The organism is Thioclava sp. 'Guangxiensis', from assembly GCF_045348365.1.
Lineage (GTDB): Bacteria > Pseudomonadota > Alphaproteobacteria > Rhodobacterales > Rhodobacteraceae > Thioclava > Thioclava kandeliae.
Map to the genome: position 1 here is coordinate 2,150,453 of NZ_CP155822.1, position 111,346 is coordinate 2,261,798.

General features: G+C 60.4%; 113 protein-coding genes, 5 tRNA genes, 1 other RNA gene and 4 pseudogenes (2 of these 123 cut by a window edge). 81 read left to right on the plus strand and 42 right to left on the minus strand.

The window, feature by feature from the left end; genetic code table 11:
* A protein-coding gene (gene recG / locus ABEB22_RS10625; protein ID WP_406870248.1) for an ATP-dependent DNA helicase RecG crosses the window boundary here: on the plus strand, positions 1–826 show its 3' portion. Its footprint begins 1,265 nt before the window's first position; the window shows 826 of its 2,091 coding nt (coding positions 1,266–2,091); its start codon lies off the left edge, out of view; its stop codon occupies positions 824–826.
* 340 nt (positions 827–1,166) lie between these two features.
* On the opposite strand, the gene ABEB22_RS10630 is transcribed toward recG, so the two are convergent.
* Together ABEB22_RS10630 and ABEB22_RS10635 are read right to left on the minus strand one after the other, a co-directional pair.
* Positions 1,167–2,576, minus strand: coding sequence for a methyl-accepting chemotaxis protein (locus ABEB22_RS10630; RefSeq protein WP_406870249.1), 1,410 nt, complete (start codon positions 2,574–2,576; stop codon positions 1,167–1,169).
* Positions 2,577–2,632: 56 nt separating this feature from the next.
* On the minus strand, positions 2,633–3,064 hold the full coding sequence (locus tag ABEB22_RS10635; RefSeq protein ID WP_406870250.1) for an iron-sulfur cluster assembly scaffold protein: 432 nt from the start codon (positions 3,062–3,064) through the stop codon (positions 2,633–2,635).
* Positions 3,065–3,125: 61 nt separating this feature from the next.
* Here ABEB22_RS10635 and hisI point away from each other — a divergent pair, with 61 nt between their 5' ends.
* Positions 3,126–3,488, plus strand: a complete 363-nt coding sequence (gene hisI, locus ABEB22_RS10640; RefSeq protein ID WP_339112932.1) for a phosphoribosyl-AMP cyclohydrolase — start codon at positions 3,126–3,128, stop codon at positions 3,486–3,488.
* On the opposite strand, the gene gluQRS is transcribed toward hisI, so the two are convergent.
* From gluQRS to ABEB22_RS10675, 7 genes are all read right to left on the minus strand, one after another.
* Entirely contained in the window at positions 3,485–4,315 is an 831-nt protein-coding gene (gene gluQRS, locus ABEB22_RS10645) for a tRNA glutamyl-Q(34) synthetase GluQRS (protein WP_406870251.1), read from the minus strand. The genes hisI and gluQRS overlap by 4 nt on opposite strands.
* Positions 4,316–4,321: 6 nt before the next feature.
* Entirely contained in the window at positions 4,322–5,665 is a 1,344-nt protein-coding gene (gene trmFO, locus ABEB22_RS10650; protein WP_350937571.1) for a methylenetetrahydrofolate--tRNA-(uracil(54)-C(5))-methyltransferase (FADH(2)-oxidizing) TrmFO, read from the minus strand.
* A 158-nt stretch (positions 5,666–5,823) separates the two neighbouring features.
* A complete protein-coding gene (locus ABEB22_RS10655) occupies positions 5,824–6,174 on the minus strand; it encodes a DUF6614 family protein (RefSeq protein ID WP_339112929.1) in 351 nt (116 codons plus the stop codon).
* A gap of 245 nt (positions 6,175–6,419) precedes the next feature.
* On the minus strand, positions 6,420–7,124 hold the full coding sequence (locus ABEB22_RS10660; RefSeq protein ID WP_339112928.1) for a porin: 705 nt from the start codon (positions 7,122–7,124) through the stop codon (positions 6,420–6,422).
* 96 nt (positions 7,125–7,220) lie between these two features.
* Positions 7,221–10,031, minus strand: coding sequence for a DNA gyrase subunit A (gyrA, locus tag ABEB22_RS10665; RefSeq protein ID WP_406870252.1), 2,811 nt, complete (start codon positions 10,029–10,031; stop codon positions 7,221–7,223).
* A gap of 144 nt (positions 10,032–10,175) precedes the next feature.
* Positions 10,176–10,640 (minus strand): disulfide bond formation protein B, encoded by a 465-nt coding sequence (locus tag ABEB22_RS10670; protein WP_339112927.1) that lies wholly within the window; start codon positions 10,638–10,640, stop codon positions 10,176–10,178.
* On the minus strand, positions 10,637–11,215 hold the full coding sequence (locus ABEB22_RS10675) for a YqaA family protein (RefSeq protein WP_339112926.1): 579 nt from the start codon (positions 11,213–11,215) through the stop codon (positions 10,637–10,639). The genes ABEB22_RS10670 and ABEB22_RS10675 overlap by 4 nt, the downstream gene beginning before the upstream one ends.
* 193 nt (positions 11,216–11,408) lie before the next feature.
* Here ABEB22_RS10675 and ABEB22_RS10680 point away from each other — a divergent pair.
* Positions 11,409–11,492 (plus strand) — tRNA-Leu (locus tag ABEB22_RS10680).
* Positions 11,493–11,575: 83 nt separating this feature from the next.
* Here the strand turns inward: ABEB22_RS10680 and ABEB22_RS10685 are convergent.
* The 7 genes from ABEB22_RS10685 to ABEB22_RS10715 form a co-directional block, all read right to left on the minus strand.
* On the minus strand, positions 11,576–12,616 hold the full coding sequence (locus ABEB22_RS10685; protein WP_406870253.1) for a tyrosine-type recombinase/integrase: 1,041 nt from the start codon (positions 12,614–12,616) through the stop codon (positions 11,576–11,578).
* On the minus strand, positions 12,613–12,813 hold the full coding sequence (locus ABEB22_RS10690; protein WP_350939133.1) for a hypothetical protein: 201 nt from the start codon (positions 12,811–12,813) through the stop codon (positions 12,613–12,615). Before ABEB22_RS10690 ends, ABEB22_RS10685 begins: the two co-directional genes overlap by 4 nt.
* Positions 12,814–13,032 (minus strand): hypothetical protein, encoded by a 219-nt coding sequence (locus tag ABEB22_RS10695; RefSeq protein ID WP_406870254.1) that lies wholly within the window; start codon positions 13,030–13,032, stop codon positions 12,814–12,816.
* A 125-nt stretch (positions 13,033–13,157) separates the two neighbouring features.
* Positions 13,158–13,427, minus strand: a complete 270-nt coding sequence (locus tag ABEB22_RS10700; protein ID WP_406870255.1) for a hypothetical protein — start codon at positions 13,425–13,427, stop codon at positions 13,158–13,160.
* 216 nt (positions 13,428–13,643) lie between these two features.
* Complete coding sequence (locus tag ABEB22_RS10705) at positions 13,644–13,949, minus strand: DUF2312 domain-containing protein (RefSeq protein WP_406871145.1); 306 nt, start codon at positions 13,947–13,949, stop codon at positions 13,644–13,646.
* Positions 13,950–14,106: 157 nt separating this feature from the next.
* Positions 14,107–14,256: a hypothetical protein gene (locus ABEB22_RS10710; RefSeq protein WP_339112267.1), complete on the minus strand. Its 150-nt coding sequence runs from the start codon at positions 14,254–14,256 to the stop codon at positions 14,107–14,109.
* A 265-nt stretch (positions 14,257–14,521) separates the two neighbouring features.
* Positions 14,522–15,127, minus strand: a complete 606-nt coding sequence (locus tag ABEB22_RS10715; RefSeq protein WP_406870256.1) for a helix-turn-helix domain-containing protein — start codon at positions 15,125–15,127, stop codon at positions 14,522–14,524.
* Positions 15,128–15,239: 112 nt separating this feature from the next.
* On the opposite strand from ABEB22_RS10715, the gene ABEB22_RS10720 reads away from it, so the two are divergent.
* The 29 genes from ABEB22_RS10720 (at position 15,240) to ABEB22_RS10860 (ending at position 40,519) form a co-directional block, all read left to right on the plus strand.
* Positions 15,240–15,449 (plus strand): helix-turn-helix transcriptional regulator, encoded by a 210-nt coding sequence (locus tag ABEB22_RS10720; protein WP_350939129.1) that lies wholly within the window; start codon positions 15,240–15,242, stop codon positions 15,447–15,449.
* A 99-nt stretch (positions 15,450–15,548) separates the two neighbouring features.
* Positions 15,549–16,013 carry a hypothetical protein gene (locus tag ABEB22_RS10725; protein ID WP_406870257.1) on the plus strand — a complete coding sequence of 155 codons (465 nt, stop codon included), beginning with the start codon at positions 15,549–15,551 and terminating at the stop codon, positions 16,011–16,013.
* Positions 16,013–16,471: a DUF1937 family protein gene (locus ABEB22_RS10730; protein ID WP_406870258.1), complete on the plus strand. Its 459-nt coding sequence runs from the start codon at positions 16,013–16,015 to the stop codon at positions 16,469–16,471. Before ABEB22_RS10725 ends, ABEB22_RS10730 begins: the two co-directional genes overlap by 1 nt.
* Positions 16,471–17,085, plus strand: coding sequence for a hypothetical protein (locus tag ABEB22_RS10735; RefSeq protein WP_339112875.1), 615 nt, complete (start codon positions 16,471–16,473; stop codon positions 17,083–17,085). Before ABEB22_RS10730 ends, ABEB22_RS10735 begins: the two co-directional genes overlap by 1 nt.
* A 261-nt stretch (positions 17,086–17,346) precedes the next feature.
* Positions 17,347–17,925: a hypothetical protein gene (locus ABEB22_RS10740; protein ID WP_406870259.1), complete on the plus strand. Its 579-nt coding sequence runs from the start codon at positions 17,347–17,349 to the stop codon at positions 17,923–17,925.
* Positions 17,922–18,596, plus strand: coding sequence for a hypothetical protein (locus ABEB22_RS10745; protein ID WP_349295793.1), 675 nt, complete (start codon positions 17,922–17,924; stop codon positions 18,594–18,596). Before ABEB22_RS10740 ends, ABEB22_RS10745 begins: the two co-directional genes overlap by 4 nt.
* 98 nt (positions 18,597–18,694) lie before the next feature.
* Positions 18,695–18,982: a hypothetical protein gene (locus ABEB22_RS10750; protein WP_406870260.1), complete on the plus strand. Its 288-nt coding sequence runs from the start codon at positions 18,695–18,697 to the stop codon at positions 18,980–18,982.
* Entirely contained in the window at positions 18,975–19,685 is a 711-nt protein-coding gene (locus tag ABEB22_RS10755) for a hypothetical protein (RefSeq protein WP_406870261.1), read from the plus strand. Before ABEB22_RS10750 ends, ABEB22_RS10755 begins: the two co-directional genes overlap by 8 nt.
* 159 nt (positions 19,686–19,844) lie before the next feature.
* Positions 19,845–20,507, plus strand: coding sequence for a DUF1441 family protein (locus tag ABEB22_RS10760; RefSeq protein ID WP_406870262.1), 663 nt, complete (start codon positions 19,845–19,847; stop codon positions 20,505–20,507).
* Positions 20,508–20,510: 3 nt separating this feature from the next.
* Entirely contained in the window at positions 20,511–22,736 is a 2,226-nt protein-coding gene (locus ABEB22_RS10765; RefSeq protein WP_406870263.1) for a terminase gpA endonuclease subunit, read from the plus strand.
* A gap of 2 nt (positions 22,737–22,738) precedes the next feature.
* Positions 22,739–22,942 carry a phage head-tail joining protein gene (locus tag ABEB22_RS10770; RefSeq protein WP_406870264.1) on the plus strand — a complete coding sequence of 68 codons (204 nt, stop codon included), beginning with the start codon at positions 22,739–22,741 and terminating at the stop codon, positions 22,940–22,942.
* A gap of 5 nt (positions 22,943–22,947) precedes the next feature.
* Entirely contained in the window at positions 22,948–24,393 is a 1,446-nt protein-coding gene (locus ABEB22_RS10775; RefSeq protein ID WP_406870265.1) for a phage portal protein, read from the plus strand.
* Complete coding sequence (locus tag ABEB22_RS10780; protein WP_406870090.1) at positions 24,377–26,470, plus strand: head maturation protease, ClpP-related; 2,094 nt, start codon at positions 24,377–24,379, stop codon at positions 26,468–26,470. Before ABEB22_RS10775 ends, ABEB22_RS10780 begins: the two co-directional genes overlap by 17 nt.
* A gap of 90 nt (positions 26,471–26,560) precedes the next feature.
* Positions 26,561–26,893 (plus strand): DUF2190 family protein, encoded by a 333-nt coding sequence (locus tag ABEB22_RS10785; RefSeq protein ID WP_406870091.1) that lies wholly within the window; start codon positions 26,561–26,563, stop codon positions 26,891–26,893.
* The gene (locus ABEB22_RS10790; protein WP_406870092.1) at positions 26,890–27,210 is read left to right on the plus strand and encodes a hypothetical protein; all 321 of its coding nucleotides are present in this window, start codon (positions 26,890–26,892) and stop codon (positions 27,208–27,210) included. Before ABEB22_RS10785 ends, ABEB22_RS10790 begins: the two co-directional genes overlap by 4 nt.
* Position 27,211: 1 nt before the next feature.
* The gene (locus ABEB22_RS10795; protein WP_406870093.1) at positions 27,212–27,622 is read left to right on the plus strand and encodes a hypothetical protein; all 411 of its coding nucleotides are present in this window, start codon (positions 27,212–27,214) and stop codon (positions 27,620–27,622) included.
* A gap of 38 nt (positions 27,623–27,660) precedes the next feature.
* A complete protein-coding gene (locus ABEB22_RS10800) occupies positions 27,661–27,867 on the plus strand; it encodes a hypothetical protein (RefSeq protein ID WP_406870094.1) in 207 nt (68 codons plus the stop codon).
* Positions 27,868–27,870: 3 nt separating this feature from the next.
* Positions 27,871–28,317 carry a hypothetical protein gene (locus ABEB22_RS10805; RefSeq protein WP_406870095.1) on the plus strand — a complete coding sequence of 149 codons (447 nt, stop codon included), beginning with the start codon at positions 27,871–27,873 and terminating at the stop codon, positions 28,315–28,317.
* 114 nt (positions 28,318–28,431) lie between these two features.
* Positions 28,432–28,887: a hypothetical protein gene (locus tag ABEB22_RS10810; RefSeq protein ID WP_339112866.1), complete on the plus strand. Its 456-nt coding sequence runs from the start codon at positions 28,432–28,434 to the stop codon at positions 28,885–28,887.
* Between the two features lie 80 nt (positions 28,888–28,967).
* Entirely contained in the window at positions 28,968–29,228 is a 261-nt protein-coding gene (locus tag ABEB22_RS10815; RefSeq protein WP_406870266.1) for a hypothetical protein, read from the plus strand.
* A gap of 143 nt (positions 29,229–29,371) precedes the next feature.
* Positions 29,372–30,106, plus strand: a complete 735-nt coding sequence (locus ABEB22_RS10820) for a hypothetical protein (protein ID WP_406870267.1) — start codon at positions 29,372–29,374, stop codon at positions 30,104–30,106.
* An 89-nt stretch (positions 30,107–30,195) separates the two neighbouring features.
* Complete coding sequence (locus ABEB22_RS10825) at positions 30,196–35,790, plus strand: hypothetical protein (protein ID WP_406870268.1); 5,595 nt, start codon at positions 30,196–30,198, stop codon at positions 35,788–35,790.
* A complete protein-coding gene (locus ABEB22_RS10830) occupies positions 35,787–36,701 on the plus strand; it encodes a hypothetical protein (protein ID WP_406870269.1) in 915 nt (304 codons plus the stop codon). Before ABEB22_RS10825 ends, ABEB22_RS10830 begins: the two co-directional genes overlap by 4 nt.
* Positions 36,701–37,702, plus strand: coding sequence for a hypothetical protein (locus ABEB22_RS10835; protein WP_406870270.1), 1,002 nt, complete (start codon positions 36,701–36,703; stop codon positions 37,700–37,702). Before ABEB22_RS10830 ends, ABEB22_RS10835 begins: the two co-directional genes overlap by 1 nt.
* Positions 37,703–37,714: 12 nt before the next feature.
* Complete coding sequence (locus ABEB22_RS10840) at positions 37,715–38,041, plus strand: hypothetical protein (protein WP_406870271.1); 327 nt, start codon at positions 37,715–37,717, stop codon at positions 38,039–38,041.
* Positions 38,042–38,084: 43 nt separating this feature from the next.
* A complete protein-coding gene (locus ABEB22_RS10845) occupies positions 38,085–38,381 on the plus strand; it encodes a hypothetical protein (RefSeq protein ID WP_406870272.1) in 297 nt (98 codons plus the stop codon).
* Positions 38,378–38,869: a hypothetical protein gene (locus tag ABEB22_RS10850; RefSeq protein WP_406870273.1), complete on the plus strand. Its 492-nt coding sequence runs from the start codon at positions 38,378–38,380 to the stop codon at positions 38,867–38,869. The genes ABEB22_RS10845 and ABEB22_RS10850 overlap by 4 nt, the downstream gene beginning before the upstream one ends.
* Positions 38,870–39,446: 577 nt before the next feature.
* Entirely contained in the window at positions 39,447–40,163 is a 717-nt protein-coding gene (locus ABEB22_RS10855; RefSeq protein WP_406870274.1) for a lysozyme, read from the plus strand.
* Positions 40,145–40,519 carry a hypothetical protein gene (locus tag ABEB22_RS10860; protein WP_406870275.1) on the plus strand — a complete coding sequence of 125 codons (375 nt, stop codon included), beginning with the start codon at positions 40,145–40,147 and terminating at the stop codon, positions 40,517–40,519. Before ABEB22_RS10855 ends, ABEB22_RS10860 begins: the two co-directional genes overlap by 19 nt.
* 539 nt (positions 40,520–41,058) lie before the next feature.
* On the opposite strand, the gene ABEB22_RS10865 is transcribed toward ABEB22_RS10860, so the two are convergent.
* The 3 genes from ABEB22_RS10865 to ABEB22_RS10875 all read right to left on the minus strand — a co-directional run bounded on the left by ABEB22_RS10865 (position 41,059) and on the right by ABEB22_RS10875 (position 43,244).
* Positions 41,059–41,805 (minus strand): hypothetical protein, encoded by a 747-nt coding sequence (locus ABEB22_RS10865; RefSeq protein WP_406870276.1) that lies wholly within the window; start codon positions 41,803–41,805, stop codon positions 41,059–41,061.
* Positions 41,806–42,300, minus strand: coding sequence for a hypothetical protein (locus tag ABEB22_RS10870; RefSeq protein ID WP_406870277.1), 495 nt, complete (start codon positions 42,298–42,300; stop codon positions 41,806–41,808). It abuts the gene before it with no gap.
* Positions 42,301–42,377: 77 nt separating this feature from the next.
* Positions 42,378–43,244 carry a hypothetical protein gene (locus ABEB22_RS10875; protein ID WP_406870278.1) on the minus strand — a complete coding sequence of 289 codons (867 nt, stop codon included), beginning with the start codon at positions 43,242–43,244 and terminating at the stop codon, positions 42,378–42,380.
* 459 nt (positions 43,245–43,703) lie between these two features.
* Here ABEB22_RS10875 and ABEB22_RS10880 point away from each other — a divergent pair.
* The 4 genes from ABEB22_RS10880 to drt3b all read left to right on the plus strand — a co-directional run bounded on the left by ABEB22_RS10880 (position 43,704) and on the right by drt3b (position 49,531).
* A protein-coding gene (locus ABEB22_RS10880; protein WP_406870279.1) for an IS3 family transposase occupies positions 43,704–44,830 on the plus strand; the annotation gives its coding sequence in 2 pieces (ribosomal slippage) (positions 43,704–43,968 and positions 43,968–44,830; 1,128 coding nt in all).
* 240 nt (positions 44,831–45,070) lie between these two features.
* Entirely contained in the window at positions 45,071–45,952 is an 882-nt protein-coding gene (locus tag ABEB22_RS10885; protein WP_406870280.1) for a hypothetical protein, read from the plus strand.
* 350 nt (positions 45,953–46,302) lie between these two features.
* The gene (drt3a, locus tag ABEB22_RS10890) at positions 46,303–47,535 is read left to right on the plus strand and encodes an antiviral reverse transcriptase Drt3a (RefSeq protein ID WP_406870281.1); all 1,233 of its coding nucleotides are present in this window, start codon (positions 46,303–46,305) and stop codon (positions 47,533–47,535) included.
* Positions 47,528–49,531 carry an antiviral reverse transcriptase Drt3b gene (gene drt3b / locus ABEB22_RS10895; protein WP_406870282.1) on the plus strand — a complete coding sequence of 668 codons (2,004 nt, stop codon included), beginning with the start codon at positions 47,528–47,530 and terminating at the stop codon, positions 49,529–49,531. Before drt3a ends, drt3b begins: the two co-directional genes overlap by 8 nt.
* 337 nt (positions 49,532–49,868) lie before the next feature.
* Here drt3b and ABEB22_RS10900 read toward each other — a convergent pair whose 3' ends face one another.
* Positions 49,869–50,990: an IS3 family transposase gene (locus ABEB22_RS10900; protein WP_406870283.1), complete on the minus strand. Its 1,122-nt coding sequence runs from the start codon at positions 50,988–50,990 to the stop codon at positions 49,869–49,871.
* A gap of 70 nt (positions 50,991–51,060) precedes the next feature.
* Between ABEB22_RS10900 and ABEB22_RS10905 the strand changes: the two are divergent.
* Positions 51,061–51,771, plus strand: a pseudogene (locus tag ABEB22_RS10905) (IS5 family transposase); the annotation flags it as partial.
* Between the two features lie 393 nt (positions 51,772–52,164).
* Complete coding sequence (locus tag ABEB22_RS10910) at positions 52,165–53,031, plus strand: hypothetical protein (protein ID WP_406870284.1); 867 nt, start codon at positions 52,165–52,167, stop codon at positions 53,029–53,031.
* A gap of 336 nt (positions 53,032–53,367) precedes the next feature.
* Here ABEB22_RS10910 and ABEB22_RS10915 read toward each other — a convergent pair whose 3' ends face one another.
* The gene (locus ABEB22_RS10915; protein ID WP_406870285.1) at positions 53,368–54,195 is read right to left on the minus strand and encodes an oxidoreductase; all 828 of its coding nucleotides are present in this window, start codon (positions 54,193–54,195) and stop codon (positions 53,368–53,370) included.
* Positions 54,196–54,290: 95 nt separating this feature from the next.
* On the opposite strand from ABEB22_RS10915, the gene ABEB22_RS10920 reads away from it, so the two are divergent.
* A complete protein-coding gene (locus ABEB22_RS10920; RefSeq protein WP_406870286.1) occupies positions 54,291–55,178 on the plus strand; it encodes an AraC family transcriptional regulator N-terminal domain-containing protein in 888 nt (295 codons plus the stop codon).
* Positions 55,179–55,501: 323 nt separating this feature from the next.
* On the opposite strand, the gene ABEB22_RS10925 is transcribed toward ABEB22_RS10920, so the two are convergent.
* Complete coding sequence (locus tag ABEB22_RS10925) at positions 55,502–55,732, minus strand: hypothetical protein (protein ID WP_350939229.1); 231 nt, start codon at positions 55,730–55,732, stop codon at positions 55,502–55,504.
* Between the two features lie 41 nt (positions 55,733–55,773).
* Between ABEB22_RS10925 and ABEB22_RS10930 the strand changes: the two are divergent.
* Positions 55,774–57,016: pseudogene (locus ABEB22_RS10930) on the plus strand (IS3 family transposase).
* Between the two features lie 55 nt (positions 57,017–57,071).
* Here ABEB22_RS10930 and ABEB22_RS10935 read toward each other — a convergent pair.
* The 3 genes and pseudogenes from ABEB22_RS10935 to ABEB22_RS10945 form a co-directional block, all read right to left on the minus strand.
* A pseudogene (locus ABEB22_RS10935) lies at positions 57,072–57,584 on the minus strand (DDE-type integrase/transposase/recombinase); the annotation flags it as partial.
* Between the two features lie 81 nt (positions 57,585–57,665).
* Positions 57,666–57,860 (minus strand): transposase, encoded by a 195-nt coding sequence (locus ABEB22_RS10940; RefSeq protein WP_406870287.1) that lies wholly within the window; start codon positions 57,858–57,860, stop codon positions 57,666–57,668.
* An 87-nt stretch (positions 57,861–57,947) separates the two neighbouring features.
* Positions 57,948–59,132: an MFS transporter gene (locus tag ABEB22_RS10945; RefSeq protein ID WP_339112842.1), complete on the minus strand. Its 1,185-nt coding sequence runs from the start codon at positions 59,130–59,132 to the stop codon at positions 57,948–57,950.
* A 97-nt stretch (positions 59,133–59,229) separates the two neighbouring features.
* Between ABEB22_RS10945 and ABEB22_RS10950 the strand changes: the two genes are divergently transcribed.
* From ABEB22_RS10950 to ABEB22_RS10970, 5 genes are all read left to right on the plus strand, one after another.
* Entirely contained in the window at positions 59,230–59,829 is a 600-nt protein-coding gene (locus ABEB22_RS10950; RefSeq protein WP_339112841.1) for a TetR/AcrR family transcriptional regulator, read from the plus strand.
* 334 nt (positions 59,830–60,163) lie between these two features.
* Positions 60,164–61,567 carry a gluconate:H+ symporter gene (locus ABEB22_RS10955; RefSeq protein ID WP_350936144.1) on the plus strand — a complete coding sequence of 468 codons (1,404 nt, stop codon included), beginning with the start codon at positions 60,164–60,166 and terminating at the stop codon, positions 61,565–61,567.
* Positions 61,568–62,325: 758 nt separating this feature from the next.
* The gene (locus ABEB22_RS10960; protein ID WP_406870288.1) at positions 62,326–65,694 is read left to right on the plus strand and encodes a Hint domain-containing protein; all 3,369 of its coding nucleotides are present in this window, start codon (positions 62,326–62,328) and stop codon (positions 65,692–65,694) included.
* 224 nt (positions 65,695–65,918) lie between these two features.
* A complete protein-coding gene (locus tag ABEB22_RS10965; RefSeq protein WP_350936140.1) occupies positions 65,919–67,178 on the plus strand; it encodes a Hint domain-containing protein in 1,260 nt (419 codons plus the stop codon).
* Between the two features lie 131 nt (positions 67,179–67,309).
* Positions 67,310–68,005 (plus strand): Hint domain-containing protein, encoded by a 696-nt coding sequence (locus ABEB22_RS10970; RefSeq protein WP_406870289.1) that lies wholly within the window; start codon positions 67,310–67,312, stop codon positions 68,003–68,005.
* Positions 68,006–68,104: 99 nt separating this feature from the next.
* On the opposite strand, the gene ABEB22_RS10975 is transcribed toward ABEB22_RS10970, so the two are convergent.
* Positions 68,105–68,242, minus strand: a complete 138-nt coding sequence (locus tag ABEB22_RS10975; RefSeq protein ID WP_339112836.1) for a DUF1127 domain-containing protein — start codon at positions 68,240–68,242, stop codon at positions 68,105–68,107.
* A 170-nt stretch (positions 68,243–68,412) separates the two neighbouring features.
* Here ABEB22_RS10975 and ABEB22_RS10980 point away from each other — a divergent pair.
* The 5 genes and pseudogenes from ABEB22_RS10980 to ABEB22_RS11000 all read left to right on the plus strand — a co-directional run.
* Positions 68,413–68,646, plus strand: a pseudogene (locus ABEB22_RS10980) (GntR family transcriptional regulator); the annotation flags it as partial.
* Between the two features lie 60 nt (positions 68,647–68,706).
* A complete protein-coding gene (locus ABEB22_RS10985; protein ID WP_339114518.1) occupies positions 68,707–69,828 on the plus strand; it encodes a PLP-dependent aminotransferase family protein in 1,122 nt (373 codons plus the stop codon).
* Positions 69,829–69,948: 120 nt separating this feature from the next.
* Positions 69,949–70,839 (plus strand): ABC transporter permease, encoded by an 891-nt coding sequence (locus ABEB22_RS10990; RefSeq protein ID WP_339112835.1) that lies wholly within the window; start codon positions 69,949–69,951, stop codon positions 70,837–70,839.
* Positions 70,836–71,642 (plus strand): ABC transporter permease, encoded by an 807-nt coding sequence (locus ABEB22_RS10995; RefSeq protein ID WP_406870290.1) that lies wholly within the window; start codon positions 70,836–70,838, stop codon positions 71,640–71,642. Before ABEB22_RS10990 ends, ABEB22_RS10995 begins: the two co-directional genes overlap by 4 nt.
* A gap of 5 nt (positions 71,643–71,647) precedes the next feature.
* Complete coding sequence (locus ABEB22_RS11000) at positions 71,648–72,742, plus strand: ABC transporter ATP-binding protein (protein WP_406871146.1); 1,095 nt, start codon at positions 71,648–71,650, stop codon at positions 72,740–72,742.
* 155 nt (positions 72,743–72,897) lie between these two features.
* Here the strand turns inward: ABEB22_RS11000 and typA are convergent, their stop codons facing one another.
* The 4 genes from typA to ABEB22_RS11020 form a co-directional block, all read right to left on the minus strand.
* Positions 72,898–74,715: a translational GTPase TypA gene (gene typA, locus ABEB22_RS11005; protein WP_339112833.1), complete on the minus strand. Its 1,818-nt coding sequence runs from the start codon at positions 74,713–74,715 to the stop codon at positions 72,898–72,900.
* A gap of 72 nt (positions 74,716–74,787) precedes the next feature.
* Positions 74,788–75,120 carry an SMR family transporter gene (locus tag ABEB22_RS11010; protein WP_339112832.1) on the minus strand — a complete coding sequence of 111 codons (333 nt, stop codon included), beginning with the start codon at positions 75,118–75,120 and terminating at the stop codon, positions 74,788–74,790.
* A 53-nt stretch (positions 75,121–75,173) separates the two neighbouring features.
* Positions 75,174–75,881, minus strand: a complete 708-nt coding sequence (locus ABEB22_RS11015) for a YitT family protein (RefSeq protein WP_339112831.1) — start codon at positions 75,879–75,881, stop codon at positions 75,174–75,176.
* A gap of 84 nt (positions 75,882–75,965) precedes the next feature.
* Entirely contained in the window at positions 75,966–76,565 is a 600-nt protein-coding gene (locus ABEB22_RS11020) for a YitT family protein (RefSeq protein WP_339114516.1), read from the minus strand.
* Between the two features lie 240 nt (positions 76,566–76,805).
* On the opposite strand from ABEB22_RS11020, the gene ABEB22_RS11025 reads away from it, so the two are divergent.
* A complete protein-coding gene (locus ABEB22_RS11025; protein WP_339112830.1) occupies positions 76,806–77,126 on the plus strand; it encodes a hypothetical protein in 321 nt (106 codons plus the stop codon).
* Positions 77,127–77,184: 58 nt separating this feature from the next.
* On the opposite strand, the gene ABEB22_RS11030 is transcribed toward ABEB22_RS11025, so the two are convergent.
* The 4 genes from ABEB22_RS11030 to ABEB22_RS11045 form a co-directional block, all read right to left on the minus strand.
* Entirely contained in the window at positions 77,185–78,393 is a 1,209-nt protein-coding gene (locus ABEB22_RS11030; RefSeq protein ID WP_339112829.1) for an NADP-dependent isocitrate dehydrogenase, read from the minus strand.
* A gap of 249 nt (positions 78,394–78,642) precedes the next feature.
* Positions 78,643–79,266, minus strand: coding sequence for an HD family hydrolase (locus tag ABEB22_RS11035; protein WP_406870291.1), 624 nt, complete (start codon positions 79,264–79,266; stop codon positions 78,643–78,645).
* Positions 79,267–79,471: 205 nt separating this feature from the next.
* Positions 79,472–79,702, minus strand: coding sequence for a hypothetical protein (locus tag ABEB22_RS11040; RefSeq protein WP_339112827.1), 231 nt, complete (start codon positions 79,700–79,702; stop codon positions 79,472–79,474).
* On the minus strand, positions 79,702–80,361 hold the full coding sequence (locus ABEB22_RS11045) for an alpha/beta hydrolase (protein WP_339112826.1): 660 nt from the start codon (positions 80,359–80,361) through the stop codon (positions 79,702–79,704). The genes ABEB22_RS11040 and ABEB22_RS11045 overlap by 1 nt, the downstream gene beginning before the upstream one ends.
* A 296-nt stretch (positions 80,362–80,657) precedes the next feature.
* Here ABEB22_RS11045 and ABEB22_RS11050 point away from each other — a divergent pair, with 296 nt between their 5' ends.
* The 19 genes from ABEB22_RS11050 to ABEB22_RS11140 all read left to right on the plus strand — a co-directional run bounded on the left by ABEB22_RS11050 (position 80,658) and on the right by ABEB22_RS11140 (position 95,862).
* A complete protein-coding gene (locus ABEB22_RS11050; protein WP_339112825.1) occupies positions 80,658–81,116 on the plus strand; it encodes an Rrf2 family transcriptional regulator in 459 nt (152 codons plus the stop codon).
* A 142-nt stretch (positions 81,117–81,258) separates the two neighbouring features.
* Positions 81,259–82,338 carry a cysteine desulfurase family protein gene (locus ABEB22_RS11055; protein WP_406870292.1) on the plus strand — a complete coding sequence of 360 codons (1,080 nt, stop codon included), beginning with the start codon at positions 81,259–81,261 and terminating at the stop codon, positions 82,336–82,338.
* A gap of 89 nt (positions 82,339–82,427) precedes the next feature.
* A complete protein-coding gene (sufB, locus tag ABEB22_RS11060) occupies positions 82,428–83,942 on the plus strand; it encodes a Fe-S cluster assembly protein SufB (protein ID WP_339112823.1) in 1,515 nt (504 codons plus the stop codon).
* A gap of 18 nt (positions 83,943–83,960) precedes the next feature.
* Positions 83,961–84,275 carry a heavy metal-binding domain-containing protein gene (locus ABEB22_RS11065; protein WP_339112822.1) on the plus strand — a complete coding sequence of 105 codons (315 nt, stop codon included), beginning with the start codon at positions 83,961–83,963 and terminating at the stop codon, positions 84,273–84,275.
* Between the two features lie 14 nt (positions 84,276–84,289).
* Positions 84,290–85,063, plus strand: coding sequence for a Fe-S cluster assembly ATPase SufC (gene sufC / locus ABEB22_RS11070; protein ID WP_339112821.1), 774 nt, complete (start codon positions 84,290–84,292; stop codon positions 85,061–85,063).
* The gene (locus ABEB22_RS11075) at positions 85,063–86,373 is read left to right on the plus strand and encodes a SufB/SufD family protein (protein WP_406870293.1); all 1,311 of its coding nucleotides are present in this window, start codon (positions 85,063–85,065) and stop codon (positions 86,371–86,373) included. Before sufC ends, ABEB22_RS11075 begins: the two co-directional genes overlap by 1 nt.
* A gap of 3 nt (positions 86,374–86,376) precedes the next feature.
* Positions 86,377–86,874, plus strand: a complete 498-nt coding sequence (locus ABEB22_RS11080; protein ID WP_350936115.1) for a YIP1 family protein — start codon at positions 86,377–86,379, stop codon at positions 86,872–86,874.
* Positions 86,875–86,876: 2 nt separating this feature from the next.
* On the plus strand, positions 86,877–87,461 hold the full coding sequence (locus tag ABEB22_RS11085) for a YIP1 family protein (RefSeq protein ID WP_350936113.1): 585 nt from the start codon (positions 86,877–86,879) through the stop codon (positions 87,459–87,461).
* A gap of 67 nt (positions 87,462–87,528) precedes the next feature.
* The gene (locus ABEB22_RS11090; protein ID WP_350936111.1) at positions 87,529–88,749 is read left to right on the plus strand and encodes a cysteine desulfurase; all 1,221 of its coding nucleotides are present in this window, start codon (positions 87,529–87,531) and stop codon (positions 88,747–88,749) included.
* Positions 88,750–88,822: 73 nt separating this feature from the next.
* A tRNA-Arg gene (locus ABEB22_RS11095) sits at positions 88,823–88,899 on the plus strand.
* A 178-nt stretch (positions 88,900–89,077) separates the two neighbouring features.
* On the plus strand, positions 89,078–90,250 hold the full coding sequence (gene opgC, locus ABEB22_RS11100) for an OpgC domain-containing protein (RefSeq protein ID WP_406870294.1): 1,173 nt from the start codon (positions 89,078–89,080) through the stop codon (positions 90,248–90,250).
* A 148-nt stretch (positions 90,251–90,398) separates the two neighbouring features.
* Positions 90,399–91,070, plus strand: a complete 672-nt coding sequence (locus ABEB22_RS11105; RefSeq protein WP_406870295.1) for a class I SAM-dependent methyltransferase — start codon at positions 90,399–90,401, stop codon at positions 91,068–91,070.
* Between the two features lie 83 nt (positions 91,071–91,153).
* On the plus strand, positions 91,154–92,530 hold the full coding sequence (locus ABEB22_RS11110; protein ID WP_406870296.1) for an amidohydrolase family protein: 1,377 nt from the start codon (positions 91,154–91,156) through the stop codon (positions 92,528–92,530).
* Positions 92,531–92,640: 110 nt separating this feature from the next.
* Positions 92,641–93,579: a pirin family protein gene (locus ABEB22_RS11115; RefSeq protein ID WP_406870297.1), complete on the plus strand. Its 939-nt coding sequence runs from the start codon at positions 92,641–92,643 to the stop codon at positions 93,577–93,579.
* Between the two features lie 254 nt (positions 93,580–93,833).
* Positions 93,834–93,910 (plus strand) — tRNA-Asp (locus ABEB22_RS11120).
* A gap of 38 nt (positions 93,911–93,948) precedes the next feature.
* A tRNA-Asp gene (locus ABEB22_RS11125) sits at positions 93,949–94,025 on the plus strand.
* Between the two features lie 32 nt (positions 94,026–94,057).
* Positions 94,058–94,134: transfer RNA gene (locus ABEB22_RS11130), tRNA-Asp, on the plus strand.
* Between the two features lie 106 nt (positions 94,135–94,240).
* Entirely contained in the window at positions 94,241–95,506 is a 1,266-nt protein-coding gene (locus ABEB22_RS11135) for a glutamate-5-semialdehyde dehydrogenase (protein ID WP_339112761.1), read from the plus strand.
* Positions 95,507–95,628: 122 nt separating this feature from the next.
* A complete protein-coding gene (locus ABEB22_RS11140; RefSeq protein ID WP_339112760.1) occupies positions 95,629–95,862 on the plus strand; it encodes a hypothetical protein in 234 nt (77 codons plus the stop codon).
* Positions 95,863–95,939: 77 nt separating this feature from the next.
* On the opposite strand, the gene ABEB22_RS11145 is transcribed toward ABEB22_RS11140, so the two are convergent.
* Complete coding sequence (locus ABEB22_RS11145; RefSeq protein WP_339112759.1) at positions 95,940–96,578, minus strand: histidine phosphotransferase family protein; 639 nt, start codon at positions 96,576–96,578, stop codon at positions 95,940–95,942.
* Here ABEB22_RS11145 and ABEB22_RS11150 point away from each other — a divergent pair.
* From ABEB22_RS11150 to ABEB22_RS11160, 3 genes are all read left to right on the plus strand, one after another.
* A complete protein-coding gene (locus tag ABEB22_RS11150) occupies positions 96,577–96,750 on the plus strand; it encodes a DUF3553 domain-containing protein (protein ID WP_339112758.1) in 174 nt (57 codons plus the stop codon). The genes ABEB22_RS11145 and ABEB22_RS11150 overlap by 2 nt on opposite strands.
* A gap of 135 nt (positions 96,751–96,885) precedes the next feature.
* The gene (locus tag ABEB22_RS11155) at positions 96,886–97,653 is read left to right on the plus strand and encodes a GNAT family N-acetyltransferase (RefSeq protein WP_406870298.1); all 768 of its coding nucleotides are present in this window, start codon (positions 96,886–96,888) and stop codon (positions 97,651–97,653) included.
* Positions 97,650–98,486 carry a lysophospholipid acyltransferase family protein gene (locus tag ABEB22_RS11160; RefSeq protein ID WP_406870299.1) on the plus strand — a complete coding sequence of 279 codons (837 nt, stop codon included), beginning with the start codon at positions 97,650–97,652 and terminating at the stop codon, positions 98,484–98,486. Before ABEB22_RS11155 ends, ABEB22_RS11160 begins: the two co-directional genes overlap by 4 nt.
* Here the strand turns inward: ABEB22_RS11160 and ABEB22_RS11165 are convergent.
* Both ABEB22_RS11165 and ABEB22_RS11170 read right to left on the minus strand, forming a co-directional pair.
* Positions 98,475–98,702 carry a ribbon-helix-helix domain-containing protein gene (locus tag ABEB22_RS11165; RefSeq protein ID WP_339112755.1) on the minus strand — a complete coding sequence of 76 codons (228 nt, stop codon included), beginning with the start codon at positions 98,700–98,702 and terminating at the stop codon, positions 98,475–98,477. The genes ABEB22_RS11160 and ABEB22_RS11165 overlap by 12 nt on opposite strands.
* On the minus strand, positions 98,699–98,899 hold the full coding sequence (locus tag ABEB22_RS11170) for a DUF4169 family protein (protein WP_406870300.1): 201 nt from the start codon (positions 98,897–98,899) through the stop codon (positions 98,699–98,701). The genes ABEB22_RS11165 and ABEB22_RS11170 overlap by 4 nt, the downstream gene beginning before the upstream one ends.
* Positions 98,900–99,050: 151 nt before the next feature.
* Between ABEB22_RS11170 and ABEB22_RS11175 the strand changes: the two genes are divergently transcribed.
* The 6 genes from ABEB22_RS11175 (at position 99,051) to ABEB22_RS11200 (ending at position 105,953) form a co-directional block, all read left to right on the plus strand.
* Positions 99,051–100,736, plus strand: a complete 1,686-nt coding sequence (locus tag ABEB22_RS11175; RefSeq protein WP_406870301.1) for an ABC transporter ATP-binding protein/permease — start codon at positions 99,051–99,053, stop codon at positions 100,734–100,736.
* 1 nt (position 100,737) lies between these two features.
* Positions 100,738–102,378 (plus strand): amino acid ABC transporter ATP-binding/permease protein, encoded by a 1,641-nt coding sequence (locus tag ABEB22_RS11180; RefSeq protein WP_406870302.1) that lies wholly within the window; start codon positions 100,738–100,740, stop codon positions 102,376–102,378.
* Between the two features lie 120 nt (positions 102,379–102,498).
* A complete protein-coding gene (locus tag ABEB22_RS11185) occupies positions 102,499–104,109 on the plus strand; it encodes a cytochrome ubiquinol oxidase subunit I (protein ID WP_339112751.1) in 1,611 nt (536 codons plus the stop codon).
* Between the two features lie 6 nt (positions 104,110–104,115).
* Positions 104,116–105,276 (plus strand): cytochrome d ubiquinol oxidase subunit II, encoded by a 1,161-nt coding sequence (gene cydB / locus ABEB22_RS11190; protein WP_406870303.1) that lies wholly within the window; start codon positions 104,116–104,118, stop codon positions 105,274–105,276.
* A gap of 15 nt (positions 105,277–105,291) precedes the next feature.
* Positions 105,292–105,402, plus strand: a complete 111-nt coding sequence (cydX, locus tag ABEB22_RS11195) for a cytochrome bd-I oxidase subunit CydX (RefSeq protein WP_339112749.1) — start codon at positions 105,292–105,294, stop codon at positions 105,400–105,402.
* 92 nt (positions 105,403–105,494) lie between these two features.
* Complete coding sequence (locus ABEB22_RS11200) at positions 105,495–105,953, plus strand: NUDIX domain-containing protein (protein ID WP_339112748.1); 459 nt, start codon at positions 105,495–105,497, stop codon at positions 105,951–105,953.
* A gap of 49 nt (positions 105,954–106,002) precedes the next feature.
* Here the strand turns inward: ABEB22_RS11200 and fumC are convergent, their stop codons facing one another.
* The 4 genes from fumC to ssrA all read right to left on the minus strand — a co-directional run bounded on the left by fumC (position 106,003) and on the right by ssrA (position 109,100).
* Positions 106,003–107,397, minus strand: a complete 1,395-nt coding sequence (fumC, locus tag ABEB22_RS11205; RefSeq protein ID WP_339112747.1) for a class II fumarate hydratase — start codon at positions 107,395–107,397, stop codon at positions 106,003–106,005.
* A 159-nt stretch (positions 107,398–107,556) separates the two neighbouring features.
* Positions 107,557–108,030, minus strand: coding sequence for a ClpXP protease specificity-enhancing factor SspB (locus ABEB22_RS11210; protein WP_339112746.1), 474 nt, complete (start codon positions 108,028–108,030; stop codon positions 107,557–107,559).
* Between the two features lie 104 nt (positions 108,031–108,134).
* Entirely contained in the window at positions 108,135–108,563 is a 429-nt protein-coding gene (locus ABEB22_RS11215) for an ester cyclase (protein ID WP_339112745.1), read from the minus strand.
* A 181-nt stretch (positions 108,564–108,744) separates the two neighbouring features.
* Positions 108,745–109,100: a transfer-messenger RNA gene (gene ssrA, locus ABEB22_RS11220) on the minus strand.
* A gap of 170 nt (positions 109,101–109,270) precedes the next feature.
* Here ssrA and ndk point away from each other — a divergent pair.
* Positions 109,271–109,693 (plus strand): nucleoside-diphosphate kinase, encoded by a 423-nt coding sequence (gene ndk, locus ABEB22_RS11225; protein ID WP_339112744.1) that lies wholly within the window; start codon positions 109,271–109,273, stop codon positions 109,691–109,693.
* A 79-nt stretch (positions 109,694–109,772) separates the two neighbouring features.
* Here the strand turns inward: ndk and ABEB22_RS11230 are convergent, their stop codons facing one another.
* A complete protein-coding gene (locus ABEB22_RS11230) occupies positions 109,773–110,258 on the minus strand; it encodes an Rrf2 family transcriptional regulator (RefSeq protein WP_339112743.1) in 486 nt (161 codons plus the stop codon).
* Positions 110,259–110,428: 170 nt separating this feature from the next.
* Between ABEB22_RS11230 and speB the strand changes: the two genes are divergently transcribed.
* On the plus strand, positions 110,429–111,346 hold the 5' portion of the coding sequence (speB, locus tag ABEB22_RS11235; protein WP_406870304.1) for an agmatinase. It continues 54 nt past the right edge of the window; only the first 918 of its 972 coding nucleotides appear in the window; it begins with the start codon at positions 110,429–110,431; the stop codon falls past the right edge of the window.

Consider the following 111,346-nt stretch of genomic DNA (forward strand, 5'->3'; position numbering starts at 1 on the left):
CGCAACGCCGATCCCGCGCTCGCTGGCGCTGACCCAATATGGCGATATGGATGTCTCGATCCTTGACGAGAAGCCACCCGGACGGACGCCGGTCAAGACCGCGCTGATCGCCGACGAGCGGCTGGCCGAGGTCACCGCACATCTGGCGCGCGCGGTCGAGGAGGGGCGGCAGGCCTATTGGGTCTGCCCGCTGGTCGAGGAAAGCGAGAAATCCGATCTGCAATCCGCCGAGGAGCGGTTCAAGCATCTGCGCGCGACGCTTGGCGATGAGGTGGTGACGCTGGTCCACGGTCAGATGAGCCCTGCCGACAAAGATGCCGCGATGGCGGAGTTCGTGTCGGGGGCCAAGCGGGTTCTGGTGGCGACGACGGTGATCGAGGTGGGGGTGAACGTCCCCAATGCCTCGATCATGGTCATCGAGCGGGCGGAGAGCTTCGGGCTGGCCCAGTTGCACCAGCTACGCGGGCGCGTGGGGCGGGGGGCTGCGGCCTCGACCTGTCTGTTGATGTATCGTGCGCCGCTGACCGAAACCGGCGAGCGGCGTCTGAAGGTGCTTCGCGATAGCGAGGACGGGTTCCGCATTGCCGAGGAAGACCTCGCGCTGCGGGGCGCGGGCGATATGATCGGCACGGCGCAATCGGGGTTGCCGCGCTTCCGTGTGGCCGATCTCGAACGTCAGGCAGGGCTGATGGCCACCGCACAGACGGATGCGCGCGCGCTTCTGGAACGCGACCCGACGCTCGAGAGTGAGCGCGGGCGCGCAGCGCGCACCTTGCTCTGGCTGATGGAACAGGATCGTGCCATCCGTCTTATTTCCGTAGGGTAATCTAAAACTTTCTAAAAATGTTCTTTACTTGTTCTCATTTAAGTGAGAACAAAGTGGCAACAGATGTAAGGAGGTTACAGAATGCTTCGTAAAATCGGTTCGATGATTGAGGGCGATAATCTTGTGTCCGACGTGCTTGGTGTTGCGTCGATTTGTGTGACCTTCTTCGGTCTTCTGTGCCTTCCGGGGCTTTTCTAAAGCTCTTCTGCCTCGCGCTTTGGCCGCACTGTCCCCGCGGGCCGCATCCTTATCGTTTGCCTGAACGATGCCTCATCACACCAAGGATGCCTTCAAAGCGCATGACTTGCCGCCATCTCCCCGATGGCGGCTTTTTCTTCACCTAGAACGCATAGGCGATACGCAAGCCGCCCCAGTGGCGTCCGTTGACGGTGATCGGCGCAGAGAGGTCTTTCATCAGAACAAAGTTCCCATCTCCCATGTCGCGGCGGTAGATCTGCAGAACAAAGGGCGCGGTGGAACGGCCCGCGCGCAGGCCCACCCGGTCGTCGAAGATCCTGCGGTTCCGGCAATTGGCCACGTTCCAGACGGGATCTTGGCCCTGTGGTTTGGAGAATTTTCGGTTATGGGTTGGCAGATAACCGTTCTGGTCCACGGCGGCGCAGAACACGATCTTCGGGTCTATCTCGAGAGCCGCTTCCTGAATGGGCGGCAGAACCTCATCGGTGAAACCGGTGAAGCGCGTCATGACCTGCAGCGGATCGCTACCCGCGACGGGCTGATACTGCCTATCGAAGAGGGCGGCCATATCGATACGCCCATTGGCCACCGCCGTGGCGAACAGGTCACTGACCCGTGCTGCCTCGTGCTGCACGAACCTGATAAGCGCGGCATCTTCAATCGCTCCGCCAAGCCGGACGGAGTGCTGCACAATGGTTTCGCCAACGGTGATCAGCGCATTGGCGCGGCCCTGTGCCTGCGTCACCTGATCCGCACCCTGGCGCATTGTCTTGGTCATCGCGGCAAAGGCAGGTCCGAAGCGGCTATTGGCCTCCCTGACCTCAGCGGTGCGTTGTGCGATATCCGATATGGCCTGACGGGTCTCGCCGACTGATTGCGTCATGCGCGCCATCGCGCGATCGGTTTCTTCGGTCCCGCTGAGCACCTGAGAGGCATCATTGGTGATAGCTTCTGCCTCGTTACGCAGGGTTTTAATGCCGCGGTCCAAGCCCTCGATCGCATTGCTGATCCCGTCCGCCGTAGTGGCTGTCTTGCGCGAGAGTTCGTTCACGGCCTCGGCCACCACGGCAAAGCCACGCCCCGCATCGCCTGCACGTACGGCTTCGATCTTGGCATTGATGGCGAGGATGTTCACTTGCGTGGCGATCTGCCGGATGCTGCTATTTTGTGATGTCACCTGCGCCAGCGTCTGGCCGATATCCGCCATGCGTGTGGCCACCGAGGTAACCCAGCCAGCGATCTTATGCGCGTGCTCCGCCGTCTTCCGCATCTGGGCTGCGGTCTCTGTGACATTGCTCTGTGTGCGTTCTGCGGCATCGGACACGGCGCTGATGCCGCTCAGCACGCTCTCATTGGCCGACTGGATAGTATGCGCGGCCCGATCGGCGGCAGCCAGATGGGTGCTCTGATCTGCGGCCGCCATTGCGAGCAAATCCAGTGCGGCTGCGATCTCGACGATCTCGCGCCCAAGCGTAATCGCTTCGCGCCCGATCTGGCTCAGATCATCCGACGCAGGACGGGCCTCACTCGCGGAAAAGGACAGATCATTCATCAAAAAGCGCCTCCACACTTATGGGAGGAGCCTTTCAGAGAAGCTTTGAGAAGCCGTTAATCCTGATCGAAGGCCATCAACGTGGCATCGGGTGCCAGCAGGATAGATCCATGCCGGTTGGGATAGTCCTGAGCCGCGGTCAGAACTTCGTAGTCGCCAAAGGGCGTGTTTGGCACCGGCCCTTGGCCAGCCAGCATCAGTGCCAGGTCGTCGCGCAGTTTTTGCACCTCGGCGCGGGAGCGGCCGATAACATTCTGACCGAAGATCGCAGCAGAGGCCTGACCGAGCGCGCAGGCCCGCACATTCTGGCTGTAACCCGCGATCCGTCCATCCTTCAGATCAAGCGCCACCTCGACCGTCGAGCCACACAGAGGGGCCCGTTTCTTGGCGGTGTGGTGGGGGGCGGGCAGGGGGGCGGTATGGGGAATATCGGCCGCCAGCGCCAGTATGCGCTGCGAATACAGCTTGAACAGATCGCCGTCGCTCATGGTCTTTCCCCTTACTTCCGTTTGCGATAGATAGGGCCTTCACCTTGCAGAGGAAACCCCTATGTCGCTCGATCTTTCCAGCCTGAAATATGATGCCAATGGTCTGATCCCCGCCATCGCCCAGGATGCCGAGAATGGTGAGGTGCTGATGATGGCATGGATGAATGCCGAAAGCCTCGCGAAGACGCTCGAGAGCGGCCATGTGACCTATTGGTCGCGTTCGCGCCAGAGCTTCTGGGCCAAGGGCGAGAGCTCGGGGCATATGCAGCATCTGGTCGAGCTGCGCATCGATTGCGACCGTGATTGTCTGCTGATGAAGGTCACGCAAAAGGGGCCGGCCTGCCACACCAACCGCCGCAGCTGCTTCTATACATTGGTCGAGAATGGCCACGAGGTCATCACCTCCGAGCCGATGGACGACTAAAGTCCGACCATCGCCCGTATCTCGGCGGGCGATGCGCCCTCGTGGCGGTAAAGCGAGATGGCGCGCGCATCATCGCGCTTGGCCAGCCGCTTGCCATTCTCGTCGCGGATCAGTCGGTGGTGATGGTAGCGCGGCGTGGGCAGCTCCAGCACCGCCTGCAACAGCCGGTGCAGCATCGTCGCCTCCGCAAGGTCCGCCCCACGGATGACATCGGTGATGCCTTGTTCGGCGTCATCGACCACCACCGACAGATGATAGGCGGCCGTGCCGATATCCTTGCGCATCAGGACGATATCGCCATGGTCCTGCAGCAGGCGGGCAGGGTCGAGCACATGCTGTCCCGCCCCAAGGCCGGTTTCTTCCCATGTCAGCGGATGCTGGATCGAGCCAAGTGCCGCCGCCATATCCAGCCGCACCGCATCGCCCTCCTGCGGATATTCGCCTTTGCGGTGGCGGCAGGTGCCCGGATAGAGATGGGGGGCGCTCACTCCTTCCTGCGGTGCAGACAGCGCCTCCTGGATATCGCGGCGCGTGCAGGCACAGGGATAGGCCAGCCCGCGGTTGATCAGATCATGGATCACGGCCTGATAGGTCTCGCGCCGGTCCGAGAGCCGCATCACGGGTTCGGGCCATGACAGCCCCAACCAGCGCAGATCCTCGTGGCAGACTGCTTCGTATTCGGGGCGGCAGCGCTGCGTGTCGTTATCCTCGATCCGCAGGAGGAAGACGCCGCCCTCGGCCTGCGCCCTATCCCACGCAAGAAGCGCGGAATAGGCATGCCCCAGATGCAGAAGCCCCGTGGGCGAGGGAGCAAACCGCGTGCGCATCGGCCCTCACTTGGGCTGGGCGTCAAGCCACGCGGTGAACTGCTCTTTCGCGCGGTCGGTATAGAGTTTGTAGCGGTCCTTGCGGCCGCGCCGCCCGCCACGCGCCTCGACCGGCGGGAAAAGCCCGAAATTCACATTCATCGGCTGGAAGGTCTTGGCCTCCGCGCCACCAGTGATGTGGTTCACAAGGCTGCCCATTGCGGTCTCGTATGAGGGCGGCGGCAGATCGCGGCCAAGGATCTCGGCGGCGGCCATCCGGCCTGCCAGAAGCCCCATGGCCGAGGATTCCACATAGCCCTCGACGCCGGTGATCTGCCCCGCAAAGCGGATATTGGGGCGCGATTTCAGTCGCATCTGATTATCCAGAAGCGTGGGCGAGTTGATGAAGGTATTGCGGTGGATGCCGCCCAGCCGTGCAAAACTCGCATTCTGCAGGCCCGGGATCATCCGCAGCACTTCGGTCTGTGCGCCATATTTCATCTTGGTCTGGAAGCCTACGATATTATATAGCGTGCCCAATGCGTTATCGCGGCGCAGCTGCACGACGGCATAGGCTTTCTCTTCGGGCTTATGGCTGTTGGTCAGGCCGATAGGCTTCATCGGACCATGGCGCAGCGTCTCGCGTCCGCGCTCGGCCATCACCTCGATCGGCAGGCAGCCATCGAAATATTTGGCCGTCTCGCCATCATGGAACTCGGTCTTGTCGGCGGCCAGCAATGCATCGATGAAGGCCTCGTATTCGGGCTTGGTCATCGGGCAGTTGATATAGGCCGTGCGTTCCTCTTCGGTCTCGCCCTTGTCATAGCGCGATTGCAGCCAGGCCGTGTCCATATCGATCGTGTCGAAATAGATGATCGGGGCGATGGCATCAAAGAAGGCCAGCGCATCGGCACCGGTCTCGAGGCGGATGCTCTCGGCCAGCGCGCCCGAGGTCAGCGGGCCGGTGGCCACGATCCAATGCCCGTCCTTGGGCAGTTCGGTAATCTCGCCATAGCGCGTCTCGATCAGCGGGTGATCCTTGATCGCACGGGTCACACCTGCCGAGAACGCATCGCGGTCCACGGCCAGCGCGCCCCCTGCGGGCAGGCTGTGACGATCGGCCATCGACATGATCAGACCGTTCGCGGCCCGCATTTCCCAATGCAGGAGCCCCACGGCGTTCTGCTCGTCATCATCCGAGCGGAAGGAATTCGAGCACACCATCTCGGCGAAATCACCGGTGCGGTGGGCAAAGGTTTCAACGGTGGGGCGCATCTCGTGCAACACGACACGCACGCCTGCGGATGCGGCCTGCCACGCGGCTTCGGAACCGGCCATGCCGCCGCCAAGGATATGGAGTGTATCTGTCATGGCGCGGGTCTAGGCCAAAGCCGGTAATTTGAAAAGAGACATTCTCGTGGCCAAGCCAACTGGAGCGTTGAGGAGACACAAGGCCCCCTCGGGGCGGGCCACAGGCCCGATCCCGCGCGCGGTGAAGGGGCTCGATGCCGCTTTGCCGCGCGGGACCCTCAGATCAGCGCGATGCGCTCGCGGCGCTCCGGGTCGGGGAACTCGCGGTAGAGCCCCACGCTGCTTGTGGCGATCATACCATGCATCAGGTCATATTTATGAGCCAGCGCATCGTCGCCATGCCCCACGGCGCGGAACGCCTCCTCGAGCATGGCCATATCCGTCACCTCAATCTCCAGCAGGAAATCGGCCTGACCATCGGCCCCGAGCCCCAGCTTGCGCCGCATCAGCCGCCACGAGCGGATCAGTCCGCGCTCCTGCAAAGCCCCATACCAGCCATCGGCTGCCGCAGCAAAAGCCAGCGCCTTACTGCCCGAATTCAATTCGATCATACAATGATAGAGATTCATCTCCGCCCTCCCGGTCACGCCTCGAAAAGAGCAGGAACATTTTGATATTCGATTAAAAAAAAGCCCCTCAAAAAGAACCTTTCTATCGGTTTTTACACAAACCTTTCGAGGCTAGGGACGGCATCCTTCTACCCGCGCTGGTTGCAGGCTGTAATAGGCCAGAGCGGAAACAGGGATCACCAGTTTCTGCATATGAAAAGGCGACCCCCAAGAGGGCCGCCCCTGATCTTGCGCAGATCGCCCGTTCAGTGGCCGACGATCAGATCCGACAGGCTGTGATCGCTGAAGCTCACACCACCCTGACCCAGATCCGCACGCAGGCCGATGCCTACATAGCTTTCCGCATCATCATGATTGGCATCGTTGAAGCCCAGCTCGCCCGTCATCGCATAGCCATTGCCCAGATCATATTCACCGGTGGCCGCATAGCGGCGGCCCGTAACATCATCGGTGTCGTAATAATCAAGGCGGCCGCCAACCTTGACCTGCGAATTCAGCGGCATGGTTGCGGAGACATTATAGAGGTTGCCCTGCATATCGGCATCATCGCTCTTGACGTGATTATAGGCGCTCTCCACCGAGAACATGCCATAATCGCCCTTATACTCGACGCCCAGCGTGGTGTAATCATCGCCGTCGATCCGCTCGAAACCGGCACGCGCACCGAATTTCATCATGCCATTCATATTGTAGATGGCATGGAGCGCGGTGGTATGGCCATCCCAGCTGTCATCCCAGTAGCGATTGAGCGCCATATCGCCCTGAAGCGAGAATTGCGGCGTGAAGCCGACTTCCATCTGCCCACCGATGTTGGTGCGCGACTGGTCGCGCGAATCCGCGTCGAGATAATTGAAATGTGAAGCGCCGACATTGGCGCCGACGATATCGGCCGCATGGGAGGCCATGGGCGCGAACCCTGCCAGCAGGGCGAGGATGGCTGTCTTTTTCATATGTCTACTCTGCTCGTTGGTCTGTGATCTTGCGCCACAGATTCTGGTAAGCCGTAAAGGAAAGGGCAGGTCACATCGCTGTGCCTGCCCTTGGTTTTACTCGTCTTCGGAAGCGCCGTCAGCGGGTGGCGTATCGTCAGTCTGTGACGTTTCCGTGATTGGCAGGTCCTCGCCATCCTCATCACCCTGATCGGCGATACGGGCGACCGAGACCACCGTCTCGCCGACAGCCGTATTGAAGACCCGCACACCGCCTGCGCCACGCGAGCGGAAGGAGATCCCGTCCACCGGACAGCGGATCGACTGGCCGGTCGAGGTGGCCAGCATGATCTGGTCTCCCATTTCGACAGGGAAGGATGCCACGAGATCGCCGCCGCGCATCTTCTTCTCGAAGGCGGTGACGCCCATGCCCCCACGCCCGCGCACGGGGTAGTCATGGCTCGAGGAGGTCTTGCCAAGGCCCTTGGCGGTAATCGTCAGGATCAGGTCCTCGGCCGCCGACATTTCGGCATAGCGCTCGGGCGAGAGCTGGCCGCCCTCGACGGCTTCCTCATCCTCGTCGGCCTCGACGCCGTCTTCCTCGGTGACACCCGCCATGAGACGGCGCTGTTTGAGATAGGCCGCACGTTCCTGCGGATCTGCCTCGAAATGCCGGATGACCGACATCGACACGACCTCGTCATCGCCCAGAAGCTTCACGCCGCGCACACCGGTCGAGGCGCGCGAGTTGAACACCCGCACTTCCGGTACGGGGAAGCGGATCGCGCGGCCCTTGGCCGTGACCAGCATCACATCATCATCTTCCGAGCAGATGCGGGCATTGATCAGGCGCATGCCCGCATCCTCGCCCTCGAATTTCATCGCGATCTTGCCGTTGCGCATGACATTGGTGAAATCCGAAAGGCGGTTGCGGCGGACGGTGCCTGCCGAGGTGGCAAAGACCATCTGCAGATCGTCCCACTCGGCCTCGTCGCGGTCCACCGGCGTGATGGCGGCTATGGAGACGCCCGCAGGGATCGGCAGAATATTGACGATCGCCTTGCCCTTGGAGGCACGCGAACCGGCCGGCAGCTGCCAAGTCTTCATCTTGTAGACCATGCCTTCGGTCGTGAAGAACAGTAGCTGCGTATGGGTATTGGCCACAAACATCGTGGTCACCGCATCATCATCCTTCAGACCGCCGCCCGACAGCCCCTTGCCACCGCGTTTCTGCGAACGGAAATCGGCCAGCGGCGTGCGCTTGATATAGCCCGACTGCGTCACAGTCACGACCATATCCTCGCGCTCGATCAGATCCTCGTCGTCGATATCGCCGATGAAATCGGCAATCTCGGTGCGGCGCGGGACGGCGAACAGCTCGCGCACTTCGCGCAGCTCGTCAGAGATGATCGCCATGATCCGCTCGCGCGAGGCGAGGATAGCGAGGTAATCCTTGATCTTCTCGGCCAGTTCCGCCAGCTCGTCGGTGACTTCCTTCACCCCGATCTGGGTCAGGCGCTGCAGGCGCAGATCGAGGATCGCGCGGGCCTGCACCTCGGAGAGGTTGTAGGTGCCGTCATCATTGACCGGATGCAGCGGGTCATCGATCAGTTTCAGATATTCGACGATATCATGTGCGGGCCAGCGCCGCGTCATCAGCCGCTCGCGGGCCTCGGCCGCATCGGCCGAGGAGCGGATCGTGGCCACGACCTCGTCCACATTCGAAACCGCCACGGCGAGACCGCAGAGCACATGGCTGCGCTCGCGCGCCTTGCGCAGCTCGAACGCGGTGCGACGCGCGACCACTTCCTCGCGGAAGGTGATGAAATGCGACAGGAAATCGCGCAGGGTGAGCTGCTCGGGGCGGCCGCCATTGAGCGCCAGCATGTTGCAGCCGAACGAGGTTTGCAAAGGCGTCAGGCGGTAGAGCTGGTTGAGCACCACATCCGGCGTCGCATCGCGCTTCAGCTCGATCACCACGCGCACACCGACACGGTCGGATTCATCGGCAATGTTGGAGATGCCTTCGAGGCGCTTGTCGCGCACCAGCTCGGCGATCTTCTCGATCATCGAGGCCTTGTTGACCTGATAGGGGATCTCGTCGACCACGATGGCGAAACGGTCCTTGCGAACCTCCTCGATGCGGGTCTTGGCGCGGATCACCACCGAGCCACGGCCCTCAAGGTAAGCCTTGCGCGCACCGCTACGGCCAAGGATCAAACCGCCGGTCGGGAAGTCGGGGCCGGGGACGATCTGCATGATCGCCTCGGTCGACATATCGGGATTGTCGATCAGGGCAAGGGTCGCATCGACCACTTCGCCCAGGTTATGCGGCGGGATATTGGTGGCCATACCCACCGCGATACCGCCCGCACCATTGACCAGCATATTCGGGAACCGCGCGGGCAGGACGACCGGCTCGCGGTCCTTGCCATCGTAGTTGTCCTGAAAATCGACGGTGTCTTTCTCGATATCGGCCAGCAGGAAGGCCGCGGCCTTCTGCATGCGGACTTCCGTGTAGCGCATGGCGGCGGCACTATCGCCATCCATCGAGCCGAAATTGCCCTGACCATCCAGAAGCGGCAGCGACATCGAGAAGGGCTGGGCCATGCGGACCAACGCATCATAGATCGCGGCATCGCCATGGGGGTGGTATTTCCCCATCACGTCGCCCACCGGACGCGCCGATTTGCGATAGGGCTTGTCATGCGTATTGCCCGTCTCATGCATCGCATAGAGGATGCGGCGGTGCACGGGCTTGAGGCCGTCACGCAGATCAGGGATCGCGCGCGATACAATTACGCTCATCGCGTAATCGAGATAGGCCGTCTTCATCTCGGACGCGATGGAGACTATGGGAAACTGTTCAGAGGAGGGGCGCCCCGCCCCGTTTTCCTCGGTGTCCGGCGTATCGGGAGTATCGTTCACGCGCGCCTCAATTCTTCTAGATCTTGTTGGACCTTCTTATAGCGCGCCCGAGGGCTGGTATGCAACTTCCAAACCCCGATGAGTGGGCAAAGAAAAACCCGACGGCCTGTCCGGGCCGTCGGGTCAGGTAAAGCGGTGTGGGGTTCAGCGTTTCGCGCCCAGTGCACCGCGAATCCAGAAGAGGCACAGAACGAGCGAGAGGATCACGTTCAGATTGGCCATGGTCACGCCGAACATCTCCCAGGAGATCTGGTCGCACTGGATCAGCGGGGCGGAGTTGATCTGCGCCATGAGATCATCGACCGAACCCGAGACGCCGCTCGAGGTGCAGCTGGTAGGGCCTTGGATAATGTGCCGCTCGACCAGTGAGTGATAGGCGCCGATGCCTGCGGTCGCCAGCGCGGCAACTGCGCCCAGCCACGCGAACTGGCGCGGCAGGCGCAGCGCGAGGATGGCGATCCCTATGACGATGGCCGCAGCATGGGGCCAGCGCTGCAGCAGGCACAGATGGCAGGGCGCAAAGCCAGAAGCCTGAAAGAGGAACGCTCCGGCGAGAAGGGCGGCCGAGCCAAGCGAAGCGAAGAGGATGGAGAGGCGGGAATGGGTCATAGATATTTCACCAGATAGAGCCCGCCAATCAGCAGGACGACGAAGACAGTAAAGACAAGGCCGAGGCGCTTTTCGATGAAGGTGCGCACCGGCTCACCGAATTTCCACAACAGCCCCGCCACGATGAAGAAGCGCAGCGCGCGGGCGAAGATCGACGAGGCGACGAAGAGCGGCAGCGACAGATGGGTGACACCCGAGAAGATCGTGATCACCTTGAACGGGAAAGGGGTCACGCCCGCGATGATCACCGCCCAGACACCGTATTCATTGAAACCCGCGGCCAGCTCGTCGAACTTATCGGCTTTGCCATAGAATTCGAGCACGGGCTGTCCGATACTGTCCATCAGCCCGTAACCGATGCCGTAGCCCGCCAGCCCGCCCGTCACCGAGGCGATCGTGGCCACCAGCGCGATCCGGAAGGCTTTGGTAGGGGCGGCGATGATCATCGGGATCATCAGCACGTCAGGCGGAATCGGGAAGATCGAGCTTTCGAGGAATGCCACCGCGGCCAGCGCCCAAAGCGCATGGCGATGCCCCGCTATCGCGATCATCCAGTCATAGAGACGACGGATCATAATGCCCCCTGATACAGCCTCGCTAAGGGATGCCCCGTCCGCTGCAGGTGGTCAAGCGCTTGCGGGGGAAACCTTCGTGATAGGGCAGTATCTGGCCGGTATTCGACAGAAAAATCATTTCCATAGCCGTTTTGAAGATCTCCGCGTTGACTAAGGTTGTGAAGCCCAGTAAGAGGGCTTGGCACATTGCATTGCGGGCGTGGTGGAATGGTAGACGCGGCGGATTCAAAATCCGCTTCCGAGAGGAGTGCCGGTTCAAGTCCGGCCGCCCGTACCAATCTGAAATTCAATGAAAAACAGGTTGGTTTGCAATAGGGTCGAGCGCCGCGCTCCCCGCCGTTCCCAATCCGGTTCCCACTTTCATGTTCTGTCCCTGTTCTGTTCCGCAAGCTTGTGGGCCGCTTTCGACAGGCGTTTTTTGCTGGCTTTCTTGCGGTAATAGGCCACCATCTGGGGCGACTGGTTGGTAATGGCCTGGATCTGCGCATCGGTGCAGCCGGCTTCGGCCAGCCGGACGATCGACAGCTTGCGCAGCCCGTGCAGGGTGAAGGGTTTCGCCTCGTCTCCGAGCGTCGCGCGCCAGGCGCTTAAAGCTTTCTCGGCCGCGCTGTAGCTGATTGCCTGGCTCATGTTCTTCGGGACCAGATGGCGCCCTCGAATCGGCAAGGCCTCGACATAGCTTCGCAGCCCGTCAGGGCAGTAGACTTGATAGGCCTCATCGCCTTTCTCGTCGGTCACCGTCATGATGTCCCCCTCGAACTGGTCGCGGCGCATCGCGATGGCGGCGCTCGGCCTTTGCCCCGTGCCGAGGATCAGCTCGATGATCGTGCGGACATTCTCCGGCGCGGCTCTGGCCTTTTCGACCATCCATTCCGGCCACGGTTCGAACTCGCGCTGCTTGCCGAATAGGTCGATGCCCTCCGCCGGATTTCTGACATTCCAGTCAAGCTGCTTCGCGGCGAAGTTGAACAGGATCCGCACGATCTGGACGAACCAGTCGGCCTGCCGCGGCGTGTCCTTCAACTTCTGCTGCATCGCCCGCACGGTGGCGCGGTCCATGTCCCGCACATCCTTGTCGGCATTCTTGGCAAGGATCTTCTCGAGCCAGATATTGTAGGATTGTTTCGTGCGCGGGGCGAGCTTGCGGAATTTCGGGCTCGACCTGTATTCGGTGATCAGGACCCGCCAGCTCGTCTTGACGAGCTGCCGTCTGACCTTCGGGGATTTTCCCGACCGGATGGACCAGTATTCGACCATGAATTCCGGCGTATTGGGATCGGCTGTGATCTCGATATAGCGCTCGCGGCGCTTGCCGCCCTCGAGCCAGGTGGTGCGGTAGAACAGCCGCTCCTTGCCCCTGATTTTCTTTGCTGTGAGATATGGCAGGTCGGGCTTCTTCATAGGTCGAATTCGTCTTTCGGCTTGGTATTGTCGCCGCGCAGGACGGCCGCCAGTGACTCGCGATCCCAGCGGCCGAGCGGTCCGGGGGCGGGCAGCGCGCCGCGCGCGACGAGCGCATTGAATTCGGAGGTCTTCATGTCGCAGAAGCGGGCGGCGGTGGCATCGCGCATGAAGGCCGGAAAATCGGGTTTGCCCATCTATTCCTCTCCCCAGTAGCGCATGTCTTCGAGCGCGCAGGCCTCGGGGCCCTCCGGTCGGGCAAGCGGGTCGTTGAAATAGCCCGGAGCGGCTTCCTTGCAGTAAGCGGCCACCGTGCTGCCATCCTCGAATGTCTCGAATCCTGCAAGCTTGATCGCAGCGATCGTGAACCGGCGCGTGAACTCTTCGAGGCTGAGGTCTTCCGAATGTTCGGTCATGCGTCAATTCCACTGATGGGGTCGATCGTAGGGACGGCTGTGAGCGCAGAGCAAGCGCAGGATGCAAAGGTCATGGTGTCTTCTCGCAAGATATACGGCTCGGGGCAGAGGCGGGTGCTGAAAGATCAGAATGAGGGCGTTTTCTTTGGCGCGCCGAGGCTCAGGGCCGCGCGGGCGGCGGGGCTGTGGCCGGCACAGATGTTTCCGGCGCATACACCCACATGCGGGCAGAGCTCCTCCATCGTCAGGCCGTGTTCGCGGGCAATCGCGCGCAAAGCGCCGATCCTGTCCTGATCGGAGGGGCAGCCCATGACGTAGAGGCTCCGGTTACGGTTGATGTGCTCGTGATAGGCATCGGCTGCCGCCGCGAGGTTGCGTCTGGTGGATGCGGTCATCGCGTTTCCTTTCATGATGGTCGGCGGACGCGGCAGGCCTCCGAACTGGTTGCCGCGTCCGCCTGTCCGGCGCGCGTGGGACACGCCGAATTCCTGAACTTGGGGCAGGGCCTAAAGGGCGCTGGCCGAAGCTCGGGATCTTAGGGCGGCGCTGGTGGGTGTTAAGCGCCGCCCCGTATCGGGCCCCGGGAGGAAAGGGGGTGGGGCCGGATGCCGTCAGTCCATCCCGAGCGCCTGCTTGTAGATGTCTATGATCGCCTCTTCTTCGGCGATGTCGTTCTTGTCGCGCTTGCGCAGAGCGATGATCTTTTTGAGGATCTTCGTGTCGTAGCCACGGGCCTTGGCCTCGGCCATCACGTCCTTCTGCTGCTTGGCGATATCGGCTTTCTCGGCGGCAAGGCTCTCGAACTGCTCAATGAACTGGCGCAGTTCGTCGCCGGTCACCTGATAGGCTTTGTCCTCGGCTGCCTTGAAATCCGCATCGGGTTTCGTCGGCGGCTTGCCCGCATTGGTGCGGCTGATGCTATGGGCCGTGCGGGCGAGGAGCTCGGGCGTCTCGGTGTCTAGGGGGATCGGCGTCATGGCGTTCACTGCGGGGGCTCCGGATGAAAAGGCCGGGCAGTGTCAGGCAGAGCACCGCCCGGCAGTTGGGTTGCGAGCAGTAGACAGGCAACCGATCTCAGAAAGCGGGGTTCTCGGCCTGCCATCGGGCGCAGGTCATCTGCGCGATGGGGTCGAGATAGATCAGCAGCAGGAGGAGAGCCGCGCAGACGCAGACGATGCCCGCGAGGGGCTTCCGTGAGTTGGTGGTCTGGTAAAACGTCTGCATAGCGCGGCTCCATCCTGAGGGGCGGCAGGCTCATGTGTCGCTGCCGATAAATAGATAGTTCGCACACAGAGAACCTAACGGTCAACAATAAAGTTCTCCAACAGAGAACAAATTGATTCGTATGGGATGACGTACCGCGGCTAAGCAGAAAGGCCCGCTATCAGCGGGCCTTTCTGCGGGATGGGTGGGTATCTTGAAAAAATTATTGAATGGGGGTGTTTTAGTAGTGGCCTTGCGGCATCCGGTGGTCTGGATGGATTTGCGACTACTGCTTATTGACTAGATCTTTTGGAATATGGAAGCGAACTGGTGCTGCCCATTTCAAATGAACATTGTGAAGGTTCCGACCCGTTGGGTTTAGGGATAGGAGGCTAAATGTGCCGGCTTCGGTCCCTTCCTTCATATATTTAAGCCAAATCATGCCATCGGAAGTCTCCGCAATTACTTTGCGGCCGATGGCCTCTGTCGGTACGCCATCGTGGGTGTCCCTAGAGAATAGTACGATATCGCCTGATGAATATGCTGGCTCCATGGAGTCGCCCCTGATCTCAACGGCGACTATGCCTTTTGGCGAAATTTGTGGTGGGCATTGGATTTTATACATTCCGTTGCCCTTGACGTAGTCATCTACTAGCGAGACTTCGTCGCCCGCACCGGCATATCCGGGCACCGCGATCGGTGGGCGGGTGGTGGCTATTTCGGATATGTCCGCGTCCAAAGCCTCTAGTATTCGTACGAGTACATCAAAGGAGGGCTTCTTCTTGCCGTTCACTATCTCCGATAGATAGCCTTTTCCGACATCTATCGCGTCGGCGAGCTGTTGTTGGCTCATGTTGCGCTTTTCAAGCGCTGATTTGATGTCGATTTTCATGCATTGATTGTCATCTATGCGGTTTGAAAAATCGATAATCCGTGAGCGAACTGTTCGCTGACAGAAAACTTCACGTTGACTTGACGGTGTTCTCTGTGGGAGAACGTTGTTTATGATGACGCTCAAAGAATATCTCTCTCTACATCAGATTTCCCAAACAGACTTTTCAGGGAGTCTGGGGGTATCCAAAGGGTACCTGAGTGATCTTCTGCGCGGTCGAAAACTTCCCTCTTTGACCATTGCTGTGAAGATACAAGACCTCACTAAAGGTGCAGTTATGGCGGGCTCTTGGGTCTCTCCAAAAAACGGGGAGGCTGCATGATGCGAGCTTCCCCGCTGAAATCTGATTTTTCCAATCCATGCTCTCCTTGTGACGCGGGTCGCGTCCAGTTCCTAGCGAACAGTTTTTCCGGAGGTTCACATGCGCCCTGTTGAGGCCGGTTCGATCCAAGATGTGGTGTCGGACGTTTATGACGTGTTTGGCGGGGTGCGGAAGGCCTCTGCCGCTACGGGGCTCGCGCCTTCGGTCCTGAGCTATGGCACCGAGATGCGCGAGGATCGTCCGGGCGGATTGGGGGTGAACTACCTCGACCGCATGGCGCGGATGGACCCCGCAGCGGCGGCCATTCTTGCAAGCCATTTCGCGGCGCTTGCGGGCGGCGTGTTCCAGCCGGTCGAGGTGGCAGTGATGGAGGAGCTTACGAGCGCCTGCGCCGATGCCATCAAGGAAAATGGCGAGGCGATCTTCTTTGCCTTGCAGGCCGCGCGGTCTGGCCGGTGGGAAGACGCACAAATAGCGCTGCCGGAAGTCGATGAATCGATCACCGAGATGACCGGGCTTCGCGCGATCCTGATGCAGACGATCCAGACGAAGGGGGGCAGGTGATGGGCGCCCCGTTTGATGAATGGGCCGCGCTGTCGCATTCGGTCAAACCGCAGGACTGGTCCGGCCCGATCGTCTTTGGGGTCGGGCCTTCGGAGGTTGTCGGGCGCTCAGGCGGCAAGCCGGTGTATGTGACCTCGACTGTCCGCCTCGATCTCTGCCAAGTCACCGAAGCCGACGCGCTCTCGGCGGCGCGGGCCTGTGCCGAGCTGTCGCGCCTGGGCATCTGGGCGGTCTCGCCCGTGATCCTCGGGGCGGCGATGCTCGAGGTCGATATGCATCTCAAAATCAACGAGCCGGTCGGCTGGGCCAAACAGGTCGCAGGTCTCCGCAATGCGGCTGGCGCGCTCTGGGTGCCCGCCTGCCGTGGCTGGGCAAGCTGCCCGCAAATCTGGGCCGATGTGCAATGGGCCGCCTCGCATGGGGTGCCCGTCATGGTCGAAGCGAAAGGGGTAATGTGATGGGTGCGGAACGCAGCTTTACGGTGGTGGGCGATAACAGCATGCCATCCTATCCGATCTCCGCCGAAGAGCGGCTCGATAGCCATTTCTTTATCCAGTGGAACCTCAAACGCTGGCGCAAGAGCGAGTTCCGCCAACTGGCCGAGCCCGATGTGGGCTGGTATGGCTTCCAGCTCTTCTGCGAGGCGCATGACGAGACGCCGGTTGGCACCTTGCCCACGAATGAGCGGCTGCTGGCCAAGGCGCTGGGGATCACGCTCGAGCGCTGGCAGCAGCTTTGCGAACGCGACATTACCCCGCTTCACGGCTGGTACAAGGTGCGCTGTGACAATGGCGAGGTGCGCTATGCCCACAACGTGGTGACCGAGGTGGCCGAGGAGGCGCTGAAGTCGAAGCGCCGCAATGCCGCCGATGCCGAGAACCGCAAGGTGGCCAAGCAGCTCAAGGATCTCGAGGCGATGATCAAGGAGCGGATCGGGGCAGGGCAGCTGATGAACAACCCGATGTTCCTCGATAGGTTCAACGCATTCCTGGAGGAGCATTACCCCGGCAAGCAGCGGCGCGAGGCGCTGGTGCGGCAGGCTCTCAACGAGTTCATGGAGGCCCAAGGGTGATGCGGGGTTTCTGTGTAATCAGTGATATTCTGTTACGGTTACAGAATATTCCGGAACGGTTACGGAAAATCACGGATCAAAACGGAAATGACACGGAATTTTCCGTGAATATCCGGCTGTCTTCCCTTTTTTTGCGCGGTTTCTGTAACCGCCGAAAGGAGAAGAAAAGAGATGAAAAGAAAAGAGAAATACCGGATCGCACCGCCCTGAGCGTCCCGCTCGCGGCGGGCTTTCGGCCATTGCTGAGAAAGGAGCGGTGACATGGACAGTGTGGAACAGGCGACCGGCGAGAAGCGTGTGCGGGCGGTGCTTTTCGAGCCGCTCATGCGGCTGGGGCTCGGGCGGCCCTCGACCGTGACGAAGGCAGGCTTCGAGGAGATGATCGAGGAGGTGAGCGGCAAGCTTGCCTATATGTCCGAGATCAATCTCGATGCGCTCAAGGAAGAGATCGTCGCGCATCCGGGCGGGGCGCGTGGTGATCGGATCTGGGCAGGAGCGCAGATCCTGAAGAAAGCCGCCGAGATCGATCCGCCCGAAGAGACCGGCAGTCCGCTGATGCGCGCGGTCTTTGCAAGCGCGATGGGGCGCGAGGCCCTGCGCGATGGTTGGGCCCCCGAACTGCGCCGCGCGGTCAAGGATACCCGCCGCTGGCCAAACGCTTTTGCTGCCAGCCAGCTGCGCGAGAAGGCCCGGGAAAATCTGCGCCGCCTGATGCTGATCGAGGAGAACATGGCCGCGGGCCGGCAGGTCTCCGATGACGACATGGCCTTCCGCCACCGGCGGCGGGTTGCGATGAACCAATGCGAGAAAATCGCGAAGCTGGCAGGGGCAGAGCAATGATGATGACGGATGTGCGGCGGGGCCGGATCGTGGCGGCGGGGCCTCGGGTGATGAGTGTGCGCTCGGCGCTGGAATGGGCCTTCGGGCCGGAGAATGCGCGGATGGATTTCGACCATAGCGGGGCGCATGAGTTTGATCGCGTGGGCGTCTCGCCCGAATGGCGGATGATGCAGCAGGCCAAGCTCGGCTGCCGCGTCGATGGCGGTGGCGCTGGCCTGGCGCCGCATGTGCATCCCGACGCGGCGATGATCGCGGCAGCGGTCGAGGCGCTGGAGCTGAACCCGATGTTCGGGCGCAAGATGGCGGTGCTGGTGGCGACCCATGCGCGTGCAGGGACTGCGCCGGATTGGCGGGGATCTGCGCGCCGTCATGTGGTGCCGGTTGGTTGGGATTTCGACAAAGAGGGCGCATCGATTGCGCTCGAGGCTAAAGGTGATGACTGGTCCTATCGCTCGGCTCGGTCGCGCAACCTGCGGAAGGTTGGCAGTCGATGCTGCCCGATCTCTTTCGTGGGGGGCGGTTCGGAGACAGCAAAGCGCCGTCGAGCCTATCTCGATTGGTGTGGTGCGCTTCTTGAGGTGGCTTCGCAGCTTCGCGTTCCTGGCTATCTTGACACCATCATCGTTACCAGCGCCCAGCCTGTGCTCTCTCCGTGGAGAAATAGGAGTTGACTGCATCAGTCCGATTTGACATTTTGCAGTCACCACACGAGCGCCCGAAGGTTGAAAGACCTTGCGGGCGTTTTCCATTTCCAGACATCGGTGGCGATATGCATAAGGTTGAACGGGTATGGTTCGACCCGTCGGAGGATGGGCGAGGGGTGCGGATGCGCCTCTCTTTCAAGGCTTCGGCTGTCGCGCCGGTTGAGACCACGAATGAATGGTGCTGCCGGATGGTCGGGCCGGAGGGACCGATCGGCTATCTTGTCCTGCGCTTCTTCGGCTTGATCGGCGGGTGCGCGGTCTTCAATGTCTCGCGCCTCCTGCCGGCCAATGCCGAGCTAGAGGCCGAGGAGGTGATCTTCCCGCACTCGCCCGAATGGTTCCGAGATGCCTAGCCCCATCCTCGACGTCTCGGGCTTCACCACGGCACTCGACACGCTGGCCAAGCGCGATGTGGTGATCGCCTCGACTTGGGCGCTCAATGATACGGTGGAGGAGGCGCGAGCGCAGGTGGCGGAGCGGATGACGGTGGTCTTCGACCGGCCCACGCGGTTCACGCAAAACGCGTTTAGGGTTCGCAAAGCCCGCAGTTCCGATCTGGAGGCTGCGGTCGAGGAGCGGGCGGTGATTGGCCGGCGCCATTACCTGAAGGTGCAGGAAGAGGGCGGGCCGCGGGGCCAGACGGGCTTCGAGAAGCTTCTGGCGCAAAACCTCGCCTTTGAAGGCATTATCCAGTCGGTGATCCCTGCCGAGGGGGCGCGGCTCGATGCCTATGGCAACTGGTCGACGGGGGAGCGCAATCAGGTGCTCTCTGCGCTAAATGCCCAGCGGGACCGCGCGGCCAACGCGTCCACGGCCTCGCGCAAACGCAAACCCAAACGGGCGCGCTACTTCGTGCCCAAGGCGGGGCTCACGCAGGACATCTACAAGCGCGATGCGTCGGGTATTGCCGAGCGGGTGGCGATCCTCTCGGACAAGGTGCCGGTCTATCACAAGCGCCTCGGCTTCTTCGCCGAGGCCGAGCGGATCTATGAGACGCGGCTGCCGGCGCATCTGGGCCGGACGCTGGCCAAGATGATCGCCAAACGGTTCGGGTAAGGCCGATCGGCCCTGCCCAAGGCCGACCAAGCCCACGGGTCCTTCCAGGCCCTTTCCCGCATGCGGGTAATTCGCACCCCGTGACGTTCACCTGTTCTGGCGTTTCCCGCAGGTGGGGTTGGGGTTGTTGTTGTTATTCTTCACCGAAGGGGTGATCCCATGGATACGCTTGTCACGCTGGCGGACGGGAGCGTGCTCGATACCGCGCTCTATCCGCTGCCCGACGGGCTGTCGGATGGGGTGATGAACCGCGCGCAGCTCGCCATCGCCTTCAATGTCTCGGAGAACTCGGTCACCAAATGGGTCGGCCAAGGCATGCCGGTGCTGACAGCGGGTCAGAACGGCGTCTCCTACGAGTTCCAGCTCTCGCATTGCTATGCCTGGCGTAGGACGCGGGATGAACAGAGCCGCGCGACCAAGGCCTCGCGCGAGGCGCATGCGATGCAGGCGTCTCTGGCCTTTCGTAACCTCGATGAGGAGCAGGAAGAGGAAGAGGGCGGGCTGACCGCCAAGCAGCTGCGCGAATGGTCCGAGGCCGAGTATCACCGCAACCGCGTGGCCGAGCAGCGGGGCGAGCTGGTGCGCGCGGCGCGGGTGTCCGAGCTCTTGGAGGATCTGATCGGGGTGGTGGCCACGGCCTTGGGCACGATGCCCGACCATCTCGAGCGCGATCTTGGCCTCGGGGTCGAGGAGGTCGCGAAGGTCGAGGCGCGCTGCGACAAGGTGGTGATGAAGATGCGCGAGCGGATCGAGCGCTCGATCCTTGGCACGGGCGCGGTGGAAGATCTGGCGGAATACCGTCAGGACGAGATGGGGCTGTAGGATATGGTCGAGATGATGGATCGCGGGGCGTCGGTGCTGAACATCCCGCCGCTGCCCGCCTGGACGCAGCCGCGCGAGCTATTGGCCGATGCGCTGCCGCTTCTGGATCCGCCCTCGCGGATCTCGGTGACCGATGCGGCCGAGCAGTTCATGCAGGTGCCGATCGGGACGGACTGGTCGCTCTTCGACCGGACGGTCGCGCCCTATATGGTCGAGCCCGCCGATATCACCCAGTCGCGCAAGTTCAAATCGGTCTGTTTCGTGGGGCCATCGCAATCGGCCAAGACCACGATGCTGATCACGGTGGCGGTGCATTCGGTGATGTGCGCCCCGGCACCGGTGCAGATCATCCATATGTCGAAGCCCGATGCCGATGCCTGGGTGGAGGAGAAGCTCGACCCGATGATCGAGCATAGCCGGATGGTGCGCGAGCGGCTGGGCCGCGCCCGCGATGACAGCACCTTCTCGCGCAAGCGCTTCAAGGGGATGCGGCTCACCATTGGCTATCCGGTGGCGCGCCAGCTGTCCTCGCGCTCGCAGCGGCTGGTGCTCTTGACCGATTACGATCACATGCCGCAGGTGCTGGGGCCCAAAGACGCGCCCGAGGGCAGCCCCTACGGGATGGCGCGCCAGCGGATCCGGACCTTCATGTCGCGCGGCTGCGTACTTCTGGAGAGCACACCGGCCTTTCCGGTGACCGACGAGACCTGGAAGGCAGGGCCGCAAAACCCGCATGAGCTGCCGCCCGTCTCGGGGGGCATCGTGCGGATCTATAACGAGGGCACGCGGGGGCGGTTCTATTGGGAATGCCGCGAGTGCGGTGATCTCTTCGAGCCGCATTTCAAATACCTGCGCTATGACAACACGCTCGAGCCTGCGGTGGCGGGCGCCAGGGCGGAGATGGGCTGCCCGCAGTGCGGCACGCTTTACAGCCATCGCCACAAGAACGAGATGAACCGCCAGATCCTGAAGGGGCGCGGCGGCTGGCTGCATGAGGGCACGACCGTTGGCGCGGATGGCAAACGGGCGCTGGTCACGATCGATGATCCGGATCTGCGCGCCACCGATGTGGCGAGCTATTCGCTCAACGGGGCGGCGGCGGCCTTTGCCAGCTGGGAAGGGATCGTGACCTCCTATGAACTCGCGCTCCGGCAGGCCGAGCAGTTCGGCGATTATACCGAGCTGAGCCGCGTCTACTTCACCGAGCGCGGCGAGCCTTATGTGCCGCACGGGCTGCAGATCGAGGGCGAGCTGACCACCACCATGCTGAGTGAACATGCGGTGCGGCTTGACCGCAAAACCGCGCCTGGCTGGACGCGCTTCATCACCACTTCGGTCGATGTGCAGGGCAACCGCTTCGAGGCGCTGGTCATGGCCTGGGGCGCGCAGGGCGAGCGGGTGATCATCGACCGCTTCGCGCTGGCGCAACCGCCCGAAGGGGCCCCAAAAGCCCGCAACGAGGAGGGCGAGTTCCGCGCCCTCGATCCCGGCCGCTATGCCGAGGATGCGGGGGCGCTGGCGGGCCTCACCGCGCGGTCCTATCCGGTGGAGGGCCAGCCTTGGGCGCTTTCGCCTTGCGCGGTGGCGGTGGACTTCAACGGGCCTGCAGGGTGGTCGGATCATGCCGAGCGCTTCTGGCGCAGCCGGCGCAAGGCGGGCGAGGGGGATCTGTGGTTCCTCTCGATCGGGCGGGGTGGGCCGAACCTCTCGGACCGCGTCTGGTATGCCGCGCCCGCGCGGGGATCAAAGGGCCGCAAGGCCCGTGCGGTCCGGCTCCTCAATATGGCGACCGACCGGCTGAAGGATTCGGTGATGGCGGCACTGGGGCGCTTCGAGCGGGGTCCCGGCGCCCAGCACACGCCCGACTGGCTCGAGGAAGAGCATCTGGCCGAACTGCTGGCCGAGCGCCGTGGCCCCAAGGGCTACGAGCTGAAGGCGGGCGTCAAACGCAACGAGACGCTCGATCTCTCGGTGCAGGCGCTGGCGCTGGCCGAGCATAAGGGCCTGAGCCGCATCAACTGGGAGGATCCGCCGGACTGGGCGGTGCTGGGCGTGGCCAATCCCTTTGCGGTGCGGCTGGTGCCCGAGACAGAGGCAGAGGCAGGGGCCGAGGTGCCCGAACCGGATCAAGAGACAGAACCGGAGGCGGCGGGCGATCCCGATGCGCCTCCCTATACACCGCGCCCGCCTCCTGCGGGCATGGGCATCAGATATCTTCGGAGACGCTAGAGATGGCTTGGACAGCAGCAGACATCACCCGCATGGAGCGGGCCATCGCGACCGGCGCGCGGGTGGTGCAGATCAATGGCGAGCGGGTGGAATACCGCACGCTCGAGGAGATGCGCGCTACGCTGGTGATGATGAAAGACCAGCTCTCGGGCGCAGGCGCGGGCCGCTTCCAGGTGAACTATCCCAGAACATTGCGGGGGCTCTGAGACCCATGAACCCGATCGACCGTATGGTGTCCTTCTTCAGTCCTGAAGCGGGCTATAAACGGCTGCGCGCCCGAGCGGGGGCCGCGCAGCTGATGAACTTCGATGCCGCCTCGCGCGGGCGGCGCACCTATGGCTGGAAAGCCCCGGGCTCTTCGGCCGATGCGGCGGCCTTTGGTCATCGCGCGCGGATGCGCAATCTCTCGCGCGATATGATCCGCAACCGCCCCTATGCGGCGCGGGGCCGCGATGTGGTGGTGGCCAATGTGGTGGGCGAGGGGATCACGCCCTCGATCCGCATGGAGAACGGGCAGAGCAAAACGCAGGTGGAGGCGGCGCTCCAGCATCTCCTGACGCCCGATATCGATGCGCTTGGCGAGTATGACCTCTTCGAGATGCAGGGGATCGTGATGTCCACGGTTTTTGCCGATGGCGAGGTGCTGGTGCGCCGCCGCATGCGCAATCCGCGCCATGACCCACAGCTGCGGCTGCCCTATCAGGTCGAGCTGATCGAGGCCGATTACCTCGATATGACGGTGCAGTCGCATGGTAAGAACCTCGTGGTGGAGGGGATCGAGTATGGTCCCACCGGCGCGATCGAGGCCTATCACCTCTATAACGAGCATCCGGGCGCCGTGCAGAACCGCAAGGCTCTCAGCTCCACGCGGGTGCATTGGTCCGACATCCTGCATATCCGCCGCTTTGACCGCGCGGGCCAGCTGCGCGGTGTGCCGTGGCTGGCGCCGGTGATGATGACGCTGGGCGAGTTGGGCGATTATCAGGAGGCGCAGATCCTCAAGCAGAAGATGGCCGCGCTGATGGCGGTGGTGATCGAATGGGAGGATGCGGCCACCCGTCCGGCCAATGCGGGCGCGGGGCTCGAGGAGCTGGCCCCGGGGGCGGTGGTCAACCTCCCCGCGGGCGCAAAGCCCAACTTCACCACCCCGCCGAGGATCGACGGCTATGACGAGTTCATGCGCCGCGGCCTTGGCATGGTCGCGATGGGTCTGGGCATCAGCTACGAGGCGCTCGCGGGCGATCTGAAAGGGGTGAACTTCTCCTCGGGCCGGATGGGGCGGATGGAGATGGACCGGCTGATCCGCATGTGGCAGCGCGGGCTGATGATCGGGCAGTTCTGCCGCGGCATGGAGCGCTGGTTCCGCGAGGGGCTGGCGGTCAAGGGGGCGGCGCTTCCTGCCTTCACCATCGACTGGACACCGCCCCGGCGGATCCTCGTCGATCCGACCAAAGAGATCCCCGCGATGATCGAGGAGGTCGAGGCGGGGCTGAACTCGCGCCAGCGCACCCAGCGCGAGCTGGGGCGCGATCCCGACACGATCCGCGCCGAGCGGGCGCAGGACCACGCGGCAGACGCGGCGGCAGGGCTTGATCCGATCCAGCCCAAAACGGCCTCGGGCACACAGAGACAGGAGAGAGATGATGAAGGCGAGTGACCTGATCGTGGGCGGCGAGCTGATCCTGAGCGGGACGGTGCTGCTTGATGACTATGCGGGCTATATGCTCGAGAGCGATATCTTCTTCGCGCCGCGCATGGTCCGCGAGGCCCTGCAGATCATGGGCGAGGGGCCGGTGACCGTTCGGCTCAATTCGGGCGGCGGCCATGTCTGGGCGGGCGAGCAGATCCGCGCGATCCTCGCGGCCCATCCGGGCGGGGCGACCATCGTGGTCGAGGGGCTTGCGGCGTCGGCCGCCTCGCTTCTTCTGATGGCGGGGACCAAGCGGGTGATGTCGCAAGGCTCGCAGCTGATGATCCATGATCCGTCGGGCTTCGTGTTCGGGACGGAAGCCGAGATGCGCCGCGAGGCCGATGTGATCGGGGCCTCGGCCAATACCTATGCGGCTGTCTACGCGAGCGCCTCGGGCAAGACGTCTGACGAGGTCCGCGAGATCATGAAGGCCGAGACCTGGTATGGCCCCGAGGAGGCCGTGGCGCAGGGCTTTGCCGACGGGATCGCGGGCGAGGACAGCACCGCTGCCACCTCCAGCCTGACAAGATTTGCCACGATGGAGGCCGCGCGAGCGGCCTTCATGAGCGCAGGTGCCAGCTTCGAGCAGCTCCTGTCCCGTGTTCCCCAAATGCCCAATGTAAAGGAAGCAACCATGACGACCCCGAATACCCAGACCCAGGCGCCGCCCGCACCGCAGGCACCGTTGATGAGCACCCCGCCGCAAACGCCGCTCGCACCAGCACCGCAACCGGCCCCCCGGATGGCCACCCCGCAGCCCGATCCGGTGGCGGCCGAGCGGGCGCGGGTGAAGGGCATCCGCGAGATGGCCGCGCCCTTCCTGAGTTCGGGCCGGCTGATGCAGGCCGATATCGATGCGCTCATCGATGATGGCACGGCGCTCGTTGATGCCGGCACCCGCTTCATGGCGCAGATGGCCTCCGCTGAAGCGCCCTCGCGCAGTCATTCTCCCGCCCGTATCACTCGCGACGAGACCGACACCCGCATGGAGGGGATGATCGGGGCGCTGATGAAGAAGACCGACGGGCCGGCGGCCGAGTATCGCGGGCTGCGGATCAAACGCATGGCGATGGATCTGGGCGGGGCCACGCGCGGCTATGATGAGGCGGCACAGGTCAAGCGCGGCATGATGGCCACCACCATGACCGGCGGGGCGCTCGGCGTCAGCGATTTTGCCTATATCACCACCGAGGTGATGAAGCGCACGCTCCTAGCCGCCTATCAGCGTCGCGCGGCGAGCTGGCAGCTGGTGACCGGTGCGCCGATCTCGGCCGCCGATTTCCGCGAGCTGCATGCGGTGCGCTTCGGCGGTGACTTCCAGCTCAAACCCGTGGGCGAGAATGGCGAGTATAAACAGGCCCGTCTCGTCGATGAGGCCGAGGGGCTGAAGGTCGAGCGCCGTGGCCGCACGATCAACCTCACCTTTGAATCGGTGATCAATGACGATATGGGCGCCTTCCAGCGTATCCCGACCGAGTTCGCCACTGCCGCGCGGCTGATGGAAAGCTCCATGGTCTGGACGCTCTTCCGCAATAACGCCAAGCTCAAATCCGATGGTAAGGCGCTCTTCCATGCCGATCACGGCAATCTCGCGGGCACCGCAGCGGCGATCTCGGTCGCTTCGATTGCCGCCGCGCGCAAGGCGATGTGGGAGCAGCGGGCGTTCGGCTCGAAAGACAGCGATGACTTCCTCTCGATCGAGGCCGACCGGCTGATCGTGCCGCCCGCGCTCGAGATGGTGGCGGGGCAGTTCATCACCACGATCACCCCGGCCAAGACGGCGGATGTGAACCCGTTCTCGAACTCGCTGACGCCCTCGACGGTCGGGCATCTGGGCGCCGCGGCCGGTGGCTCGGATACCGCTTGGTATCTGGTCTCTTCCGACATGCCGCCGATCCAGCACGCCTATCTCGAGGGCTATGAGGCCCCGACGGTGGAGACGCTCGACGGGATGAACCCCGATGTGGTGACGATGAATGCCCGCCACATCTTCGGGGCGGCGGCGGTCGAGTATCGCGGGACCTATAAGAATGCGGGCGCCTGATCGGGCGTGAGGCAACGAGACTGACCTGACGAACGGGCGCCCTTTGTGGCGCCCGTCGTCATTTACGACCCATGCGAGAAGGAGATCGCGATGAAGACATATGTGCAAGCGGGTGAGAACATCACGCTGACGGCGGAGGCCGCAGTGGCCTCGGGCCAGCTGGTGAAGATCGGGGCCATCACGGGGGTGGCGCAAGGCAAGGCGGCAACCGGAGAGCCCGTCACGCTGATCCGGCGCGGCGTGTTCGAACTGCCCAAGACCTCGGCGCAGGCATGGACGGTGGGCGCCAAGATCTATCTGGCGGCCGCGGGCGATGTGGTGACCACGGTGGCCTCGGGCAATAGCCTTGTGGGCGTGGCGCTGGAGGCGGCGGATGATCCGTCCGAGATCGGCATCGTGCTCCTTGATGGCACGATCCGGTGACGGGTGTCTTTGCCGGCATGGCAGGGGTGCTGAGCGCGGCCTTTGGCGATGTGGTCACCTACATGCCCAAAGGCGGGGCCCCGCGCGAGATCCAGTCGATCTTCCGCGCCGCCCCCATCGAGATCGAGGGCGCAGACGGCACCCCGATCGTGATTGCCGCGCCCACATGGCGGGTCAGCCGCGATCTGGTGCCGGAGCTCGCCCGGGACGACCGGATCGATCCGGGGCAGGGTAAGATCTATCGCCTCGCCACGATCCACCCCTCGGGCTCACCTGCCGCAGATGCGCTGATCCTCTGCGAGCTGAAGGAGGTCTGACATGAGCCGGACGCAGTTCCGCGAGCTGGCCAAAGCCGCGCTCGCGAGCGCCCCCGACCTTGCGGGCGTCACGCTGGTCTCGGCCTGGGCGGGCAACTTCTCGGCCACTGACCTACCGGTGATGGGCGTGGCCACCCCGCGCGAGCGGGGGAAGCCTGGCACGCTCGCTTCCTTCGAGCGGGAGGTGCTCCTGCAGGTGGTGATCAAGCGGCTCGGGGCCGATGATCTGGAAGACCAGCTCGACCGTGATGCCGAGGCGATCAAGGCGGCGGTGATGGGGGCGTTTGGGGGCCAGCGCGTGACCCTCATGCCCGAGGAGGTCACCACAACGCTTAATGGCGAGGGCGAGTCGGTGATCGGCACCGCCGTCGTCAGCTTCACGCTCCAATATCTCAAACCCCTGCGCCGGTAAGGCGCGGGGATCCTTCCTCACAACAAAGGAGCTTCGCAATGCCGAAGGTCAAGAATACCGGGTCGAGCGATCTGACCCTGCCGAGCGGGCATATCCTGCCCGCTGGCAAAGAGACCGAGCTGCCGCAGGCCGTGCTCGATCTGATCGATAACCGCAATGTGCTGGGCGGGCGGATCCGCTCGGGCGCGATCATCATAGCGGCGGAGGCGAAAGCCGCCAGCGCCACCCCCGAGAAGAAAGGCTAACCCATGACCCAACGCACCTATATTGGCGCCACCGTTGAAGTGGCCGAAGGCAAACCCGCCACGCTCGATGCGGCGGGCTTTGGCGCCCTCACCGGCTTTGCCGAAGTGGGCGAGATTACCGAGTTCGGCGAGATCGGGGACACCTCGGAGGACACCACCGAGACCACGCTCAAGGGCCGCACGCTGCACGTCAACGGCGCGCTCGATGGCGGGACCTGCGACTTCACCTTCCTGCTGACCGGCGACACGGATGCGGGGCAGGAGATCCTCAAGGCCAAGTCTAACACCAATGAGGATGTCTCGGTGAAGATCACCGATCCCGATGGCGAGGTGATCTACTTCCACACCAAGGTCGCCAATATCCGCGACCGCTCGCGCACGGCCTCAACCGCCAAGGGCATGACTGGCCAGTTCCGCATCAACTCGGCGCTCGTGCGCGTCGCGGCCTAAGCCACACGAAGAGATCTCCGGCGCTTAAGGGTTGCCGCCGGAGCCGGGCGGTTGCGGGCGTGGTTCACCCGCAGCCGCCCTTTTGCTTGAACCCGAACCCTGAAGGATAAACCCATGGACTTCACCAAATTCGACAGCCGCTCGGCCGCTGACAAACCCGCCCGCCTGCATCTGAAAGACCCCGCCTCGGGCGAGGAGCTCTTTGCCGATGAGGCGCGGACCAAACCCTGCGTGGTGCTGGTGCGCGGCACCGAGAGCCGCGCCGTGCAATCGGCCCTGCGCGCGGTCCAGCGCGCCAAGCTGAAGGACAAGCCGAAGAAGGAAAGCGAGGAGGCCCGCACCCTCGAGGATCTCCATGCCCAGATGGTCGATGGCGCAGTGCCCCTGATCACCGGCTTCGAGAATATCGCGCGGGGGGAAGCGGCACTGACCACCTCCGAGGACGATCTGCGCTGGTTCCTGAACCTGCAGATGATCAACGGCCAGGAGGGTGAGAAGAGCTTTGCCGAGCAGGTGCTGGCCTTTGCCTCCAAGCGCGAGAGCTATCTGGGAAACGCAAACGCGCGCTGATCGCCTATGCCCGCCAGCTGGGCCATCTCCACTCCACACCGAAATCGTGGAAAGAGACCCGGCTGGCCTTCGCCGAGCGCATGGGCCGCCCCCTCGGGCTGCCTGAACTCGATGCCGGACGCTATCTGGTCGAGGCGATGATCCGCCTCGATCCGGTCCGCTCCACCGGCCTCGATCTGCGCGCCACCGACTGGCCCGAGATCAGCGCCTTCATGCAGGCCACAGGGCGGATCACCGAAGGCTGGGAGGCGGAACTCCTCTTCGAGATGTGCGCGGGGTATTTTGCGGCACGGCAGGCGGGGGAGGATCCGTTGGCCGTGGGGGACCTGAAAAGCTCGTAATTATCGGATCCGAGATTTTTCGATTGCTGGCTATTATTTGCGCTAAAACTTTAGGGCTATTTTTGTGTTTAAATGACTAGCTTTTTCAAGGAATGATCAAACTCTATTGTGCGTGCACAACTGAGGATGAGGATTAGGGTTTAATGGCGAAATACTACCATGAGTTACGAGGCGTTTCAAAGCTGCGGGTTTCAAGTGGAGATGATTTGACTGTTCCTGATGCTTTTTATTCCCTAAGCGGCTTGCTGATTAAAATATGCTGCGACATACAGGTCCACTTGCAAAATATAGTTTTTGTTTCTCATGGCGCTGAGGTGTTTGAAGCGAAAAGAATACTAAGCGAGTCAGATAGCCCAAGGCGGCGTATTGAGTTCTTATTAAGTTGCCCGTTTGGAACAGAAGACCCGATATTAGGAACCGTTTTTGAGCACTCGAAAACAATCTTCCAAGACATTTATAAACTCAGAAATGTGCTGGCGCATGAAAAGTGGATGTCATCTGATCAATTCAGTGGGATGGTACTATTTTCAAAACTGGAAGAAGAAGCCAGACTTTTGCTTGAAGGCGGCAAGATCTTTTACGTCAACGAGGCTAAAGCAAAAGATACCCACGAGGCAATTACTCGTTATATTAAGAAGGTGAAGTTAGTCACATGCGAAGACTTGCGAAAAGCTATATCATCTGCTGAGCTCAGCAGATGGATCATGATGCAAATTTCACTTGTTCTGAATGAGAAAGATCCTTCTAAAAAACAAAATCTTAGAGATGCCTTCCTGGTTTTTAAGCAAACATCAAAATTGTTCGATGACTTATCTACCGATGTAGATGCGATTCAAGTAACCGGATCAAAGAGAAAGAGTATCTCGGACAATATTTAGGTTTCACCTATCAGTTCGGATAATTATCAACCAACCCCAAGGGGCGGACCACATGGTCTGCCCCTTTTTCTATGCAAAAGAGGTGTGCCATGGCGATGGGCCAGATGGGTGCGATGCAGGCGAGGCTCGGGCTGGACCTGAGCCAGTTCCAGTCGGGGGCGCGGGCGGCGAGTGCCGAGGCGCAGAAGATGGCGGGCAATATCAATCAGGCCTGGGCAGGGGTGCGCAATTCGGTCGAGGTGAAGGCCGCGCGGTCGTTCGACCAGCTGCGTGCCTCGATCGATCCGGCCTTTGCCGCGAGCCAGCGCTATGCCGATATCCAGCGTCAGGTGGCGGGGTTTGTCGAGAGCGGGGTGGCGAGCCAGCGGGCGGCCAATCAGGTGCTCGAACAGGCGGCGGCCAAGTATCTGGGCGTGGCGAGTGCGTCCGATCGCGCGGCACAGGCGGCACGGGCGGGCGAGGCGGCGCAGGCGGAAGCCGCGCGCACGGCCCAGAATGCTGCGCGGAGTTACGAAAGCCTGCGGGCCTCGGTCGATCCGCTCTTTGCCAGCTCGCAGCGCTGCAAGCGGGCGGTGGAGGTGCTCAATGCGGCGCAGGCGGCGGGGGTGGTCGATGACCGCGCGCGGGCCAATACGTTGCGGCTTCTGGGCGAGCAGCTCTCGGCCACAAGCGGGGTGATGCAGCGCACGGGCGGGATCTCGGGGCGGATGTCCTCGGCCTTCTCGAACGCCTCCTTCCAGGTGCAGGACTTCTTCGTGCAGATCGCGGGGGGCACCGATGTGATGCGGGCCTTCGCGATGCAGGCGCCGCAGCTTCTGGGCGCTTTGGGCTTCTCGGGCAAGCTCGCGATGGTTGGCTCGGCGCTTGGCACACTGGTGGCGGTGGGTGCGGTCGTTCTGCCGATGCTCGGGGATTTCGGGCGCAAGGCCAAGGATATGGGCGAGGCGGTCGATGACCTCGAAGGCTCGCTCGGCGATCTGCGATCGGCCCTCGATGTGGCGGCGATCCCGATGGCGGCCCTGCGCAAGGAGTTCGGGCTCAATGCCGAGGCCGCGCGCGAGATGAATCTCGCGATGCTGGATTTAGCGCAGCTGAAGGCGATGAATGATCTCGATGCCTCGACCGCGGCGTTGCGCACCCGCTTTGCCGATCTGGTGGCACAGGTCGACCAGTTTGACGCGGCGACCCGTCAGGCGGGCGGCGCGCTGCGCGAGGATTTTGTGGCGATGGCGCAAACGAGCATCCGCCAGCTGCAGAGCCAGTTCGGGCTGACCATCATTCAGGCGCGCGGCGTGGCCGATGCGATGGCCAAGATCAATTCGGGCGATGTCGATCAGGTGGCGGCTGGGGCCAAGGATCTGACGCAGGTGCTGATGTCGGTGAAGGATGCCACGGGGCGGATCCCGCCCGATCTGCAGGAGGCGGCTGAAGCGACCATCAAGACAGGTTTGGCGGCGATGCGGCTGGCGGGCTATACCGAACAGGCCGAGAAGATCGCGGCTAATCTGCCGGTGGGGCTCAACAGCGCGGCCGATGCCGCGCAGCGTCTGGCCTCGGCCATGGCGGCCGCGACCGGCTTTTCGGCCAATCTCGACAATCAGATCGCCATGCTCGATGTGCAGATCGAGGCCACGCGCAACAAGCAGAACGTGGCCAATGCCACGCGGATCGCAGGGCTCGAGCTGGAAGCCCAGGCGCGGCGTGATGCGGCGGTGGCCGCGGGCGAGGATGCGCTAGCGGCCGATGCGCGGCTTGCCATCGATCAGGCACAGATCAAGACGATGTCCGACAAGCTCGCGACGCTCGATCAGCTGACGGCGGCCCAAAAAGCCTCGACCAAGGCGGGCACGGCGGGGCTGAAGGCCGCGCAAAAGCTCGAGAAGGCGCAGGCGAAAGAGGCCGAGCGCTGGCGCGATCTGATCGATCCGATGAACCGCTATCGCCGCGAGTTGGGCGAGCTGACGGCTCTGGCGAAGGACGGGCTCCTCACGCCCGAGGAAGTCCAAAAGGCCATGGCGCAGCTCAATGCCGATCTGGCCGATAGCCTGCCGCTGGTGGGCGAACTCACAGACACGTTGGTCGACGGGCTCTTCACAGGGTTCCGGACCACTTTGGGGAGCATTGGCGATATGTTCAAATCCTGGCTCAAACAGATGATCGCCACGGCGGCCAAGAACCGCATTCTGGTGGCGATGGGCGTCACGGGCTCTGTCTCGGACGTGGCCGGCACGGCCGCGGCCGCGGGTTCTGCGGCGGCCACGGGCGTGATGCCCGGCGGCAGTCTGGGCTCGATCGCGACCAGCGGGCTCGGCCTTGCGGGTGTCATCGGCACCTCGGTCAATGCCTTCATCTCGGGCGCGGGCGGGCTGGTCACCAGTCTCACCGGCGCAGGCGGTGGCCTGGCGGCAGCCGGCACCTATCTCACCTCCGTTCTGGGCGGGGCGACCTCGGGGATTGCGGGTCTCTCGGCCGCGATCGGGGCCATCGCGCTGCCAGTGGCCGCCGTAGGCTTCCTGATCTCGGGGCTCATCGGCAAGACCAAAGTGCTCGATGCCGGTATCCGTGCGCTGATCGAGGACGGCGATGTCTCGGTGCAGACCTATAAGCGCATTGAGAAGTCTAAATGGTGGGGGCTCTCCAAGTCGAAGAAGACGAAGTATTCGGCAGCCTCGAGCGCTGTGGCCGACCCGATCACGCAGGCCGTCTATGGCGTGCAGGCTTCGGTCGCCGCCGCTGCCGCCGCACTCGATATCGGGGCCGAGGCCTTTGACGGCTTTGCCTATGAGCTGAAGTTCTCCACCAAGGGGCTCTCGGAAGACGAGGCGCTTGAGGTGCTGCAGGACAAGCTCACCGAGCTGGGTGATGCCTATGCCGGTCAGATCACAGGGCTCGATGCGTTCTCGGCCTCGGGCGAGGGGGCGATGGAGACTATCAACCGCCTGGCCTCGGCGCTGCAAACGGTGAATGCCGCGATGGATACGCTGGGTAATAGCTTCCGCGCCACGGGGCTGGTCGGCGCCGATATGGCGAGCCAGCTGACGCAGCTCTTCGGCGGGGATGAGGCCTTCGGCACGGCCGTCAGCAGCTATTACCAAGCGGTCTATTCCGAGAGCGAGCGGCTCGCCACGCTGACCCGCCAGACCAGTGAGGCACTGGCCGAGATGGGCCTCGCCATGCCAGCCTCGCGCGATCAATACCGTGCGCTGGTCGATGCGATGGATCTGACCACCGAAGGCGGCCGCGAATTCTGGGCGACGCTGGTCGGCATGGCGGGGGTCTTTGACGAGATCCTGCCGCAGGTCTCGGCCTTCACCGCGCAGATCGAGGCGCTCTCGGGGCAGGTCTCGACCTCGCTTGATGGGGCGATCACCGCCTATACGGCGGCGCAACAGGCCTCGGCGCAGGCGGCGACCAACTGGTATAAGGCCGCCGATAGTATTGCCGAGTTCGTGGCCGAGATGCGCGGCACCTCTTCGGCACTGACCTCGCCGCAATCGGCACTGGCTTTCTCGGCTGCGCGCTACCAGTCGACGCTCGCCTCGGCCAAGGCGGGCGATCTCGATGCCACGAGCGGGCTGACCGGCGTGGCGCAGACCTATCTCGATCGGGCCTCGGCCACGGCCACCAGCGCGCTCGATGTGGCGCGTGCCCAGGCGCGCGTTGCCTCCGATCTGGGGCAGGTAGAAGGCATCGCCCAGATCGAGGGCGCAAAGTCCGAGGCCATCGCAAGTCTCACGCAAGCCCAGGTCGACCTGATGACCGAGGCGCGGGACTATCTCGCGGCCGGCAATGCGCTGAGCGAGGAGCAGATCACCACGCTTGAGACCCAGCTTGGGAGCCTTGACGACGCGATCCAATCTGCGGCCGCGATCAATTATGCGAGCCTGCAAAAGCAGATCGATCTGGCCATTGATGTGGTCGAGGATGCGAAGATCCCCGACTATCTGAAGGCGATGCTTTCCGACAGCGCGGCGGGCGTGACCCGCTATGTCGACTTCATCACCCGGTCGGACCTCTCGGCCGACCAGAAATGGCTGGCACTTACGGGGGCCTCGGAACATGTGAAGACGGTGGACTATCTGGCGCAAAATGATCTCGGCCGCGATCTGACCACGCTGGCGCTGGCGACCACCTCCAAGCTGCAGAAGACGGTGAACCTCCTCGCAGGAACCACGCTCGATGCAGAGACCATGCGGGTGGCACTGGCCGGCAATAGCGAGCTGGCGCGGGTGGTGAATGTGGCGCTGTCCTCGAAAGCCGATGTACGGGCAGTCACGCTCGCGCTTGGTAACTTGGGCGCCTATGCGGTGACGGTGAATGCGAGCTTTGGCAAAGGCATCACCGGCGATCTGCGTAAACTCGTCTTTGCGGGGCAGGGCAGCTATGCCGCGATGATCGAGGCGGCCTTCTCGAAAGGGCTGACCGCCGATCAACGCCGGATCCTGCTCACCCGGCAGGGCGGCTATATCGCGCAGATCACGGGCGTGCTGGCGGGCAATCAATCAGCGCAGATCAAGGCGCTCCTTCTGAACGCCAACACCTCGGCTGCGCGGGCAATCACCATCCGCGCGGCGTTTGCCTCGAACCTCACGGCCGATCAGCGGGCGGCGCTCTCAAGCGCGGCGCTGACCGTCTCGCGTATCATTGCGGGCACGGTGCGGCTTGGCTCGCTCTCGGGCGACCAGATCCGCATGCTCAGGGCCGCAAACGGGACACTCACCCGCACGCTCAAGGGCACGGTCGATCTCTCGGGGCTGACCGCCCAGCAGCAGAGCCTGCTGGCGGCGGTCTCGGGCAGCACAGCGGGCAAGATCACTCTGGGAGGCAGCTTCCGCTTTGATCCGAGCGCGGCTTTTGCCAGCCTGATGACCAATTCGGTCAAGGTGCCGATGGAGGCCGCGCGGTCCAGCATGCTGGGGTTGGTCGCAAACCTGAACAGCCTTCGCAGCGCAGTGATGGCGCAGAGCGATCTCTTGAAGACGCAGCAGAAACAGGCGCAGGTGGCCGCGGCGCAGGCAACCTATGACAGCCTGATGGACCAGCTGGCCAACTTCACCCCCGAGCAGGCGGTGGGGGCGCCCAGCAAACTCTCCACATGGTCCTTCGGGGGGCTGGCCTCGCTGGCCTCCTATCAGGTGGGCAACAAAACCTTTGCCGCCAAGGATAGCCAGAAGCAGCTGTTCGGCCTCGACCCTAAGGAGGATCGGGCGACCTATAACGCGATCGTCGCCCAGCTCAACACCACCGCCTATGAGCAGGCGCTGGCCTATGCCACGCGCCTCAATGATGCGGCGGCCGCGAGTGACCTGAAAGAACAGGCGCTTGAGACCTCTCTGCAGGAGGCAGCCCGTGCGCTGCGCGATCTGGGCGTCGATATCGAGATCCCGCAATTCGCGGCCGGCGGGCTGCATACAGGCGGGCTCAGGCTTGTGGGCGAGAAAGGCCCCGAGATCGAGGCCACGGGTGCCAGCCGGATCTGGTCGGCCGATCAGACGCGGCGGATGCTCTCGGGCAGCGGTGGCAGCGGGCAGGGCGCTGATACGGCGCTTCTGGCCGAGGTGAAGGCGCTGCGCGAGGAACTGGCCGGCATGCGCAGCGAACAGCGCCAGCTGGGGCTGAGCGGGACCAATGACATGCGCAAGCTGCGCATGATCGAAGAACGGCGGGAGGCCGAGGCGCAATGACACAAGCTCTGATGATCATCCCCGTGCCTTTGGGCGCGGGGAATATGCAGGCCTCGAATGTGGCCGAGGATGACTATGCCGCATGGGTGTCTGGCACCTCTTATGCGGTGGGCGATCGGGTGATCCTCACCGCCACCCATCGCATCTATGAGGCGCTGGCGCCCAGCTCGGGCGTGCATCCGGTCTCGGGCACGAATGCCGGGGACTATTGGGTGGAGGTCGGCTCGACCAATCGCTGGCGGGCCTTTGATGCCACGCTGGGGCAGGCCACTACGCGGGCCGAAAGCATCACCTATGTGCTGGGGCTGCCCGCGCGGGTCGATGCGATCGCCTTCATCGATCTGGTGGCGGTGAGCCTGCAGGTGGTGATCCGCGATAGTGGCGGGAGCGTGGTCTATGACGAGACCGCCGATCTGCTGGATGTCAGCCAGATCCAGAGCTGGGCGGACTTCTTCACCTATGAGGACAGTTTCGACCCCGAGCAGGTCTTTGTCGATCTAGGCGCGCTCTCGGGCTTCACCATCGAGATCACCATCTCCAATCCGGGCGGCACGGCCTCGGTGGCCGAGATCGTCATGGGGCGGGGCGAGTATCTGGGGGATGTGCTCGATGGTTCACGCTCGGGCTTCACCGATTACTCGCGTCGCGAGACCGATGACTATGGCAATGTCTCGATCGTCAAACGCCCCACCGCTCGCAAAGCCGAATGGCAGCTGGCCTTTGACACAGGCGCCAACCGCCGCATCCAGCGCGCGCTCGAACAGGCGCGTGGGGCGCCGGCCTATTTCTACCCGGGCGACGGCATGACGCCCTTTGCATTGGCCGTCTATGGCGTGGCCGATGACTTCTTCCCCGCGCTTTCGGGCGGCGGGCGCACGATTGCAACCCTTACACTGACAGGAGTCGCCTGATGGCAAAACCAACTCTCACACCGGCGCCAAACGATCCGCCGGTTCTCGGCAGTCCGAGCTTCGCCGCCGATGCGCAAGGCTATCTCGGTTGGTTCCCCGTCATGGGCCAGTACATGCAGGATATGGGCGACTGGATCGAGACCATGATCGGCGATGTGCCTTCCGATAATATCGCGGCCTTCGCGCATCTCAATGGGGCGGCGAACAAGCTGCCGTACTTCACGGGGGCGGGTGCCATGGCCATGGCGGATCTGACGGCTGATGGGCGGAGCCTGATCGGGCAGAGCGGGGTGCTGAAGGCCAATGGCGGGCTGCTCACGGGCACCGGCGTCACGCAAAGCAAGTTCGATGCTACCGCCGGTCGCCTTTTGAAGGCCGGTGATAACGGCATTCTCGGGGCCGTCGTCAATGCCGCAACGCTCGGAATTAGCAGCCTTGACGATGCGCCGATTGGCTCTCTGATCAATTGCTATCCGATCACCACCAATCTGCCGGGCTCGGCGACCATCGGTATCGTGGCGACGATGGCGATCGATAATGGGAACGCCTATCAGGAGTTCACGCCGATCTATCCGACGTCTGCTCTCAAGCAGAGATATTTTCGCCATCGCATGTTTGACGTATGGACCGAATGGACGGCGATGTATCCAGAGCGCGGCTCGAACTCCAACGGGTATTACGTCAAGCATGCCAATGGCGACCTTGAGTGCCATCTCAACACGTTCAAGCTGGCGTATTCTAGCGGGCCGGTCTGCGTGAGCGATTGGACTTTCCCCTATGCCTTCTCGACGTTCTACAATGCCATTGGCACAATCGACGCGGGGGGCACATCGCTACCTAATGGATCGGCTTCTATCTCATCCATCGGCGCAGTGCAGTGGGCCAACAGCGGCGCAAACCTGACCACAGCCCGTATGCAGGTGCGTTGCATCCCGACGGTCGCATTCGCATCGGGTGATTACGTTACCGTTCGCCTCTCGGCGTGGGGCCGTTGGAAGTAAAGGACTATCGATATGAACATCCTCTTTTCCCCCCAAGGGGGCAGCCTCTTGTCGGCTCTTTCCGCCGTGCTTGTCGATGGCGACACGCTGAGCGTCAACGGCACCGACTTCGATCTGACTGCGCTGGAATATGACGAAGAGACGGGTCTTGCTGGCTATATCCAGAGCGCCATACAGGCCGATGGCGAATGGACCGTCACGCTGCTTCTGCCGCTCACCGAGAATGCCTCCGAGGCGCAGCGCTTCCCCGCGCCGGTCAGCGTGACCAGCGGGCCGGTACCATTGCCAGAACCGCCTGAACCCGAGACCGAAGACTCGAGCGCCTATAACGCCGGATGACCCGCCCCAGAGGCGGGATTTTTTATGAGAAAACGAGGGGCGCATGTTCTCCAAACCTATCGAATACTGGGCGGTGCTGGTGGGCATGGTGATCTATGTCGCCACCCGCGACGCCGAGCGCGAGCCGCTCGTCAAGCGCCTCGCCAAGACCGCCGCCAGCGCCTTTCTGACCGTGGGCCTCTCGCCCTCGGTCGCGCCCTATGTGCGCGGCTCTGAGGTGCTGGCGGCCGTGGCGATCATGTCGGTCGGGCTCATCGTGCTCGATGTGCTCACCGCCATGGTGCAGGACCGCGAGTTCCTGAAGGCGATGATCCGCAAGAAGCTGGGGGGCGGTAAATGAGTGACCATATCAAAACCGCCATCCGCGCCAACCGCCTGCCGATCTGGGTGCTGGCGGCCATTATCGTGCTGGCCGTGGCCGAGCCGTGGATCCGGCAGGCGCAATCCTCGCGGCCCTGGCGCGACTTCACCGGCCAGACGCCCTTCGTGGCCGTCACCGTGACCGCGCAGAACGTCACGCCCGAAGGCCTGCAGCTGATGGGCGATATGGTCAAGCGCCGCTGCGAGTATCGCGGGCTTGCCGCCTATGTGGTGATCGGCGGCACCAGCTACCGCGCCGTGGTCGATACCTCGGCCGAGGAAGAGCTACGCCCACTGGGCTCACGCCCGCCCAACCGCCTCAAACAGCCTTGGGGCCCTTGGGAGATCGTCTGGCCGGCCGCGAAGGCCATCCCCGAGCGCTACGAGCTCTGGGCCTATCACCAGTGCCCGCGCGAGAAGACCGTGCAGGTGAACCTGTTTGCGTCAGGGAAGTGGGAGGGGAGGTAGGTGGGCGCGGCTGTCACCTGAGTAACGCCGCGCCCGTACATCAACAAAGCTACCGCTAACAGCTCCACGTTGAGGTAAGAATTTCAAAAGATCAATATAGTTGATATGTTAATTCATATAATCTGATATTGTTTATGCTTGTCTGATAAGGAATTGTTTTCATGATGATTTCAAAATGAAATAATTTATGACTTCCGTTCAGAAAGACGTAAAAAGACATAGCGTGTTTTGATCCATCGTTATTATTAGCGATACAATAATCACGAGAATACGATGGACGATTCATACCAGTTTACATGCGAAGACGGTGCCGGACGGCAATATGTTTTGTACGCACAGCGGCCCCGTAAAACGCGTGTTTTGCCATCAGGTAAAGTACTGAGTGTTGGTGGTCTTAAAAGCTACTATCTTGCTGATGGAACTGCCGTTTTGGACAATGGCGACGGATCGTTCAGCATTCAGTACGACCCCCCGATAGAGATCTACCGAAAGGGCTAAAGGGCCCTTTTATCTTGCAGCTTTGTTGCCAGCTCAGGCCCTACCGAAACGGTGGGGCCTTTTTTTATGGAGAAATAGAATGTTCAAACTCTTGCCCGACTGGCGCGAGGTGCTGCTGCGCGCGTGGTCGATCCGCCTCATTTTGCTGACGGCGGTGCTTTCTGGCCTTGAGGTCGTGGTCTCGCTTCTCGACGCCGATACGCTTGGTATCCCGCGTGGGGCTTTTGCAGCTTTGGCCGGCGTAATCTCGGTGGCGGCTATGGTCGCACGACTAGTCCAGCAGGCGGGCATCTGGTCGGAGGATATTGTGAACGACGAGAGCGGGGCGCTGCGTAAGCGCTATGCGGCGGGCGTGGCCAGTGTGGCGACGGCCATCGCGCTCGCGATCACTATGATCGCGCCTTGGGAAGGGAAGGAGCTGCGCGCCTATCGTGATATCATCGGCATCCCGACGATCTGTTTTGGCGAGACCGAAGGTGTGAAGATGGGCGATGTGGCGACCGAGGCCGAGTGCAGGACGCAGCTCGCCACGCGCGTGGCGCAGTTCGAGGCCGAGATCCGGCCCTGCTTGCCCGCAAGCCTGCCGGAGCGGACCCGCGCAGCTTTCATCAGTGCGGCCTATAATATCGGCTCGCGTGGCTTCTGCCGCTCGAGCATGTCGCGCCGCGCCTTGGCCGGCGATCTGCGCGGCGCCTGCGATGCGCTCCTGATGTGGAACAAGGCCGGTGGCCGCGTGGTGCGCGGCCTGACCAACCGGCGCAAGGCGGAGCGTGATCTATGCCTGTCCGGTCTCTGATCGCGGGCGCAGCCCTCCTGCTGATGATGGCGGTGAGCTTCGGGGCGGGGTGGTCCGTGCAGGGCTGGCGGCTCGACGCACAGCTCGCGGCCAAGCAGGGGGCATGGGATGCGGAGAAAGCCGCAGCGCTGATGGCGGAGCGTCAGCGCACCGCCCAAGCAATCCAGAAGGTCAATGCCGCTAATGCGGCGCTGGCCGAGGCAGAACGCGCCCTGACCATTGCGCAGGGTGAACGCGACACGGCCCAACGGAGGCTTATCGATGAAATTGAAGCTGACCCTGATCTTGGCGGCTCCGGCATTCCTGCTGGCCGCCTGCAGTCAATCCGCGACCACTGGGCAAATGGTGGCCGATGAAATGCCGCGCCCGCAGGTGGTGCTGCCAACCGCCGCCCGCATCCCATGTGCCTCTCCGGCGTCCCTTCTCTCGACAGGCGGGACGGTGGCTGATGACGCGGTGAGCATCACGCGGCTTGGGGATGAGCTGATCGCTTGTGATGGGCGGAGGAGGGTGGCGGTGGAGGCGTTTGATCATGCCGTAAAATGAAGTGAATAGTCCCATTCCGACCTTCGCCAGGTTTGGCTCTGTTGCTGTGTGGCTTCTTCGAAGCTGCCGTTCTTGGCTTAGTACAGAAAAATCCTGGGTTGAATATCGCTGATGCTGACGAAACGGTCATTCGCGGCAAGCGCTCGTTTCACGTTACGTCCGCAAGAATATCTGCAAACCGAGCGCGAAACGAATGTTCGCAGTTGTAGTGCCTGACGTCTCCTGCGGGGCCGGTTGCAGACTGATAATCTGTTGATCTGGCTGCGAAAACCGCCAGATGCCCGATTAGGCAGGCCTTTGCCAACGCAGTGGCCGAGTGTGGGAAAGTCCACCCGTTGCAGAAACGATGTCAACGAAATCCACCGCAGAGATTGTAGATCTCGGAAACAATCGCCTTGATCGCCACCACGTTACTGGTCGGCGTGACCGAGGAGTGGGCGCCCACGCCGTAGTGTTTGAGATAGGTAGCCGAGCTGTGATGAAGCTTCGTGGTCGTCAGAAGTGACAGACGCATGCGACGGGTCCGCGTGAGGTAATGATCACTGCCGCCCGTAGTCGTCAGTGTCAGTCTTTGCGCAGGCAACCAGGGGTCTAGGTCGATTGCGACGCCAATCAATGCGCGAGGGACGCCATGATCGAGCTTGTGTTTTTCGGTGTAGGCTTTGAGTTCGACCCCGACCAACGGTTGACCAGTAAACGGTCCGCCACCTTTGTCCCTGAGCGCCTTAGCTTCTCGCTTTGAGACAACGCTTAAGTCAAATTCATGTGTGCTGGTGCTGCCGCCGACGTAATTCAGGCCAAGATGGAGTTCGAGCCGGCAGCGGCGACCATATAGAGCAAAATGGCAGGGCCCACCGCCTTTACCTCCGCTAGGAGGCATGTTTGAGGGAGAGCCGCTAACTCGAAAAATCCGTTCGAAGTTCCCATCGCTGTCGAGCGGTAATACGTTCACGCCCCGTTTCTGAAGCCTCACAACTATCTCTAGCATGACCCAGACTTCGTAAGCCTTGCCTTTTGATGTCCCAAAGCTTGGCGCGATGATGCCGAGTGCGTTAGCAGAGTCGACCAGCTCATCTAAGACGTCCACAATCTCCATTCAGCGTTCTTTCAGTTTACCGATGGCATCACCGGCAGCATTGATTGCCCGATCCCACGCGTGAAGTGTATGTTTCAGTCGCTCGAGTCGAGCACCGGACAGCAAATTCTCCTCACCCACGCCTTCCTGTGAATAGAAGCCGGCCTCGTCGGGCATCACGAGAACAGCCGTGAAGGCGTCGAAGTCTCGTCTGTCAAGCAGGCTGGAAAGCTCACGCGCCAACGACTGGCTACTTTCAAGTAGCTCGATGTCTAACCGTAATCGCCCGCCGATAACCGCGTCGAGGATCTTCAACTGACGGTTCGCGCGCTTCCAATCTGTTTCTCGCGGCGACGGCGCAAGTGGATCCCGATCATCATCATCATCATCATCGAAGCGTGCGCGGTCTCCCTCAGCTGCGTCGAGACGCGCGAGCGCGCTGGTCCCGAGCGGCGCCAGCGGACACCGCATGACTGCGTTGAGAAGAGGCTGGAGGCGAGGATCAAGTTCGGCCATGAATAAACCTGGGTTATGCTGGTCTACGAATTACAAGCCACCGCAAACTCAGATAGATGCGCGGAGACGATTGGCGATTAAAGGGAGAAGCAGTTCACTCCGCGGAAGTCTTTCTGAGCGAACCTCTTCGACGGTATGGGACCAAGCTGCATTGCCGAGAATATGTATCCGTCGATCCAGTTCAGCGCTTCTGTAACAGCAGCGATGCACGCCGTTAAATCCTTGTTCGGGAACTTTGTCCCCGACAGAGTGCCTTGATGGATCAGGTCGTTTCGCATATTCCGGAAATCGGATGGCAAGGTAGGGAGGTTGAACCTCGACGCAGCAAAGTCCACCCGAAGGTTGAAGTTGTTTGTCGGTATGTTTGGGCGCGCTAGGGAGTTGGCCGTCGCCGCAATGACCTCGAGGATGGTAGTCGTGCTCAGAACGAGATCCTCAAGTGACCAGAAAGCCAATCCATCGAGGAAGTGATGTGCGATAAGACGGATCTTTTCAACCGCACCCTGTATAGTATACGCGCGAACGAACGCTTCCACAAGGTCGGCGAATTCGGCCGTGTCATTAGTCACCGGAAAGCCTGGGCCCATTGAGCGGGGACGAGGGAAATAGTGACCAACCGTAATAAACTTCACTTCCGAGGAGAAAAGACTTTTGGTGGGTGTTACACTCAGAGCAGTCAGGTAGCTGGCGGCTAAACATATGGGAATGAGTTCTTCACTCGCTGCGTTCACCGCTACAGCGCGGCTGCTCGTGTAGCAGCCGGTGAGCTCGATCGAGTAGGTCTCCGTCGTCTTGCCATTGTTTACTATCGCGGCCCTACCATCATTAAATCCCGAAGCCTTCCGCAACTCCCAGGACCCGGCGGGCGTATTGATTGTCAGTTGGTCAGGGTCGCCCGGAATGATTAAATTGGTCAGCCAATGGCCTATGAAGAAGCGTTCCATAACAATTCTATATCGTAAGTCTTATAACGATGCGACGCTCAATCGCGGCTCAGAGGATTTCTACACTTACCAAGGAACCAAGGGCAATAAAAACTGTCGCTGCAATGACGGCTATCGGTTCCATAGTTCACTTCCTGTGCTGTTTGCTTTACGGGCGGGAAGACAATGTTATTACATTAGTAAACAGCGGTAACTCTCGTCCTGCGCTCCGACGCTGCACCTACGAAATGCTGCATGTGCGTGGTGAGGTAAAAGGGGCTCGGAACGGCAATGCAACAAAACGGCAGCCCCACCACAAGGGCCGGGCCTCTGTGTCGACGTATTCGGCCCAGTCCGTTCGTGTGTTTGCCGGACTGGTATAGCTGCTACGATGTTTTCTCGCAGCGGCCATTGGTCTTGCCCCACTGAAGTGGTCCACCTTTTGGGATAGTTTATCCCGTATGATGGAGGACTACTTGGATGGCAGGCAAACGCGAGAAGCCGGAAGACATTGTCATGAAGCTGCGTCAGGTTGAGGTCTTGCAGGGTCAAGGCGCGAAGCTGGCAGATGCAGTTCGTCAGATTGGCGTGACCCAGCAGACCTATTACCGCTGGCGGCGTGAGTTTGGCGGGATGAACCGAAATCAGCTCAAGCGGCTGAAGGAGTTGGAACAGGAAAACACGCGGCTCCGGCGGGTCGTGTCGGATCTGACGCTCGACAAGCTGATCCTGACGGAGGCGGCAAGGGGAAACTTCTAAGCCCTTCGCGCCGCCGCCAATGCATTGACCACGTCCGGCAGGAACTGGGTGTTTCCGAACGCCGCTCCTGCCGGGCGCTTGGACAGTACAGATCAACCCAACGCAAGATCCCCGCAGGTCGTCAGGATGAGGCTTTGCTGACGGCCGACATCACCGAACTGGCGCGCAAATATGGACGGTATGGCTGTCGCCAGATCGCCGGTTTGTTGAACCAGGCGGGATGGTGCGTCAACCACAAGCGGGTCGAGCGGATTTGGCGGTGCGAGGGGCTTAAAGTGCCGCAGAAGCAGAAGAAACGTGGACGTCTCTGGCTGGCGGATGGCTCCTGCGTCCGGCTGCGGGCCGAGCGCCCGAACCATGTCTGGTCCTATGATTTCGTCCAGGACCGGACGGCAGACGGGCGGGCCTATCGGATGCTCAATATCGTCGATGAATTCACCCGAGAGGTGCTGGTGATCCGTGTCAAACGCAAGCTCAACTCGGTCGACGTCATCGATGCGCTGACCGATCTCTTCATCCTCCGTGGGCCGCCCGAGTTCATACGGTCCGACAACCGCCCCGAATTCATCGCGACCAAGCTGCGCAACTGGATCGAGGCGGTGGGCGCCAAAACGGCTTATATCGAGCCGGGTTCGCCCTGGGAGAACGGGTATGTGGAGAGCTTCAACGCCAGGCTTCGCGACGAGTTGCTTGATGGAGAGGTGATCTCTTCGCTGAGAGAGGCTCAGATACTAATCGAACGCTGGCGCCAGCATTACAACACGGTGCGCCCGCATAGTGCCTTGGGCTATCGCCCACCCGCACCGGAAAGCATCGTGCCAGTAGACCAAAGGCCCACGATGTACTAACTTTCAAACCGACCACTCAGGTGGGGCAGACCACTGGTGCCAGCATTACCACACCGTGCGCCCTCAGAGTTTCTTCGGATATCGCCCACCAGCACCCGAGAGCATTGCGCCCATAGACCAGAGTCCCGCGATGCAATAACTTTCAAATTGGACCACTCAAGTGGGGCAGATCAGAGTGACAATCAAATCGTGAGCTACAGCAAGCCATTCTACGTGGCCATAAAATAGAGGGCAAACATTATGACGTCTCTTGAAGATGTGAGAATCTGCGTAGAAAAGACTCATCAAAGTCTTGTAGGTTACCAACTTGCTGAGTTTGCGAAGTCGTCTCAGCTACGTGTTTACTTGTTTATTCTTCAGTCGTTGGTCGCCGTGCCAGCTGCGCTTTCGGTAGTTATCGTTGACGATACTTGGCTCTATTCTCTCGCGATCCTAGGCGCGGTGTTGTTGGTGGCTTGGTGGGTAGTAAGCCTGCTATACGAGAAGTCACGTGAAGCAGCGCAGACCGCTCGCCGGGCGTCCTTGCTTTCTGGAGCATTAGGAGAGACCTTTTCTGCCTACGAACTAATGGAATTGCGTCAACGTTTCACCGTCACTGAAGCGCAGGCGAACGCATACGAGAATCCCGAATATTATGCTACACAGCAGAAGCCGGGTGCTCATCGCCTGGCGGAGATGCTGGAAGAATCTGCTTTTTTTACATCGAATCTACAGAGTTTTAGCAGTAAAGTAATGGGATTTATCCTAATCGCCTTTGTCGTAGTAGCTGGCGGGCTCGCATTGACGTTGGGGATAAACCTAGACCGATCGTCATCAATCACGTTTGTTCGTATCGTCCTATCCGCCTTTGTGTTCGCTATGTCGTCCGACGTGTTTGGCGCCTTTCTTAAGCACCTTTCAGCGGCAGCGCGAACGGAGGCAATTAAAAGCCGTCTCGCGACATTACAACAACGCGACGCATCTTTGATCGATGTATTGCTGGTGATGACAGACTATAACTCTGCCGTTGAGAGTGCACCGGAGAGTGTTCCATTTGCCTTTAGGCTTAGAGAGGCGAAGCTGAATGCGCGGTGGGCAGAATACGTCGCTGACAAGGCCACCTCCAATGCCTTTAAAGAGTGAACGCGGAGCGCCGGCGCCGAGCTTCTTCAGGAGCAAGTGAGAGGTCAAGCAAGATCCGATAGCTCATCGCTCAGCCTGAACGCGAAAATATCCAATGCCAATACGACACATGCGTGCTGCTGCGCCCTTCGAACGCCCAAACAGACTGCGAAGAGAAGCATGATCGGGCGAAACGATCTTATCTAAGACTAAAAGGGATTGATCTAGGCAGCCAACTAGAGAAGCGGTCTTCGGTTTTTATCAAGAAACATCATGTTTTTTCGCTAAACGAACGTCGCCCTTTCTCTAACACTTCCCTTATAGCCATTGTTCGGCATAGGATTGGGGTGAGTTAGCAAAAGTGATATTTGATGTACGATCCCACATTTGGCAGCGCGGCACTTTCAAAGCACCTGAACAAAAGTGATTTTTTAAAGTATCCTGCATTGAGGAGCGAGCGGTATAAAGAAGCTTTGCTTAATCAGGCAGTCATTACAGCACAAAATGGTTTTTCCTTTCTGCCGTTGACGCGCAATGATTTGGCAGGCCGTACCATATACCAGATAAATGATCTAGCGAGCGATCTGGTGTTGCGAAAGGCCGCTCAGAACATTCGCAGGATCACAGCATCAAAGCAGGGAAGTCGTGTCGAGATAGTGCGTCGCCTGAAGTTGCTATGCGAAGAAGGGATGCCGTTCACTATCGCAAAGATGGACCTTAAGAATTTTTATCCATCCGTTGATCAAGAATTCCTATCAAGCCAACTTAGAAAACGGCTTATGACTGCTCCAAGCACGCGGTCCGTTATCAGCTCGCTAATCGACCAATTCAGACTCAATTCGGTGAGCGGCTTGCCTCCGGGCTTGGCAATCAGTGCGGAACTCAGTGAATTTTATTTGCAAGATTTCGACAAGAGAATGCGTGAGCAGCTAAACGCTCACTACTTTGCCCGGTATGTTGATGACATAATTCTAATCCTACCGGAATTGAGTAATCAGAAATTACTTAAGGTGCAAATTGAAGCGGCGTTGCCGACTGGGCTGAAATTGAACTTCTCCAAGACGAAGATTTACGTCTTCGGAAACGCAAAAAACAAGACGACATCCGTTGAGCATAGCTTTGATTATCTAGGCTTCAAGTTCAACGTCTACGAGACTGGGAGAGGAAAGCTTGTTGCTCGTAAAGTCGAATTGGATATCGCTTCGTCAAAGGTTAAAAAGAATAAGACTCGAATTGTGAAATCCCTACTCCAGTATTTGGCTGATGGAAATTTTGATGACCTCATAGATCGGGTCCGTATTTTGACCTGTGGCTATCAGTTTTTTGATGAAAGGCAGCAAAAGAAGCGCAGCGTAGGTCTGCAGCATACGTATAGCCTCATCAATAGTAGCGCACCGGCACTCGTTGAGCTTGATAAATTTTTCTTGGGAATGGTTCTATGCCGTTCGGGTACGATCGGAGGTAGGCTCGCACTGGCTCTGACAAATCGTCAAAGAAAAGAGCTTCTCAAGTACTCATTTGTTAGGGGAGTCGCCGATCGAGTCCATTTCCGTTTCAGTGCCGACCGGTTGGCGGACCTAATGGAGTGCTGGAAGTATGCGTAGCGATGGAAAGTCACGGGTTAGATTAAACCGAGCCGACAAATGGCGTGTAGTACTGACAGATACGTCGCCTTTTGAGGTACCTATAATTATAAGCAACGATGGTTTTTATAAAAACCTTCATAATGTAGCCACAAAATCGGCGCACTTTCAGGAGTTGTTTGACGCCCTTTTACTGGTTGACGACGGAAGTTACACTATTCCGCTAAGGTACAATATCGTTAAAGACTCTCGAAGTGTCAGAACTTTAAGCCTTCTGCATCCAAGAGGTCAGGTCATGTTGGCCGATTTTTATCATAAATATGAGGAGTTGATCTGCGAATACTCGGGGCGTGGACCGTTTTCCATACGAGCGCCGAAAAAAGTTGGTGGTTCGTTTTTTGTTCCATCCTCTGTTCAGGGTAAGAACCATTACAAGAACTCTACCGTGGACACAGTGGACCTAGATAGACTGGTGCGGAACCCTGCAAGTTACTTTGCATATTCAGGATTTCAGCGCCTTTACAAGTTTTTCGCTTCAAGTGACCATATCCGCTTGGAAAAAAAATTTCGATATCAGTTATCATTGGATATCAGTAAATGCTTTGACAGCATCTACACGCATTCCATGGCATGGGCGACGAGGGGTAAAGAAGAAGCGAAAGATAATACGCATGCTCTGAGTTTTGGAAATCAGTTCGACAAGGTAATGCAGAGGCTAAATCACAATGAAACTAGTGGTATCTGCATTGGTCCGGAGGTCAGTCGTATCTTTGCAGAAATTATTCTTGCAAAGGTGGATCAGAACGCCCGGAAGAACCTTGAGATGAGAAGCCCGCCGATACGCGACGGCGTCGATTACGAATGTAGACGGTACGTGGACAACTACTATGTCTTTAGCAATGACCTTGTGACGGTCGAGCAAGTCGAGCACGAGCTGTCACTCGCATTACAAGAGTACAACTTACACCTGAACATTGGGAAAAGAGAGCTCAACAAGCGGCCATTTTATACGAAAAAGTCACTGGTAATCGACGAAATCAATAAATCTCTTGGGGCTCATTGGGAAAAGCTCTTTGAGTCCGTTTCCTTGGCTGCGAGCGGTAAGAGGGTTCTGCAGCCGAAGTACATTTACAAATATCGATCGTTGTTTGGAAAGTTCACTAGAGAGGTTAAAGCAGCATGTTTTTCCTCCGAGCTTGGTTACGACGCAGTAGCAAACTATGTGATCGGCGCGGTCCGCCGTAAAGCCATTGATATAGCAGATGGATACGATGATCTCATTGCGTTAGAAAACAGTCCTGTTGTCGATCGGAACTACCGGCAAATGTTCTTTTTCCTGCTTGATGTCGGGTTTTACTTTTTCACGCTTCACCCTACGGTTGCCTCATCGCTCCGTCTGTCTCACGCCATCGTGCGCGCTGCGCAGCATTTACAGGAACATGATCCTGAAGGTTTCGACATTCTTAAAGAAGCCTCTCTTCGTTGGACATCACAATTGGCAAGCGCACCTAGTTTTGAAGGCTTGTTTTCAAAAAAATCGGTGATCCCAATCGAGATTCTTAATATTCTGGTTAGCCTTCAGCAATTTGGATGCGACGGGCAGTTGGAACACGAATTGATCTCACTCGCCAAATTGGACGGAAAGAGCAAAGGTTACTTTGAGTTGGTCGTAAAACTATTCATCTATGGCGATCGACCGGCGTTCTCACGACAGAGAAACGAAATTTGGTCCTCTATCTGTGACCGAATTTCGTCCGAGAAGTACTTGGGTAGAAACTCTGAAGCAGTGCATCTGTTTTTCGACTCCCTTGCTTGTCCTTATCTAGACAAGGCCAAAAGAGCTGAGTTGCTGAGAGCTTCGTGGAGCAGAATTGGCACAGTTTCGAAAGGTATCACTGTTGCCGAATCTGAAGCGCTAATCGACGAAATCCAAGAGCAAAATTGGTTTGTGCGATGGGATGGTATCGATCTACTGAACATGATTGAAAAGAAAGAGTTGAGCAGCGTTTACTCCTAGGATAACCTGAAATTGGATGTCAGCCGCGTTTTGCCGTAACTCGTTTTGCGGTATAGACGGGCGATCAAACTGCGGAGCGCGACCAAGTGTTGTACTTATGGATCGTACAATCCACGTAAGAGGTTGCCTTGAGCAGCAATGCACACACTTACTGTGGCTGGCATCTAAAATGTCAATTTTGTCTGTGTTTGTAAGGTTGGTTGCAACTATAGCGACCTGTTGGTCTGCCCCACCTGAGTGGTCCGGTTTGAAAGTTAGTGCATCGTGGGCCTTTGGTCTACTGAGGTGGTCCCCATTTCCCGGACAGTTTTGCGGCGCTGCTAAGCTTGCCTGTTGATCATGCCGCCGCCAGGAGGTCAGGGCCTTGGTGGGCCTCGACCGGTGTTCTGCCCCCGAGCGCCGAATGAGGGCGCTCGGTGTTGTAGAATTCGATCCACTTTCCGATGCCCTCCCGGGCTGCCGACCCGGTCTCGAAGGCGTGGAGATAGACGCATTCGTATTTCAGGGACCGCCATAGCCGTTCGATCATGACATTGTCCATCCAACGACCACGACCGTCCATCGAGACCTTCACCGTGGCATCGTGCAGGATCTGCGTGAAGCGCGGGCTGGTGAACTGGCTGCCCTGGTCCGTATTGAATATCTCGGGCCGGCCGTGCAGCTTGAGGGCATCTTCCAGCGCTTCGATGCAAAACTCGGTGTCCATCGTGTTCGACAGGCGCCAAGACAGAACCCGGCGCGTGCCCCAGTCCATGATCGCGACCAAGTAGAGGAACCCACGCCGCATGGGGATGTACGTGATGTCTGCACACCAAACGTGGTTTGGTCGTTCGATCACCAAGTCTCTGAGCAGGTATGGATATTTGCGGTGCTCCGGATGGGGCACCGTGGTTTTTGGTTTCTGGTAGACGGCACGCAGGCCCATACGCGCCATCAGCCGCCGGACGCGCTTGCGCCCGACGCAATAGCCTTGGTTGCGCAGGTGCCTCGCCATTTGGCGGCTGCCGTAGAACGGCGTTTCCATGAATTGCGCATCGATCAGTTTCATCAATGCCAAGTTCAGCGGCGCCTCCGTCCGGCCCGGCCCATACCATGCCGACCGGCTTATCCCGATCAGCGCGCATTGCCGAGTGATCGACAGCACCACGTGCCGCGGATCGATCATCTCTCGCCTCCGTGACATGCTCACCGTCCGGAGGCTTTGGCTAAAAAATCTCGTTCCACCACGAGTTGGCCGATCTTGGCGTGCAGCTTCTCGATCTCGCCGTCCTTCTCGGCGGCCTTCGCCTTGGCCTTGCCCGAGAAAATCCCGGACATGCCTTCGAGCGCCTGCCGCTTCCAGGTGTTGATGCACCCCGTGCTTCGCCACCAGCTCGGCGACCGTCAACTCGCCGCGGATGGCCTCGAGCGCCACCTTCGCCTTGAACTCGGCGCCATAATTCTTTCGTTTGCTAGCCACGCTGTTCTTCCTCGTCTTCGTTGGCGGCAAGCTTAGCAGTGTGTCCAGTTTTCGGGGACCACCTCACGTCGGGCTGGTGGCGAGCCTGATCGAAATGGCCGTGCTTGACTGGCCCATACCTGACTACTCGACGCTTTGCCGGCGTCAGGCCCGGATCAAGGTGCAGATCCCGTATCGATCCTCCGGTCAGCCGCTGAACCTGCTGGTCGACAGCACCGGCATCCGTTTCCGCGGCGATGGAGAATGGCTGGCGCGCAAACACGGTGCGACGCGTAGACGCGAATGGCGGAAGGTGCATCTGGCCATGGACACGGCCACCGGCGACATTCGCGCGGTCGAATTCACGTCGAGCAAGCATGGCGACAGCCCGATCCTGCCAGAGCTGCTGTCGCAGATCCCGACAGCGGAGGACATTGAGGCGGTTACTGCGGACGGGGCCTACGATACACGAAGATGCCATTCTGCGATCCTCGAACGCCGAGCGGAGCCGATCATTCCGATCCGCCGCAATGGCAGGGCCTGGAAGCCGGACTGCCCGGCAGCGACCTCAAGAAATGACATCCTCAAGGCGACACGCCGGTTAGGGCGATCGATCTGGAAGAAATGGGTCGGCTATCACATGCGAAGTCGCGTCGAGGCTCAAATAAACCGCCTGAAACTTTTCGGAGAACGGATCATGTCACGCGATCCCGACCGCCAGACCGCTGAAATCCAGACACGCATCGCCATCATGAACCGCTACTCGGCCCTTGCAGAGGCCGAGATCGAAGCCGTGGTCTGAAACCAGCGGGGAAAGGGGTGCCTTGTCATATCAGTCGATTAGCGCAACAACGCCCATCATGACCAATCTTGGAATGGTTCATGCTTCTAACTCTTTTATTAAAGCTCGACGTTCTTAATTTTAAGCTCGATGTGGTTTTACGGGAGGGCAGCAAGCTCTTCGCCTAGGCGGACTAAGTTCCCATGCCGTTACCGCCGCACCACATCGTTTTCTAGGTCGGTGATCTCGATACTGCTGCAGTTTGCATTGCTGAAATTTATTGTTTTAAGAACGTAAATTGGTGCTGCTTGCGTCGAAATTGGTGCGTTTAGGCCGCATGAAAGACTAAATCTTGCATATATATATTAAGAGTGCGAGGCTTTATCCAAAAGTAGTTCCTGTACAGAGAGTATTATGACAACGCTCGTCGCTTGGGTTTCATATCAGAACCGGAAGCCCTCCTGTCTAAACATTGCAAGCGATAGCAGATTTTCGTGGGGTAGCGATGCCATACACTGGGATTGTGGAAGGAAGATATTCTGGAGCAAGAACGGAAGCGAGATATTTGGATATGCGGGCGATGTCGTTTCACAAAGTAACATGCTATCGCAGTTATGCGAACTCGTAGATTACTCCACGATCATTGCTACTGAGGGCGACGCAGAGACGCGCCACTCCATATTTTTGGATCTTCTGAAGTCAGCATATGCCGCCCAAGTCGGTACGCAGCGGCGGCGAATGGTTACATTTCATGGTACAAGGCAGATTCTCATGAAAGCGCCACAAGACGAAGAAATATTGCCGCGTGAGTATGTGACCTTTCGACTTTGGCGGACATGCTATGAACCAACGAAGGATATTTGGTTGGACAAGGAGCATAAGTTCCCTGAGATTATTGATGATCGTAACATCGACAGAAATATCTTTCCGCAGCTTGCATTGGCTGCAGGAAGTGGAGGTGCTATCTTTCGGGCTGAACGAGACAAAAACTTTAGGAAATATGGGTACACCTCACGTGCTGTTTTTGCGGCCCTTATGTGCGCTATCGGTAAAGATGGTGACAAGCTTTCGGGTGGGCCTGCGCAAGCGGTCACACTCGGACTAACAGGGACACCCAAACCCATTGGATTTGTCATTGATGGCGAACGCTCAGTTGCTGGTATGCGACTCGGAGATTTAGGAGCCGGCGGTGAGATAGAGTGGAGAAACAGTAGTTTTGAGTACCTAGATAAAGTGAATCTCACTCTTGCACCGGGAGCTTCGCGGCACATCTATTGGTAGAAATGGGAGTCGCGCAGCGAAGGCTGGCTCCCTCCCTTTTTCGCGTGTTTCGAACGTTGCTCTGATCTGTCCCCTGCTGGTCCCTAATCTTGAGTCGATTGGCGTAAACACCAACCGGTAAGAAGTTGCAGCCGGATGAAAGACCCGTAGCAGGTGATAATCCCCCGATCTTAGGTGGTCTGCCCCACTTGAGTGGTCCAGTTTAAAGTTAGTGCATCGTGGGCCTTTGGTCTATGGGCACGATGCTCTCGGGGGCGGTTGGTCGATACATCTTGTCGCAAATACGGCAATCGAGCCGGGCGAGCAGAGATCACCTGACCCGACCATGTTAAGCCCTCAGCCGTCTGTCGAGCAGGTTACCACCTCCCAGTCCTCGATCTCCTGCAGCATCGACTGGAGGCGATTACGTACTAGGTTGAGCGCATCGCTGCCGAGTATGAGCTGCGGGGGAGGGTTGTCCGAATTTACGAGACCGAGGACGGCTTCAGCCAGCTTCTCGGGGTCGCCGAGCTGGGCGCCGTGTTTCTCCTGGCGCGCCTCGCGGATCGGATCGAAGAGGCTATCGTAGTCGGGGATCGAGCGCTCGGTCCGGATCATGGATCGTCCCGCCCAGTCGGTGCGGAAAGAGCCGGGACAGAGGGTCGTGACATGCACTCCGAACGGGGCCATCTCGCTGCGCATGACCTCGGAGATTCCCTGCAGCGCGAATTTGCTCCCACAGTAATAGGCGATCCCCGGCATGGTGATGAGGCCGCCCATCGAGGTGATATTGAGGATGAAGCCAGCACGGCGCGTCCGGAACCTCGGGAGAAACGCTTTGGCGATCGCCACGGCCCCGAAGACATTGACGTCGAACTGACGCCGCATCTCGGAGAGAGGGGATTCCTCCAGCACGCCCTCATGGCCGTAGCCGGCATTATTCACCAGAACATCGACCGGCCCGAAATCGGCCTCGGCCTGATCGACGATCCGGTCGATATTGTCGAATTCGGTGACGTCGCAAAGAACCGGATGCACGTCCGGAAGGCGCTCGAGAAGGGAGGTCCGCGCCGCCTCCGAGCGCACCGTGCCGATCACGTTATGTCCCGCATTGCGCGCCGCGCGGGCGATTGCAAAGCCGAAGCCCGAATTGGCGCCAGTGATGAAGAAGGTCTTGGTCGACATGAGCTGTCCTCGCTTGCATATTCTGATGGGGTGACAGATAGTCTGACCCAGTCGCGATAAATACGGCGGATTATCTACAAGAATTGCCCGATCCTATGAAATCTCATCCCCTTATCGATCAGGGGGCAAGGCTCGCCCCCCGCGCGGGCTATAATCCCACGGCTTTGCCAGGGCTGCGCATCCTACGGTCGGAAGCCGTGCTGGAGGATGTGCCGGTCCTCTATCGGCCGGGTGCGGTCTTCGTGCTGCAGGGCGCCAAGCAGGGCTTTCTGGACGGGAATGTCTATCGCTACGATGCCGATCACTATCTTGCCGTCTCGGTCCCCGTGCCGTTCCGGATGGCCTCGCAGGCGGATCCTGAAGAGCCTCTGCTGGCGCTCTATCTGGAATTCGACCTCCAGCTCGCCGCCGAGATTGCGGTCGCGCTGGAGGCGGTGGGCGAGCCGATGCCCGCGCAGGCGCGAAGCCTCGTCTCGAGCCCGCTGGAGCCGCGGATGCGGGAGTTGCTGGGCAGGGTTCTGGCCACGCTTTCGGATCCGCAGGAATGCGTGATCCTGGGCACGGGGCTTTTGCGGGAGCTGCATTACCGTGTGCTGGTGGGGCAACAAGGCAGTGCTTTGCGCGCGGCACTGCGCCAGCGGGGGCCAGCCGGCCGGATTGTCGAGAGCTTGGGGCGCATAAGGGAGGGTTTCATGGCGGGGCTTTCGGTGCCTGATCTGGCGGCCGGAGCCGGAATGAGTGTTCCGTCCTACCATGCCCATTTCAAGCAGCTGACGGGCACATCGCCGGTCCAGTATATCAAGGCGATGCGGCTGCACGAGGCGCGGCTGAGGATTGCGCGCAACCACGGCTCTATTGCCGGTGTCGCGATCGAGGTCGGCTATCAGAGCGCTTCGCAATTCAGCCGCGACTTCCGCAGATATTTCGGGCGTAGCGCGAAAGAGGAAGCGCGCTGGATGCGGGAGCACCTTGGAGAGACGTGATCAGGAGCGCGGTTTCGATTGCAAAAGGCAGCAAGGAACCGAGAAAAGGAATCAGCTGATTTGCCATTTTGTCATTGTTCCCAGATTGCCAGTTTGTACTCTATTTGTTCTTGGTGGAGAAATGGCCTAATGGCATGATTTCAATATATTTCGCCATAATTCAAAATCCGCTTCCGAGAGGAGTGCCGGTTCAAGTCCGGCCGCCCGTACCAAATTCAAAACATTGATGTTTTCGAGAGCGCGGCAGGGCCGTTATGCCTCTTGTTTTGTGGCTCTCAACAAGTCTCTCAACATTCCTGTTTCGGGCATGTTCTGTTCCAGCCTCAAATATCGCTCTTGTCCCGCATGGATTGCGCGATTTTGGCGCGCGCTTTCTGCCGGGCGGGGCCTGCATATTTTGCGACCATCGCTTTGGTCGTATGGCCCGAAACGGCCATGATCATATCATCGTCAAGGCCGAGCGCCCCGAGTTCGGCGCAAGCCGTATAGCGCAGACCGTGAAGGTCGTAATCCTCGGCCCCGATCTCTGGTTTTGCCCCACTGAAGTGGTCCACCTTTTGGGATAATTTATCCCGTATGATGGAGGACTACTTCGATGGCAGGCAAACGCGAAAAGCCGGAAGATATTGTCATGAAGCTGCGTCAGGTTGAGGTTTTGCAGGGCCAAGGCGCGAAACTGGCAGATGCGGTGCGCCAGATTGGCGGTGAGGCATGTGCCCGCCACTGGTTCGAGGGCCATGCCGAACCAACAAACCTACTACCGCTGGCGGCGTGAGTTTGGCGGGATGAACCGCATCAGCTCAAGCGACTGAAGGAACTCGAGAAAGAGAATACGCGGCTCAGGCGCGCCGTGTCGGATCTGACGCTCGACAAGCTGATCCTGACGGAGGGGGCAAAGATGAGGGGCGTGTAGCAAACCCTCCAGTGGAGGGTTTGTAGCCCGAACGCGCAGCCCTTCGGAGCTCGCAGCAATGTCGTCAGTGCATTGACCATGTCCGGCGGGAACTCGGCATCTCCGAACGCCGAGCCTGTCGGGCTTTAGGACAGCACCGGTCGACCCAACGCAAAATCCCGTCCGGTCGTCAGGACGAAGCGCTTTTGACGGCCGATATCACCGAACTGGCAAAGCAGTACGGACGGTATGGCTATCGCCAGATCACTGGCTTGTTGGTTCAAGCGGGCAGGTCGCGTCAATCACAAGCGGGTCGAGCGGATCTGGCCACGCGAAGGTCTTAAAGTGCCGCAAAAGCAGAAGAAACGTGGACGGCTCTGGCTGGCGGATGGCTCTTGCGTCCGGCTGCGGGCGGAGCGTCCGAACCATGTCTGGTTCTATGATTTCGTCCAAGACAAGACCGCGGACGGGCGAGCCTACCGCATACTCAACATTGTCGATGAATTCACCTAGGGACGGTGCTTGTGATCCGCGTCAAACGCAAGCTCAACTCGGTCGACGTCATCGACGCGCTGACCGATCTCTTCATCCTCCGTGGCCCGCCCGAGTTCATTCGGTCCGATAACGGACCTGAATTCATTGCCACCAAACTGCGCAACTGGATCGAGGCGGTGGGGGCTAAAACGGCCTATATCGAGCCGGGATCGCCCTGGGACTGAGGAGGATCAGCAAACAGTCTGGGGGACTGTTTGCCCGACGAAGGGTATGTGGAGAGCTTTAATGCTAGGCTTCGCGACGAATTGCTTGATGGGGAGGTGTTTTATTCGGCTCAAGAGAAGCCCAGATCCTGATCGAACGCTGGCGCCAGCATTACAACACGGTGCGCCCGCATAGCTCTTTGGGATATCGCCCACCAGCACCAGAAAGCATCGTGCCAGTAGACTAAAGCCCCACGATGCACTAACTTTTAAACTGGACCACTCAAGTGGGGCAGACCATTCCGGGCCATTGTCGACCCTGATCGTCTTGGGCGGGCCGCGCCATTCGATGATCTGGTTCAACGCTCGGACAACGCGCTCGGCGCGGAGCGAGAAGTCGATCTCGATCCCTAGGCCTTCGCGGTTGAAGTCGTCTAGGACGTTCAGCAGCCGGAACTGGCGACCGTCCCCGAGGCGGTCTGCCATGAAATACATCGACCAGACTTCGTTCGCGGCCTCTGGAACCGCCGACGCCTCTGGCTTGTCCCGCTTCAGCCGCTTGCTGGGCTTAATCCTGAGATTCAGCTCCAGCTCGCGGTAGATCCGGGATAGGCGCTTGTGGTTCCACCCGTGCCCTTGGACGTTGCGCATGTAGAGAAAACACAGGCCGAAGCCCCAGGTCTTCTTTGCCTTTGTCAGTCCGGGCAGCAGACCGGCAATCTGTTCGTTCTCGTCATCGAGCTTCGGGCTGTATCGAAAGCACGTCTCGCTGACATCGAAGGCCCGACACGCTAGCGCAATGCTGACGCCCTTCATCGCCACCGCTTTTACGGCCAACTCCCGGCGTTGAGTTGGCGACTTCAGGCCTTCTTGAGCAGATCATTCTGCATGCTGACGTCAGCATACATGCGCTTCAGGCGGCGATTCTCCTCCGCCATCGCCTTCATCTCGCTGACGATACTTGGCGCGCCACTTGTACAGTGTCGCGCTGCTCATCCCGTGCTCACGGCAAAGCTCGGCTGCTGGCACACCGCCTTCCACCTGGCGCAGCACGCCCATGATCTGGACCTCGGTGAAACGTGTGTTCTTCATCGGAATCTCCTCGTTCATCCTGCCGAGAAAATTCTACTTCCGCATTCCTTTAGGATCAGGGGGGATTACCATAGGACCGGTCGATCCTCAGGCGCGCGCAAAGGCGCTTTTGCGCTCGCGGAAGATCAGTGCGGCAAGGAGTGCACCTGCCAGAGCGGCCACGGAGAAGGCCATAAAGGCGAGGTGGAAACCGCCCGCCGTGATCAGAGGCTGGGTCAGGATCGGCGAGATGAATTGGCCGATGAACAGGCTGAAGGTCAGTGCGCCCGACGCCATGCCGTGATGGCGCATCGGCACCGCATCCAGCGTTGAATTGAAGAGCGTGGGCACAATCAGACCGGGCCCCATGCCAACGAAGAGCGAGGCGACGGCGATCATCGGCACCAGCTGGACATAGCTCATCAGCAGGAAGCCCGCCGCAAGCATTACAAACCCCGCCGCCAGTACTCCGCCGCGCCCGAGCGTGCGGCGCAGGAACGGATAGACCATTGCGATAGCGCCCGCCGCGAAGGTGACGCAGACCATCATCAGGGCGGCGGTGCTCGGATCGGCATGGCCGAGTTGGCGCAGATAGAAGGCGATCTGCGTGGGCAGGATATAGAAGGTGGCGAAGGTCAGCGCCATCAATAGAAGTCCGAGCCCCAGAACCAGGGGCCAGCCGTCCTGACCCTGCGAGCTGGGGTGGCTGCCATCCGTATGCGCGTGGCTCCTTGGCTCGTCGAGGCACAGATAGAGGATCGGCAGATAGACGAGGCCCGCCAGATAGAGCGCGAACGGATAGAAGGAGGAATGGTTGGCCAGCTGTCCGGCCACAGCGATGAAGATCAACCCGCCGAAATTGATGAAGGTCATCTGTAGGCCCATGAACCTGCCACGTTCGGCGCCATGGAAATATTGTGCCACCAGCGCGGTCATCGCCGTCATCAGCATGGCGACGCTCACCCCCAGAACGAGGCGGGTGCCGAGTAGCACAGGGAGAGTGGGGGCCCAGAGCCCGGCACTGCCCGCAAGCCCGAACAAAGCGGCACCGGTGATCAGCATGGCCTTGCGCCCCACACGGTCAACCACGAAACCCGCAAACGGGGCGATGATCGCGACGGTCAGCGAGGGGGCGGTGATCAGCAGAGGGGTCAGCAGATCGGCATTCGGGGTGCCTGCGAAATAGGCCCCGATGCCTGGAAGGCCGGGGCTGATGATGGCGTTGGACATGACCGTCAGCGTGGCGGCGAGCAGCAATGCAACGGCGCGACGGTCCTTCAGCAAAGAACCCATGGGAGGCACCTATGACAATGAGGGGATTACAGTTTACAAATTCTGTAACTTGTAAGAAGTAGATATTCAAGTGCAGTAAATCCCCGAGGCCGGACCTATGCCCAGAACAGGACTTTCCTCCGAAACGTTGAAATGCCGTGCGGTCGAGGTGGCCCAGCAGCGCATAAAAGCGGTGGGATATAGCAAGTTCCGTGTCACTGATGTGGCGGCCGAACTGGGGGTCAGTCATGCCGCGCTCTATGCCCATTTTTCGGGAAAGGCGGATATTCTGGATGCGGTGGTGGGCCATTGGTTGGATCTGGCACATGAGGAGTTGCGCGCGGCGGTCTCGGGTCCCGGCACCGCTGAAGAGCGACTTGAAAGCTGGCTGATCCAGCGGCTGCGGCTCAAACGCGAGGCGGCGGTGAAGGATCCCGAGCTTTACGAGGCCTATTGCGAGGCCTCCGACCGGTTGCGCGACGTTGTTCAGCGTTACAAATCCATCTGGCGTGACCAGATTGCCAAGCTTCTGGTGCAGGCGATCCCCGGTCTGAAAGATCCGATCCATGCAGCCTGTCTGGTGCAGCAGGCGATGTATGGCTTCAACCATCCGCGGCTGGTTCTGGACTATCTCGACGCCGATACCGAAGAGGTGGAGACACGCCTGCGCGATGTCCTGCGCACGCTTATTGCGGGTTTGCGCGTCCTCTCCCGATAATCTTTTCCGAGAGGCCGGAGAGATCAGCCTCTGCCGATAAGTGGCATGGCGGGTCGGGCCTTTCTGCTCGAGCAGGTGAAGCTGCGCGTTCTGCCGCAGATGCCGGACGCATCTGGGTCCGCTCCACGGATCACGGATCGTATACGACTTCGTGAAGCCCGCGAGATTGACAAATGCTTGCCCGATGGACGCTATGCGCTCGTTCGGACATATGCATGGCTGTTTGCCCTTCAAGCAGTTGCGCCATGTTGCCGGACCCGAGAGATGCAGGTGGAGGCCCCGCATCTTCCGGCCCTGATCGGGCCGCGTGTCGTGTAACAAGTATGGGGGAGATATGACGAGTTCCGACATCCAATTACTGGCTATCGCTTTGGCTGGCGTTCTATTCCTCGTGGGGCTGATCGTCTCGCGGATCAGGCTCCATCCACTTCTGGCGCTTCTGGTTACGGCACTGGCTGTCGGACTGGCCGTGGGAATGCCCGTCGACAAGATCGTCTCCACCATGACCGGAGGCGCGGGAAAAACGCTGAGCGGCGTCGGTCTCGTGATCGCGCTTGGCGCAATGCTGGGCAAGATCCTTGCCGATACCGGCGTGACAGAGAGCATCTCGGAGGCCCTGATCCGCAAGACGCCCGCACATCTTCTGCCATGGGCTATGGCGGCGACCGCCTTCGTGGTGGGGATCCCGATGTTCTTCGAGGTCGGTCTGGTGGTCATGCTGCCATTGATCTTCTCCGTGGCGCGGAAGCTGGAAAGCGCATCGGAGACCCCGTCGGGGGTCAGGGGCTCGAGCTATATGTTTGTGGGGGTTCCCGTCATTGCCGCGCTGGCCTCGATGCACGGTATGGTTCCGCCCCATCCCGGTCCGCTGACGGCCATTGCGGCGCTTGACGCCAGTGTCGGTGCGACCATGATCTACGGTTTCTGCGCGGCAATTCCCGCAATCATTCTGGCCGGACCGGTCTACGGCCGGTTTATCGCACCGAAGCTTGCCGCCGTTCGCCCCGATGGCGAGATGATTTCCCAGTTTACCGAGAAGACGGGGGAGGACAGGTCCGCGATGCAGCCCCCTTCGGCAGGGCTGTCCTTGCTGACGGCGCTGATGCCTGCGCTTTTGATGCTGTTGCACTCTCTCACCCAGCTCGCTCTGCCCGGGGGATCGGGCTTGCTGACGGTCACGGCTTTCCTCGGCAATCCGGTGATTGCCATGCTACTCAGCGTGCTGTTTGCGGCTCTTGTGCTCGTCTATCTGCGGCAGGGAGATGCGGAGGTTCTGCGCAGTTCCATGACGGCGAGCCTGCGTCCGATCGGGAATGTCTTGCTGATCATTGCGGGCGGCGGTGCCTTCCAGCATGTTCTGGCGGCCGCCAATGTGGGCGATGCGATCATGCATCTGAGCCAGCAATTCCATCTCTCGCCCCTTCTTCTCGGCTGGATCATTGCCATGCTGCTCTCGGTCTCGACGGGCTCGGCCACGGTCGGGATCGTGGGGGCGGCGGGCCTTCTGGCGCCGCTTGCGGGGGCGGGCAATGTGAATACCTCGCTTCTGGCGCTCTCGATCGGGGCGGGGTCGCTGTTTTTCAACTATGCCAACCATGCGGGATTCTGGCTGGTGAAGGAAAGCTTCAGCATGTCGATGAAAGAAGCTACGCTGTCTATCTCGATCATCCAGTCCATCGTGGCGCTGGTCGGTCTCGCGATGGTGCTGGTTATGAACCTGCTTCCGGCCATCGGCTGAGATCGTATCGTCGGGCAGGCGGGCAATGTCTGCCTGTCGCGTCCCTCGCCACCATGTCTATGAGGGGCCTGTTCGTCTGCAGACGATCTGGGGCTGGCAGCGGTTGTCCGGGCAGGCTTCTCCCAACAGTCAGGTCGGCGCTGATTGATTTACCAGACAGACGGCCTTGGCGCGATTCGAGAAAGTGTTTCGGATCAGGCGACAATGTTGCTGAAAACTGGCATTTAAAGCGAAAATGATTGGTGCCGAGTTAACCTCTCTCTCGGATTCTTTCCTCTGTTTTAAAAAGCTGATCGGCATGATGAGAGCCGTCTATTGTTTCCAAGAGAGATGGTTATCGACAAGAAATCGCCCCGATCTCTCGGTTTTTATCTCGTTTTGGCGTGAATTGTCGCCAATACCGAGACACAACTTTGGCAAAGATATGACGCCTCGCGCGTGGGTTGTGGTTAAGGCTTCAGCTGGTGACGGCGCGGAAGGGGGTGCCGCTCAAATATCTCTTTTTTTATGTAATCCCATTGAGTATTCCCTTCGGTAAGGCATCTGACTGCGGCCAGCGGAGAAGCTCACGCTGGACTCGCTCGCCCCCTATCGGGGATCGGCGAAAGATCTCTGGACGTGTGTCTCGATCGCGCTTTATCACGAAGGGGTCAGGCTTTCGCGCCACAGTCTGCCCCGCTGAAGACCGGCGTTTCCAAAGCGCCTAGCGCTTGTGTTGTTTACCGGAGTGAAGGCCGGTTTCAGGTGAGGTGAAAAGTATGACGTATACTACGAGTAAAACGGCCCCTTCGTGCAACACAGGCGGGACGACAAGCAGTGACGGCGTTGTCAGCGGCACCAGCGGGAATGATACCATCGACGCCACCTATGTCGACCGCGACGGCGATCGTGTGGATGACGGCAAGGGAACGTATACTTATACCGACAGCTACGGCAACACCTACACCTTCACCGGCAATCAGGATGTCATCTCGGCGGGAGATGGCAATGACCTGATCAAATCGGGCACGGCGCAAGACGCGGTCGTCGCAGGGAACGGCAATGATACCGTCTATGCCGGCGACGGTGATGATTACGTCTGGGGGCAGGCGGGTAATGACAGCCTCATGGGCGAGGCGGGGAACGACTCCATCGCCGCTGGCACCGGCGCGGATTATGTATCGGGCGGTGCGGGCAACGATTACATCTGGGGCGAGGATGGCAACGACACCATTGATGGTGGCGATGGAAATGACGTGATCGATGCGGGCACCGGCGACGACAGCGTCACGGGCGGTGCGGGCAATGATGCGATCGCCGGCAATGACGGTAATGACGTCATCAATGGCGGCGCGGGCACCGATTATATCTGGGGCAATGCCGGCGCTGATACCCTGTCGGGCGGCGATGATGCGGATGCGATCTCTGGCGGCGACGGCGCCGACAAGATCTATGGCGATGCCGGTAACGACTCTCTTTACGGCAATGCCGATAACGACTCCATCTGGGGTGGGGACGGCAATGACTATATCGATGGCGGCACGGGCAGCGACTATGTCTCGGGTGGAGCCGGCAACGATACCTTCGTCGGTGGCGCTGAATCGGATTATTTCTCCGGCGGCACCGGTCTCGACATGGTCGACTATTCCGGCTCGACCTCGGCGGTCAATGTCAACCTGTCCTCGATGTCGGGCACCGGCGGCTATGCCGATGGCGACAAGTATGACGGCGTCGACGGGGCCTATGGCTCGGAATATGACGATACGCTGACCGGCTTCGACGGCGAAAGCACCAGCGGTTCGGATGCTTATACCAATGTCTTCTACGGCAATGGTGGCAATGATTATATCGACGGCGCGGGCGGTTCCGACTCGCTCTATGGCGGCGACGACGATGACACGATCGTTGCCGGTTCGGGGAACGATTACGTCGAGGGCAATGACGGCAACGATTCCATCACCGGCGGTGACGGTAACGATACGCTCTACGGCGATAATAGCGCCGCGACCAATACCAGCGCGGGCAATACGCTGACGGTGACCATCACCAGCACGAGCGCGGGCTATGTGAACTCGGTCTTCGTCTATAGCGTCGATCCCGATACCGGCGATATCACGACAACGACCCTGACCGCCAATGCGGCCAATTCCGTCGGCACGACCTATACCTACGACACGACCGATGGCGAGATCGTCGGGATCGGTATCACCACCTCGGCTGGCTATACCTATTATTCCTCTGCCTATGGCGAGAACGTGGGTATGAACCCCGACGGGATCAGCCATACCTCGGTCTTGGGCCAGGAGGATGACGGCTCCTACAATATCGGCTTCGAGGATATCTATGGCGGCGGCGACGAGGATTTCAACGACGTCGTCCTGAACGTCAATCTCTCGAATTCCGGCGCGGTGGTGGATACGCCCGATGGTGTGCTCAGCGCGGGCGGGGATGACTATATCTCCGGCGGGGCAGGCGACGACTCCATCATCGGGGGCGGCGGAAACGATACCCTGCTGGGGGATGCGGGTAACGACACGATCAGCGGTGGCACCGGCGACGATTCCATCACCGGCGGCGCAGGCAGCGACTCTGTCGATGGCGGCGATGGCGATGATTACATCAACACCGCCGATACTTCTGCCACGGCGCTGCCCGATCGCGGCTATAGCGGCTATTATTCCGCGGATACCGATCCCTATAACGACCGTGACACCGTCATGGGCGGCGCGGGCAATGACACGATCCTCACCGGCGATGATAATGACAGCATCGATGGCGGCGATGGCGATGACAGCATCGACGCGGGCTATGACGATGACACCGTCACGGGCGGCGCGGGCAATGATTTCATCGTTGGCAGCGAAGGGCGCGATTCCATTGACGGCGGCGACGGCAATGACACCATTTATGGTGGTGCCGGCCCGATCGGCTATGACGTCAATATCGCGGATGATAACGGCGACAAGGGCACCGATAACGGCATGGACACGCTCTCGGGCGGCGCTGGCGATGACGTCATCTATGGCGAGGATGACGACGATCTCATCTATGGCGGCACCGGCAACGATTATCTCGATGGCGGCGTCGATGACGATACGATCTATGGCGATGAGGGCAATGACACCCTGATCGGCGGGCAGGGCAATGACTCCCTGCTCGGTGGCACCGGCGACGACTCCCTCTCGGGGGGCACAGGGGCCGATTACCTCGAAGGCGGTTCGGGCGTCGACACGGTCAAGGGTGGTGCCGGGAATGACACCATTCTGGGCGGGGATTCGGACAGCCTCGCCGGTGGCGCGGATGCTGATGACTTTATCATCAGCAACACCGATGCGACCAACGGCAGTAATACGACCGTGACCGTTGAGGGCGGTTCGGGCGGGAATGACTGGGATACGCTCGATTATTCGGGGCTGATCTCGGCGGGCTATACGGTCACCAGCATTACCAAAACGGCCGAGACCAATGGTAATCCGGGCTTTGACGGGACGATCAAGTTCTACAATGCCTCGACCAATTCCTGCCAGACGATCAACTTCACCGATATTGAAGAACTGGTGCCGTGCTTCACGCCGGGGACGCTGATTGCGACACCGCATGGCGAGACGCCGGTCGAAGATCTGAAGGTGGGCGACAAGGTTATCACCCGCGATAACGGGATCCAGGAGATCCGCTGGGCGGGCCGTCGCGATCTGACCAAGGCCGAGCTGAATGCCGCTCCCCATCTCAAGCCGGTTCTGATCCGCGCAGGCTCGCTGGGCCCCGATCTGCCCGAGCGCGACATGATTGTGTCGCCCAACCACCGGATGCTGGTGGCCAACGCGCAGACAAGCCTCTTCTTCGAAGAGCACGAGGTCTTCGTCTCGGCCAAGCATATGCAGGGCATGGCGGGTGTCTCCACGGTCGAGACGCTGGGCACCAGCTATCTCCACTTCATGTTCGACCGTCATGAAGTCGTTCTGGGGAATGGCGCATGGACCGAAAGCTTCCAGCCCGGTGACCAGACGCTCGGCAGCATGGGCAATGCCCAACGCGACGAGATCTTTGCGCTGTTCCCCGAACTGCGCACGCATAAGGGTGTCGACGACTATCAAGCCGCGCGTAAATCGCTCAAGCGGTTCGAAGCAGAACTTTTGAAAATGGCATGATCCTGTCAGCCGCGTCCTCCTATAGGGCGCGGCTGTTCCATCTCTTTGGCAGACCGATCCTTTTTTGCCTGTTTTTTGAAATTTCCATTCTGGAAACAGATTAATTCAATTTTTTCACGAGCTTTCACTTTTACGCTGGCTGCCCCGACGGTAAGATTTTTTTAATCGTTTAGAGCCGGGGCTGAGCAGAATCCTGGCCGAATCACGTATGTGAGGGGATGGGTATGACCTTTAGCCTTTCCGGTATTTTTTACGATAAAAACGGTTACGATAAAGACGGTTATAACAAGGATGGCTATGACTGCGATGGATATAACCGCAGTGGCTATGACAAAGACGGTTATGACCGCGAAGGCTATGATTGCGACGGTTATGACAAAAACGGTTATGACTGTGACGGCTATAACCGCGACGGTCGCGACGAAAACGGATGCGACAAGGATGGACATTGCGAGCCGATCACCGGGACCGAATGCAACGATATCCTGATCGGTTCCGATAGCTGCGATGACACGATTACCGGTTTAGGTGGCAACGACCTTCTTTACGGGGCGGATGGTGATGACCTGCTTGATGGCGGGGCAGGGCGCGATGTTCTCTGGGGTGGGCGCGGCAATGATACGCTGATCGGCAGTGTCGGTGACACGCTGAACGGCGGCAGTGACGCGGATTCGATCTATGTTACGGGCGATCACTCGGGGACGATCTATGTCGATGGCGGCTCGAGGGGGGACGACAACGACACCCTTTATTATGGCGCACTCCTTAAGGCCGGCTATACACTTCAGACCGAGGAGCCCTGTGGCGGATGGAAAGAATCCGGCGTTCTGAAGTTCTACAATTGCGAGACCAAGAGCTGCATCACTGTCAGCTATTGCGATATCGAAAACGTCGTTCCCTGCTTCACGCCCGGTTCGCTGATTGCAACGCCGACCGGTGAAATCGCGGTCGAACGGCTGCGGGCTGGCGACAAGATCCTGACCCGCGACAATGGTGTGCAGGAGATCGCATGGGCCGGTCAATGTGATCTGGGCGGGGAAGCGCTGCGCCGCAACCCGGATCATGCGCCGATCCTCATTCAGGCCGGGGCTTTGGGGAACGGTCTGCCCGAGCGGGATATGTGCGTCTCGCCCAATCACCGGATGCTGCTGACCGGCAAGCGCGCGCAGCTCTATTTCGAGGAATACGAGGTGCTGGTGGCTGCCAAATATCTGGTGGGAATGCCGGGGGTTATGACGATGGCGGTCCCGCAGGTGAGCTATATCCATTTCATGTGCGAGCGCCACGAGATCGCGCTGGTCGACGGGGCATGGACGGAAAGCTTCCAGCCGGGCGAGGTGACGCTCAGCTCGATGGGGGTGGCGCAGAAGCGCGAGATCTTCGCGCTCTTCCCCGAGCTGGCCAATGATCCGACGCAGCCAAATTTCACGGCCGCGCGCCGGAGCCTGCGTCGTCACGAAGCGACCCTTCTGTTCAACGCCTGATCTTCCGCGAAACCGGAACACCAAAGCTGCCTCGGTTTTGCCGGGGCAGCTTCAATATTTATTAAGGCCCATTTTGCATAGTGATCGGTGACTGCCTGTATCCTTGGCGCTTGCCGAACGGTTGAACAACAATGCCCCATCTCCTGTCCAATGCCCCAGACGTGGTTCACCCCGAAAGCGGAGGGCGACCAGGCTTTGTGATCTCGGGATTGGCAGGGGCTTGCGAGGTGCGCTACGCCTTTGCGGATTATGAGGAGCAGCAGGGCGCTGTCTCTTTCGCGTTCGAGGGTGAAGAGGCGCCACTGTCGGGCTGCTATCGCGAACTTTGCGCCTTGGCCACTGGACTGACCGCTTCGACGCAAGTTGTGACCGCGCGGGGCGTGTTGCGCGCCGACGAGATTGTTCGGGGGGATCTGGTGCTGACCCGTTCCAACGGTATGCAGCCCGTCAAATGGGTTGGTCACCGGCATCTGGACTGGAAAATTCTGGGGCTGATTCCGGCATTGCGGCCCAAACAGATCCCTGCGGGAAGGCTGGTGGCAGGTCTACCCGACAAGCCGGTCGAATTGATGCAGCATCAACGCTATGCCACAGGCGGGTCGGATGTAGTGTCTCTTATGGAAAGCAAGACCGAGATCGAATTCGAGCCGGTGTCTGCGCCATGCTGCCACCTTGTACAGCTATTGTTCGAGGGGGTTCAGTTCATCCATTGCGACGGGCTCTGGCTCGAGAGTTTCCGACCTACCCATCTCAATACCGGGCTTTTGGCCGAGGATGACCGGATTGAAATTATGATGATCCAGCAGTCGTCTAGAGTTGTTTCTTGATGTAATGCATTAAAAAAAGGCCGAGCGTTATTGCTCGGCCAGTTCAGTAGTGCCGACAGGGGTTGCCGCATCTACTGGGGATTGGGGTCGGTGGTGCCATCAGTGCCAGAAGGGGCGTTGGGCTTCCTGCTGCGCGTCTTCTGCCGTAAGGCCAATATCTTTCAAAATATAATCAGGCAGCGTCGCGAGGTTGCGACGGGTGCGGATACGGAACGCCCAGAGTGTGACCAGCTTCATGATCGACGGTTTCGCATTCGATTTTGCGTGCTGTCTGAAGAGAGGTAGGCTTTGCATGATGCACCTGAGCGTTTTGTATTGATACAATCTTTGGTTTCCGATATAAAAAGGATACAATACGCTTTGTATCTGCCGCCAGAAATATATTGTATCGGTTACAAGAGGGCCGGATGGACGATCAGACCACGCAATGGAAGCCCGAACTTTCCAATCAGAAAGGGCCGAAATATCTCGCGCTCGTTCGGGCATTGCGAGAGGGAATTCGTGCAGGAAAGTTATTGCCTGGACAGAAGTTACCAACGGTGCGGGATCTGGCTTGGCGGCTTGGTGTGACGCCTGGAACCGTTGCGCGAGGCTATCAGATCGCCACGCAGGAAGGGTTGTTACAGGCTGAGGTCGGACGCGGGACTTTTGTATCGATACAATCAGGACGTCTGGGGCCAACAGAATCAGTCTATCCACTCATGTCCTACGAACATAGTGAAGGCATTGTCGATTTCCGCTCGCCCATTTTGCCCGATGTCGGGCAGGTCGCGGCACTGGCCAAGGCCATGGCCGAGGCGGCAAGAGAGGTGGATGATCAGTATCTCAAATATCCCGGCTTGCGGCGCGATGAATATTGCCGCGAGGCCGTGGTTAACTGGTTTCCGGCAGGCTGCAGTGTGCGTCCGCTGGCCCAGCCAGAGAATATCGTGCTGACACTTGGCGGGCAGAACGGGCTGTCACTGGTGCTGCAATGCTGTCTCCGCGGTGACAGGCCGGTGGTCTTTGCCGAAGAGCTGGCCTATCCCGGTTTCCGCCATGCCGTGCGTCTCCATCGTGCCGAGATCCAGCCGATCGCGCTGGACGAGGAGGGGATGATTCCCGAGGCGCTGGACCGGGCCGCGCGCCGGTATAACGGGCAGCTCGTCTTTATCACGCCGGATGCGCAAAATCCGACGGCTGTGCGGATGAGCACCAAACGGCGTCTCGAGATCGTCGAGGTGGCGCGCCGTCATAACCTGCAGATCGTCGAGGATGATTGCTATACCGCGCCAGTCAACGATCTTCCTGCATTTCGTGCCATAGCGCCCGAACGCGCATGGTATGTGACCTCGCTTTCGAAAACGATCTCGGCGGGCATGCGGTTCGGGATCGTTGTGGCGCCCGAAGGCATGGGCGAGGCAGGGCGTCTGACGGCGCAGCACAGCTATTTCGGTCTTCCGCGTCCTGTGACCGACATTGTGACCCGTCTGCTGAACTCGGGCGAGGCCCTGCGCCTGCGGCTTGCCGCGCAGGCCGAGATGGACCGGCGGCTCAAGCTCGCGATCAATATATTGGGCGGTTACGAGATCTCGTGGCAGGAGGGTCTTTCCTTCCTTTGGCTTCGGCTTCCCTTGGGATGGCGCGGTTCCACCTTCGTGCGTATGGCAGAGGCAGAAGGGGTTTTGTTGCGTTCGGCCGATGAATATGTCCTGCAGGACGGGCATGCGCCCAATGCAGTGCGGATCGCACTGGCCGGTGGCGTAACCGAGAATATGATGTGTCAGGCCTTGGGGCGACTAACGGGAATCCTGCAAAGCCAGCCGAACGAGATACCTGTCTAGGTGTTTAATATTTAATCGCTTGCTGTCGGATCGGGCGCAAAATACTGCTCTGTCCCTTTCATCCGCCCAATTGCTGTGCTTTTGTCACCTCTAGAATGCGTCAGACAGCAGGAGGGAGAGATGGCGGCATCCTCATGGCGACGAAGCGAAACGGCGCAAGGGTATACCACCCTCAGCCCCGTCCTGATCTATGCGCTGGTTATGCTGGCAGCACCCTTGCTGACCATCTTTGCCTATTCCTTCTTCAAGGACGGCTATCTGACGATCATCCACGAGTTCACGTTGCAGAACTATATCGCGGTCTGGAAGGATCCGATCTTCCGTGCGATCCTGTTGCGCTCGATCATCGTGGCGCTCATCGTGACCGCGTTGACCGTTTGCACAGCGTTCCCGATCGCCTATTTCATCTCGTTCCACGTCTCGCCCGCGCGCAAGAGTTTCTGGCTCTTCCTGATCACCATTCCGTTCTGGACCTCCTATCTGATCCGGATTTTCGCGTGGAAAGTCATCATCGGCTATAATGGTGTGATCAATTCAGGCCTCGAGATGCTGGGTCTGATGGGGGACGGGCGGCTTTTCGAGGATCCGTTCCGTATGATGGGCACCGTGCCCGCCATCGCCGTAGCCTTGGCCCATGCCTATGCGCCTTTCGCCATCCTGCCGATCTTCGTGGCGCTCGAAAAGATCGACCGCTCGCTGCTGGAGGCCGGTCGCGATCTGGGCGAGGGCTATTTCAACAGCTTCCGCCGCATCACCCTGCCGCTGGCCATGCCCGGCGTCGTGGGGGCCGTGCTGGTGGTCTTCATCCCCGTTATCGGCGATTATGTAGCGCCCGAACTCATCGGGGGGGGGAAGCTTCCGATGGTGGCCAATCTCATCCAGGCCCAGATGCTGCCTCTCGATAACAAGCCGATGGGCTCCGCGATCACCATCTCGGCCATGGCGGTCGTGGCGCTGATTGCCGCGGCCTTCGTTCTGGCAAACCGGAAATATCTGCGAGGTCCCAAATGAAAGTCTCGGGGCTGAAACTCTATACGATCCTCTATCTCGTCTTTCTCTATGCGCCCATCGTGCTGCTGCCGGTCTTTGCCTTCAATAACGGCACCATCGTGGCCTTTCCGCTGACCGGCTTCACCACGCAATGGTTCAGCGATATGGCCGCCAATGACACGCTGCGCCGCGCGCTCTCGAATTCGCTGGTCATCGGGCTGTCGACGGCGGTGCTGTCGACGGTGCTGGGGCTCTTTGCCGCCCGCGCCACCACCCGCTACAAGTTCCGCGGCAAGGGCCCCGTGATGGGCTTCATCATGCTGCCGCTTGTGCTGCCCGAGATCATGATCGGCGGCTCGCTCCTGATCGTGCTTCTGGGGATGGGGGTGAAACTCTCGATCCTGACCGTGATCTTCGGCCATGTGCTGATTGCCACCCCCTATGCGGTAACGATCCTCTCCACCGCCTTCTCCTCGCTCGACCCCTCCTATGAGGAAGCCGCCTATGATCTGGGCGAGAGCAGATGGTCCACCTTCCGTCTGGTGACATTGCCCCTCGTGCTCCCCGGCATCATCTCCTCCATGCTGATCAGCTTCACCATCTCGATGGACGAGTTCATCATCGCCTTCTTCCTCGCGGGTAACGAGCCCACTCTGCCCACCTATATCTTCTCGCAGCTCCGCTTCCCGAAATCGGTGCCCGTCATTCTGGCGCTCGGCACCTGTCTCGTGGCGGCCTCCATCGTGCTGCTGACCATTGCCGAATATTTCCGACGCCGCGGGATCGCCAAGACCGGTGGCAAGGATCAGGGAGGTTTCCTGTGAACAAGTTGAAATCCGATGCGAAACCGATGATCGAGTTCCGCGATGTCCAGAAATACTATGGCGATTACCATGCGCTGCGCGGCATCAATGCGACCATCCGCGAAGGCGAGTTCTTCTCGCTTCTGGGGCCATCGGGCTGCGGCAAGACCACGCTCCTGCGCACCATCGCAGGCTTCGAGGATATCTCTTCGGGCGTGGTGATGATCGATGCCAAGGATATGGGCGATGTGCCCGCCAACCGTCGGCCCACCAATATGGTGTTCCAGTCCTATGCGATCTTCCCGCATCTGACGGTTGCCGAGAATGTGGCTTTCGGGCTGCGTCGCGATCCGCGCACCAAGCTCGAAAAAGCGAGGCTGGTCGAGGAAGCGCTCGCCATGGTGGGGCTCAAGGGCTATGGAAAACGGGCCGCTCACGCGCTCTCGGGCGGTCAGCGCCAGCGGGTGGCACTAGCGCGTGCCCTGATCCTCAAACCCAAGGTGCTGCTCCTCGATGAGCCCATGTCCGCGCTTGATCGCAAGATTCGCGAACAGATGCAGGTCGAGCTGATCAAACTGCAGCGCGAGCTGGGCATCACCTTCGTCCTCGTCACCCATGACCAGGAAGAAGCCCTCGTCATGTCCGACCGGATCGCAGTGATGTTCGAAGGCGAGATCGCCCAGCTCGACGATCCCGAAGAACTCTATCGCCGCCCCAAATCCCGCCGCGTCGCCGAATTCATCGGCGCGATGAATTTCCTGCCCGCCCATCTCGAGACGGAGGAGAATGGCCAGCTCAAAACAGTGGTGGCAGGGCTTGGCACCTGTATGCTGGCGCCCGATCAGGTCTCGTTTGCCCATGACGGGCAGGTCTCCGTTGGCTTCCGCCCCGAAACCATGACCGTTCTCTTCGATGGCCAGACAGCGTCGGGCCGCGAGGCTCCGGGCACCATCGAGGAAGTCGTCTATTACGGTGATATGACCTATTATGATGTGCGCCTCGACGGGGTCGAGCAGACCATCCGTCTCTCGATGCGCAATGTCTTCGGCCGTCCTGTTCTCGAGGTTGGAACCCGCGCGCGTATCGCCTGGAACGAGGGCGCCCTGATCCTTTTCCGGTAAGCGTCCCATAACCGGATGTAAAAGGCGCGCAGGGTCTTCCCGCGCGCCTTTTGTCGTTTCCAGCGTCCCCAAATATCCTCGGGGAGAATTTTTCGGCGCAGACGAAAAAGGGGGGCAGAGAGCCCCCCTTCCTCAAACAGTCGCTAGAATCCCGATCAGGATTCGCGCGAGGCGCGCTTACGCTCATGGGGATCCAGATGGACCTTGCGCAGACGGATCGCTTTCGGCGTCACTTCGACCAGCTCGTCATCATCGATATAGGCAATTGCCTCTTCGAGCGACATCCGCACCGGCGGGGTGAGGCGGACGGCTTCGTCGGTGCCCGAGGCACGAACGTTGGTCAGCTTCTTGCCCTTCAGCGGGTTCACTTCCAGATCATTATCACGCGAATGCTCGCCGATGATCATGCCGGTATAGACCGCTTCCTGCGCACCGATGAACAGCTTGCCGCGTTCTTCGAGGTTCCACAGGGCGTATGCCACCGAGGTGCCGTTTTCCATCGAGATCAACACACCCTGACGGCGGCCTTCGATGGCGCCCTTATAGGGGGTCCAGCTGTGGAACAGGCGGTTGAGCACGCCCGAGCCACGGGTATCGGTCAGGAACTCGCCCTGATAGCCGATCATCCCGCGCGAGGGAACGTGGGCTACAATGCGGGTCTTGCCACCTTCGGCAGGACGCATCTCGACCAGTTCGCCTTTACGGTAGCCGGTCAGCTTCTCGATCACGACGCCGGAATATTCGTCATCCACGTCGATGATGACTTCTTCGACCGGCTCCATGCGCACGCCGTCTTCCTCGCGGAAGATGACCTTCGGACGCGAGATCGACAGCTCGAACCCTTCGCGGCGCATATTCTCGATCAGAACGCCCATCTGGAGTTCGCCACGGCCCGATACCACAAAGGCCTCGCCACCGGGGGTGTCCTCGACGCGGATCGCGACATTGGTCTCGGCCTCTTTCATCAGGCGGTCACGAATGACGCGCGACTGGACCTTGGAGCCGTCCTTGCCTGCAAGCGGGCTGTCATTGATGCCGAAGGTCACCGAGATGGTCGGCGGGTCGATCGGCTTGGCCTGGATCGCCTCGTCGACTTCCAGCGCGCAGAGCGTGTCGGCCACAGTGGCTTTGGTCATGCCCGCGACGGTAACGATATCACCGGCCACGGCTTCGTCGATCGGCTGCTGGCTCAGGCCGCGGAAGGCGAGGATCTTGGTGCAGCGGAACTGCTCGATCTTGTCGCCCTTGCGCGAGAGCGCCTTGAGGCTGTCGCCCACTTTCAGCGTGCCGGATTCGATACGGCCGGTCAGGATGCGGCCGATGAAGTTATCGGCGGCCAGCGTGGTGGCCAGCATCGCGAAGGGCTCGTCTTTTTTGGCAACCTGCTTGGGGGCCTCGACATGCTTCACGATCAGGTTGAACAGCGCGCTCAGGTCTTTGCGCGGCCCGTCCAGCTCGTCATCGGCCCAGCCGCCGATACCGGAAGCGTAGACATGGGGGAAGTCGAGCTGCTCTTCGGACGCGCCGAGGTTGGCGAAGAGATCGAAGACCTCGTCAAGCGCGCGGTCCGGATCGGCGGCCGGCTTGTCGACTTTGTTGAGCACCACGATCGGCTTCAGACCGAGGGCGAGGGCCTTCGAGGTCACGAATTTGGTTTGCGGCATCGGGCCTTCGGCCGCGTCGACCAGAAGGCAGACACCGTCGACCATCGACAGGATTCGCTCCACCTCGCCACCGAAATCGGCGTGACCGGGCGTGTCGACGATATTGATGCGGGTGCCTTCCCACTCGACCGAGGTCGCCTTGGCGAGAATGGTGATCCCGCGCTCGCGTTCGATGTCGTTGCTGTCCATGGCGCGTTCTGCAACGGCCTGGTTTTCGCGGAATGCACCGGATTGTTTCAGAAGCTGGTCGACCAGGGTTGTCTTGCCGTGGTCAACGTGCGCGATGATCGCGATATTGCGAAGTTCCATAAGAAATCTTGCCTGCTAGGGAGGATTGCCCCTGCGCATAGTCCATTTGGGCCGGTCAATCCAGCCCTCAAGTCAATGAACCGCCGATTTAGACAGGAGATTGATCACCAGAACTCCTGCAATGATCAATCCGATGCCGCAAATCGCTGCAAAATCCAGCCGCTGTTTGAAGATCACGAGGCCGATGATGCTGGTCAGCACGATGCCGATGCCGGACCAGAGCGCATAGGTCAGCCCGAGGGGGAGGGTTTTGAGCACCTGTGTCAAAAGGAAGAAGGCGCCCGCAAAACCCGCGAGCACCCCGAGCGAGGGCCAGAGCCGCGAGAATTGCTGGCTGGCCTGTAAACAGGACGTTCCGAAGACTTCGAATAATACGGCCAGCAGCAACAGACCATAGGTTTTCATCTGGGGAACGCTCCGGCTTCACAGGAAATGGTTATTGGCCCGACCCTGACAGATCAGGTGACAACATACCAGTCCCGCCGGTGATTGAAGGCGATCACCGCATTGAGGACCACGGCGCCCAGAAGCGACCATGCAACCGCGCTCCATGGCAGAACGAAAAGCGCGATCACGAACAGGCACAGGTCATGAATGGTCTGCGTCCAGCCCGCCTTGAAGCCGAACCGGTCCTGCAGCACCAGCGCCACGATCGACACGCCCCCCAGAGAGCCCGAATGGCGGAATAGCCCCAGCAGCCCGACACCCGCGCTCACCCCGAAGAGAAGTCCCGCAACGGCAGGGTGGATCTGGTCCACATGCAGGAAGGGCTTGAGTGCCTCCGCCATCAGCGAGACCAGAGTCACCGACGCAAGGCTCTTGATGCAGAAGCTCACACCCCGCGCCTTGTAGGCGAAGGCATAGAAGGGGATGTTGATGGCAAAGAAGATCATCCCGAAGGTCAGACCCAGCCCGTGATCCTTCGCGATATAGGTCAGCAGGAGGGCAAGCCCCGCCGTGCCCCCGGTCATCAGACCCGCCGCACGCAGGAGGTGGATGCCAAGCGCGGCCTGCGCGCAGGCCACCAGCAGCCCCTGGATATCCTCGAAGCGGGTATAATGTTTTTCATCAGGATGGCGTGCGCCCTTGCGAGCAACCAAACGTTTGCGGCGTCCGGTCGGCGGGGGGCAACGCAGTTTGAGATCGGCATTAATGTCAGCACACATGACCTAATTATGCGCCGATCCGCGTAAAAATCAAGGCCGCTCGCGGCGGCCCTGACAGATTATCTGAGGATGCTTAATAAATCATCAGGTCGCGACATAACGATCGCGCCGGTGGTTGATGCCGATCACCATATTCATCACGACAGCGCCAAGGAAGGACCATGCCACGGTCTCCAGATCGCGCAGCGTCAGCGCCAGTGCGAAGACGGCCACATCGAACCCCATCTGGGTCCAGCCCGCGCGCAAGCCGGTCTTGTCTTGCAGGTAGAGCGCCACGATCCCGATGCCGCCAAGGCTCGATCCGTGCCGGAACAATGCCAGCAGTGCCGAGCCTGTGATCAGACCGAACAGGATCGCGCCCGCCGCCGGATGCAGAAGGTCGAAATGGACATAATGGGGAAGGACCGCCGTGGTCAGCGACAGCAGCGTGACCGCCGCCAGAGATTTCCACACGAAAGCCGGACCGATACGTTTCCAGCCCAGCCAGTAAAAGGGGATATTGATGAGGAAGAAGACGGCCCCGAAGGACCATCCGGTAGCATAGGAGATCAGCACCGCCATACCGGCGGTTTGCCCCGTTACGAAGCCCAGCGAGGTCAGGATCAGCAGGCCAAAACCGGCAACGATCCCGCCATAGGCAATGCCCTGAGCGTCATCGAGGGGGGTATGGGAGGGATTGGTCATAGAGGTCATGGTATATGCTGTAGCGCAGCCTGCGTCAGGCGCAAGATTTTCCATGCACTGCCCTGACAGATCCTGCTTTGTGCCACATTTTCGCCATGCGTTAATTTTAGTAAATAAATCATTAAGTGGTGACTGGGGGAATTAATGTCTGACTTATCAGTGTTTTGCCTTGGTATATTGATGTGTTGTCTTACGGTTGCATTTACGATTGTCCAGTTTCGTCTCGCCTTGGTGGACCGCGTGACGAGGCACAGGTTTGCACAGGCGCAGCGGGCGCTTGCGTGGCACGGGATCATCCAGATCGAACAGGAAGAGCGTTATTTGCGCCATTACGCGCTTCTGACGGTTCTGGAGGAGCAAGGGGTGAATTTGCGGGGGCCTGTGCCGCAGTGGGAGGACCTGAGCGAAGATATGCGCGAGGCGCTCCGGATCATGATTTTCGTGATCTATTTCGAGGGACCGAGCCAGCTCTATCTGCGCTTCCTTGCCCGCCGTCAGGACCGTGAAGCCCTGAACGAGATGCGCCACTACTGGCACGATCTGCAACTTATCGCTGCCTGACAGTTGCAGGTTGTGTCATGAAAAAGGCCGGGCGTGATGCCCGGCCTTTTTAGCTGGATCAGAACGCTTTGTTCAGGTTCTCGTCGACTTTCTCGAGGAAGCCCATCGTGGTGAGCCATTTCTGGTCGGGACCGACCAGCAGGGCGAGGTCTTTCGTCATGAAGCCCGACTCGACGGTTTCCACAACCACACGCTCGAGCGTCTCGGCGAAGGTCATCAGCTGCGCGTTATTGTCGAGTTTCGCGCGGTGCTTCAGGCCGCCGGTCCAAGCGTAGATCGAGGCGATGGAGTTGGTCGAGGTCTGCTCGCCGCGCTGGTGCTGGCGGTAGTGGCGCGTTACGGTGCCGTGGGCGGCTTCTGCCTCGACGATCTTCCCGTCCGGCGTCATCAGTTGCGAGGTCATCAGGCCCAGCGAGCCGAAGCCCTGTGCCACGGTGTCCGATTGCACGTCGCCATCGTAGTTCTTGCAGGCCCAGACGAACTTGCCCGACCATTTCATGGCCGATGCCACCATGTCGTCGATCAGACGGTGTTCGTACCAGATCTTGCGCTTCTTGAATTCTTCTTCGAATTCATTGGCGTAGACTTCTGCGAAGATATCCTTGAAGCGGCCGTCATAGGCTTTCAGGATGGTATTCTTGGTCGACAGATAGACCGGCCAGTTGAGCGACAGACCGTAGTTGAACGATGCCCGCGCGAAATCGTAGATCGAGCTGTCGAGGTTATACATCGCCTGATAAACGCCTGCCGAGGGCGCATCATAGACGACCTTCTCGATCACGGTGCCATCATCGCCGACATATTTCATCGTCAGCTGACCCTTGCCCGGGAAGGTGAAATCGGTCGCTTTATACTGGTCGCCGAAAGCATGGCGGCCCACCACGATCGGGTCGGTCCAGCCCGGCACAAGGCGCGGCACATTGCGGCAGATGATCGGCTGGCGGAACACCACGCCGCCCAGAATGTTGCGGATCGTGCCATTGGGCGATTTCCACATTTTCTTGAGGCCGAATTCCTCGACGCGCGCCTCGTCAGGGGTGATGGTTGCGCATTTCACGCCAACGCCCACCTCTTTGATTTTATTGGCGGCATCGATGGTGATCTGGTCATCGGTGCGGTCACGCTCCTCGATGCCGAGGTCGTAATACAGCAGATCGACATCCAGGTAGGGTTCGATCAGTTTCTTCTTGATGAAATCCCAGATGATCCGGGTCATCTCGTCGCCGTCGAGTTCGACGATCGGATTCTCTACCTTGATCTTGGACATATGAACCCCTTCCTAGGCTATATTTGAGTCGGGACAGGCTTCATCTAGCGCAAAAATCCCGTGATGACCAGAGTTTGTATGCAGTAGTATACGACGGTATTCACAAAAAGCCGCAGTCTGGCACGAGCATGCCGCGCAAGGGCGTCCTGCGATAGGCCGATCAATAGCGGGCGAGTGCAAAGATAAGGTTTCGAAATGGCGTCGGCTAAAAAATAACCTGCTTCCGGGGAGAAGCAGGCGGCAGAGCGGTCAGACGCGGCGGTTATCCTGGAACCACGGGAAGATGCGGGCTTTGATCGCTTCCCAGACACCGGGAATGCCGCGGTTGATCTTGCAGCCCACGCGGTCTTCGAGCTGGGTCCATGTGACCTTGTATTCGCGCCATGATCCGCCACCTGATTGCAGATTCAGCATCACCGGCTGCGCACGGTCGAGCGATTTGGCATAGATCGCCGTCGGTGTCTCATTGGCCTCGAATTCGCGCCATGTGGCAAGGAAATCCTCGGCCATATCTGCAGGCAGGAGGCCGAAGATACGCTCCGCTGCGCGATCTTCTGCCGCGGCGATCTCGGCGCTGTCATGGGCCTTGCCGCCCGCCGAGTGGATCGGCACATCACCCACATCGATCTCCACGATATCATGCAGCAGCAGCATCTTGATCGCACGCACGGGATCCACCTCGGGGGCGGCCTGATCGGCCATCACCAGCGCCCAGAGGGCCAGCGACCAGCTATGCTCGGCGGAATTCTCGAAACGGGAATCATCCATGACAGGGGTCGCGCGGACAACACCTTTCAGCTTCTCGGCCTCGGCCAGAAAGGCCAGTTGCCGGTCGAGCCGTTGGGTGGAGGCGGTGTCTGCGGTCTGGGTCATGAGCCTGTTCCTTTCGTCCCGGCGGACAGGAAGGGCACCCCGGACTGCGCCGAGATCAGCCGGCATACCGCAGAGGGTATGGGGGTGCCGGGGCCGGTGCTAAGCCAGCTCTCGGTCTAGGCGTAACGGGTTTGCGATGAAGTGACCAGAGCCTAGGCACGCGCAGGGCTGCACAACGCGCCCGACCGCACAGCACGTCGAGGGGTCAGCCTGCGTCTTTGAGCGCCTTGATCCGGCGCGCGAGGAACTCGTCGCCGCGCAGGGCCGCCATATGTAGGCGGCAGGCGGTGAGGAAGGCTTCCTCGAGAGAAGGTGAGGAGGTGCCGATATGGGCGGCGACCTCCTGATAGAGGCGATCGGCCGCGGGGCCGATCTCCTTCTGGGCCTGCATGCAATCGAAGGCCAGCTTTTCGGCCAGATCTTCGATCAGCGCCATTAGCGGGTATTCTCCGTCAGGCGGCGCTTCACATAGGACTGGACCGTATCGATCATCGGCTTCATATGCGCCTCGTCATCCTTGAAGAAGTGATCGGCACCTGCGATCTCTTCATGGGTGACGGTGATGCCCTTCTGCTCGCCAAGCTTGCCAACCAGAGTCGCGGTGTCTTTCGGCGGCGCCACGCGGTCGGCGGTGCCATTGATGATCAGACCCGAGGAGGGGCAGGGCGCGAGGAAGCTGAAATCATACATATTCGCGGGCGGGGCCACCGAGACAAAGCCGGTGATCTCAGGGCGGCGCATCAGCAGCTGCATGCCGATCCAGGCACCGAAGCTGAAGCCCGCAACCCAGCAATGCTTGGAATTTGGGTTCTGCGATTGCAGGTAATCGAGCGCCGAGGCGGCATCCGACAGCTCGCCGATGCCCTGGTCGTATTCGCCCTGGCTACGGCCGACGCCGCGGAAGTTGAAACGCAGAACGGTGAAGCCCAGCTTGTGGAAGGCGTAATGCAGGTTGTAGACGACGCGGTTGTTCATCGTGCCGCCGAATTGCGGATCGGGATGCAGGACAATGGCAATCGGCGCGTCAGGGGCGGCCTGCGGGTGGTAGCGGCCTTCTAGGCGACCTTCAGGGCCGGGGAATATGACTTCGGGCATCGGTTCTCGTCTGCTCTTGCAAGGGCACTATCCGGGAAGAGGGCAGCGCTTGACGCGCAACCTGCATCTCCCTTAGGCAGGGCCATCCCGGCACAATGCCGGATCTACGGGTGGAACCGAAGTAAGGGGAGCGGGGCGCAAGGTCAATGGTTCTTGCGGTTTTTGCCCTCGATTGGCGGGTGACATCCGGCAAACTTCGCGTAAATTTGCCGCGATTCGGCGCGCCCTGTGATAGGGTCGTGTCTCATGAACGGGTCTGCGGCTGCGGGCTCACGAAAAAAGCTGGAGGAAGCTGCATGAAACTATCGACCAAAGGGCGTTATGCAATGGTGGCATTGTCGTCTCTGGCTTTGTCGGGCGCCAATGGTCGGGTCTCTCTGTCCCAGCTTTCGGAAGCCGAGGATATCTCGCTGGCCTATCTCGAGCAGATCTTCGTGCGCCTGCGCCGGGCGGGGCTTGTGCAATCGGTGCGCGGTCCGGGCGGCGGCTACCAGCTGGCGCGGCCGGCAGCGGAGATCCGCGTGAGCGAGATTTTCGAGGCGGTGGACGAGAAGGTTTCGGCCATGCATGTGGGTGCGGGTGCCTCTGGCGGCAAATCCGGCACGCGGGCGCAATCGATGTCGAACCGCCTGTGGGAAAGCCTTTCGGCGCAGGTCTTCGTTTTCCTGCACCAGACTACGCTGCAAGATGTGATCGGCAACGGCCTGAAGCCTTGCCCCGCCGTGCCGTCGCTCTTCTCGGTGGTGGACGACTGACAGTCTGGCGGTTCTGTGCACTAAACGCGTAACCTGAGTCTATCGCTCGGGTTATTGTCTTTTGGGCAGTCTGCGCCTATGTCCCGACGCGAGACCGCGTCCTGCCGGATAAAGGGCGTTCGGAGGGGAAGGATACGATCAGATGCAACGGCTCTATCTCGACTGGAACGCAACCACGCCACTTCGCGCCGAGGCGAAGGCCGCGATGATCGAGGCCATGGACATCGTGGGCAATCCATCCTCGGTGCATATGGAGGGCCGCGCGGCGAAATCCCTTATGGAGAAATGCCGTGCGCAGATCGCCTCGGCCATCGGTGCGGACGGGCAGGATATCGTGTTCACCTCCGGCACGACCGAGGCCTCGGCGCTGGTCCATGCGGGGCGCGACATCCATTGTGCCGCGATCGAACATGATGCCGTAACCGCTTGGTGTGACCCCGATCGTCCGGTCGATGGCTATGGCCGTGTGACGGTTGCGACCCCTCAACGCAGCAGCCTGCAAATCGCCAATTCCGAAACCGGCGTGATCCAGACCTTGCCCGAGGGGCTGTGGTCCACCGATCTGACGCAGGGTTTCGGGAAGATCCCTCTGGCTTTCAACTGGATGGGGGCTACCTGCGGATTGATCTCGGCGCATAAGCTGGGCGGCCCGAAAGGCATAGGTGCTGTTGTGCTGAAACAGGGCACCGATCTGTCTTCGGCGCTCAAAGGCGGCGGTCAGGAAATGGGTCGCCGCGCAGGAACAGAAAATCTGATCGGTATCGCCGGATTTTCTGCTGCATCCGAGGCCGCGATGAGGGATCTGGCCAATGGCGTCTGGGAAGAAGTGGCCGAATTTAGAAATATTCTAAAAAAGGCACTGGCAGAGGCCGTCGAAGATGTCTATTTTCCGGGCTATGACGTAGCCCCCGCAGGCACGGCGGCAGGAGAGGCTCCGGCGCTATTGCCCAACACTCTTTCGGTCATCAGTCCTGCTTGGAAAGGCGAGACACAGGTGATGCGGATGGATCTTGCGGGGTTTGCGGTTTCTGCCGGATCGGCCTGTTCATCGGGTAAGGTCCGGGCCTCGGGCGTATTGCGCGCTATGGGGTGGGGCGAGGATCTGGCGGGATGTGCGATGCGCCTCTCGCTCGGGCCGGGGATCACGCACGAGGCAATCGACCGCTTCGTGGAGGCCTGGGCCAAAGCGCGACGCAAGCACGGTGAGAAGCTTCGCGCATAATTATAAAACGTCCGGTGGATCGGCTGACGATCCTGCGGACTTCGGGAAACGGTCGCGCCGGACGTGACCAGAGCTATAGGGAATGACACGTGGCAGACGAGTTGCAAATCCGCGAAGGCGTCGACCGCGAGACGGTTGAAGCGGTCCAGAACATGGAGTCGTATAAATACGGCTGGAATACTGAGATCGAGATGGAATACGCCCCCAAGGGCGTCAACGAAGATATCGTCCGCCTGATCTCCGAGAAGAACGAAGAGCCCGAATGGATGACCGAATGGCGTCTTCAGGCCTTCGCGCGCTGGAAAGAGATGGAAGAACCCGATTGGGCGCTTCTCAACGTGCCGGAAATCGATTTTCAGGACCAGTATTATTACGCGCGTCCGAAGTCGATGGAAACCAAGCCGAAATCGCTCGACGAGGTCGATCCGAAGCTGCTGGCGACCTATGAGAAACTCGGCATCCCGCTGAAGGAACAAATGATCCTCGCGGGTGTGGAAGGTGCCGAAGACTACGATCCGAACAAGCGTCAGGTTGCCGTGGATGCGGTCTTCGACTCCGTGTCTGTGGGCACCACCTTCAAGGAGAAGCTGCGCGAAGCGGGCGTGATTTTCTGCTCGATCTCGGAAGCGATCAAGGAACACCCCGAGCTGGTGAAGAAATATATCGGCTCGGTCGTGCCGCAGACCGATAACTACTACGCTACGCTCAACTCGGCCGTCTTCTCGGATGGGTCGTTCGTCTATATCCCGCCGGGGGTTCGCTGCCCGATGGAGCTGTCGACCTATTTCCGCATCAACGCGGAAAACACGGGGCAGTTCGAACGGACGCTGATCATCGCGGATAAAGGGTCCTATGTGTCCTATCTCGAGGGCTGCACCGCCCCTAAACGCGATACTGCCCAGCTGCACGCGGCTGTGGTCGAGATCGTGATCGAGGAAGATGCCGAGGTCAAATATTCGACCGTGCAGAACTGGTTCCCGGGCGACGAAGAGGGCCGTGGCGGTATCTATAACTTCGTGACCAAGCGCGCCGATTGCCGTGGTGATCGCGCCAAGGTCATGTGGACGCAGGTTGAAACCGGCTCCGCGATCACCTGGAAATACCCGTCCTGCATCCTGCGCGGCGAGGAATCCTCGGGCGAGTTCTACTCGATCGCGATCGCCAATAACTACCAGCAGGCCGATACCGGCACCAAGATGATCCATCTCGGAAAAAACACGCGCTCGCGGATCGTGTCCAAGGGCATCTCGGCTGGCAAGGCGCAGAACACCTATCGTGGTCTTGTGTCGATGCACCCGAAGGCGGCCAATTCGCGCAACTATACGCAATGTGACAGCCTGCTGATCGGCTCCGAATGCGGGGCGCATACCGTGCCCTATATCGAGGTCAAGAATAACACGAGCCGCGTCGAGCACGAGGCCACCACCTCCAAGGTCGATGACGACCAGCTGTTCTACTGCCGCGCCCGTGGCATGGACGAGGAAGAGGCGGTCGCTCTGGTGGTGAACGGATTCTGCCGCGAGGTGCTGCAGGCCCTGCCGATGGAATTCGCCATGGAAGCGCAATCGCTGGTGGCGATCTCGCTCGAAGGCTCGGTTGGCTAATATCAGGGGAGAACGCGCATGATTGTCACCACCACGGCCAATATCGAGGGCCATAAGATTACCCGCTATCACGGCATCGTCGTGGGCGAGGCGATCATGGGGGCTAATGTTGTGCGCGATTTCTTCGCCCAGATCACGGATATCGTGGGCGGCCGTTCGGGCGCCTATGAGGCCAAGCTCGCCGATGCGCGGGAGGTGGCCTTCAAAGAACTTCAAGAGCGCGCTCTGGCCATGGGCGCAAACGCAATCGTTGGCGTCGATCTCGATTACGAGGTCGTCGCGGATTCGATGTTGATGGTGTCGGCCTCCGGCACGGCAGTCACCATCGACTGAACAGGAAAAAGACTATGCTAGAGATCAAGAACCTGCACGCGGAACTGGAAGAGGGTGGCAAGAAGATCCTCAAGGGCGTGAACCTGACCATCGAAACCGGCAAGGTCCATGCGATCATGGGTCCGAACGGTTCGGGCAAATCGACGCTCTCCTATGTGCTGTCGGGCCGTGACGGCTATGCGGTCACCGAGGGCTCGGCGACGCTGGATGGCAACGACCTGCTGGAGCAGGAACCCGAAGAGCGCGCCGCCGAAGGCCTGTTCCTCGCCTTCCAATATCCGGTCGAGATCCCGGGCGTGGGGAACATGACCTTCCTACGCACTGCCGTGAACGCGCAGCGTAAAGCGCGCGGCGAGGCCGAATATTCCGCAGGCGAATTCCTGAAGGTCGTGCGTGAGAAGGCGAAATCGCTGAAGATCGACGCCGAGATGCTTAAGCGTCCGGTCAATGTGGGTTTCTCGGGCGGTGAGAAAAAGCGCAACGAGATCCTGCAGATGGCGATGCTCGAGCCCAAGATGTGCATCCTCGACGAGACCGATTCCGGTCTGGACGTGGACGCGATGAAGTTGGTGTCTGAGGGCGTGAACGCGCTGCGTTCGGAAGGCCGGTCCTTCCTCGTGATCACCCACTACCAGCGTCTTCTGGACCATATCAAACCCGATGTCGTGCATATCATGGCGGCGGGCCGTATCATCAAGACCGGTGGCCCCGAGCTGGCGCTGGAAGTCGAGAAGAACGGCTATTCCGACCTGCTGAAAGAGCACGGGATCTCGGAGGTGATGGCGTAATGGCAACCGCAAAAGAACGCAATCTGGCGCTCAAAGCGGATGCTCTGGACGCCCGTCTGGCCGCGATGGACCTGCCCAAGGGCGGGTTCACGGCAGCCGCCCGTGCCGATGCTTTGGCACGTCTGAAGGCCATGGGCCTTCCGGGGCGCCGTGACGAATACTGGCGCTGGACCAACCCGACCGCGCTGAACGCGCCCGAGGCGCCCGAGGCCGCGATCTTCAACCCCAAGGACGAGCGCGCAAATTTCGACACGTTCGAACGCGTGCGTCTGGTCTTTGTCGATGGCGTCTTCAGCGAGGACCTGTCGGATGATCTGGTCAATACGGGCGTCGAGATCTCGCGTCTGGCAGAGGCCGATGCCGCAGACATCCATTGGGCGCAATCGCTTTATGGCAAGCTGGAAGCCGACGGCCAGAAACCCGTTGACCGCCCCTATGCCGCGCTGAATACGGCGGCGGCAACGGATGGTCTTCTGATCAAGGTAACCGGTCAGGCCGCCAAGCCCGTGCATATCGACTATCTCCACGAGGACACCACCTCGGATGCGATCCTGCATCATGTGGTGAAACTCGAGGAAGGTGCCGAGATCACGCTTCTCGAAAGCGGAGCAGCGGCGGCGCGCTTCAATATCGTGACCGAGGTCGATGTGGCCAAGGGGGCGAAATTCCACCATATCCGTGTGCAGGGCCGCTCGCAGGAGCGTTTGGCCAACACGCATATCTTCACCCGTGTGGGGGAGGAGGCGCTCTTCAAGTCCTTCACCATGACCTCCAACGGTCAGCTGACGCGCAATGAATGCGTGATCGATATCGTGGGTGATAACGCGATGGCGCATGTCGCCGGTGCGGCTGTGGGGGATGGTCAAAAGGGGCCGTTCCATCATGATGACACCGTCTTCATCACCCATGGCGCGCTGAACGGCGAAAGCCGTCAGGTGTTCAAGAAAGTGCTGAAAAACGGCGCGCAAGGCATCTTCCAGGGCAAGATCTTGGTGAAGGAAGGCGCGCAGAAGACCGATGGCTACCAGATCAGCCAGTCGCTGCTTCTGGACGGCGACAGCCAGTTCCTCGCCAAGCCGGAACTCGAGATCTATGCCGATGACGTGGCCTGCTCGCATGGCTCGACCACCGGCGCGATCGACGAGACAGCGCTCTTCTACCTGCGCTCGCGCGGGGTTCCGAAGGGCACGGCCGTGAACCTGCTGGTGCTGAGCTTCATGGCCGATGCTGTCGAGGAGATCGAGGATGAGGCACTGCGCGACGATGTATTGTCGCGTCTCGAGGGCTGGCTGGCACGCCACGCCTCCTGATCGATGTCTGCGCTTACGGATATCCTGAGAACCTATCGCGCACCCCGTCAGGTGGTGCGCGATCATCTGTCTCATGCGGCCTCCGAACCGCGTGCGCTGACCTTCCTGCTTTCGGCGCTGATCCTCGTGTTTATCGCGCAATGGCCCGGACTGTCGCGCTTTGCCTTCCATAACCCGCAAGTGCCGCTTCCGGCGCTGATGCTGGGGCAGGCGTTGGGGCTGCTGCTGGCGGCGCCCATCCTCTATCTGGTGGCGCTTGTCGCACAGGGCGTGGCAAAACTCCTGGGCGGGCAGGGCACGGGCTATGGCTCGAGGATCGCCCTCTTCTGGGCACTTCTTGCCTCGGCACCGCTCCTTCTCTTGCGCGGGCTGGTCACTGGCTTTATTGGCATGGGTCATCAGGCGAATGTGATCAGTGCGCTGACCTTCATCGCCTTTCTTATCTTCTGGATCTCGGGATTGCGCGCAGCCTTTTTCGAGACGGGCGCAAAGCGGAGCTAATCTTGGAACAGTTCAACCTTAAATCCGCCATCCTGAACACGCTGACCCAGCCGCAGGCCGTGGCCCGCGCGCTGATCGAGTGGAACCCGCCGACGCAGGCGCGCTGGCTGGGACTTGCTGTGGTGGTGGTGCTCTCGGCCTGTCTGGGGCTTGCGGGGCAGGTGATCGCCTCGGCCATGATCCCCGATACCGAGGAGCTGAACTTCAACCCGATCCCGCTGATCGTGCTGCAAGCGATCATCCTCGTCTATGCGGCGGCGGCGATGACCTTTGTCGGACGACTGGGCAATGGCGTGGGCAATTTCCGTGACGCGCTCCTGCTGATGAGCTGGGCCGAATTTGTCATGGTTATCCTGCAGATCGTGCAACTGGTGCTGGTTGTGGTTGCGCCGGCGACGCTCGGGGTGACAACGATCCTCCTGCTGTTCCTGATGTTCTATCTTGTGGTCAATTTCGCGGCGGCCCTGCACGGGTTCCGCAATCTGGCCGTGGTGGCCATCGGCACCATCATCACCTTCTTCGCCTCGGCGTTTGCCGCCGGCCTGATCCTGATGATCCTTGGCGTAATGCCGTCACCTTCGGCCTGACCTGACCGTTCCGGCGGGCCTTTCGGGCCCGCCTCAATTCTTTCCTTCCCGCGCTCTGGGGGCCAATATGTTCGATGTCGAAACGATCCGCGCCGATTTTCCGATCCTGTCGCGTCAGGTAAACGGCAAGCCGCTCGTCTATCTGGACAATGGCGCCTCGGCGCAAAAGCCGCGTGTGGTGATCGACGCGATGACGCGGATGTATGAGGAAGACTATTCCAACGTCCATCGCGGGCTGCATACGCTCTCCAATATCTCGACCGAGAAATACGAAGGCGTGCGGGGCATCATCGCGCGCTTCCTGAATGCGCCGGACGAGCACGAGATCATCTTTACCACCGGCTCGACCGAGGGGATCAATCTCGTCTCCTACGCCTGGGCCGCGCCGCGCCTGCAGGCGGGTGACGAGATCGTGCTCTCGGTGCTGGAGCACCATGCCAATATCGTGCCGTGGCACTTCCTGCGCGAGCGTCAGGGCGTCGTGCTGAAATGGGTCGAGCCCGAGCCCGATGGCTCGCTGCCCGCCGAGAAGGTGCTCGAGGCGATCGGCCCGAAAACCAAACTCGTCGCGGTCACCCATATGTCCAATGTGCTGGGCACGCTGGTGGATGTGGCCGCAATCTCCAAGGGTGCACGCGAGAAGGGCGTGCCGGTGCTGGTCGATGGCTCGCAGGCCGCGGTGCATATGCCGGTCGATGTGTCGGCTATCGGCTGCGATTTCTACGCGATCACGGGCCATAAGCTCTACGGGCCCTCGGGGTCGGGGGCGATCTGGATCTCCAAGGAGCGTCAGGCCGAGATGCGGCCTTTCCTTGGCGGTGGCGATATGATCGACACCGTGACCCGCGACACCGTCACCTACCATAGCGCGCCGATGAAGTTCGAGGCGGGCACCCCGGGCATCGTGCAGCAATATGGTCTGGGCGTGGCGCTCGAATATATGATGTCGATCGGCATGGCGAATATCGAGGCCCATGAGCAGGACCTGCGCGCCTATACGGCCGAGAAATTGCAGGGGCTGAATTGGCTCAACCTGCAGGGCCTTCCGCCCGAGGGTGGGGCGATCTTCTCGATGACGCTCAATGGTCCTGCCCATCCCCATGACATGTCGACGATTCTCGACAAGCGTGGCGTGGCCGTGCGGGCGGGTAGCCATTGCGCGATGCCCTTGATGCAGCATCTGGGGGTGACCGCCACCGCGCGGGCATCTTTTGCGATGTATAACACGCGGGCCGAGGCCGATGCGCTGGTCTCGGCGCTGGAGCTGTGCCACGATCTGCTTGGTTGAAGGCGAATAATTGCGACGGGCAGTCGGTTTGCCCGTTGCGCAGCTTTTATGCCTCCGGTATAGGAGGCGCTAGGCACCCATAGCTCAGCTGGATAGAGCGCTGCCCTCCGAAGGCAGAGGCCAGAGGTTCGAATCCTCTTGGGTGCGCCACTTCTCCCATTTCTCTCCCGCCCGTTTTCAGGGCAGTTCTTCGCCGGATCGTGTTTCTGGCGTTTTGGATGCCCATTATTTTTGCTGGGTTTCGTTATGCAACCTATCGTTGTTTATCTTTTGTAAACTTCTCTTAATCTGGCATGTGGCGCTGCTTATTCCAGATAGGATGTTTGCAATGAGATTTCAGATAATTGACGGCTTTCGCGGCTTTTTCCTCTTTTTCATGGTCTGGATGCACTCGGCTGCGGTGTTCCATTCCGATCTGCATTACATCTCGCACCATAGCCTCGGCTGGGTCGAGGATGCGCAGGGCTTCGTGTTTTTCTCGGGGCTGGTGATCGGCCTCGTCTTCATGAAACGGCTGGTGAAGAGCGGAGAGCGCGGCCTCTGGGCATTGGTGCGCAAGCGCGTCAAAACGATCTATATCGCCCATCTTCTGGTGCTGGTGGCGGCTTTTGTGGCGCTGTGGGTCGCGGGCGCCGACACACGGACGGATATGTTCACATATTTCGCGCAGGCACCTTTCGGGAATGTCCTCGCGGGGGTCTTTCTCATGGGCCGGATCACCTATGCCGATATCCTGCCGATGTATCTGGTCTTCATCCTCTTCACGCCTGCAGCTCTCTATCTGGTGCTCGAGGGTAGGACGATGCTGTTACTGGCAATCTGCTTCGCGCTCTGGGGCGGGGCGCAGACGGGGGTGGTCGAGTTCTTCTGGCGCAAGCTCGGGGATGTCTCGGGCCTGACCGAGGACGGCGTAAGGCTCGGGATTTTCTTCAACCGCTTCGCATGGCAGGCACTTTATTTCGGCGGGCTGGCCATCGGCGCCAATATGGCGCTGGGGCGCTTCGATCCGGCCATGTTCAAAGACCCCAAATGGCGTCCCGTCGCGATGGTCTGCCTGATGCTTGCGGGGCTGTTTGCGGGATGTGATCTGCTCCAGACCATCATGGGTCTCGAAGCCGAGCAGGAGCGCAATATCCTCGATGCGGTCTATGTTGCCAATTTCCTCGCCGATCTGGGGATCATGACATGGCTGCTGACCGCAGGTCTGAGCGACGGCGATGCCGTGCTCAGGACGGTGGCCCATGCGTTCAGGCGCCTCTTCACATGGCGTCCGCTGGTCTTTCTCGGGCGCCATAGCCTGCAGGTTTATGCGTGGCATGCCATAGGCCTATGGCTACTTGCGCTGGCGGTCGGGCCGACCGAAGCGCTAAGCCAGCTGGACCGCGCGATACTGGTGGTGGCAATGTCGGCGACGCTCTGGCCGGTGGCCTGGCTGAATGCGCGCTGGCAGTCTTTCAGGGCGATGCGGCGGGCAGGCGGTCAATCCGTCCCTGCCGAGTGATCGCCGGAGGCCCCCTGTTGCGGGTGCGAAAATGCTTGCGATAGGGGAAAAGCCCGATTAGGTCAGCGCGGGCCTTCTCCTGCACGGGGTGCAGAGCGGGCTTTTCCCTGACCCGCGCCCGCGCGCCCCTGATGCGAGACCCGATTTTATGTCCCACGCGCATGCGCCCTATACCCGCCCCGGTTTCTATGACGAGATGATCGGCCGCGGGATGCATCGTGATATCGTCGGCGGGCGCTGGGAAGAGACCGGCGAGCGCCAGATGGAGATCGTCGAGGATGCGGGGATCCTGCCGCATCATCACCTGCTCGATATCGGGGCGGGGCCGTTGCGGCTTGGCTGCAAGGTTATCAATTATCTCGAACCGGGGCATTACTGGGCCACCGATGCCTCGCGCGAGCTGATGCTGGTGGGGCATGAGCGAGAACTGTCGGACCGCTCCCGGCTCGATCCTGCGCAACTGGTCGAGGATAAAGCGTTCGAATTTCCACAAATTCCTCTGCGGATCACCCATGCCATCGCTTTCGGGCTCTTTCCGCATCTCCCGCATGAGATGCTGGGTCTGTGCCTGCGCAACCTGCAGCGCCTGCCCAATCTCGAACTCTTCCTGTTCACCGTCTTCCTGCGCCCCGATGAGGTGGCCGAGGATGCCCATTACCGGCAGCGCGATGGCGTGGTCACCCATTACACCCGTGCGCCCTATGATATGCGCGCCTCAAGCGTGCATGAGATGGCCCGCGATGCAGGATGGACGCTGTGGGAAGATCCGCGCAAATTGCCGCGCGGGCAGGTCCTGTTTCATGCACGGCGCACCGTTTAATACATCACGGATGCGTGAGAGGTGCTGACCGTTGCGGTTAGGGGCATAGCTCTATGCGATGTTCCTAGCTGAAAGAGATTTCCATGACACGTCTTTCTCTCGTCGCGGGATGCGCGGCCCTTCCCCTGAGCCTGCCACTGACGGCCCTCGCGCAAGACGATGATCCATCCGGCCGCCGCTATCTCCTGAGCGGAGCGCAGGTGATCACGATGCAGGGTGGCTGGACCCCCCCGGCGCCGTTGGATATCCTCATTGAAGACGGTAAGATTGCGCGGATCGATGCAGATATAGAGGCAGCCGATGCGACCGAGATCGACCTGTCCGGCCATCTTCTGACTCCCGGTCTTGTCGATAGCCACTGGCATATGTGGAACACCATCGCGCGCGGCTATGAGCGCAGTGATCAGGGCGGGTTCGCGGGCACGATGAAGCCGCTTTCCGGAGCATGGACGCCCGAGGCATCGGCGCTCTCGGTCGAGCTGGGAATGGCGCTGGCTGTCAATTCGGGCATTACCTATGTCAATAACTGGGCGCATAACGTGAAGGCCCCCGAATTCGCCGATGCCGAGATCGCGGCGATGGCGGCCTCCGGCGTGCGCGGACGGTTCAGCTATGGCTATCCGCAGGCTTTGGGGCAGGGCGCTCTGATGGATCTCGCCGATCTGGAGACGACGCAGTCCGACTGGCCAGAGGATAGCCTGATCGGGCTCGGTGTGTCGCTGCGCGGGCCGGACCGTTCGACGCCTGAGATCTGGACGCAGGAAATCACCAAGGCGCGTGATCTCGGGTTGCCGGTAACCTTTCATATGGGTGGGGCCCCCGAGGCCGCAGAGAAACACAACGTGGCTGCGCTGGCCGAACAGAAGATGCTGGGGAAGGATATCCATGTTGTCCATATGACCTCGGCACCCGAAGAGGATCTGCGCAAACTGGCCGAGGGCGGTAGCCCGCTGATCATCTCGCCATGGACCGAGCTGGAGGTGGGATACGGCGTGCCTGATCCGGGGATGATGAAGGATGCGGGGCTCGAGATGGCTGTCTCGGTCGATAACACGGTGCTGGCGGGGCAGATCAATATGTTCGAGGTGATGCGCCTGACCGCCGATCTGGCAGATGGTCATGCGCATAAGCAGCAGGCATTGCCCGATGCGGATGTGTTCGACTGGGCGACCCGTCAGGGCGCACGCTCGATCATGGCGCCCGAAGGCGTGGGCACGCTGACGGAAGGCGGGCCGGCGGATCTGATCGCGATCTCTACCGAGGGGCTCAACACACGCCCTGCCGCCTCGCCCGATTTCCTGCTGACCCATGCGGCCGAGCCCGAGGATGTGTCCTTTGTGATGATTGCGGGGGAGATCCATAAGGAGAACGGTAAGTTGACCCGCGTCGATCTGGGAGACCTCACAGCGCGGGCAGATGCGATGATGGGCGATCTGGCCGCGCAGGCAGGCGTGCAATAGGCCCGCGCGGGCGTGGGCGTGCACAGACCCTGCGCGCCCCTGCCTGTTTTCATCACCCCCCTTGCGCGGCACATTCATCCCAAGCCGAATTGCCAAAATGGAGCGCCAAGATGAGCTGGAACCCGATTCTCGATGCCGATATCCCGATTGGCGATGCCGTTGATCTCGTTGATATGGAAATCGTGCCGCGTGCGCGGGATCTGGGGTCGTTCGAGGTGCGCCGTGCGCTGCCTTCGGCCAAGCGCCAGATGGTGGGGCCGTTCATCTTCTTCGACGAGATCGGGCCTGTCGAGTTCCTATCGGGGCAGAAGGGCGTCGATATCCGCCCGCACCCGCATATCGGCCTCGGCACTGTAACCTATCTGCTTCAGGGACGGCTGCATCACCGCGACTCCCTCGGAACCGATCAATGGATCAAACCGGGCGAGGTGAACTGGATGAATGCGGGTTATGGCATCACCCATTCCGAGCGCACCGACGAGGATCTGCGCCAGACGGGCGATACGATGTTTGGTATCCAGACCTGGATCGCGCTGCCCAAAGATGCCGAGGATGATGCGGCGGAATTCGCCCATTCGGGGGCAGGGACGCTGCCGGTTCTGGAGGCCGAGGGTAAAAAAGTGACGCTGGTTCTGGGGGATGCCTGGGGGGCGAAAGCGCCGCTCGCCATGCCGTCGGAGCTGTTTTACGCCGATGCCGATCTGGCGCCCCATGCCGCGCTGCCGCTGCCCGACAATCACGAGGATCGCGGCGTCTATGTGCTGCGCGGCTCGGTGAATGTGGGCGGGGCGCATTACGGGGCGGGACGTATGCTGATCTTCCGTCCCGGTGACCGGATTTCGGTCAAGGCAGGGGCCGAGGGGGCACGTCTGATGGTGCTGGGTGGGGCCACGCTTGAAGGGCCGCGCTATATCTGGTGGAATTTCGTGGCCTCTTCGCAGGAACGTATCGAAGCGGCCAAGGAATCCTGGCGCGCGGGCGATTGGATGCACGGGCGATTCCAGCTCCCGCCGACGGATCGCGACGAGTTTATCCCGCTTCCCGACTGAACGCGCTAGGATGGAGCGGCAAGCCACGGGGATCACGGCCCCTCCGGCGATATGATTCCCCTGATAACGGCGCTCCGTTGCCCCCGCTGTGCTGATGCCAACCAATTGAAGAAGCGTTGTTTTAAAGGGTTTCCTAAAATACGCGGCAGGGTTTTTGGGTTTTTTTGAAAAGAATGCGAAACCATGCTTGACGGGCGCGTTAGTGGCCCGTATTACCCACCCCACGCTCCGGGCGATGCCGGAGAGGATGAAGAGCGGTTGTAGCTCAGTTGGTTAGAGTATCGGCCTGTCACGCCGAGGGTCGCGGGTTCGAGCCCCGTCAACCGCGCCATTCATCCTCACCTAGTCGCCCTTAGTCGAAACATATGCGCGGTTGTAGCTCAGTTGGTTAGAGTATCGGCCTGTCACGCCGAGGGTCGCGGGTTCGAGCCCCGTCAACCGCGCCACTGTTTCGGAATTGGAGTTTGGAAGATGCTGTGCGGTTGTAGCTCAGTTGGTTAGAGTATCGGCCTGTCACGCCGAGGGTCGCGGGTTCGAGCCCCGTCAACCGCGCCACCATCTTCTCGTCAGAAAGCACCCCAATGGGGTGCTTTTGTCGTTTTGGGCTTCTTTTGGTCGGGCAGGGTCGCTATATGCGGGCTGTCACATAAGGAGTAGACGGATGAAAGACGCGTTGGATGCAAAGCAGCTGATCGACACCCTCGGTGCCGCTGCCCGCGAGGCAGCAGCAGAGCTGGCCTTCGCACCAGCGCCTCAGAAAACCCGTGCGCTCGAAGCGGCCGCCGATGCTGTCTGGGCGCAGCGCGCCGAGATCATTGCCGCGAATGCCGAGGATCTGGCCTATGGCGAGGCAAAGGGGCTCACGCCTGCCATGATGGACCGTCTAAAGCTTGACGAGGCGGGGATCGAGGGGATCTGCAAGGGCCTGCGCACCATCGCCGCACAAGAGGATCCTGTGGGCGCGGTGATCACCGAATGGGACCGCCCCACGGGGCTGCATATTCAGCGTGTGCGCACGCCGCTCGGTGTGGTGGGCGTGATCTACGAATCGCGTCCCAATGTGACTGCCGATGCCGGTGCACTCTGCCTGAAATCCGGCAATGCGGTGATTCTGCGTGGTGGCTCGGAGAGCTTCCATTCCTCGCGGGCGATCCATGCCTGTCTGGTCGAGGGGTTGAAAGCCGCAGGTCTGCCCGAGGCGGCGATCCAGCTGGTGCCCACCCGTGACCGTGATGCCGTGGCCGCGATGCTGCAGGCGGTCGAATATATCGACGTGATCGTTCCGCGCGGGGGCAAGGGGCTCGTAGGGCTCGTCCAGCGCGAGGCGCGCGTGCCGGTCTTCGCGCATCTGGAAGGGATCTGCCATATCTATGTCGATGGCAGCGCCGATCTGGACAAGGCCCGCCGTATCGTGATCAACGCCAAGACCCGCCGGACGGGGATCTGCGGGGCAATGGAATGCCTGCTGATCGACCGCGCTTTCTGGGACAGGCATGGTGATGTGCTGATCCGCGATCTTCTGGCCAAGGGCGTCGAGGTGCGCGGGCAGGGTGATCTGCTGGGCACCGAGGGCGTGGTCGAGGCCGCCGAGGATGATTACGGGCGTGAATTCCTCGATATGATCTGCGCGGCCAAAATCGTAGAGGGGGTGGATGAGGCGATTGCCCATATCCGCCGCTACGGCTCCAACCATACCGAAGCGATCCTGGCCGAGGACAAGGCGCCTGTGGCACGCTTCTTCCAGCGGCTCGATAGCGCGATCCTCATGCATAACGCCTCGACCCAATTCGCCGATGGCGGGGAATTCGGGATGGGTGCCGAGATCGGGATTGCCACCGGCAAGATGCATGCGCGGGGCCCCGTGGGGGCCGAGCAACTGACCTCGTTCAAGTATCTGGTCACGGGGGATGGCGCGACCCGCGCCTGAGTATCGCCCGATTTAAAGGCCGCAGTGCAGAAAGCATGTGCTGCGGCTTTTTGTGTCTTTGACATAAGATAGGCATGCTTTCTATATTTCCTGCGTGCCAACCGCCCTTCCGGAGAATTCCCATGACCGCCCAGATCCCCCCCGGCCGCCGTCTGTTCTCGCGCAATTTGCGTCTGAGTTTCTTTGTCCTTTGTGCCATCTACCCGCTGGTCACGGCGCTCCTCTATGTGGTGCTGCCGCTGATGGACGGGCATCCGCTCTTTACGGTGACTGCCGTGGTCTGTCCCATTGTCGTGCTGTCGATGGTCTATGCGATCATCCCCACCATCCATCGCCGTCTTGGGCATCTACTTTAAGATCGTATTCCAACCATTTGCAAAAAATAAAAAACCGGCGTCTTGCGCCGGTTTTCTGTTTGCTGCTCGCGCATGGATCAGAAGCCGATACGGGCTTCGGTCTCGCCGATCTCCCATGCGATATGGCGTCCGTGGAGTGCCGCCTCGCGCGGTAGCAGCAGAAACTGGACCTGCGCCGGACGGAGGTCTTCGGGCGCCTGTCCGTTCAGCGCATTCCACAGTGCCTCGTCGGGTTTGGTGCGCCGCGTCTCGGCCACCAGATGCCATTCGCCATTGATCTCTGTAATCACCAGCCGCCCGCCGAAGGGCAGCGCGGTTTCCATGCAAAGCATCGCCAGATAGGCCATCTTCACGAAATGACGGGGCTGATCGCCCTCGGCCTGCCATTCATATTTCATCCGGCCCGTCGCGGACATCTCGGCCAGAAGGTTGCGGATCTCGTTCTGGCTGACGCGCTGCTCGGTGCTCGATTGTCCGAATGCCACGCGGAAGAACTTCACCCGCGCATTGGCCGCGTTCACGCTTTCGGCGATCAACTGCATCTCGGGGCTCATCGCGCCACCTGCCATCGCCAAAAGCTCTACCCCATTGCTGATTGCGCCCAAAGGGCTGATAAGGTCATGACACAGACGCGAACCGACAAGGGCCACCAGATCGGCCTCGGAAGTCTCGGTATTGGCGTCAGAAGGAAGCAATTGAGAAGACAGGGCAGTCATGAACGAATTCCTCGAGCCGGGTATGTTGGTCCGGAACCCGAAAGCGCCGGAATGGGGTGTAGGTCAGGTGCAATCGCGCGTGGGCGACAAGATCACCGTCAATTTCCGCGAGGCGGGTAAACAGGTGGTTGACGGTCGGGTGATCGCGTTGACTCTGGTTATTGAAGATTAAAGTTGAGGAAAGGTTAACGCTGATTTTGCCACGCGGGTCAATCGGCGTCTCCCAACCTGCTTGCCTTTTGAGCGCTCTCTTGCCACAAACTCGGCAAGAGCGTGCGACATGCTTGCAAAAGTGGATTGAAATGCCATGGAATCCAGTCGTTTAGAGGTTCGTCTTGCGGCGAGCGAGGAAGATCTTCTGGCCTCGCAACGGCTGCGCTATCAGGTCTTCGTGACCGAGCTGGGCGGGGGTGGCGCTATGGTTAATCACGCAGCCCAACTCGAATGCGATGCCTTCGATCCCGTTTACGATCATCTTCTATTGGTTGATCCCGCCATCGATCCTGAGACGCTCAGCCATGTGGTGGGGGTCTATCGTCTCCTGCATTCGGATCGTGCGGCGGCCTTCGGGCGCTATTATTGCGATGAGGAATACGATCTCGGGCCGCTCAAGGCCCTGAACCGCCCGATGCTCGAGCTTGGGCGCTCCTGCGTCCATCCCGATCATCGCGGAGGCGCGGCGATGTTCCTGCTCTGGAACGGGCTGGCAGACTATGTGCTCACGAACCGGATCGAGATCCTGTTCGGGGTGGCCTCTTTCCATGGCACCGACCTGCAGGCGCTGAAGATGCCTCTTGCGTGGCTCCACCATCATCACCGCGCCCCAGACGCGCTGCGGGCGCGGGCACGCGTCTTCCAGCCGATGGATCTGGTGCCGCCCGAGGCGCTCGACCGGCGCGCGGCGATGGCGGCCATGCCCAATCTGATCAAGTCCTACCTCAAGCTCGGTGGCTTCGTGGGCGAGGGTGCTTTTATCGATCATGATTTCAACACGACCGATGTGCTGGTGATGATGGACACGACCGCCATGAGTGCGAAACACCGCAGCTTCTATACCCGCAGGGTCGAGGTATGACCCGCCCCGTACCGTCGCCCACTTGGATGGGTGAGGCGCCCCCAGCGCCGCCCACACCCCGTGCGGGCGACAGGCTCCGGCTAAGCGCTCGGTGTGTCTGTGTGGTGCTCGTGTTCCTGTGCGGGCTCGGGGCGATGGGCGTTACACGGCTGATCGAGACCGTTCTGCGTCGGTCCGACCGGCCGCTTTCGGTGCATATCCCGCGGCTGGTCTCGCGGGCGACCGTCGCAATCCTGGGGATCGGCGTCACGATCCGGGGCCGACCGATGCGTCATGCGGGGGCGGTGGTATGCAATCACGGATCATGGTTCGACATTCTCGCGCTCAATGCCGCGAGTAATGTGTTTTTCGTGGCCAAATCCGAGGTGGCCGGCTGGCCGGGGATCGGGTTTCTGGCACGCATCGCGGGGACGGTCTTCATCCGTCGTGACCCGCGCGAGGCGGCCGCCCAGGCCCGCCTGTTCGAGACCCGGATCCGCGCAGGCCACAGGCTTCTGTTCTTCCCCGAAGGCACCTCCAGCGATACGCGTCGGGTTCTGCCATTCAAATCGACCCTGTTTCAGGCCTTTTTCACGGAGGATCTGCGCGCGCGGATGTGGGTCCAGCCGGTCAGCCTGCGCTATCATGCCCCTTCAGGCGAGGATCCGCGCTTTTACGGATGGTGGGGCGATATGGCCTTTGCCCCGCATCTCGAGAAGCTTCTGAAGGCAAGACGCGGGGGACGGATCACGCTGGTCTTTCATCCGCCTCTGGCCGTGGCCGCGCATCGCGACCGCAAGGCGCTGGCCGCGGCCTGTGAGGCGGCAGTCAGGGACGGCTTCTCAGCCCTGTAAAAGCTGCGCGCGGTAATAGCGCAGCACATGGAGACGGATGGCGGTGGCCAGCCCCATCTCGACCCCGCGGGCCACATCGATTTCCGCGGCCAGCGCATTGATCCCCAGATCGCGTTCGCGCGCGATGTCGCGGAAGGCCTGCCAGAACTCGTCCTCCAGCGTAACCGAGGTGCGGTGCCCGCCGAGTGTCAGGGAATGTTTGCGCGGGCGGCTCATGTCTCGCTCTGCTCCTCATCATCCTTGTCCAGACGATGAGCGTCGAGATGGCGCTTGGCGGCCAGATCGTCCGCTTCGTCGCGCGCGCGCTCGGCCTTGGTGCGACCGAATTTCACAGCATTGGCGTCAGCCGCCGCGCGCTTCTCGGCGCGGGCCTTGGCTTTGCGGAACTGGTTGAGATTGGTCACATTGCTCATTGCGTGATTTTGCCATGACAGAGGCAGGCTGAAAAGACCCCGCAAACATATATCGGGACTGCGCGTTTTCTGCGCCGATATGATGCAGATCAAATGAGCTTTTTGCCAATGCGGTTACGGAGGGACGGCAACGAGTAGGACGGGGTGCATCATGACAGGCCATGGCAGCGCAAACCAAGCGGCGCAGGACGAGGCGCTCTCGCGCGCAAAACGCGGGCGCAGGGTGCTGAACTCTCTGATGGCGCCCGAGGCGGGACGGTTGCGCGGTGCCTCGGGCCTGTCGGTTCTCGCGGCACTGGTCTGGCCCTTGCAGGCGTGGTGTGTGGCGCATGTTCTGGGCGCGCTCCTTGCGGGACAGAACGCCGGGGCGCTGATACCGTCGCTCGTGTTCGGCTTGCTCGGGGGGCTCAGGGCGGCGCTCAACTGGGGCGCGGAGGGGCTGGCGCAAGGGGCGGCCAACCGCACGGTCGGGTGCTTGCGCGCACGAATCGTGGCGCAGGAAGCCGCGTCGGGCGAGGAGAACCGCTTTGGCGGGGCGGGGGCCATCGCCGCCCTTGCCGGCGAGAAGGCCGAGTTGTTGCGGCCCTATATCACCCGCTACCGCCCCGCACAGTTCCGCGTGGGGGTGGTGCCGCTCCTGTTTCTCGGGGTGGCGCTCTGGCAGTCCTGGGCGGTGGCCGTGATCTTCGCGGTTTCGGGCCCGCTGATTCCGGTCTTCATGGCACTTGTGGGGATGGCCGCGAAAGAGGCTTCCATGCGCCAGCTGGGCGAGATCGGCACACTCAACGATATGCTGGTCGAGCGGCTGGGGGCGGTGCTCGATATCCGTGTGCTGGGCGCGCAGAGCCGCGTGATGGAGGGGTTTGTCGTCCAGACCGGTCGGCTGCGCCAGCGTACGATGGCGGTGCTCGGGGTGGCGTTCCTGTCCTCGACGGTGCTGGAACTCTTCTCGGCCATCGGGGTGGCGATGGTCGCCGTATTCGTGGGCTTCTCGCTTCTGGGCGAGATCTCTTTCGGCACTTGGGGGGCGGGGCTTTCGCCCGAGGCGGGGATTTTCCTTCTGCTGATCGCGCCGGAATTCTACCAGCCTTTGCGCGATCTGTCGGCGGCATGGCATGACCGTGCATCGGCAGAAGCGGTGGGCGCCGAATTCGAGGACTGGCAGAACGGCCAAGCCGCGCCTCTCGTTGGGAAAGGCGCGCAGGCCGCACCGCTGGCAGGGCTGTGCACTGTGCAGGCAAGCGGGCTCGTGATCCATGGTCGTGCCTTGCCGGATGTGAGCGTCGATGCAGGAGAGAGTATCGCGCTGGTCGGGCCCTCCGGGGCGGGCAAGACCACGCTTTTGCGCCTGTTGGCAGGGGGGCTCACGCCCGAGGCAGGATATGTCCGTGTGGGGGGGCAACCGCTTGTGCCCGAGACCGCCGATGCGTGGCGGGCGCGTTTGGGCTGGATGCCACAGGCCCCGCATTTCCTTTCGGGCACGTTGCGCGAGAGCCTGATGTTGCCCGAGGGGGCAGATCCTTGGCCAGCGCTGGCACAGGCGGGTGTGGCGCAGGTCGTGCGCGCGCTGCCCGAAGGGCTCGAGACGCCTCTAGGCGAGACGGGAGGTGGTCTGTCGGGGGGCGAGGCGCGGCGGATCATGCTGGCGCGGGCGTTGGCGCGCCGCCCCGATCTGCTGCTGGCTGATGAACCCACTGCCGATCTGGATACCGAGACTGCAGCCGCCGTTACCACTGGGCTGCTGGCGGCCCACGGGCGCGGCATGGGGCTGGTTATCGCGACCCATGACATGGCGCTGGCGGAGAAAATGGACCGGATCATCCGGCTGGAGGCGTAAGATGAGAGATCTTTTCGCGATATTCCTGCGTCTTCTGCGGGCCAATTCCTGGGCGATGGCGCGGGGCTGGGCGCTGAGCCTGACCGTGCTGGTCATGGGAGCCGCGCTTCTGGGGCTGTCGGGGTGGTTCATCGTGGCGGCGGCGGCTGCGGGGCTGATCGGGATGGGTTCGGTCTTCGATGTGTTCCGCCCCTCGGCCATGGTGCGCTTTTTGGCGCTCGGACGGGCGGCGGGGCGCTATGGCGAGCGGCTTCTGACCCATGATGCCACCCTGCGCGGGCTCGAGGCGCTGCGGGCCGATGTTCTGCGCGGCTATCTGGGGGCGGGATACCGGACGATAACCCGCATCCGTGGCGCGCAGGCGCTCAATCGGCTGACGGCCGATGTCGATGCGCTGGACGGTGTCTCGCTGCGACTGTTCCTGCCGGTGATGGCGGCGCTTGGCACCCATGCGCTGGTCTATCTGGTGCTTCACTGGTTGTTGGGCGGCATGATCGCCGCATGGATCGGATTGGGCTATACCTTGGGCGGGGCACTGATCCTGATTTGGGCCGCACGGGCCTCGGCCCGCGTGGCGCGTGCGCGCGAGGAGGCGGCCCAGTCTTTCCGCACGGGCCTGATCGACATGATCCGTGCCCGCCGTGATCTGGCAGTCTACGGGCGTCTTGCGGGGCAGGCCGCGCAGGTGCAGGCCGCCCAAGACTTGCACGACGGGTTTAGCCAGCGGCAGGATGCGGCCGAACGCAGGGTCGGGCTGGCGCTCAACCTGCTCCTGCAGCTGGTTGCGGCAGGGGCGCTCGGGCTCGGGATTGCCACGGTGAATGCGGGCGGCTTTGCGCCGTCCTATGCCGCGCTCGGGTTCTTTGCGGCACTCGGGCTGGCCGAGACGATCGCGCCGCTGCGCCGCCTTGCGCCCGATCTGGGGCGGATGCGGATGGCGGCCACGCGGGTGCGCGGCCATCTGCCCGGTCCCGAGGCACCGGCCAGCCCCGCCGTTATACCACCGCGCAGCGCGCAATTGACGGTGTCGCATCTGTCGCTCTGCCGGCCCGATACCGCACAGCCCATTATCGAGGATCTGTCCTTCGATCTCGGACCGGGGCAGTGGCTTGCCGTGACCGGAGCGAGCGGGCGGGGCAAATCCACGCTCCTGCTGGCGCTGGCGGGGTTGATGCCCTTTGACGGCGAGATCAGGCTCGGGCAGATCCCGATCGCCACGCTCGACGAGGCGTTCCTGCGCGAGAGGGTGGCCTATCTGCCCCAGCGCAGCGCCCTGATGGCGGGCACCCTGCGCGAAAACCTCTGTCTTGGCGATGACCGGATCACCGATGCTGATCTGGACGCGGTTATCGACGCCTGTGCTTTGCGGGAGGTGATCCGCCTGCGCGGTGGTCTCGATATGGTCATCGGTCCGCGTGGCGAAGGGCTTTCGGGCGGCGAGGCAAGGCGCGTCACTTTGGCGCGGTTACTCCTGCGCCGTCCCGATCTCCTGCTCCTCGACGAGCCGACCGAGGGGCTCGACGACGCCACCGCGCTCCATGTGCTAAGGGAAATCCGTGCCATCCTGCCGCAGTCCGCCATTCTTTCCGCCTCGCACAAACACGTCGAGGTTGAAATATCTGACATGGTGATAACCCTGTAATTGCGCATTTGATTTCTACTTTTTGACCCAGATCAAGGAGGCCGCGCGAGTGCAGGCTTACTCGGGTCGCATAAGAAAACGCGAATGGGAAACTCATCTTTCCCGCTAGGAGCTGAGGATATGGATTTCGGTATCGTCGAGCTGTCACGGTTTCAATTTGCCATGACTGCGATGTATCACTTCCTCTTCGTGCCGCTGACGCTGGGTCTGTCGATCCTCGTGGCGATCATGGAGACGGTGTATGTGATGACCAACCGCCCCATCTGGCGCCAGATGACCAAGTTCTGGGGCCTTTTGTTCGGGATCAACTTTGCCATCGGGGTCGCCACCGGCATCACGATGGAATTCCAGTTCGGGATGAACTGGAGCTATTATAGCCATTATGTGGGCGACATCTTTGGCGCGCCTCTGGCCATCGAGGGGCTGATGGCCTTCTTCCTCGAGGCGACCTTCGTGGGGCTGTTCTTCTTCGGCTGGGACAAGATGTCGAAGACCGCGCATTGCGTCGTGGCGTGGCTCGTGGCCATCGGCTCGAACTTCTCGGCGCTCTGGATCCTTATCGCCAATGGCTGGATGCAGAACCCCGTGGGGGCCGAGTTCAACCCGATGACCATGCGCATGGAGATGGTGGATTTCTTCGCGGTGCTCTTCAACGAAGTGGCGCAGGCGAAATTCGTCCATACCGTTTCGGCAGGCTATGTGACCGCTTCGGTCTTCGTGATCGGCGTCTCGGCATGGTTCCTGCTGCGCGGGCGTCATACCGAGCTTGCGCGCCGTTCGATCACCGTCGCCGCAGCCTTCGGTCTGGCCTCGGCGCTCTCTGTGGTGCTTCTGGGCGACGAGTCGGGCTATAATGCGACCCATACGCAGCGCATGAAACTTGCCGCCATCGAGGGGATGTGGGAGACCGAGCCCGCGCCTGCGCCCTTCACCGCTTTCGCCATCCCCGATCAGGAGGCGCGCGAGAACCGCTACGCGATCCATATCCCCTATCTGATGGGGCTGATCGGTACGCGCTCTCTGACCACCTCGATCCCCGGGATTGACGATCTGGTGGAGGAATCAGAGGCCCGTATCCGCAATGGTCTGATCGCCTATGACGCCTTGATGACCGTCCGTCAGGACCGTGCAGCCACCGCGCCCGAGGTAATGAAAACCTTCGAGGACCATTCCGGCGATCTGGGTTATGCGTTCTTGCTGAAGAAATATGTCGAGGATCCGCGCGAGGCATCCGATGCGCAGATCAAGCAGGCGGCGGCGGACACCGTGCCGCAGGTCTGGCCGCTCTTCTGGGCCTTCCGCATCATGGCGGTTCTGGGCTTCCTGATGATCGGCACGATGGCCTATATGTTCTACCGCTCGTCCTTCAAGGGCATGCATTATCCGCGCCCGATGCTGCGCTTGGCGGTCTGGATGATGCCTGCGCCGTGGATCGCCGCCGAGATGGGGTGGTTCGTGGCGGAATTCGGGCGTCAGCCATGGACGGTAGACGGGATCCTGCCGACGGCGCTTTCGGTCTCCGCGCTCTCGGCCACCGAAGTCCTGATGACCATCATCGGCTTCATCCTGTTCTATACCGTGCTCTTCATTATCGAGATGGGTTTGATGCTGAAATACATCAACAAGGGCCCGTTCGAGGATGTGGCGGAAACCGAAAGCTGGATGGCCAGCCACAAGACCCGTCTGAGCGGCAAGGCGGCAGCCGATGCCATCGCGGAACCTGCGGAGTAAATTGCTATGATCCTTCATGACCTTATCAGCTATGACGTGCTGCGGGTGATCTGGTGGGTGCTCCTGGGCATCCTGCTGATCGGCTTCGCCGCGACCGACGGGTTCGACATGGGCACCGCCGCCCTGATGCCCTTCATCGGCCGCACCGACACCGAACGCCGCGTGGTGATCAACACCGTCGGCCCCGTCTGGGAAGGCAATCAGGTATGGTTCATCCTCGGCGGTGGCGCGATCTTCGCGGCCTGGCCGCCGCTCTATGCGGTCAGCTTCTCCGGCTTCTATCTGGCGATGTTCGTGGTGCTTGCATCCTTCATCGTGCGTCCGGTGGCGTTCAAATACCGCTCCAAACGCGAGGGTCTCGTCTGGCGGCGCAACTGGGACTGGGCTTTGTGCCTCTCGGGGGCGGTTCCGGCGCTTCTCTTCGGCGTGGCCGTGGGCAATGTGATCCAGGGCGTGCCCTTCCATCTGACCGATGATTTGCACACCGTCTACGAGGGCGCTTGGTATATGAAATTCATCGGGCTTCTCGATCCCTTCTCGCTGCTGGCAGGGGTGGTCTCGCTCTCGATGCTCGTCATGCATGGTGGTGCATGGGTGAACCTGAAGGCCGAAGGGATCGTGGCGGCGCGCGCCCGTGCTATCGGCGCCAAGGCAGCTCTCATCGCGGTGGCGGCCTATGTGCTGGCCGGGATCTGGCTGGCCTTCATCCCGGGCTATGCCTTCAGCGGTGATGTGCCGGTCGATGGCCCCTCGAACCCGCTGCATTTCACGGTGATCCGCTCGGCCACATGGCTTTCGGCCTATGCTGACCGCCCGTGGATCGTGATCGCACCGGCCTTGGGCATCGTCTGCGCGCTCCTGACCCATCTGGGCCTGAAAGCGGGGCGGGAGGGCTCGACGATGATCCTCTCGGGTGTCGCGGTGCTCGGCGTGATCTCTTCGGTCGGGCTGACGATGTTCCCCTTCATCATGCCCTCGAGCACGGCGCTCAACTCCTCGCTTGCGGTCTGGAACGCGTCCTCCTCGCATCTGACGCTGTTTATCATGCTGGTCTCGGCGGTGATTTTTGTCCCGATCATCCTCGCCTATACGAGCTGGGTCTATAAGGTGCTCTGGGGCAAGGTCACCGAGGATGACATCACCGGCAACTCCCATTCGGTCTATTGAGGAAAGGAACGACAGATGTGGTATTTCGCATGGATTCTGGGTCTTCCGCTGGCCGCCATCTTCGCCGTCATGAACGCGATGTGGCTTGAGCTGAAGGAAGACCAGAAGCGGATCGACGGTAAATAGGCATAGGCCCAAAACGGCTTGTGCGGGCGAGGGGCGGCAGGGATGCCGCCCCTTTGTCTTGAGGCGGTCTCGGGGGCAGGTTAGGGTGGGCTATGACACAGTGGCGTCCCGCTCCCCGTATCCGGTTCAAAGTGCTTGGCCTGCATTGGCGCGACGGGCGGCTTCTGGCCGCCGAGGTGCCCGATGATGCCGGTCGGGTCAAAGGTGTTCGGCCCTTGGGGGGCACAGTCGAATTTGGCGAGACGGCCGAGGCCGCGCTCCGGCGCGAATTCCACGAGGAGTTGGGGGTCGAGATTGGCCTGCGTGGAGCGCCGGTTTTCATCGAGAACCTCTACCATCATGAAGGCCATCAGGGGCACGAGATCCTCGCGCTTTACGAGATCACTCTGCCGGAGGGCGCGTTCGAGGGCGAGACGCGCCTACAGTTCCACGAGGATAGCGGTGTCGTGTGCTTTGCCCAGTGGTTCGATCCAGCGACGCTTGATCAGGACGGTGGTCCGAAGCTTTTTCCCGACGGCCTGAAAGCCCTTTTGAAACGCTTGGGATCATGAAAAAGGCCAGCCCGAGGGCTGGCCTTTCCGTTACCCTTTGACGGGCAGATCAGTCATTGGGGCCGATCATCAGCTCGGGGCGGACGACCTCGTCGAAGGTCTTTTCGTCCACGAAGCCGAGCGCGATGGCTTCCTGCTTCAGCGTGGTGCCGTTCTTATGCGCGGTCTTGGCAACCTTGGTGGCGTTGTCATACCCGATGGTCGGCGCAAGGGCAGTGACCAGCATGAGCGACTCGTGCAGGAGCTTCTCGATACGCGGCTCGTTGGCCTCGATGCCCACCACCATGTTATCGGTGAAGGCCGAGGCGCTATCGCCCAGAAGCTGCATGGATTGCAGCACGTTATAGGACATCATCGGGTTGTAGACGTTCAGCTCGAAATGGCCTTGGGAGCCTGCAAAACCGACAGCGGCATTGTTGCCCATGACATGGGCGCAGACCATGGTCAGTGCTTCGGCCTGCGTCGGGTTCACTTTACCCGGCATGATCGAGGAGCCCGGCTCGTTTTCCGGCAGGATCAGCTCGCCCAGACCGCAACGCGGGCCCGAGCCCAGAAGGCGGATGTCATTGGCGATCTTGAACAGAGAGGCCGCAACCGTGTTCAGTGCGCCCGAGAACATGACCATCGCATCATGCGCGGCCAGAGCCTCGAATTTGTTCGGAGCCGTCACGAAGGGCAGACCGGTGATCTCGGCCATATTTGCCGCAACCGCCTCGCCCCAGCCTTTCTTGGTGTTCAGACCGGTGCCGACGGCGGTGCCGCCCTGTGCCAGCTCGTAGATGTCACCGAGGCAGGCCTCGACGCGCGCGATACCCTTGCGGACCTGATGCGCATAGCCGCCGAATTCCTGACCGAGGGTCAGAGGGGTCGCATCCTGCGTATGGGTGCGGCCGATCTTGATGATGTCCTTGAAGGCTTCCGATTTCGCTTCCAGCGCCTCGGCCAGCTTGGTGAGGCCCGGGATCAGCACATCACGTGCCGACATGGCGATACCGACATGCATCGCGGTCGGGAAGGTGTCGTTGGAGGACTGCCCCATATTGCAGTGGTCATTGGGGTGGACGGGTTTTTTCGAGCCCATCTCGCCGCCCAGCATCTCGATGGCGCGGTTCGAGATCACCTCGTTCGCGTTCATGTTGGACTGGGTGCCCGAACCCGTCTGCCAGACGACCAGCGGGAAGTTGTCATCGAACTTGCCGTCGATCACTTCGCCTGCTGCCGCGATGATCGCATCAGCGATCTTGGCATCCATCGAGCCATTGGCCTTGTTGGCCATCGCGCAGGCTTTCTTGATCACGCCGAGGGCGCGGATGATCGGCACCGGCTGCTTTTCCCAGCCGATGGGGAAATTCAGGATCGAGCGCTGCGTCTGCGCGCCCCAGTATTTGTCTGCGGGAACTTCCAGCGGACCGAAGCTATCGGTCTCGGTACGGGTCGCGGTCATAGTGGGCCTCCGTAATAACCAGCTCTGGCCGCTAAAAATCGGGCCAGCCGTGAACGTGTTTTTGTCTAAGCGGTAGGGCGCGGGAATGCAAACGGTATACGCATGTATACGGGCGCTAACACAGTAAAAGACCGCCCCGAGGGGCGGCCGCTGCAACAGTTAGGATTTGCGGAATTTATCGAGACTGACAACTTCGGCCTCGGGCCGCACGCCCGAGGGGGGCGGATCGTCGTCATCATTCTCGGTATCATCCGTTTGATCGTCGCCATCCTCGTCCGAATCCTGCGTCTCGAATCTGAGGCCGAACTCAACGGAAGGGTCCACAAAGGTCTGGATCGCATCATAGGGGATATAGAGCGGCTCGGGATTGTTGCCGAAATTCAGCGTCACGCCGAAGCCGTCATCATCGACATTGAGATTGTCGAACCAGTGCTGGATCACCACCGTCATCTCTTCGGGATAACGCGAATGCAGCCAGTCGGCCATCTCGACACCATCTGCCTGCGTGTCGAAGGTTATGAAGAAATGATGCGCGCCGGGAAGTCCGTTCTCGGCCACGTCTGAGAGCACATCCTGAATCAGGCTGCGCATCGCGCGATGCATCAGGTTTCCGTAATCGATGCTGCGGGTCATTCCTTGTCCTTCCATACCTTAGCAGGTGTTCCCTCACCATAGGGGTTTTCATGCCTTTGGAAAGGGGCACTTTTCTGTTGAAGGTTTTCTAGATCGTAGAAACGTTACGAAATCTTTTCGCTCGAGAGGCATAGGGCAACCGTATCCACAGGCAAAAATCCTAGCTGGCTAAACAGACCGATAAGATCGTAATGGTCATGCATGGCCACGATCTTGCCATCGCGAAAACGCAGAAGCGACTGCCCGCTGAATTCGACGTGATTCCCCGATACTTTCGACGTGCCACTAACCGTCATCAGCACATGCAGGATATCCCCGCTCTCGTAACTGTGCCGGATGTCATGACGGATATCGTCGAGATGGGCACGCAGGGCGGGGACGAGCTCTTCTATATCCTCCCGCGTCATCTCGACATCGCTGATCAGTCCGGTGGCATGGGAACAGTCCGACACATAAAGCGACAAGCATTCGGCCCGACCATTGGACCAGACTTCCTGAAGGAATTCTTTATAGAAGCTGAGCTTATCGGACATGAGACCTCGGTGTTATCTTAGCTACAGGTGGTCTTGGGCAGGCTCGGCCTGCGTCAATGGCACTATGTCGATGAATAACAACCAGTTTCACAACGCAGTCGTGAGAACCTCGGATCAGACTGCACGGCTTTGTCGCCTCATGCAAGCGCCGCGTGCCGAAAGAGCGGAGAGGATGAGAAAAGGTGCAGGATTCTGTTGCAAGGCTCCTGCGGGCCCCGCCTTACGCTGCTAAGCGCAAGGAGTTAGGTTTCGGAGCTTAAGCTGCTTACGCAGCCAGAGCTACCGGAGCACGATTGTCGTTTGCAATTGTACTTTTTGAACCGATAACGGTGGTATCTCACCGAGACAAAGCTACATCTTTAGACGTTCGTCGATCCTATTTCGGCCCCATGATCCCAAACGAAAGGATATATGGTGGAGCCGCCGGGTACCGCCCCCGGGTCCGATCCGTGTATTACATGCGCGTTTATGTCCATAGTCCGAGGCAAGCCCCGAACAGGATTGGATATAGGCCGCCATTTTTCGGGTTTCAAGCTCTCTACGCGATCTGTCGCCTAAAAAGGTTACAAAACGCCGTCTGATGGGGCGCAAGAACGCAGCGCGGGGCTTTTCAACCCCGCGACCGCATGCTAGCAGGCGAACGATATTCATTCTCCCGTGCCCGCAGGATCACCCGCGCGGGCAAGACGCAAAAGAAAGAGCTTAGCATGGCTACCGAACGCACGCTGTCGATCATCAAACCCGACGCAACCCGCCGCAACCTGACCGGTAAGATCAACGCCAAGTTCGAGGAAGCGGGTCTCCGCATCGTCGCACAAAAGCGCATCAAACTGTCGATGGAACAAGCCGGTAAGTTCTATGAAGTCCACAAAGAGCGTCCCTTCTACGGCGAACTGTGCGAGTTCATGGCCTCCGAGCCGGTTGTCGTGCAGGTTCTGGAAGGCGAAGGCGCTATCCTGAAAAACCGTGAAGTCATGGGCGCAACCAACCCCGCAGATGCGGCAGAAGGCACCATCCGCAAGGAATACGCTCTGTCCGTCGGCGAGAACTCGGTCCACGGTTCGGACGCACCGGAAACCGCAGCGGAAGAAATCTCCTTCTTCTTCTCGGGCCTCGAGCTGGTCGGCTGATTTCGGGTTATTCCGGAAGGTCAGAACATGGAAAAGCCGCCCCTCAGGGGGCGGCTTTTTCAATTTGGCGCATAGGCAATCAGGCGCGTGCCGAGATCCGGTGGCTACAGGCCGAGACAGGCGGTATCCCTTCAGGCAGAAGCAGGATCTCTTCAAGCCGGTCGTTATTGTCGACGAGATCGGCGAGGCTGTAGCGGTCCAACTCGCCGAAGAAGGCCTCCAGCGCCTTGGCAAGGGCTGTGCGCAACATGCAGCCCTGCGCCAGAGGGCAGGTATTGGCCTCGGCGTCGAAACATTCGGCAAAGGGCAGGCCGCCCTCGAAATCGCGAAATACCGCGCCCACCGAGATTTCCGAGGCGGCTCGCGCCAGCTGCATGCCGCCCGCACGCCCGCGACGGGTCTCGATATATCCACGCTGGGAAAGTGTGTTGATCACCTGCGCCAGATGGTTTTCCGACGCATTACAGTTCTCGGCGATCTCGGATTTGCGGACCGTGCGGCCCGCATTGATGGCACAGAACATCAGGCTGCGCATGGCGAGATTGGTTCGGATGGTAAGTCGCATGGGATCTCCTCGTTTCGGCTATCCTACGCCTGCTGTGAAAAGAGGGATTTGACATAGATCATGTAGCGAAAATCCATGTTTGGACTTTTCCCGCTCCACAATTGGGGGTTGACGCTTAGCGGCCTTCGCGTCACGGCTTGCGTATCGGGGTTTCGCATGGGAGGCGGATCATGGCGCTTGAGGATGCAAAACATCAGGTAGACGAGGCCTTTACCCGACAGAACCGGCGCGGGCTCAGCTACGAGAACGCATTTGGCGGCGCGACCAGTTTCCTGCGCAGGCGCTACAGCAAGGAGCTGGTGGGGGCTGATATCGCCGTAACCGGTATTCCCTTCGATCAGGCCGTCACCAACCGTCCCGGCGCGCGGTTCGGGCCGCGCGCGATCCGCGAGGCCTCGACCCTTCAGGCATTTGACGCGCCCTATGGCTGGGGCTACGATCCGCTCTCGGCACTCAATATCATAGACTACGGTGATCTGGCCTTCGATTACGCCAATGTCGCCGAGACTCCGTCGCGGATCACCGAGCACTTGCGCCAGATCGTACAGGCCGGCGTGACGCCGCTCTCCATGGGGGGCGATCATTATATTACGTTGCCGATCTTGCGCGCCGTGGCCGAGCGGTTCGGCCCCGTGGCGCTGATCCAGTTCGATGCGCATTCCGATACATGGGCCGATGATGATCCGGCGCGGATCGATCACGGCACATTCCTTTACAAAGCCATCAAGGAAGGGCTCGTCGACCCCAAGGCCTCGGCCTCGATCGGTATCCGCACCGATAACCCCGACACGCTCGGGGTCACTATCCTCGATGCGCCCTCCGTGCATCGCAACGGGGTGGATGCGGTGGCGACGAAGGTCAAACAGCTTGTCGGTAAACGGCCCTGCTACATCACCTTCGATATCGATTGCCTCGATCCGGCCTTCGCGCCAGGGACGGGCACACCGGTCTGGGGTGGGCTTGCCAGCTGGCAGGCCGCCGAAATCCTGCGCGGCCTGCGCGGTGTGACGCTGATCGGTGGCGATGTGGTGGAGGTCTCGCCGCCCTATGACACGACGGGTGCCACGGCCATCGCAGGCGCCCATGTA

What these genes read in the sequence shown, in the direction of transcription:
- ABEB22_RS10945 (WP_339112842.1), bottom strand. Translation starts at nt 59,132, where the DNA reads ATGGGTTCTTTGCTGAAGGACCGTCGCGCCGTTGCATTGCTGCTCGCC.
- ABEB22_RS11180 (WP_406870302.1), top strand. Translation starts at nt 100,738, where the DNA reads ATGAGAGATCTTTTCGCGATATTCCTGCGTCTTCTGCGGGCCAATTCC.
- hisI (WP_339112932.1), top strand. Translation starts at nt 3,126, where the DNA reads ATGTCGCTCGATCTTTCCAGCCTGAAATATGATGCCAATGGTCTGATC.
- ABEB22_RS11055 (WP_406870292.1), top strand. Translation starts at nt 81,259, where the DNA reads ATGCAACGGCTCTATCTCGACTGGAACGCAACCACGCCACTTCGCGCC.
- ABEB22_RS10775 (WP_406870265.1), top strand. Translation starts at nt 22,948, where the DNA reads ATGAACCCGATCGACCGTATGGTGTCCTTCTTCAGTCCTGAAGCGGGC.
- cydX (WP_339112749.1), top strand. Translation starts at nt 105,292, where the DNA reads ATGTGGTATTTCGCATGGATTCTGGGTCTTCCGCTGGCCGCCATCTTC.
- ABEB22_RS10920 (WP_406870286.1), top strand. Translation starts at nt 54,291, where the DNA reads ATGAAATCTCATCCCCTTATCGATCAGGGGGCAAGGCTCGCCCCCCGC.
- ABEB22_RS10955 (WP_350936144.1), top strand. Translation starts at nt 60,164, where the DNA reads ATGACGAGTTCCGACATCCAATTACTGGCTATCGCTTTGGCTGGCGTT.
- ABEB22_RS11075 (WP_406870293.1), top strand. Translation starts at nt 85,063, where the DNA reads ATGGCAACCGCAAAAGAACGCAATCTGGCGCTCAAAGCGGATGCTCTG.
- ABEB22_RS10990 (WP_339112835.1), top strand. Translation starts at nt 69,949, where the DNA reads ATGGCGGCATCCTCATGGCGACGAAGCGAAACGGCGCAAGGGTATACC.
- ABEB22_RS11115 (WP_406870297.1), top strand. Translation starts at nt 92,641, where the DNA reads ATGAGCTGGAACCCGATTCTCGATGCCGATATCCCGATTGGCGATGCC.
- ABEB22_RS10785 (WP_406870091.1), top strand. Translation starts at nt 26,561, where the DNA reads ATGAAGACATATGTGCAAGCGGGTGAGAACATCACGCTGACGGCGGAG.
- ABEB22_RS11110 (WP_406870296.1), top strand. Translation starts at nt 91,154, where the DNA reads ATGACACGTCTTTCTCTCGTCGCGGGATGCGCGGCCCTTCCCCTGAGC.
- ABEB22_RS10970 (WP_406870289.1), top strand. Translation starts at nt 67,310, where the DNA reads ATGCCCCATCTCCTGTCCAATGCCCCAGACGTGGTTCACCCCGAAAGC.
- ABEB22_RS10635 (WP_406870250.1), bottom strand. Translation starts at nt 3,064, where the DNA reads ATGAGCGACGGCGATCTGTTCAAGCTGTATTCGCAGCGCATACTGGCG.
- ABEB22_RS10675 (WP_339112926.1), bottom strand. Translation starts at nt 11,215, where the DNA reads ATGATCCGTCGTCTCTATGACTGGATGATCGCGATAGCGGGGCATCGC.
- ABEB22_RS10860 (WP_406870275.1), top strand. Translation starts at nt 40,145, where the DNA reads ATGCCTGTCCGGTCTCTGATCGCGGGCGCAGCCCTCCTGCTGATGATG.
- ABEB22_RS10695 (WP_406870254.1), bottom strand. Translation starts at nt 13,032, where the DNA reads ATGACCGAACATTCGGAAGACCTCAGCCTCGAAGAGTTCACGCGCCGG.
- ABEB22_RS10740 (WP_406870259.1), top strand. Translation starts at nt 17,347, where the DNA reads ATGGACAGTGTGGAACAGGCGACCGGCGAGAAGCGTGTGCGGGCGGTG.
- ABEB22_RS10750 (WP_406870260.1), top strand. Translation starts at nt 18,695, where the DNA reads ATGCATAAGGTTGAACGGGTATGGTTCGACCCGTCGGAGGATGGGCGA.
- ABEB22_RS10825 (WP_406870268.1), top strand. Translation starts at nt 30,196, where the DNA reads ATGGCGATGGGCCAGATGGGTGCGATGCAGGCGAGGCTCGGGCTGGAC.
- ABEB22_RS10660 (WP_339112928.1), bottom strand. Translation starts at nt 7,124, where the DNA reads ATGAAAAAGACAGCCATCCTCGCCCTGCTGGCAGGGTTCGCGCCCATG.
- ABEB22_RS10720 (WP_350939129.1), top strand. Translation starts at nt 15,240, where the DNA reads ATGATGACGCTCAAAGAATATCTCTCTCTACATCAGATTTCCCAAACA.
- ABEB22_RS10755 (WP_406870261.1), top strand. Translation starts at nt 18,975, where the DNA reads ATGCCTAGCCCCATCCTCGACGTCTCGGGCTTCACCACGGCACTCGAC.
- ABEB22_RS11065 (WP_339112822.1), top strand. Translation starts at nt 83,961, where the DNA reads ATGATTGTCACCACCACGGCCAATATCGAGGGCCATAAGATTACCCGC.
- gluQRS (WP_406870251.1), bottom strand. Translation starts at nt 4,315, where the DNA reads ATGCGCACGCGGTTTGCTCCCTCGCCCACGGGGCTTCTGCATCTGGGG.
- trmFO (WP_350937571.1), bottom strand. Translation starts at nt 5,665, where the DNA reads ATGACAGATACACTCCATATCCTTGGCGGCGGCATGGCCGGTTCCGAA.
- ABEB22_RS10780 (WP_406870090.1), top strand. Translation starts at nt 24,377, where the DNA reads ATGATGAAGGCGAGTGACCTGATCGTGGGCGGCGAGCTGATCCTGAGC.
- ABEB22_RS11155 (WP_406870298.1), top strand. Translation starts at nt 96,886, where the DNA reads ATGGAATCCAGTCGTTTAGAGGTTCGTCTTGCGGCGAGCGAGGAAGAT.
- ABEB22_RS10995 (WP_406870290.1), top strand. Translation starts at nt 70,836, where the DNA reads ATGAAAGTCTCGGGGCTGAAACTCTATACGATCCTCTATCTCGTCTTT.
- fumC (WP_339112747.1), bottom strand. Translation starts at nt 107,397, where the DNA reads ATGACCGCGACCCGTACCGAGACCGATAGCTTCGGTCCGCTGGAAGTT.
- ABEB22_RS10965 (WP_350936140.1), top strand. Translation starts at nt 65,919, where the DNA reads ATGACCTTTAGCCTTTCCGGTATTTTTTACGATAAAAACGGTTACGAT.
- ABEB22_RS10845 (WP_406870272.1), top strand. Translation starts at nt 38,085, where the DNA reads ATGTTCTCCAAACCTATCGAATACTGGGCGGTGCTGGTGGGCATGGTG.
- ABEB22_RS10630 (WP_406870249.1), bottom strand. Translation starts at nt 2,576, where the DNA reads ATGAATGATCTGTCCTTTTCCGCGAGTGAGGCCCGTCCTGCGTCGGAT.
- ABEB22_RS11210 (WP_339112746.1), bottom strand. Translation starts at nt 108,030, where the DNA reads ATGACCCGCAGCATCGATTACGGAAACCTGATGCATCGCGCGATGCGC.
- ABEB22_RS10800 (WP_406870094.1), top strand. Translation starts at nt 27,661, where the DNA reads ATGCCGAAGGTCAAGAATACCGGGTCGAGCGATCTGACCCTGCCGAGC.
- ABEB22_RS11015 (WP_339112831.1), bottom strand. Translation starts at nt 75,881, where the DNA reads ATGTGTGCTGACATTAATGCCGATCTCAAACTGCGTTGCCCCCCGCCG.
- ABEB22_RS11090 (WP_350936111.1), top strand. Translation starts at nt 87,529, where the DNA reads ATGTTCGATGTCGAAACGATCCGCGCCGATTTTCCGATCCTGTCGCGT.
- ABEB22_RS11160 (WP_406870299.1), top strand. Translation starts at nt 97,650, where the DNA reads ATGACCCGCCCCGTACCGTCGCCCACTTGGATGGGTGAGGCGCCCCCA.
- ABEB22_RS11080 (WP_350936115.1), top strand. Translation starts at nt 86,377, where the DNA reads ATGTCTGCGCTTACGGATATCCTGAGAACCTATCGCGCACCCCGTCAG.
- typA (WP_339112833.1), bottom strand. Translation starts at nt 74,715, where the DNA reads ATGGAACTTCGCAATATCGCGATCATCGCGCACGTTGACCACGGCAAG.
- ABEB22_RS11030 (WP_339112829.1), bottom strand. Translation starts at nt 78,393, where the DNA reads ATGTCCAAGATCAAGGTAGAGAATCCGATCGTCGAACTCGACGGCGAC.
- ABEB22_RS10730 (WP_406870258.1), top strand. Translation starts at nt 16,013, where the DNA reads ATGGGCGCCCCGTTTGATGAATGGGCCGCGCTGTCGCATTCGGTCAAA.
- ABEB22_RS11200 (WP_339112748.1), top strand. Translation starts at nt 105,495, where the DNA reads ATGACACAGTGGCGTCCCGCTCCCCGTATCCGGTTCAAAGTGCTTGGC.
- ABEB22_RS10770 (WP_406870264.1), top strand. Translation starts at nt 22,739, where the DNA reads ATGGCTTGGACAGCAGCAGACATCACCCGCATGGAGCGGGCCATCGCG.
- ABEB22_RS11035 (WP_406870291.1), bottom strand. Translation starts at nt 79,266, where the DNA reads ATGACCCAGACCGCAGACACCGCCTCCACCCAACGGCTCGACCGGCAA.
- ABEB22_RS10855 (WP_406870274.1), top strand. Translation starts at nt 39,447, where the DNA reads ATGTTCAAACTCTTGCCCGACTGGCGCGAGGTGCTGCTGCGCGCGTGG.
- ABEB22_RS10870 (WP_406870277.1), bottom strand. Translation starts at nt 42,300, where the DNA reads ATGGCCGAACTTGATCCTCGCCTCCAGCCTCTTCTCAACGCAGTCATG.
- ABEB22_RS11230 (WP_339112743.1), bottom strand. Translation starts at nt 110,258, where the DNA reads ATGCGACTTACCATCCGAACCAATCTCGCCATGCGCAGCCTGATGTTC.
- sufC (WP_339112821.1), top strand. Translation starts at nt 84,290, where the DNA reads ATGCTAGAGATCAAGAACCTGCACGCGGAACTGGAAGAGGGTGGCAAG.
- ABEB22_RS10655 (WP_339112929.1), bottom strand. Translation starts at nt 6,174, where the DNA reads ATGAATCTCTATCATTGTATGATCGAATTGAATTCGGGCAGTAAGGCG.
- ABEB22_RS10745 (WP_349295793.1), top strand. Translation starts at nt 17,922, where the DNA reads ATGATGATGACGGATGTGCGGCGGGGCCGGATCGTGGCGGCGGGGCCT.
- ABEB22_RS10910 (WP_406870284.1), top strand. Translation starts at nt 52,165, where the DNA reads ATGACAACGCTCGTCGCTTGGGTTTCATATCAGAACCGGAAGCCCTCC.
- ABEB22_RS10700 (WP_406870255.1), bottom strand. Translation starts at nt 13,427, where the DNA reads ATGACCGCATCCACCAGACGCAACCTCGCGGCGGCAGCCGATGCCTAT.
- ABEB22_RS10850 (WP_406870273.1), top strand. Translation starts at nt 38,378, where the DNA reads ATGAGTGACCATATCAAAACCGCCATCCGCGCCAACCGCCTGCCGATC.
- ABEB22_RS10760 (WP_406870262.1), top strand. Translation starts at nt 19,845, where the DNA reads ATGGATACGCTTGTCACGCTGGCGGACGGGAGCGTGCTCGATACCGCG.
- ABEB22_RS11215 (WP_339112745.1), bottom strand. Translation starts at nt 108,563, where the DNA reads ATGTCCGATAAGCTCAGCTTCTATAAAGAATTCCTTCAGGAAGTCTGG.
- ABEB22_RS10865 (WP_406870276.1), bottom strand. Translation starts at nt 41,805, where the DNA reads ATGGAGATTGTGGACGTCTTAGATGAGCTGGTCGACTCTGCTAACGCA.
- ABEB22_RS11045 (WP_339112826.1), bottom strand. Translation starts at nt 80,361, where the DNA reads ATGCCCGAAGTCATATTCCCCGGCCCTGAAGGTCGCCTAGAAGGCCGC.
- ABEB22_RS11135 (WP_339112761.1), top strand. Translation starts at nt 94,241, where the DNA reads ATGAAAGACGCGTTGGATGCAAAGCAGCTGATCGACACCCTCGGTGCC.
- ABEB22_RS10820 (WP_406870267.1), top strand. Translation starts at nt 29,372, where the DNA reads ATGGCGAAATACTACCATGAGTTACGAGGCGTTTCAAAGCTGCGGGTT.
- ABEB22_RS11020 (WP_339114516.1), bottom strand. Translation starts at nt 76,565, where the DNA reads ATGACCAATCCCTCCCATACCCCCCTCGATGACGCTCAGGGCATTGCC.
- ABEB22_RS10670 (WP_339112927.1), bottom strand. Translation starts at nt 10,640, where the DNA reads ATGACCCATTCCCGCCTCTCCATCCTCTTCGCTTCGCTTGGCTCGGCC.
- ABEB22_RS11140 (WP_339112760.1), top strand. Translation starts at nt 95,629, where the DNA reads ATGACCGCCCAGATCCCCCCCGGCCGCCGTCTGTTCTCGCGCAATTTG.
- ABEB22_RS10810 (WP_339112866.1), top strand. Translation starts at nt 28,432, where the DNA reads ATGGACTTCACCAAATTCGACAGCCGCTCGGCCGCTGACAAACCCGCC.
- ABEB22_RS10815 (WP_406870266.1), top strand. Translation starts at nt 28,968, where the DNA reads ATGGGCCGCCCCCTCGGGCTGCCTGAACTCGATGCCGGACGCTATCTG.
- ABEB22_RS10950 (WP_339112841.1), top strand. Translation starts at nt 59,230, where the DNA reads ATGCCCAGAACAGGACTTTCCTCCGAAACGTTGAAATGCCGTGCGGTC.
- cydB (WP_406870303.1), top strand. Translation starts at nt 104,116, where the DNA reads ATGATCCTTCATGACCTTATCAGCTATGACGTGCTGCGGGTGATCTGG.
- ABEB22_RS10735 (WP_339112875.1), top strand. Translation starts at nt 16,471, where the DNA reads ATGGGTGCGGAACGCAGCTTTACGGTGGTGGGCGATAACAGCATGCCA.
- ABEB22_RS10710 (WP_339112267.1), bottom strand. Translation starts at nt 14,256, where the DNA reads ATGCAGACGTTTTACCAGACCACCAACTCACGGAAGCCCCTCGCGGGC.
- ABEB22_RS11010 (WP_339112832.1), bottom strand. Translation starts at nt 75,120, where the DNA reads ATGAAAACCTATGGTCTGTTGCTGCTGGCCGTATTATTCGAAGTCTTC.
- ABEB22_RS10840 (WP_406870271.1), top strand. Translation starts at nt 37,715, where the DNA reads ATGAACATCCTCTTTTCCCCCCAAGGGGGCAGCCTCTTGTCGGCTCTT.
- ABEB22_RS11165 (WP_339112755.1), bottom strand. Translation starts at nt 98,702, where the DNA reads ATGAGCCGCCCGCGCAAACATTCCCTGACACTCGGCGGGCACCGCACC.
- ABEB22_RS10915 (WP_406870285.1), bottom strand. Translation starts at nt 54,195, where the DNA reads ATGTCGACCAAGACCTTCTTCATCACTGGCGCCAATTCGGGCTTCGGC.
- ABEB22_RS10875 (WP_406870278.1), bottom strand. Translation starts at nt 43,244, where the DNA reads ATGGAACGCTTCTTCATAGGCCATTGGCTGACCAATTTAATCATTCCG.
- ABEB22_RS10715 (WP_406870256.1), bottom strand. Translation starts at nt 15,127, where the DNA reads ATGAAAATCGACATCAAATCAGCGCTTGAAAAGCGCAACATGAGCCAA.
- ABEB22_RS10835 (WP_406870270.1), top strand. Translation starts at nt 36,701, where the DNA reads ATGGCAAAACCAACTCTCACACCGGCGCCAAACGATCCGCCGGTTCTC.
- ABEB22_RS11105 (WP_406870295.1), top strand. Translation starts at nt 90,399, where the DNA reads ATGTCCCACGCGCATGCGCCCTATACCCGCCCCGGTTTCTATGACGAG.
- ABEB22_RS10940 (WP_406870287.1), bottom strand. Translation starts at nt 57,860, where the DNA reads ATGAAGAACACACGTTTCACCGAGGTCCAGATCATGGGCGTGCTGCGC.
- ABEB22_RS10830 (WP_406870269.1), top strand. Translation starts at nt 35,787, where the DNA reads ATGACACAAGCTCTGATGATCATCCCCGTGCCTTTGGGCGCGGGGAAT.
- ABEB22_RS11145 (WP_339112759.1), bottom strand. Translation starts at nt 96,578, where the DNA reads ATGACTGCCCTGTCTTCTCAATTGCTTCCTTCTGACGCCAATACCGAG.
- ABEB22_RS10985 (WP_339114518.1), top strand. Translation starts at nt 68,707, where the DNA reads ATGTCCTACGAACATAGTGAAGGCATTGTCGATTTCCGCTCGCCCATT.
- opgC (WP_406870294.1), top strand. Translation starts at nt 89,078, where the DNA reads ATGAGATTTCAGATAATTGACGGCTTTCGCGGCTTTTTCCTCTTTTTC.
- ABEB22_RS11150 (WP_339112758.1), top strand. Translation starts at nt 96,577, where the DNA reads ATGAACGAATTCCTCGAGCCGGGTATGTTGGTCCGGAACCCGAAAGCG.
- ABEB22_RS11175 (WP_406870301.1), top strand. Translation starts at nt 99,051, where the DNA reads ATGACAGGCCATGGCAGCGCAAACCAAGCGGCGCAGGACGAGGCGCTC.
- ABEB22_RS10960 (WP_406870288.1), top strand. Translation starts at nt 62,326, where the DNA reads ATGACGTATACTACGAGTAAAACGGCCCCTTCGTGCAACACAGGCGGG.
- drt3a (WP_406870281.1), top strand. Translation starts at nt 46,303, where the DNA reads ATGTACGATCCCACATTTGGCAGCGCGGCACTTTCAAAGCACCTGAAC.
- ABEB22_RS10885 (WP_406870280.1), top strand. Translation starts at nt 45,071, where the DNA reads ATGACGTCTCTTGAAGATGTGAGAATCTGCGTAGAAAAGACTCATCAA.
- ndk (WP_339112744.1), top strand. Translation starts at nt 109,271, where the DNA reads ATGGCTACCGAACGCACGCTGTCGATCATCAAACCCGACGCAACCCGC.
- ABEB22_RS10805 (WP_406870095.1), top strand. Translation starts at nt 27,871, where the DNA reads ATGACCCAACGCACCTATATTGGCGCCACCGTTGAAGTGGCCGAAGGC.
- ABEB22_RS11170 (WP_406870300.1), bottom strand. Translation starts at nt 98,899, where the DNA reads ATGAGCAATGTGACCAATCTCAACCAGTTCCGCAAAGCCAAGGCCCGC.
- ABEB22_RS10685 (WP_406870253.1), bottom strand. Translation starts at nt 12,616, where the DNA reads ATGAAGAAGCCCGACCTGCCATATCTCACAGCAAAGAAAATCAGGGGC.
- drt3b (WP_406870282.1), top strand. Translation starts at nt 47,528, where the DNA reads ATGCGTAGCGATGGAAAGTCACGGGTTAGATTAAACCGAGCCGACAAA.
- ABEB22_RS10975 (WP_339112836.1), bottom strand. Translation starts at nt 68,242, where the DNA reads ATGAAGCTGGTCACACTCTGGGCGTTCCGTATCCGCACCCGTCGCAAC.
- ABEB22_RS11040 (WP_339112827.1), bottom strand. Translation starts at nt 79,702, where the DNA reads ATGGCGCTGATCGAAGATCTGGCCGAAAAGCTGGCCTTCGATTGCATG.
- ABEB22_RS11185 (WP_339112751.1), top strand. Translation starts at nt 102,499, where the DNA reads ATGGATTTCGGTATCGTCGAGCTGTCACGGTTTCAATTTGCCATGACT.
- ABEB22_RS10690 (WP_350939133.1), bottom strand. Translation starts at nt 12,813, where the DNA reads ATGGGCAAACCCGATTTTCCGGCCTTCATGCGCGATGCCACCGCCGCC.
- ABEB22_RS10765 (WP_406870263.1), top strand. Translation starts at nt 20,511, where the DNA reads ATGGTCGAGATGATGGATCGCGGGGCGTCGGTGCTGAACATCCCGCCG.
- ABEB22_RS10725 (WP_406870257.1), top strand. Translation starts at nt 15,549, where the DNA reads ATGCGCCCTGTTGAGGCCGGTTCGATCCAAGATGTGGTGTCGGACGTT.
- ABEB22_RS10795 (WP_406870093.1), top strand. Translation starts at nt 27,212, where the DNA reads ATGAGCCGGACGCAGTTCCGCGAGCTGGCCAAAGCCGCGCTCGCGAGC.
- ABEB22_RS11050 (WP_339112825.1), top strand. Translation starts at nt 80,658, where the DNA reads ATGAAACTATCGACCAAAGGGCGTTATGCAATGGTGGCATTGTCGTCT.